At 72.5% G+C, this 112206-nt stretch carries 110 protein-coding genes (2 of these 110 cut by a window edge); 61 read left to right on the forward strand and 49 right to left on the reverse strand.

Going from position 1 to position 112206, the window contains the following annotated elements; all coding sequences use genetic code 11:
* Together DEJ49_RS30515 and DEJ49_RS30520 are read right to left on the reverse strand one after the other, a co-directional pair.
* Positions 1-188: the 5' end (the start) of a zinc-dependent alcohol dehydrogenase gene (locus tag DEJ49_RS30515; RefSeq protein WP_150187086.1), read on the reverse strand. Its footprint begins 826 nt before the window's first position; only the first 188 of its 1014 coding nucleotides appear in the window; it begins with the start codon at positions 186-188; its stop codon lies beyond the left edge, outside the window.
* Entirely contained in the window at positions 185-1351 is a 1167-nt protein-coding gene (locus tag DEJ49_RS30520) for a mandelate racemase/muconate lactonizing enzyme family protein (RefSeq protein WP_150187087.1), read from the reverse strand. Before DEJ49_RS30520 ends, DEJ49_RS30515 begins: the two co-directional genes overlap by 4 nt.
* 216 nt (positions 1352-1567) lie before the next feature.
* Between DEJ49_RS30520 and DEJ49_RS30525 the strand changes: the two genes are divergently transcribed.
* Positions 1568-2338 (forward strand): IclR family transcriptional regulator, encoded by a 771-nt coding sequence (locus DEJ49_RS30525; protein ID WP_150187088.1) that lies wholly within the window; start codon positions 1568-1570, stop codon positions 2336-2338.
* Entirely contained in the window at positions 2335-3186 is an 852-nt protein-coding gene (locus DEJ49_RS30530; RefSeq protein ID WP_150187089.1) for an SMP-30/gluconolactonase/LRE family protein, read from the forward strand. Before DEJ49_RS30525 ends, DEJ49_RS30530 begins: the two co-directional genes overlap by 4 nt.
* Positions 3187-3188: 2 nt before the next feature.
* Here DEJ49_RS30530 and DEJ49_RS30535 read toward each other — a convergent pair whose 3' ends face one another.
* The 6 genes from DEJ49_RS30535 to DEJ49_RS30560 form a co-directional block, all read right to left on the reverse strand.
* On the reverse strand, positions 3189-4196 hold the full coding sequence (locus DEJ49_RS30535) for an ABC transporter substrate-binding protein (RefSeq protein ID WP_150187090.1): 1008 nt from the start codon (positions 4194-4196) through the stop codon (positions 3189-3191).
* A gap of 30 nt (positions 4197-4226) precedes the next feature.
* On the reverse strand, positions 4227-5000 hold the full coding sequence (locus DEJ49_RS30540) for an ABC transporter ATP-binding protein (protein WP_150187091.1): 774 nt from the start codon (positions 4998-5000) through the stop codon (positions 4227-4229).
* Between the two features lies 1 nt (position 5001).
* The gene (locus tag DEJ49_RS30545) at positions 5002-6054 is read right to left on the reverse strand and encodes an iron ABC transporter permease (RefSeq protein ID WP_190329668.1); all 1053 of its coding nucleotides are present in this window, start codon (positions 6052-6054) and stop codon (positions 5002-5004) included.
* 65 nt (positions 6055-6119) lie between these two features.
* Positions 6120-7370, reverse strand: a complete 1251-nt coding sequence (locus DEJ49_RS30550; protein WP_223833048.1) for an MFS transporter — start codon at positions 7368-7370, stop codon at positions 6120-6122.
* The gene (locus DEJ49_RS30555) at positions 7367-8206 is read right to left on the reverse strand and encodes a Rossmann-like domain-containing protein (protein WP_150187092.1); all 840 of its coding nucleotides are present in this window, start codon (positions 8204-8206) and stop codon (positions 7367-7369) included. Before DEJ49_RS30555 ends, DEJ49_RS30550 begins: the two co-directional genes overlap by 4 nt.
* Positions 8207-8252: 46 nt before the next feature.
* Positions 8253-9248, reverse strand: a complete 996-nt coding sequence (locus DEJ49_RS30560) for a pyridoxal-phosphate dependent enzyme (RefSeq protein WP_150187093.1) — start codon at positions 9246-9248, stop codon at positions 8253-8255.
* 174 nt (positions 9249-9422) lie between these two features.
* Between DEJ49_RS30560 and DEJ49_RS30565 the strand changes: the two genes are divergently transcribed.
* Positions 9423-10454 carry a kinase gene (locus tag DEJ49_RS30565; RefSeq protein WP_411757257.1) on the forward strand — a complete coding sequence of 344 codons (1032 nt, stop codon included), beginning with the start codon at positions 9423-9425 and terminating at the stop codon, positions 10452-10454.
* A 94-nt stretch (positions 10455-10548) separates the two neighbouring features.
* Here DEJ49_RS30565 and DEJ49_RS30570 read toward each other — a convergent pair whose 3' ends face one another.
* Positions 10549-11313, reverse strand: a complete 765-nt coding sequence (locus DEJ49_RS30570; RefSeq protein WP_150187094.1) for an NAD(P)H-dependent oxidoreductase — start codon at positions 11311-11313, stop codon at positions 10549-10551.
* Between the two features lie 181 nt (positions 11314-11494).
* Here DEJ49_RS30570 and DEJ49_RS30575 point away from each other — a divergent pair, with 181 nt between their 5' ends.
* From DEJ49_RS30575 to DEJ49_RS30630, 12 genes are all read left to right on the forward strand, one after another.
* Positions 11495-11722, forward strand: coding sequence for a hypothetical protein (locus tag DEJ49_RS30575; RefSeq protein WP_150187095.1), 228 nt, complete (start codon positions 11495-11497; stop codon positions 11720-11722).
* Complete coding sequence (locus DEJ49_RS30580) at positions 11722-14028, forward strand: heavy metal translocating P-type ATPase (protein ID WP_150187096.1); 2307 nt, start codon at positions 11722-11724, stop codon at positions 14026-14028. Before DEJ49_RS30575 ends, DEJ49_RS30580 begins: the two co-directional genes overlap by 1 nt.
* Positions 14025-14555: a copper chaperone PCu(A)C gene (locus DEJ49_RS30585; RefSeq protein WP_150187097.1), complete on the forward strand. Its 531-nt coding sequence runs from the start codon at positions 14025-14027 to the stop codon at positions 14553-14555. Before DEJ49_RS30580 ends, DEJ49_RS30585 begins: the two co-directional genes overlap by 4 nt.
* Positions 14556-14680: 125 nt before the next feature.
* Positions 14681-15514, forward strand: a complete 834-nt coding sequence (locus DEJ49_RS30590; RefSeq protein WP_150187098.1) for a M55 family metallopeptidase — start codon at positions 14681-14683, stop codon at positions 15512-15514.
* Positions 15507-16868 (forward strand): M20/M25/M40 family metallo-hydrolase, encoded by a 1362-nt coding sequence (locus DEJ49_RS30595; protein ID WP_150187099.1) that lies wholly within the window; start codon positions 15507-15509, stop codon positions 16866-16868. Before DEJ49_RS30590 ends, DEJ49_RS30595 begins: the two co-directional genes overlap by 8 nt.
* 26 nt (positions 16869-16894) lie before the next feature.
* Positions 16895-18880: a prolyl oligopeptidase family serine peptidase gene (locus DEJ49_RS30600; protein WP_150188581.1), complete on the forward strand. Its 1986-nt coding sequence runs from the start codon at positions 16895-16897 to the stop codon at positions 18878-18880.
* Positions 18877-19821: an LD-carboxypeptidase gene (locus DEJ49_RS30605; protein WP_150187100.1), complete on the forward strand. Its 945-nt coding sequence runs from the start codon at positions 18877-18879 to the stop codon at positions 19819-19821. Before DEJ49_RS30600 ends, DEJ49_RS30605 begins: the two co-directional genes overlap by 4 nt.
* Positions 19822-19960: 139 nt before the next feature.
* Positions 19961-21727 carry a CocE/NonD family hydrolase gene (locus DEJ49_RS30610; protein WP_150187101.1) on the forward strand — a complete coding sequence of 589 codons (1767 nt, stop codon included), beginning with the start codon at positions 19961-19963 and terminating at the stop codon, positions 21725-21727.
* A 128-nt stretch (positions 21728-21855) separates the two neighbouring features.
* On the forward strand, positions 21856-22101 hold the full coding sequence (locus DEJ49_RS30615) for a DUF1049 domain-containing protein (protein WP_150187102.1): 246 nt from the start codon (positions 21856-21858) through the stop codon (positions 22099-22101).
* A gap of 27 nt (positions 22102-22128) precedes the next feature.
* A complete protein-coding gene (locus tag DEJ49_RS30620) occupies positions 22129-22710 on the forward strand; it encodes a GNAT family N-acetyltransferase (RefSeq protein WP_150187103.1) in 582 nt (193 codons plus the stop codon).
* A gap of 33 nt (positions 22711-22743) precedes the next feature.
* Positions 22744-23640 carry an arginase family protein gene (locus DEJ49_RS30625; RefSeq protein WP_150187104.1) on the forward strand — a complete coding sequence of 299 codons (897 nt, stop codon included), beginning with the start codon at positions 22744-22746 and terminating at the stop codon, positions 23638-23640.
* A gap of 40 nt (positions 23641-23680) precedes the next feature.
* A complete protein-coding gene (locus DEJ49_RS30630) occupies positions 23681-25654 on the forward strand; it encodes a DUF5107 domain-containing protein (RefSeq protein WP_190329498.1) in 1974 nt (657 codons plus the stop codon).
* Between the two features lie 18 nt (positions 25655-25672).
* Here the strand turns inward: DEJ49_RS30630 and DEJ49_RS30635 are convergent, their stop codons facing one another.
* Entirely contained in the window at positions 25673-26962 is a 1290-nt protein-coding gene (locus tag DEJ49_RS30635; RefSeq protein ID WP_150187106.1) for an amidohydrolase, read from the reverse strand.
* A gap of 239 nt (positions 26963-27201) precedes the next feature.
* Between DEJ49_RS30635 and DEJ49_RS30640 the strand changes: the two genes are divergently transcribed.
* Positions 27202-27591, forward strand: a complete 390-nt coding sequence (locus DEJ49_RS30640) for a VOC family protein (protein ID WP_150187107.1) — start codon at positions 27202-27204, stop codon at positions 27589-27591.
* A 41-nt stretch (positions 27592-27632) separates the two neighbouring features.
* Here the strand turns inward: DEJ49_RS30640 and DEJ49_RS30645 are convergent, their stop codons facing one another.
* The 3 genes from DEJ49_RS30645 to DEJ49_RS37030 all read right to left on the reverse strand — a co-directional run bounded on the left by DEJ49_RS30645 (position 27633) and on the right by DEJ49_RS37030 (position 28931).
* The gene (locus DEJ49_RS30645) at positions 27633-28340 is read right to left on the reverse strand and encodes a GntR family transcriptional regulator (protein WP_150187108.1); all 708 of its coding nucleotides are present in this window, start codon (positions 28338-28340) and stop codon (positions 27633-27635) included.
* A gap of 32 nt (positions 28341-28372) precedes the next feature.
* Complete coding sequence (locus tag DEJ49_RS30650) at positions 28373-28729, reverse strand: VOC family protein (RefSeq protein WP_150187109.1); 357 nt, start codon at positions 28727-28729, stop codon at positions 28373-28375.
* A gap of 124 nt (positions 28730-28853) precedes the next feature.
* Positions 28854-28931: a 50S ribosomal protein bL37 gene (locus DEJ49_RS37030; RefSeq protein ID WP_370443954.1), complete on the reverse strand. Its 78-nt coding sequence runs from the start codon at positions 28929-28931 to the stop codon at positions 28854-28856.
* Positions 28932-29101: 170 nt separating this feature from the next.
* Here DEJ49_RS37030 and DEJ49_RS30655 point away from each other — a divergent pair, with 170 nt between their 5' ends.
* Positions 29102-29638: a phage holin family protein gene (locus tag DEJ49_RS30655; RefSeq protein ID WP_150187110.1), complete on the forward strand. Its 537-nt coding sequence runs from the start codon at positions 29102-29104 to the stop codon at positions 29636-29638.
* Between the two features lie 7 nt (positions 29639-29645).
* Positions 29646-29957, forward strand: coding sequence for a hypothetical protein (locus DEJ49_RS30660; RefSeq protein ID WP_150187111.1), 312 nt, complete (start codon positions 29646-29648; stop codon positions 29955-29957).
* Positions 29958-29973: 16 nt separating this feature from the next.
* Here the strand turns inward: DEJ49_RS30660 and DEJ49_RS30665 are convergent, their stop codons facing one another.
* Both DEJ49_RS30665 and DEJ49_RS30670 read right to left on the reverse strand, forming a co-directional pair.
* Complete coding sequence (locus DEJ49_RS30665) at positions 29974-30363, reverse strand: VOC family protein (protein WP_150187112.1); 390 nt, start codon at positions 30361-30363, stop codon at positions 29974-29976.
* A gap of 33 nt (positions 30364-30396) precedes the next feature.
* Positions 30397-31494 (reverse strand): enolase C-terminal domain-like protein, encoded by a 1098-nt coding sequence (locus DEJ49_RS30670; RefSeq protein WP_150187113.1) that lies wholly within the window; start codon positions 31492-31494, stop codon positions 30397-30399.
* 289 nt (positions 31495-31783) lie between these two features.
* Here DEJ49_RS30670 and DEJ49_RS30675 point away from each other — a divergent pair, with 289 nt between their 5' ends.
* Together DEJ49_RS30675 and DEJ49_RS30680 are read left to right on the forward strand one after the other, a co-directional pair.
* Complete coding sequence (locus tag DEJ49_RS30675) at positions 31784-33160, forward strand: NAD(P)/FAD-dependent oxidoreductase (RefSeq protein ID WP_150187114.1); 1377 nt, start codon at positions 31784-31786, stop codon at positions 33158-33160.
* Positions 33144-34997, forward strand: coding sequence for a transketolase (locus DEJ49_RS30680; protein WP_150187115.1), 1854 nt, complete (start codon positions 33144-33146; stop codon positions 34995-34997). Before DEJ49_RS30675 ends, DEJ49_RS30680 begins: the two co-directional genes overlap by 17 nt.
* Positions 34998-35012: 15 nt before the next feature.
* Here the strand turns inward: DEJ49_RS30680 and DEJ49_RS30685 are convergent, their stop codons facing one another.
* Positions 35013-35546, reverse strand: a complete 534-nt coding sequence (locus DEJ49_RS30685; protein WP_150187116.1) for a hypothetical protein — start codon at positions 35544-35546, stop codon at positions 35013-35015.
* Positions 35547-35763: 217 nt separating this feature from the next.
* Between DEJ49_RS30685 and ligD the strand changes: the two genes are divergently transcribed.
* The 11 genes from ligD to DEJ49_RS30740 all read left to right on the forward strand — a co-directional run bounded on the left by ligD (position 35764) and on the right by DEJ49_RS30740 (position 42175).
* Positions 35764-36711: a non-homologous end-joining DNA ligase gene (ligD, locus tag DEJ49_RS30690; protein WP_150187117.1), complete on the forward strand. Its 948-nt coding sequence runs from the start codon at positions 35764-35766 to the stop codon at positions 36709-36711.
* A 47-nt stretch (positions 36712-36758) separates the two neighbouring features.
* On the forward strand, positions 36759-37124 hold the full coding sequence (locus DEJ49_RS30695) for a gas vesicle protein (RefSeq protein ID WP_150187118.1): 366 nt from the start codon (positions 36759-36761) through the stop codon (positions 37122-37124).
* 68 nt (positions 37125-37192) lie between these two features.
* Complete coding sequence (locus DEJ49_RS30700) at positions 37193-37621, forward strand: gas vesicle structural protein GvpA (RefSeq protein ID WP_150187119.1); 429 nt, start codon at positions 37193-37195, stop codon at positions 37619-37621.
* Positions 37618-38358, forward strand: coding sequence for a GvpL/GvpF family gas vesicle protein (locus tag DEJ49_RS30705; protein WP_150187120.1), 741 nt, complete (start codon positions 37618-37620; stop codon positions 38356-38358). Before DEJ49_RS30700 ends, DEJ49_RS30705 begins: the two co-directional genes overlap by 4 nt.
* Before the next feature lie 7 nt (positions 38359-38365).
* Positions 38366-38605 carry a gas vesicle protein GvpG gene (locus DEJ49_RS30710; RefSeq protein WP_150174161.1) on the forward strand — a complete coding sequence of 80 codons (240 nt, stop codon included), beginning with the start codon at positions 38366-38368 and terminating at the stop codon, positions 38603-38605.
* A 2-nt stretch (positions 38606-38607) separates the two neighbouring features.
* Positions 38608-39309 (forward strand): DNA primase, encoded by a 702-nt coding sequence (locus DEJ49_RS30715; protein ID WP_150187121.1) that lies wholly within the window; start codon positions 38608-38610, stop codon positions 39307-39309.
* Positions 39302-40456 (forward strand): SRPBCC family protein, encoded by a 1155-nt coding sequence (locus DEJ49_RS30720; RefSeq protein ID WP_150187122.1) that lies wholly within the window; start codon positions 39302-39304, stop codon positions 40454-40456. The genes DEJ49_RS30715 and DEJ49_RS30720 overlap by 8 nt, the downstream gene beginning before the upstream one ends.
* Positions 40453-40836 (forward strand): gas vesicle protein, encoded by a 384-nt coding sequence (locus DEJ49_RS30725; RefSeq protein ID WP_150187123.1) that lies wholly within the window; start codon positions 40453-40455, stop codon positions 40834-40836. Before DEJ49_RS30720 ends, DEJ49_RS30725 begins: the two co-directional genes overlap by 4 nt.
* Positions 40833-41669, forward strand: coding sequence for a GvpL/GvpF family gas vesicle protein (locus DEJ49_RS30730; protein ID WP_223833051.1), 837 nt, complete (start codon positions 40833-40835; stop codon positions 41667-41669). Before DEJ49_RS30725 ends, DEJ49_RS30730 begins: the two co-directional genes overlap by 4 nt.
* Positions 41666-41854, forward strand: coding sequence for a gas vesicle protein (locus DEJ49_RS30735; protein ID WP_098245919.1), 189 nt, complete (start codon positions 41666-41668; stop codon positions 41852-41854). Before DEJ49_RS30730 ends, DEJ49_RS30735 begins: the two co-directional genes overlap by 4 nt.
* 3 nt (positions 41855-41857) lie before the next feature.
* The gene (locus DEJ49_RS30740) at positions 41858-42175 is read left to right on the forward strand and encodes a gas vesicle protein K (protein ID WP_150187124.1); all 318 of its coding nucleotides are present in this window, start codon (positions 41858-41860) and stop codon (positions 42173-42175) included.
* A 28-nt stretch (positions 42176-42203) separates the two neighbouring features.
* On the opposite strand, the gene DEJ49_RS30745 is transcribed toward DEJ49_RS30740, so the two are convergent.
* On the reverse strand, positions 42204-43013 hold the full coding sequence (locus tag DEJ49_RS30745) for a class I SAM-dependent methyltransferase (RefSeq protein WP_150187125.1): 810 nt from the start codon (positions 43011-43013) through the stop codon (positions 42204-42206).
* Between the two features lie 117 nt (positions 43014-43130).
* Positions 43131-44663 (reverse strand): bifunctional phosphatase PAP2/diacylglycerol kinase family protein, encoded by a 1533-nt coding sequence (locus DEJ49_RS30750; protein WP_223833052.1) that lies wholly within the window; start codon positions 44661-44663, stop codon positions 43131-43133.
* Positions 44664-44754: 91 nt separating this feature from the next.
* Between DEJ49_RS30750 and DEJ49_RS30755 the strand changes: the two genes are divergently transcribed.
* Positions 44755-46383: an ABC-F family ATP-binding cassette domain-containing protein gene (locus DEJ49_RS30755; RefSeq protein WP_150187127.1), complete on the forward strand. Its 1629-nt coding sequence runs from the start codon at positions 44755-44757 to the stop codon at positions 46381-46383.
* A gap of 34 nt (positions 46384-46417) precedes the next feature.
* On the opposite strand, the gene DEJ49_RS30760 is transcribed toward DEJ49_RS30755, so the two are convergent.
* Positions 46418-47968: an alpha/beta hydrolase gene (locus DEJ49_RS30760; RefSeq protein WP_150187128.1), complete on the reverse strand. Its 1551-nt coding sequence runs from the start codon at positions 47966-47968 to the stop codon at positions 46418-46420.
* A 193-nt stretch (positions 47969-48161) separates the two neighbouring features.
* On the opposite strand from DEJ49_RS30760, the gene DEJ49_RS30765 reads away from it, so the two are divergent.
* The 3 genes from DEJ49_RS30765 (at position 48162) to DEJ49_RS30775 (ending at position 50044) form a co-directional block, all read left to right on the forward strand.
* Entirely contained in the window at positions 48162-48395 is a 234-nt protein-coding gene (locus DEJ49_RS30765; protein ID WP_150187129.1) for a DUF6158 family protein, read from the forward strand.
* Positions 48392-48970 carry a TIGR03086 family metal-binding protein gene (locus DEJ49_RS30770; RefSeq protein ID WP_150187130.1) on the forward strand — a complete coding sequence of 193 codons (579 nt, stop codon included), beginning with the start codon at positions 48392-48394 and terminating at the stop codon, positions 48968-48970. Before DEJ49_RS30765 ends, DEJ49_RS30770 begins: the two co-directional genes overlap by 4 nt.
* A 66-nt stretch (positions 48971-49036) precedes the next feature.
* Positions 49037-50044, forward strand: a complete 1008-nt coding sequence (locus DEJ49_RS30775; RefSeq protein WP_150187131.1) for a Ppx/GppA phosphatase family protein — start codon at positions 49037-49039, stop codon at positions 50042-50044.
* A gap of 18 nt (positions 50045-50062) precedes the next feature.
* Here DEJ49_RS30775 and DEJ49_RS30780 read toward each other — a convergent pair whose 3' ends face one another.
* The 3 genes from DEJ49_RS30780 to DEJ49_RS30790 all read right to left on the reverse strand — a co-directional run bounded on the left by DEJ49_RS30780 (position 50063) and on the right by DEJ49_RS30790 (position 53075).
* On the reverse strand, positions 50063-50623 hold the full coding sequence (locus DEJ49_RS30780; RefSeq protein ID WP_150187132.1) for a type 1 glutamine amidotransferase domain-containing protein: 561 nt from the start codon (positions 50621-50623) through the stop codon (positions 50063-50065).
* Between the two features lie 84 nt (positions 50624-50707).
* On the reverse strand, positions 50708-51145 hold the full coding sequence (locus DEJ49_RS30785; protein WP_150187133.1) for a CBS domain-containing protein: 438 nt from the start codon (positions 51143-51145) through the stop codon (positions 50708-50710).
* A gap of 106 nt (positions 51146-51251) precedes the next feature.
* Positions 51252-53075 carry a thiamine pyrophosphate-requiring protein gene (locus DEJ49_RS30790; protein ID WP_150187134.1) on the reverse strand — a complete coding sequence of 608 codons (1824 nt, stop codon included), beginning with the start codon at positions 53073-53075 and terminating at the stop codon, positions 51252-51254.
* 249 nt (positions 53076-53324) lie between these two features.
* Between DEJ49_RS30790 and DEJ49_RS30795 the strand changes: the two genes are divergently transcribed.
* On the forward strand, positions 53325-54137 hold the full coding sequence (locus DEJ49_RS30795; RefSeq protein WP_150187135.1) for an RNA polymerase sigma factor SigF: 813 nt from the start codon (positions 53325-53327) through the stop codon (positions 54135-54137).
* On the opposite strand, the gene DEJ49_RS30800 is transcribed toward DEJ49_RS30795, so the two are convergent.
* Positions 54118-55257, reverse strand: coding sequence for a PAS domain-containing protein (locus tag DEJ49_RS30800; RefSeq protein ID WP_150187136.1), 1140 nt, complete (start codon positions 55255-55257; stop codon positions 54118-54120). The genes DEJ49_RS30795 and DEJ49_RS30800 overlap by 20 nt on opposite strands.
* An 81-nt stretch (positions 55258-55338) precedes the next feature.
* Between DEJ49_RS30800 and DEJ49_RS30805 the strand changes: the two genes are divergently transcribed.
* On the forward strand, positions 55339-56037 hold the full coding sequence (locus DEJ49_RS30805; RefSeq protein ID WP_150188583.1) for an ANTAR domain-containing response regulator: 699 nt from the start codon (positions 55339-55341) through the stop codon (positions 56035-56037).
* Positions 56038-56176: 139 nt separating this feature from the next.
* Entirely contained in the window at positions 56177-57454 is a 1278-nt protein-coding gene (locus tag DEJ49_RS30810) for an aminotransferase class I/II-fold pyridoxal phosphate-dependent enzyme (protein WP_150188584.1), read from the forward strand.
* Here the strand turns inward: DEJ49_RS30810 and DEJ49_RS30815 are convergent.
* Genes DEJ49_RS30815 through DEJ49_RS30825 form a run of 3 tightly spaced genes read right to left on the reverse strand, consistent with a single transcriptional unit; the run spans position 57448 to position 59775 of the window.
* Complete coding sequence (locus DEJ49_RS30815) at positions 57448-58353, reverse strand: phytoene/squalene synthase family protein (protein WP_150187137.1); 906 nt, start codon at positions 58351-58353, stop codon at positions 57448-57450. The two genes, DEJ49_RS30810 and DEJ49_RS30815, sit on opposite strands and share 7 nt — an antisense overlap.
* 31 nt (positions 58354-58384) lie before the next feature.
* A complete protein-coding gene (locus DEJ49_RS30820; protein WP_150187138.1) occupies positions 58385-58999 on the reverse strand; it encodes a DedA family protein in 615 nt (204 codons plus the stop codon).
* Positions 58999-59775, reverse strand: a complete 777-nt coding sequence (locus DEJ49_RS30825; protein WP_150187139.1) for an MBL fold metallo-hydrolase — start codon at positions 59773-59775, stop codon at positions 58999-59001. The genes DEJ49_RS30820 and DEJ49_RS30825 overlap by 1 nt, the downstream gene beginning before the upstream one ends.
* Positions 59776-59885: 110 nt before the next feature.
* On the opposite strand from DEJ49_RS30825, the gene DEJ49_RS30830 reads away from it, so the two are divergent.
* From DEJ49_RS30830 to DEJ49_RS30840, 3 genes are all read left to right on the forward strand, one after another.
* Complete coding sequence (locus DEJ49_RS30830; RefSeq protein ID WP_150176011.1) at positions 59886-60290, forward strand: hypothetical protein; 405 nt, start codon at positions 59886-59888, stop codon at positions 60288-60290.
* A gap of 161 nt (positions 60291-60451) precedes the next feature.
* Complete coding sequence (locus DEJ49_RS30835; RefSeq protein WP_150187140.1) at positions 60452-62578, forward strand: phage holin family protein; 2127 nt, start codon at positions 60452-60454, stop codon at positions 62576-62578.
* A gap of 83 nt (positions 62579-62661) precedes the next feature.
* Positions 62662-64068, forward strand: coding sequence for an amino acid permease (locus DEJ49_RS30840; RefSeq protein WP_150187141.1), 1407 nt, complete (start codon positions 62662-62664; stop codon positions 64066-64068).
* Positions 64069-64081: 13 nt separating this feature from the next.
* Here DEJ49_RS30840 and DEJ49_RS30845 read toward each other — a convergent pair whose 3' ends face one another.
* On the reverse strand, positions 64082-65719 hold the full coding sequence (locus DEJ49_RS30845) for a DUF6345 domain-containing protein (protein WP_223833053.1): 1638 nt from the start codon (positions 65717-65719) through the stop codon (positions 64082-64084).
* A 305-nt stretch (positions 65720-66024) separates the two neighbouring features.
* On the opposite strand from DEJ49_RS30845, the gene DEJ49_RS30850 reads away from it, so the two are divergent.
* Positions 66025-66450 (forward strand): OsmC family peroxiredoxin, encoded by a 426-nt coding sequence (locus DEJ49_RS30850; protein ID WP_150187142.1) that lies wholly within the window; start codon positions 66025-66027, stop codon positions 66448-66450.
* A 149-nt stretch (positions 66451-66599) separates the two neighbouring features.
* Positions 66600-68516: a molecular chaperone DnaK gene (gene dnaK, locus DEJ49_RS30855; RefSeq protein WP_150187143.1), complete on the forward strand. Its 1917-nt coding sequence runs from the start codon at positions 66600-66602 to the stop codon at positions 68514-68516.
* Between the two features lie 21 nt (positions 68517-68537).
* Here the strand turns inward: dnaK and narI are convergent, their stop codons facing one another.
* The 5 genes from narI to DEJ49_RS30880 all read right to left on the reverse strand — a co-directional run bounded on the left by narI (position 68538) and on the right by DEJ49_RS30880 (position 76258).
* Positions 68538-69260, reverse strand: a complete 723-nt coding sequence (gene narI, locus DEJ49_RS30860; protein ID WP_150187144.1) for a respiratory nitrate reductase subunit gamma — start codon at positions 69258-69260, stop codon at positions 68538-68540.
* The gene (narJ, locus tag DEJ49_RS30865; protein WP_150187145.1) at positions 69257-69835 is read right to left on the reverse strand and encodes a nitrate reductase molybdenum cofactor assembly chaperone; all 579 of its coding nucleotides are present in this window, start codon (positions 69833-69835) and stop codon (positions 69257-69259) included. Before narJ ends, narI begins: the two co-directional genes overlap by 4 nt.
* Complete coding sequence (gene narH, locus DEJ49_RS30870; RefSeq protein WP_150187146.1) at positions 69832-71454, reverse strand: nitrate reductase subunit beta; 1623 nt, start codon at positions 71452-71454, stop codon at positions 69832-69834. The genes narJ and narH overlap by 4 nt, the downstream gene beginning before the upstream one ends.
* A 32-nt stretch (positions 71455-71486) precedes the next feature.
* Complete coding sequence (locus tag DEJ49_RS30875; RefSeq protein ID WP_150187147.1) at positions 71487-75179, reverse strand: nitrate reductase subunit alpha; 3693 nt, start codon at positions 75177-75179, stop codon at positions 71487-71489.
* Between the two features lie 203 nt (positions 75180-75382).
* On the reverse strand, positions 75383-76258 hold the full coding sequence (locus tag DEJ49_RS30880) for a helix-turn-helix domain-containing protein (RefSeq protein WP_150187148.1): 876 nt from the start codon (positions 76256-76258) through the stop codon (positions 75383-75385).
* 88 nt (positions 76259-76346) lie between these two features.
* Between DEJ49_RS30880 and DEJ49_RS30885 the strand changes: the two genes are divergently transcribed.
* The 4 genes from DEJ49_RS30885 to DEJ49_RS30900 all read left to right on the forward strand — a co-directional run bounded on the left by DEJ49_RS30885 (position 76347) and on the right by DEJ49_RS30900 (position 78826).
* On the forward strand, positions 76347-76658 hold the full coding sequence (locus DEJ49_RS30885; protein ID WP_150187149.1) for a 4a-hydroxytetrahydrobiopterin dehydratase: 312 nt from the start codon (positions 76347-76349) through the stop codon (positions 76656-76658).
* Between the two features lie 6 nt (positions 76659-76664).
* Complete coding sequence (locus tag DEJ49_RS30890; RefSeq protein ID WP_150187150.1) at positions 76665-77423, forward strand: class I SAM-dependent methyltransferase; 759 nt, start codon at positions 76665-76667, stop codon at positions 77421-77423.
* 86 nt (positions 77424-77509) lie between these two features.
* Positions 77510-78412, forward strand: a complete 903-nt coding sequence (locus tag DEJ49_RS30895) for a class I SAM-dependent methyltransferase (RefSeq protein ID WP_150187151.1) — start codon at positions 77510-77512, stop codon at positions 78410-78412.
* Positions 78413-78484: 72 nt separating this feature from the next.
* Positions 78485-78826, forward strand: a complete 342-nt coding sequence (locus DEJ49_RS30900; protein ID WP_150187152.1) for a CU044_2847 family protein — start codon at positions 78485-78487, stop codon at positions 78824-78826.
* A gap of 66 nt (positions 78827-78892) precedes the next feature.
* On the opposite strand, the gene DEJ49_RS30905 is transcribed toward DEJ49_RS30900, so the two are convergent.
* The 5 genes from DEJ49_RS30905 to DEJ49_RS30925 all read right to left on the reverse strand — a co-directional run bounded on the left by DEJ49_RS30905 (position 78893) and on the right by DEJ49_RS30925 (position 86649).
* Positions 78893-79684, reverse strand: coding sequence for an aldo/keto reductase (locus DEJ49_RS30905; protein WP_409234660.1), 792 nt, complete (start codon positions 79682-79684; stop codon positions 78893-78895).
* A gap of 199 nt (positions 79685-79883) precedes the next feature.
* A complete protein-coding gene (locus DEJ49_RS30910) occupies positions 79884-80678 on the reverse strand; it encodes an ABC transporter ATP-binding protein (RefSeq protein WP_150187154.1) in 795 nt (264 codons plus the stop codon).
* Positions 80675-83461 (reverse strand): ABC transporter permease subunit, encoded by a 2787-nt coding sequence (locus DEJ49_RS30915; protein ID WP_150187155.1) that lies wholly within the window; start codon positions 83459-83461, stop codon positions 80675-80677. The genes DEJ49_RS30910 and DEJ49_RS30915 overlap by 4 nt, the downstream gene beginning before the upstream one ends.
* A 12-nt stretch (positions 83462-83473) precedes the next feature.
* Positions 83474-84736 carry an ABC transporter substrate-binding protein gene (locus DEJ49_RS30920; RefSeq protein WP_150187156.1) on the reverse strand — a complete coding sequence of 421 codons (1263 nt, stop codon included), beginning with the start codon at positions 84734-84736 and terminating at the stop codon, positions 83474-83476.
* Between the two features lie 113 nt (positions 84737-84849).
* A complete protein-coding gene (locus tag DEJ49_RS30925) occupies positions 84850-86649 on the reverse strand; it encodes an AMP-dependent synthetase/ligase (RefSeq protein WP_190329670.1) in 1800 nt (599 codons plus the stop codon).
* A 306-nt stretch (positions 86650-86955) separates the two neighbouring features.
* Here DEJ49_RS30925 and DEJ49_RS30930 point away from each other — a divergent pair, with 306 nt between their 5' ends.
* Positions 86956-87630 carry an alpha/beta fold hydrolase gene (locus tag DEJ49_RS30930; RefSeq protein ID WP_190329499.1) on the forward strand — a complete coding sequence of 225 codons (675 nt, stop codon included), beginning with the start codon at positions 86956-86958 and terminating at the stop codon, positions 87628-87630.
* Here DEJ49_RS30930 and DEJ49_RS30935 read toward each other — a convergent pair.
* From DEJ49_RS30935 to DEJ49_RS30965, 7 genes are all read right to left on the reverse strand, one after another.
* The gene (locus DEJ49_RS30935; RefSeq protein WP_190329500.1) at positions 87620-90352 is read right to left on the reverse strand and encodes a fumarate reductase/succinate dehydrogenase flavoprotein subunit; all 2733 of its coding nucleotides are present in this window, start codon (positions 90350-90352) and stop codon (positions 87620-87622) included. The two genes, DEJ49_RS30930 and DEJ49_RS30935, sit on opposite strands and share 11 nt — an antisense overlap.
* Positions 90353-90397: 45 nt before the next feature.
* Complete coding sequence (locus DEJ49_RS30940) at positions 90398-91153, reverse strand: ABC transporter ATP-binding protein (protein ID WP_409234298.1); 756 nt, start codon at positions 91151-91153, stop codon at positions 90398-90400.
* A complete protein-coding gene (locus DEJ49_RS30945) occupies positions 91150-92052 on the reverse strand; it encodes an ABC transporter permease (protein ID WP_150187159.1) in 903 nt (300 codons plus the stop codon). The genes DEJ49_RS30940 and DEJ49_RS30945 overlap by 4 nt, the downstream gene beginning before the upstream one ends.
* Positions 92049-93401: an ABC transporter substrate-binding protein gene (locus DEJ49_RS30950; RefSeq protein WP_150187160.1), complete on the reverse strand. Its 1353-nt coding sequence runs from the start codon at positions 93399-93401 to the stop codon at positions 92049-92051. The genes DEJ49_RS30945 and DEJ49_RS30950 overlap by 4 nt, the downstream gene beginning before the upstream one ends.
* Before the next feature lie 14 nt (positions 93402-93415).
* On the reverse strand, positions 93416-93643 hold the full coding sequence (locus DEJ49_RS30955) for a ferredoxin family protein (RefSeq protein ID WP_055563275.1): 228 nt from the start codon (positions 93641-93643) through the stop codon (positions 93416-93418).
* 50 nt (positions 93644-93693) lie between these two features.
* A complete protein-coding gene (locus DEJ49_RS30960) occupies positions 93694-94461 on the reverse strand; it encodes a GntR family transcriptional regulator (RefSeq protein WP_150187161.1) in 768 nt (255 codons plus the stop codon).
* A gap of 169 nt (positions 94462-94630) precedes the next feature.
* Positions 94631-96136 carry an MFS transporter gene (locus DEJ49_RS30965; protein WP_150187162.1) on the reverse strand — a complete coding sequence of 502 codons (1506 nt, stop codon included), beginning with the start codon at positions 96134-96136 and terminating at the stop codon, positions 94631-94633.
* 108 nt (positions 96137-96244) lie between these two features.
* Here DEJ49_RS30965 and DEJ49_RS30970 point away from each other — a divergent pair, with 108 nt between their 5' ends.
* The 10 genes from DEJ49_RS30970 (at position 96245) to DEJ49_RS31015 (ending at position 103757) form a co-directional block, all read left to right on the forward strand.
* Entirely contained in the window at positions 96245-97231 is a 987-nt protein-coding gene (locus DEJ49_RS30970; protein ID WP_150187163.1) for an Lrp/AsnC family transcriptional regulator, read from the forward strand.
* A gap of 86 nt (positions 97232-97317) precedes the next feature.
* Positions 97318-97935, forward strand: a complete 618-nt coding sequence (locus DEJ49_RS36805; protein WP_150187164.1) for a response regulator transcription factor — start codon at positions 97318-97320, stop codon at positions 97933-97935.
* 116 nt (positions 97936-98051) lie between these two features.
* On the forward strand, positions 98052-98711 hold the full coding sequence (locus tag DEJ49_RS30980) for a response regulator transcription factor (protein WP_150187165.1): 660 nt from the start codon (positions 98052-98054) through the stop codon (positions 98709-98711).
* Positions 98712-98836: 125 nt separating this feature from the next.
* On the forward strand, positions 98837-99169 hold the full coding sequence (locus DEJ49_RS30985) for a hypothetical protein (protein ID WP_150187166.1): 333 nt from the start codon (positions 98837-98839) through the stop codon (positions 99167-99169).
* 14 nt (positions 99170-99183) lie between these two features.
* Complete coding sequence (locus DEJ49_RS30990; RefSeq protein WP_150187167.1) at positions 99184-100122, forward strand: transglutaminase-like domain-containing protein; 939 nt, start codon at positions 99184-99186, stop codon at positions 100120-100122.
* Between the two features lie 54 nt (positions 100123-100176).
* Positions 100177-100752, forward strand: coding sequence for a hypothetical protein (locus DEJ49_RS30995; protein WP_150187168.1), 576 nt, complete (start codon positions 100177-100179; stop codon positions 100750-100752).
* A gap of 13 nt (positions 100753-100765) precedes the next feature.
* Positions 100766-101389: a hypothetical protein gene (locus DEJ49_RS31000; protein WP_150187169.1), complete on the forward strand. Its 624-nt coding sequence runs from the start codon at positions 100766-100768 to the stop codon at positions 101387-101389.
* Positions 101390-101402: 13 nt separating this feature from the next.
* Positions 101403-101951, forward strand: a complete 549-nt coding sequence (locus tag DEJ49_RS31005; RefSeq protein ID WP_150187170.1) for a hypothetical protein — start codon at positions 101403-101405, stop codon at positions 101949-101951.
* A gap of 65 nt (positions 101952-102016) precedes the next feature.
* Complete coding sequence (locus DEJ49_RS31010) at positions 102017-102433, forward strand: hypothetical protein (protein ID WP_150187171.1); 417 nt, start codon at positions 102017-102019, stop codon at positions 102431-102433.
* Between the two features lie 13 nt (positions 102434-102446).
* Positions 102447-103757: a hypothetical protein gene (locus DEJ49_RS31015; RefSeq protein WP_150187172.1), complete on the forward strand. Its 1311-nt coding sequence runs from the start codon at positions 102447-102449 to the stop codon at positions 103755-103757.
* A gap of 4 nt (positions 103758-103761) precedes the next feature.
* Here DEJ49_RS31015 and DEJ49_RS31020 read toward each other — a convergent pair whose 3' ends face one another.
* On the reverse strand, positions 103762-104631 hold the full coding sequence (locus DEJ49_RS31020; RefSeq protein WP_150187173.1) for a LysR family transcriptional regulator: 870 nt from the start codon (positions 104629-104631) through the stop codon (positions 103762-103764).
* Positions 104632-104751: 120 nt separating this feature from the next.
* On the opposite strand from DEJ49_RS31020, the gene DEJ49_RS31025 reads away from it, so the two are divergent.
* Positions 104752-105792: a bile acid:sodium symporter family protein gene (locus tag DEJ49_RS31025; RefSeq protein ID WP_150187174.1), complete on the forward strand. Its 1041-nt coding sequence runs from the start codon at positions 104752-104754 to the stop codon at positions 105790-105792.
* Here DEJ49_RS31025 and DEJ49_RS31030 read toward each other — a convergent pair.
* From DEJ49_RS31030 to DEJ49_RS31040, 3 genes are all read right to left on the reverse strand, one after another.
* Positions 105728-106996 carry a DUF4185 domain-containing protein gene (locus DEJ49_RS31030; RefSeq protein WP_223833054.1) on the reverse strand — a complete coding sequence of 423 codons (1269 nt, stop codon included), beginning with the start codon at positions 106994-106996 and terminating at the stop codon, positions 105728-105730. The genes DEJ49_RS31025 and DEJ49_RS31030 overlap by 65 nt on opposite strands.
* Positions 106997-107006: 10 nt before the next feature.
* Entirely contained in the window at positions 107007-108902 is a 1896-nt protein-coding gene (locus tag DEJ49_RS31035; RefSeq protein ID WP_150187175.1) for a sialidase family protein, read from the reverse strand.
* Positions 108903-109070: 168 nt separating this feature from the next.
* A complete protein-coding gene (locus tag DEJ49_RS31040) occupies positions 109071-109994 on the reverse strand; it encodes a zinc-binding alcohol dehydrogenase family protein (protein ID WP_150187176.1) in 924 nt (307 codons plus the stop codon).
* Between the two features lie 112 nt (positions 109995-110106).
* Here DEJ49_RS31040 and DEJ49_RS31045 point away from each other — a divergent pair, with 112 nt between their 5' ends.
* On the forward strand, positions 110107-110544 hold the full coding sequence (locus tag DEJ49_RS31045; protein WP_150187177.1) for a MarR family winged helix-turn-helix transcriptional regulator: 438 nt from the start codon (positions 110107-110109) through the stop codon (positions 110542-110544).
* Here the strand turns inward: DEJ49_RS31045 and fdhD are convergent.
* Entirely contained in the window at positions 110531-111379 is an 849-nt protein-coding gene (fdhD, locus tag DEJ49_RS31050; protein WP_150187178.1) for a formate dehydrogenase accessory sulfurtransferase FdhD, read from the reverse strand. The genes DEJ49_RS31045 and fdhD overlap by 14 nt on opposite strands.
* A 266-nt stretch (positions 111380-111645) precedes the next feature.
* Between fdhD and DEJ49_RS31055 the strand changes: the two genes are divergently transcribed.
* Positions 111646-112206 carry the 5' portion of a beta-ketoacyl-ACP synthase III gene (locus tag DEJ49_RS31055; RefSeq protein ID WP_150187179.1) on the forward strand. Its footprint extends 387 nt past the window's final position, so the window shows 561 of its 948 coding nt (coding positions 1-561); the start codon lies at positions 111646-111648; the stop codon falls past the right edge of the window.

The following is a 112206-nucleotide window of genomic DNA, read 5'->3' on the forward strand; positions in this document are numbered from 1 at the left end:
TGGCCCGGGATCACCGGGTAGCGGACGAACGCGGCGTCGCGGTGTCCGTCGTACAACTCGCGGTCGCTCATGCAGATCCCGGCGGCGGCGACCTCGACGAGGACCTCGCCGGGGCCCGGCTCGGGGCGCGGACCCGTGGTGAGGCGGTGGGCGCCGGGGCGGTCGACGACGATCGCGCGGGACGTCATGCGTCGGCCCCGCCGGGCGCCCGCTTCTCCCAGCCCTCGGCCCACAGGTCGAACCGCGCCTGCTGCTGCGGGAACTCGGCGGCCGCGTCGACGTCCAGCTCGACGCCGAGTCCCGGTTCGTGCGACAGCTCGAAGCAGCCGGTCTCCGGGTCGACCCGCGGGGCGCCCTTGACGACCTTCTTGATGTCGGCGTCCGCGAAGTCGTTGAAGTGTTCCAGGATCTTGAAGTTCGGGGTGGAGAAGCCGACTTGGAGCGATGCGGCGGTCAGTACCGGGCCGCCGACGTTGTGCGGGGCGACCAGCATGTAGTGCGTCTCGGCCGTGGCGGCGAGCTTGCGGGTCTCCCAGATGCCGCCGATGTGGCCGACGTCGGGCTGGAGGATGTCGGCGGCCTGGCTCTCGAACAGCTCCCGGAACTCGATCCGGTCGTGGATGCGCTCGCCGGTCGCGACGGGCATGTCGACCTTCGCGGCGACCTTCTCCAGGGCCTTCAGGTTCTCCGGCGGCACCGGCTCCTCCAGCCACGCGGGCCGGAACGGCGCGAGGTCGCGGGCGAGCCGGATCGCCGTGGCGGGCGAGAACCGGCCGTGCATCTCCAGCATCAGCTCGGCGTCGGGCCCGATCGCGTCGCGCACGGCCTCGATCAACGACACGGCGTACAGGCTCTGTTCGTGGTCCAGTTCGTAGTGTCCCGTCCCGAACGGGTCGATCTTCAGGGCGCGGTAGCCGCGCTCCATGACGCCCCGGGCGGCCTTGTGGTACGCCTCCGGGGTGCGCTCGGTGGTGTACCAGCCGTTCGCGTACGCCTTGACGCGGTCGGTGACCTTGCCGCCGAGCAGCTGCCACACCGGGACGCCGAGGGCCTTGCCCTTGATGTCCCAGCACGCCATCTCGACGACGGCGATGCCCGACATCACGATCTCGCCGGCCCGGCCGTAGTCGCCGTACTTCATCCGGCGCACGAGATCCTCGACCGCGAACGGGTCGGACCCCTCGATGTGGTTGGCCGCCGCCTCGCGGAGGTAGCCGATGAGCGCGTCGGTGTGCCCGAGCATGCGGGTCTCCCCGACACCGGTCAGGCCCTCGTCGGTGTGGACCTGGACGTAGGTCAGATTCCGCCACGGCGTGCCGACCACATGCGTGCTGATTCCCGTGATGCGCAAGGCAGTTGCCCCTCGACTTGTTCGGTATTTCGTCACACGTTCGAAATGTTGGCGTGACGGTATTCACGGGGGCCTGAAGGTGTCAATGGGTCGCGCACAACCGCCGGGCAGGCCCGGAAACGACCATTGCGCCGCGAACAGCGCCGTGCCTAACCTGTGTTCGTCATACCGATCAGCGACCGAAGTTTCGGACGCTCAGGGTGGGAGGCCGAACTCATGGGACGACTGGTGCCCGCGGTGACCAGGTCGCTGGACATACTCGAACTGTTCCTGGAGGGCGACGGCACGTTCTCGGCGCCCGAGGTCACCCGCAGGCTGCAGCTGCCGCGCACCACCGTGCACGAGCTCCTGACCACCTTGGCGGCCCGCTCGTACCTCGTCCAGATCCCGGACCAGCCGGGACGCTACCGCCTCGGCGTGCGCACCTACCAGCTCGGCAGCCGGTACGCCGAACAGCTCGACCTCGCCGCCGAGGGCAGGCAGGTGGCCCAGCAGGTCGCCGAGACCTGCGACGAGACCGTCCACGTCGCCATCCTGGAGGACACGGACGTCATCTACATCGCCAAGGTCGACTCCACGCACGCCGTGCGCATGGTCTCCGCGACCGGCCGCCGCCTCCCGGCGCACTGCACCTCCGTCGGCAAGATGCTGCTCGCCTCCCTCCCACAGGACGAGCTCGAAAGCCGCGTCCGGGGAAGGGAGTTCACCGCCATGACCCCCGACAGCATCACCGACCCGGACGAGCTCCTCGCCGCCCTCGCCGCCGTCCGCGAGCGGGGCGTCGCGGTCGAGCACCGGGAGTCCAACCCGGACGTCAGCTGCGTGGCCGCGCCGGTGCGCGACAGCGCGGGACAGGTCGTCGCGGCCCTCTCCATCTCCGTGCCGATGATCCGCTGGTCCGAGGAGCGCGAGCACGAGCTGGCCGACCTGGCCGCCAAGGGCGCGGACGACCTGTCGGCCAGGCTCGGCCACCGGGGCGCGCGGTGAGCCGCGTGTTCGACGTGGCGGTCCGCGCGGAGGCGTCGCTCGGCGAGGGCCCCACCTGGGACGCGGCGACCGGCCGCCTCATCTGGGTCGACATCCTCGGCTCCCGCGTCCACACGTATGCCCCCGGCGACGGCCGCCGCACGGTCATGGCCACCGAACAGCACATCGGCGCGGCCAAGCCCCGCGCGGGCGGCGGCCTGGTCGTCAACCTCCGCGACGGCATCGGCCTCTACGGCCCGGGCGGCGCACCCTTCACCTGGCTGGTGCGCGACCCCGTGCCGGGCCGGCGCGGGAACGACGCGGCCGTCGCTCCCGACGGCGCCCTCTGGGCGGGCACGATGCGCTACGACGAGGCGCCCGGCGGCGGCAGCCTGCGGCGCGTCGCCCCCGACGGCACCGTCACCGAAGCGGCCGCCGACGTCGCCGTCAGCAACGGCACGGGCTGGAGCCCCGACGGGCGGCTCATGTACTACGTGGACAGCCCGACGCGACGCGTCGACGTACTGGACTTCGACGGTCAACGTGCCGTGAACCGCAGGCCGTTCGCGCACGTCGAGGAGGGGGCGGGCTTCCCCGACGGGCTCACCGTCGACGCCGAAGGCTGCGTCTGGGTGGCGCTCTGGGACGGCGCGGCGGTCCGCCGCTACACGCCCGACGGCCGCCTGGACCGTACCGTCGAGCTCCCCGTGCGCCGCCCCACGGCCTGCGCCTTCGGCGGCCGGGACCTGCGCGACCTGTACATCACGACGGCCCGCACCGGCCTCGACCGCCCGCACCCCCTCTCGGGTTCGCTGCTCGTCGTGCCGGATGCGGGCCGGGGCCTGCCGAGTACCCCCTTCGCGGGCTGACCTCAGTCCTTCAGCTCTCTGAGGTACGTGCCGAACTTCTCCAGACCGTCGATGTTGCGCGGCCCGCTGATGCCCTCGTTGTAGTCGAGGACGAAGAAGTTGTTCTTCTTGACGGCGGGCAGCTCCTTCGTGTGCGGGGACTTCTTCAGGAACTCGATCTTCTTCTTCGCGGGCTGGTCGCCGTAGTCGAAGATGATGACGACTTCGGGTTCGGCCTTGGTCACGGCCTCCCAGTTGACCTGCGTCCAGCGCTCGTCGAGGCCGTCGAAGATGTTCCTGCCGCCCGCGCTCTTGATGATGTCGTTCGGCGGCACCTGGCTGCCGGCCGTGAACGGCTGGTCGGTGCCGGAGTCGTAGAGGAAGACGGGGACCCGCTCGCCGTCCTCGGCCTTGGGGGCCTTCGCCTCCACGGCCGCCACGCGCTTCTTCAGGTCGCCGACGACGCGGTCCGCCTTCTCCTCGACCCTGAAGATCTTCCCCAAGCGCTCCAGGTCGCTGTAGAGCGCCTTGAACGGGGTGACCTTCTGCGGGTGGCCGGGGTAGTTGAAGCAGCTCTCCGTGTGCATGAAGCTCTGGATGCCGAGCTTGTCCAGGATCTTCGGGGTGATGCCGCGCTGGTCGCTGAACCCGGAGTTCCAGCCCGCGACCACGAAGTCGGACTTCGCCTCGACGACCAGCTCCTTGTTGAGCAGATCGTCGCTGAGCATCTTCACCTTGGCGTACTCCGACGCCCAGGGCGACTCGCTGACCGGCGGGTTGGCGGGCGGCATCACATAGCCGTGGACGTGCTCGGTCAGGCCGAGGCTGAACAGTTTGTCGGCGCTCCCGCCCTCGTACGCGACCGCACGCCGGGGGACCTTGTAGGGGACGGGCTCGCCGCAGCGCTCGACGACGGTCTTCTTCTCGGCGGCCCCGGCGTCGTCGGACGCGTCGAGGTCGGCGCCGCAGCCGCTCAGGGCCAGTGCGGCCGTCAGCGCGGAGGCCAGGGAGAGGGATCTGGTGTGACGCATGAGGTGGGGATGCCTTTCAGACGGAACATCTCAGAGGGAGGGGTGAAGCGCGTACAGAAGTTGGGGGTCGCCCGTCAGCGGGTGGGGGACGACCGTCGCCTTCACCCCGAACACGTCGGCCATCAGCGATTCGGTGAGCACGTCCGCCGGGCTCCCCGACGTCACGAGGCGTCCCTGCGCGAGCACCCCGATCCGGTCGCAGGCCGCGGCCGCGAGGTTGAGGTCGTGCAGGACGACGAGGACGGTGGGCCCGGCACCGCGCAGATGCGACAGGACCTCGATCTGATGGCGTACGTCGAGGTGGTTGGTCGGCTCGTCGAGGACGAGGACATGCGGTTCCTGGACGAGGGCACGGGCCAGCAGCACGCGCTGACGCTCACCGCCCGACAGGGTGAGGACACCGCGTTTGGCGAGGTGACCGACGTCGAGCCGCTCCATCGCCTCGGCGCACAGCTTCCGTTCGCGGGCGGTGAGCGCCTGGTTGCCGCGCTGGTGCGGGGCGCGGCCGAGCGCGACGACCTCCTCGACCGTGAAGTCCAGGTCGACGGCGCCGTCCTGTGTCATGGCGGCGACGAGCTGCGCGCCGCGCCGCATCGTGAGCCGGGACAGGTCGTCGCCGCCCACCAGGACGGCGCCCGAGGTCGGCCGCAGCGCCCGGTACACGCAGCGCAGCGCCGTCGACTTCCCGCTGCCGTTCGGCCCGACCAGGCCGACGATTTCGCCGGACCCCACGTCGAGGGAGAGGTCGTGCACGAGGCGGTTGCCGTCGATGGCCACGGAGAGCCCGTCGATCCGCAGCTCCATCTCAACGACCCCCGAACGTATAGCCCTTGCGGCGCATCAGGCCGATGAACACCGGCACCCCGACGAGCGCCGTGATGACACCGAGCGGCAGCTCGCGCGGAGCGACCGCGGCCCGCGACAGCAGATCCACCCAGACCATGAAGACCGCCCCGGCCAGTGGCGCGACGGCGAGCACCCGGGCGTGGGTCGCGCCGACCACCATCCGCACCAGGTGCGGCATGACGAGCCCCACGAAGCTGATGGCGCCGCTGACGGCCACCATCACGCCGGTGATCAGGGAGACGACGACGAGCAGCGACGTGCGGTGCCGGTCGGGACTGACGCCCAGGCTGGACGCCGTCTCGTCGCCGAGCGCCAGGACGTCGAGCGCCCTGCTGTACCGGTACAGCACGCCGAGGCCGAGGAGGACGGCCGCCGCGACGACGGGCAGCGCGCCCCAGCTCGCGGCCCCGAAGCTGCCCATGGTCCAGTACAGGACCATCGACGTCGCCTCGCTGTCCGGCGCGAAGTAGATGATCACGCTCATCACGGCCTGGAACCCGAGGGACATCGCCACGCCCGTCAGGACGAGCCGCAGCGGTGAGAGCGCGCCGCCGCTGGAGGAGGCGACGTACACGAGGAACGAGGCGACGAGCGCGCCGACGAACGCCCCCGCCGACACGGCGTACACGCCGAGCGCGGCGAGCCCCCCGGTGACCGTCACGCCGACCGCGCCGACCGACGCGCCCGAGGAGACCCCGAGCACGAAGGGGTCGGCGAGCGCGTTGCGCACCATCGCCTGGATGGCCACGCCGACGGCGCTCAGCCCGGCGCCCACCAGGGCGGCGAGGAGCACGCGGGGCGTACGGATCTGCCAGATGATCTGGTACGTCGTCGTCTCGTCGGCGTCGACGCGGCCACCGGTGAGGGCGGCCCACAGGAGGCGGGCGGTGTCGGCGGGCGACACCGCGGCGGCGCCCAGGCCGATGGCCACGACGACGGAGGCCAGCAGGAGGACGAACAGGGCGAGGCAGGTGAGGACGAGGACCTTGGGGGAGGCGAGTCGTTCTCGCAGGCCGGTGGGGGAGGGGGTGCCGGGGCGGCCCGCGGTGGGGCCGCCGAGGTCGGCGGTGTGGGTGCTCACGGCGTGCTCTCCTCGCCCTCGTCCGCCCGGTTCGCCCGCAGCACCAGGACCACCGCCCCCAGCGCCGCCACGACCAGCGCGCCGAAGACCGCCGCCGTGCCGGGGTAGCCCGCGAGGCCGAGGCCCGCGCCGCCGAGCGCCGCGCCGGCGAACACGCCGAGGCTCTGGCCCGCCGCGTTGAGGCTCAGCGCCGACCCGCGCAGCGCCGTCCCGCAGCGCCGCACGATGAGGCTGACGACGCACGCGGCGACGACGGCGTGGCTCGCCGCGTGCAGCGCGGTCAGCGCGAGGGCGAGCGGCAGCCAGTGCGTGAAGTAGAAGCCCACGACCGAGACGAGTGCGGCGACGAGTCCCGCGGCGAGCATGCGCTCCGTGCCGAAGCGCGGCTCGGCGGAGTTGGTGAGCCGCCCGGTGAGGAGGTTGCTGACGAAGAACGACGCGCCGCTCAGCGTCCACACGAACGCGAAGAGCCCGGCGTCGAGGCCGAACCGCTCTTCGTAGAAGGCCGCGAGGTACGCCAGGTAGCCCATGAACACCGCGGTGCGCAGGAACCCGATCAGCAGCACCGGCACCACGCCGCGCACGGCGGCAAGCGCACGGAACGAGGCGAGGTAGCCGAGGCGCGGCCCGTCCGCGACGGTGTCGCCGTCCGGTCCTGTGCGCCGCTTGCCCCGCGCCACGAAGACGGCGGCGAGCAGCAGCGCGACCGCGGTCACTCCGAGCAGGTCGCCCTGCCAGCCCCAGAGCAGCGCGGGCAGCGCGATGACCGGCGCGGCGAGCATGGCGGTCATCGAGGTGGTGGCCGTGACGAGGGTGGCGGCGCGCCCGGCCGCCTTGCCGCTGCCGAAGCGGTCGGCGGCCGCGGCGGTGAGCGCCGGGTTCAGGACGGCGGTACTGGCGCCGACGAGTAGGCAGAACGCGGCGAGCAGGAGGAAGTCCCCGCTCGCGCCGAGCGCGGCCGACGCGCCGAGTACGACGAGTGCGCCCGCCGCCGCCCACTCCCTGGGCACCCGGTCGATGACCGGGGCGAGCGCGGTGCCGACCAGCAGGGCGGCGAGCCCGCCGAGCCCGCGCAGACCGCCCATCGCCGCGACGCTGCTGCCTGCCTCGTCGGCGATCGGCACGAGGTAGGTGCTGAAGACGGTGAAGGGCAGCAGGCCGACGGCCGAGGCGAGCAGGACGGGCCAGAGCGTGCGCGCCATGCGCAGATCGCCCGGCAGCACGTCCTTGGTGGCGTCGACGCTCACGCTGCCGCTCCGTCCGACGCGAGGGCGGCGCGGTAGCGGTACATGGGGGTGGCGTCGGCGCTGAACTGGGAGAACGTGAACGGTTCGGCGTTCAGGGCGGTGACGCCCGCACCGAGGAAGGCGCGGGCGACGGCGCTGCCGCTCTGCGCGTAGACGACCAGCGGCACGCCGTGTTCGACGCAGTGCCGCAGGATCAGGTCGAACGTGCCGTTGCTGAGCGTCATGCCGGTGGCGACCACGGCGTCGGCCTGCGCGAGCACCTCCGTCATGTCGTCGGAGACGGGATCGCCCCACGCCGTGGCGCGCAGGTTGAGGTCGCAGGGCAGGCAGACGCCGCCCCGTTCGCGTATCGCCGCGACGAGCGGGTTGACCACGCCGATCAGTGCGACCCGCGCGCCGGGTGCGATGTCGAGGAGCCCGGCGATGGCGGCGTCGCGGGCCTCGGCGCGCTCCTCGGGAGTGCCGGTCGGCAGCATGACGCGCTCGGCGTCGTCGGCGTCGCGGTGCGGGCGGACCCGGGCGAAATAGGCGTCGAGCGCGGCGGTCCGCACGGGCGCCGCCTCGTCGCGCAGGAGCTTGTCGAGGGAGTGACCCGAGGCGTTCTCGCAGAAGCCCGGGGCGAGTTCGCCCGCCTCGAAGGAGCAGGCGCCGAAGGCGTCGCCGACGCGGAGCAGCAGGTAGTGGTTGTGGTATGTGACGTCGCCGCCGGCGAGCCGCGTCGTGTTGTAGAGCCAGAACGCGCTGGTGACGGTGAGGTCGGCCGGGTCGGGGCCGTGGGCGCCCGCGAGGACGGCGTCGGTGAGGTCGGCGACGGTCTGGGGTGGGGTGTGCGGCATGTGTGTTCCTAGGAAGTGTCAGGGGAGGGGGGGCTCTGGCGGTGGTTCAGGAGGGGGTGGCGGGGGGCCAGGCCGTGGTGGACCAGGGGTGCTTGAGCTCGTCGAGCGTGGTGATCTCGTGGGGCTTCAACGTGTCGATGTCCAGGGCTTGTTCGTGCCGGGCGTAGGCGCTCTCGACGTAGCGGTGGCCGGTGTCGGCCGCGATGAAGACGTACGTGCGCGTGGCGTCCCTGCGCCGCTCCCACAGGGCGGTGAGGTAGGCGGCGCCGGCCGAGAGCCCGGCGAAGACGCCGCTGGTGCGCAGCAGGGAGACGGCGCCCGACACGGCGCTGTCGAAGTTCACCCAGTGCACGCGGTCGTACAGCTCGTGCCGGACGTTGCGGAACGCGATGGCGCTGCCGATCCCCGCGATGATCATGTCGGGGTCCGCGACGTGCTCGGAGCCGAAGGTGACGCTGCCGAAGGGCTGTACGCCGACGAGCGACACGTCGCGCCCGGCCTCGCGCAGATAGGTGGCGAGGGCACCCGTGGAGGCGCCCGAGCCCACGCCGCCGACCAGCGCGAGCGGTCCGGCCGGCAGGTCCTCGTCCAGCTCGGTGGCGACGTCCCGGTAGCCGAGGTAGTGGATGTCGTCGTGGTACTGCCGCATCCAGTGGTACGAGGGGTTGTCCGCCAGGATCTCGGCGATGCGCCGCACCCTCAACTCCTGGTCGAGGCGCAGGTTCTGGGAGGGGGCGACCTGCTCCAGCGTGGCGCCGAGTATCTCCAGCTGCACGCGGGTCGACCGGTCGACGGTGGTGGAGCCGACGATGTGGCACTTCATGCCGTACCGGTGGCAGGCGAGTGCGAGGGCCTGGGCGTAGATGCCGCTGGAGCTGTCGACGAGGGTGTCGCCGGGGCGGACGGTGCCCGAGTCGAGGAGGTGCCGTACGGCGCCGAGGGCCGAGTAGATCTTCATGGTCTCGAAGCGGAGGCAGGCCAGATCCGGTGCGAGGGATATGAGGTCGGGTTTCTTCACCGCTTCGGCGATGTGTGCGTGCATGACGGAATTCCCCCGTAGGGACGTGGAGCGAGAGGGCAGGGCGGAGTGGGCCCCGGAACGCCGAGAGCATCACACTAGATGAAAATGATTGTCAAGAGCGGCTAAGGTGGGCACACTGGTCCGCGCGGAGCGCCGTGCCGTGCGCGCCGCCCTGTCGAGAGGAGTCGCGTGAAGCTGTTCCAGGAGGCCGCGATACGGTCTCGTCCGCCGCGCCGGGGCGCACCCGCGACCGGGGTCGGCACCGCCTTCGGCACCTTCGGCGAGCTGCTGCAGGGGGTGTTGCCCGAGGAGGGCGGCGACTTCCTCGTGACGCTGCCCGTCGCCCGCTGGACGATGGCCACGTTCCGGCGGGGGTCCGCGTCGGGAGAGATCGAGGTCCGGCCGGAGCGCAAGACCAAGGCGCTCCAACTGGCGCGCATGATCGCCGACTTGGTGCCCGCCGGGTCGTCAGGGTGGCCGCCCGGCGGCGTGCTCACGCTCAGCAGCGTCATTCCGGAGGGCAAGGGTCTCGCCAGCTCCTCCGCCGACCTCGTCGCCACGGCGCGAGCGGTCGGCCGGGCCCTCGGCGTCCCCATGCCGCCCGCCAGGATCGAACGGCTCCTGGCCCGTATCGAACCCACCGACGGTGTCCTGTATCCGGCGATCGTCGCCTACCACCACCGCAGCGTCCGGCTCCGCGCCGTCCTCGGCTCGCTGCCCGCCATGGCGGTCGTCGGCATCGACGAGGGCGGCTCGGTGGACACGGTGGACTTCAACCGCATCCCCAAACCGTTCACGACCGCCGACCGGCACACCTACGCGGGCCTGCTCGAACGGCTCACCGTCGCGGTACGCGGCCAGGACCTCGCGGAGGTGGGGCGCGTCGCCACGCGCAGCGCCCTGATGAACCAGACCCTGCGCCACAAGGCGTCGTTGGAACCGATGCTGGACATCTGCCGCGAGGTCGGCGGCCTCGGCGTGGCGGTCGGGCACAGCGGTACGACGTCGGGGATCCTGCTCGACGCCACGGACCCCGCGTACACGCGCCGCGTGACGGCGGCGGCACAGGCGTGCGCGGAGCTGACGCGCGGCGGGTCGGGCGGGGAGCCCGGCAAGGGGCCGTCCGGCGGCGCGGGCGGGGTGTCGGTCTACCGGACCCTGAGCTTCGGCACGGCGCCGACGCGACCCGCCCTTCCCGAGCTGTCCGCCCTGGGGGAGGTCCCGTGACCGGGGGCGGGGCGGAGGTGATACGCAGGACACGGCAGCGCGCCGCCGTCCTCGAAATCCTAGGCAACCGCGCCGAGTCCGCTCGATGCTCCGCTCAACTGTGCACGCCCAGGCCCGACATGCCCGGCGCCAGCTCGGGGCGCAACACGAGGTCATCGTCGTAGGCGCCGCCGTTCTCCTCGTGGAAGGGCAGCGGCTCCGTGGTGGGGAGGGCGCGCAGCCGCTCACGGAGCCGCGCCACCCCGCGCGCGTACCCCGCGTCCGTGAGCCGGTCGGCGCCGAACACGACGAACGGCGGCAGCGCGGCCATCCCCGTGTACCAGAACGTGCCGTGCAGCAGCGGGAACAGCACCTGGTCCAGCTGGCCGTGGATCCCGCGCGGCCCGAAGCCGGACTCGCGGGCGCCGACCGACGTGACGACGAGGGCGCGCTTGCCCGCGAGGCCCCCGTCGCCGTACCGCAGGGTCCGTCCGTCGGGCCCCTTGATGCCGAAGCCGAAGCCCTGCACGAGCACCCGGTCGAACCACCCCTTGAGGATCGCCGGCGGCCCGAACCACCAGAGCGGGAACTGGAAGACGAGCGTGTCCGCCCAGGCGATCTTCTCCTGCTCGCGGCGCACGTCCTCGCTCAACGTCCGGTCGTTGTACGCGCGTTCTTGCTCGGGTCCCACGAAGAGCCGCCGGTCGAGCGGCGCGTCCCCGAAGTCGTCGGCGTCCACCACGGCCTTCCAGCCCATGCCGTACAGATCCGACGTCCGGTGCTCGTGCCCGAGCGCGTCCAGCGTGCGCAGCCCCTCCGTCATGAGGGACCCGCCCAGCGAGCGCCGGTCGGGATGTGCGAATACCCAGAGAATCTTCATGCGTCGATCCTGTGCCGTTGTGCGGGGCGCCGACGAGTGGCCGGAATGACACGGCCCGCAAGGATCTGGCCAAGATACGGACGAGTGGCGACCGCACGGGAACTCGGAACCCGTCGCATCCGACTCCTGGAGCGGTGCGGACCGACCGGTCCGCACCGTCGCGCGCGATCCGGGAGCGGTGATGGCTGAGGACAGACGGCGGAGATTCGTGCCGCCGCCCGCACTCTGCGGCTTTCTGTTGCTGTTGGTGCTGATCTTCACCGCGTCGTACGCCGTGGGCAGGGCGGCGGGACCGGTCGCACCGGGCATGCACGACTCGCAGACGGGGTCCGGGGCCGACACGCGGCCCGGCAGCGGTGACGACTCCGGCGGCGGTGGCATGGGCGGCATGCACGGCGGAGGCCACTGATGGGCGTCGAAGCGGCGGACGCCGCCGTGACCACCGACCTGACCGTCGGCGGCATGACCTGCGCGGCCTGCGTGAGACGGGTCGAGAAGCGGCTCGGCAGGCTGGACGGGGTGACCGCGACGGTGAACCTCGCGACCGGCCGCGCCCGCGTGAGCCACCCGCCGTCCGTCACCCCGGCCGACCTCGTCACCACCGTCGAGCAGGCCGGATACACGGCGGAACTGCCGGAGCCGCCACGGCGGGAGCAGGAGCAGGAGGAGGGGCGGCGAGGAGAACAGCCGGCGCAAGAAGACCAGCAGCGGCAGCAGCTGCTGGTCACCGCCCTGCTCGCCGCCCCCGTGCTCGTCCTCTCCATGGCCCCCGCCCTCCAGTTCCGCAACTGGCAGTGGCTGTGCTTCGCACTCGCCGCGCCGGTCGCCACGTGGGGCGCGTGGCCGTTCCACCTGCGCGCGCTGCGCGGCCTCCGGCACGCGACGGCGACCATGGACACGCTGGTCTCGCTGGGCGTCGCGGCGTCCTTCGGCTGGTCGGCGTACGCACTCTTCCTCGGCGGCGCGGGCGACCCCGGCATGACGATGCCGTTCACTCTGCTGCCGTCCGCCGACGACGGCGTCGCGCACGTCTATCTGGAGGCGGCCGTCGGTGTGCCGCTGTTCGTCCTCGCCGGACGGTTCCTGGAGGCGCGGGCCCGGCATGGCACCGGGCAGGCGCTGCGGTCGCTCGCGGCGCTCACGGTCAAGGACGTCGCCGTACGGGACGAGTCGGGAGCCGAACAGGTCGTCCCCGTCGCGCGGCTGCGCGTCGGCCAGGTCTTCGTCGTGCGGCCCGGTGAGCGGGCCGCGACCGACGGTGTCGTGGTCGAGGGCAGCTCCGCCGTCGATCTGTCGCTGGTCACCGGGGAGAGCGAACCCGTCGAGGTGGGGCCCGGATCCGGCCTGACCGGCGGCGCCGTCAACGCGGGCGGGCTGCTCCTCGTCCGCGCCACAGCCGTCGGCGCGGACACGCAACTGGCCCGCATCGCACGCATGGTGGCGGACGCACAGGCGGGCAAGGCGAAGGCGCAGCGGCTCGCGGACGAGGTGGCGGGCGTGTTCGTGCCCGTCGTGCTCTCGCTCGCCGCCACGGTGCTCGGTTTCTGGCTCGGCGCCGGAGCCGACCCGCAGGCCGCCGTCACCGCCTGCGTGGCCGTACTCGTCGTCGCCTGCCCGTGCGCCCTGGGCCTGGCCACCCCCACGGCCCTGATGGCCGCGACCGGCCGGGGCGCCCAGCTCGGGGTCCTGGTCACCGGGCCGCAGGCCCTCGAAGCGCTGAAGCACGTCGACACCGTCGTCCTCGACAAGACCGGCACCCTGACCTCCGGACACATGAGCGTCACCGCATTCACGGCGGCGCCCGACGGCATCGGCGCTGAGGCGGCGCTGCGGCTCGCCGGAGCCGTCGAGCAGGGCTCGGAACACCCGCTGGGCCGCGCGATCACCGCGTACGCGACGAAGTCCGCGCCCCAGGAACAGCTGCCCACGGTCCGCGACTTCACCGCCGAGGCCGGGCGGGGCGTCCGGGGCGAGGTCGACGGGCACATCGTCGAAGTCCGCACCCCCGACGACGCGTTGGAGGAGCCGCTCGCGCGTGCGCTGGCGGCGGCCGAGGAGGCCGCGCACACCGCGGTCCTGGTCCTGGTGGACGGCAGGCCCGAGGCGCTCGTCGCCGTCGGAGACCTGGTGCGGCCCGGCAGCTACCGTGCCGTGGACCGGCTGCGCCGCCTCGGCGTACGCCCCGTCCTCGCCACCGGCGACCGCGAGGCCACGGCCCGCGCCGTCGCCGGGGGGCTCGGCATCGACGAGGTGCACGCCCGCTGCACCCCCGAGGGAAAGGCCGCCCTCGTCCAGGAGTTGAGGGAGCAGGGTCGGCGCGTCGCGGTCATCGGCGACGGCGTGAACGACGCCGCGGCGCTCGCGGGCGCCGACCTCGGCATCGCCATGGGCGGCGGCACCGACGTGGCGATCGGGGCCGCCGACGTGACGCTGGTCCGCGGTGACATCGAAGCCGTCGCGGACGCGGTCCGCCTCGCCCGCCGCACCCTGCGCACCATCCGCGTCAACCTCCTGTGGGCCTTCGGCTACAACGCCGTCACGGTGCCCCTCGCCGCGGTGGGCCTGCTCAACCCGATGGTCGCCGCCGCTGCGATGTCCGCGAGCTCCCTCCTGGTGGTCGGCAACAGCCTGCGCCTGCGCACCTGGCGCCCGGCCCGCGGCCCGGCCCCGCGCCCGCACCGCGACCGTCGACTGAGCCGTGGAGGCCACCGATGAGCGACACACATCCCTGGCGGCCCACCCGCCGCCGCATACGCGAGGGCCTCGGCGGCGCCCTCGAACCCGTCGCCGCGTGCGCCGTCGCCCTCGGGCTGCTCACCGTGTGGACCGGCACCGGAGCCGCGGGCAGCCCGGCGCGTGTCGAGGTCGCCGACGGGACGGTCTTCCTGCCCTACGGCAACACGCGCGAGAGCGCCGCGTTCTTCCGGATCACCAACTCCGGCGGCTCCGACGACCGGTTGACCTCCGTGACGTCGCCCGCGCTCGACGACGTGATGCTCGGCCGGTACGCGCCCACGGGACGCGGCGCGGCCGGCATGCGCATGGTGGAGTCCGCCGCCGTCCCGGCCGGCGAGGGCCTCACCATGTCGCCGTACGGCCTGGACGTCATGGTGCGCCTCCGCGAGCCGCTGGTTCTCGGCGAACGGATCCCGTTCGTCCTGACCTTCCGCGAGGGCGGGACCGTCAGAGCCGAAGCGGTGGTGATCCGCCCCTCCTACGGAAGCGAGGTACGGCCCCGCTGAGCGGGGCCCGACCCGCTTTCCGACACCCCTTCACCGTGTTGCCCGGCGTGGTTGCGAAACTGGGGTCGGCAGCTGATGTGAGTGTGAGCTGTCCGGTCACCGGTCTCGGGGGAGTGGGAGAGCGTATGAAGATCCTGATCAGCGCCGACATGGAGGGCGCCACCGGCGTGACCTGGCCGGCCGACGTGCTGCCCGGCACCCCGCAGTGGGAGCGGTGCCGGGCGATGTTCACCTCGGACGTCAACGCCGCCGTGCTCGGGTTCTTCGACGGCGGCGCCGACTCGGTGCTCGTCAACGAGGCGCACTGGACCATGCGCAACCTGCTCCTGGAGCAGTTGGACGACCGGGTGGAGATGCTCACCGGGCGCCACAAGTCGCTCTCCATGGTGGAGGGCGTGCAGCACGACGACGTCGACGGCATCGCGTTCATCGGCTACCACGCGGGCGCCGGCATGGAGGGCGTCCTCGCGCACACCTACCTCGCCAACCAGATCACCGGCGTGTGGGTCAACGGCGTCCGGGCCAGCGAGGGGCTGCTCAACTCGCACGTCGTCGCCGAGTACGGCGTCCCCGTCGTGCTCGTCACCGGTGACGACCTGGCCTGCGAGGACGCCCTCGGCTACGCGCCAGGCGCGCTGAAGGTCGCCGTCAAGGACCACGTCTCGCGGTACGCCGCGGTCTGCCGCACCCCGGCCCGCACCGCCGCGGACATCCGCGCCGCCGCGAAGGAGGCCGCCTCGCTGGCCGTGCGCCACGAGCCGGTGCACGGCGGCCCTTTCACCGTGGAGGTCGAGTTCGACGCCGAGCACCTCTCCATGGCGGCGACCGTCGTGCCGGGTGTGCGCCGTACGGGGGAGCGCAAGGTCGCGTACGACAGCGAGACGATGTACGAGGGGATCCGTACCTTCAAGGCGGTTACGACGATCGCCTCTGCCGCCGTGGAGGAGCAGTATGGCTAGCCAGCAGGGACAGGACTCGGGGCACGAGCCCGGCGACCACGTGGACGCGCGGGCGCTCGACGAGGTCGTGACGTTCACCTCCGAACTCATCCGCATCGACACCACCAACCGGGGCGGCGGCGACTGCCGCGAGCGGCCCGCCGCCGAGTACGCGGCCGAGCGCCTCGCCGAAGCCGGCCTGCAGCCCACCCTCCTGGAGCGCACCCCGGGCCGCACCAACGTCGTCGCCCGCATCGAGGGCACGGATCCGGGCGCCGACGCGCTGCTCGTCCACGGGCACCTCGACGTCGTGCCCGCCGAGGCCGCCGACTGGAGCGTGGACCCGTTCTCCGGCGAGATCCGCGACGGCGTCGTCTGGGGCCGCGGGGCCATCGACATGAAGAACATGGACGCGATGATCCTGTCCGTGGTCCGGCAGTGGGCCCGCGAGGGGGTGCGGCCCCGGCGCGACCTCGTGATCGCCTTCACCGCCGACGAGGAGGCCAGCGCCGAGGACGGTTCGGGCTTCCTCACCGACCGACACGCCGCGCTCTTCGAGGGCTGCACGGAAGGCATCAGCGAGTCCGGGGCCTTCACCTTCCACGACGGCCGCGGCAACCGGATCTACCCCATCGCGGCGGGGGAGCGCGGCACCGGCTGGCTCAAGCTCACCGCGCGCGGCAAGGCGGGCCACGGCTCGAAGGTCAACCACGCCAACGCGGTCAGCAGGCTGGCCGGCGCCATCGCCCGCATCGGCGAGCACCGCTGGCCGGTCCGGCTCACCCCGACCGTGCGCGCCTCCCTCGTCGAGCTGGCCGCGCTCTACGGCCTGGAGACCGACCCCGACGCGCCCGGCTACGACGTGGACGCCTTCATGGAGAAGCTCGGCCCGACCGCCGACCTCGTCGCCCCGACCGTCCGCAACAGCGCGAATCCGACGATGCTGCAGTCGGGTTACAAGGTCAATGTGATCCCTGGGGAAGCGGTGGCGTACGTGGACGGCCGCTTTCTGCCGGGCGGCGAGGAAGAGTTCCGACGAACGCTTGACCGGCTCACGGGGCCTGACGTCGACTGGGAGTTCCACCACCGCGAGGTGGCGCTGCAGGCGCCGGTCGACTCGCCGACGTACGCGCGCATGCGGGCGGCCGTCGAGGAGTTCGCGCCGGAGGGCCACGTCGTGCCGTACTGCATGTCGGGCGGCACGGACGCCAAGCAGTTCTCGCGTCTTGGCATCACCGGCTACGGCTTCTCGCCGCTGAGGACACCGGAGGGCTTCGACTACCAGGCGCTCTTCCACGGAGTCGACGAGTGCGTCCCGGTCGACGCGCTGCACTTCGGCGTCCGAGTCCTCGACCGCTTTCTGCGTACGGCCTAGCAACAATGGGGGAAGAGAAGGACATGATGCAGACCCTGGCGTACGGATCATGGCCGTCGCCGATCGACGCCGAGCTCGCCGCGACCCACGACGGCGCTCCCGGGTTCGTGGGCTTCGTCGGCGCCGAGACCTGGTGGACCGCGCCGCGCCCCACCGAGGCGGGCCGGCGCGCGCTGGTGCGGCGCCTGCCCGACGGCGAGGAGCGGACGGTGCTGCCCGCGCCGTGGAACGTGCGCAGCCGCGTCGTCGAGTACGGCGGCCGTCCCTGGGCCGGGGCCGAGCGCCCCGAGGGTCCGCTCGTGGTCTTCGTCGACTTCGCCGACCAGCGCCTGTACGCGTACGAGCCCGACGCCCCCGGCGCCGTACCGAGACCCCTGACCCCGGTCTCCGGCATCGGCGGCGGTCTGCGCTGGGTCGACCCCGTCCTGCGGCAGGACCGGGGCGAGGTCTGGTGCGTCCTCGAGGAGTTCACCGGCGAGGCGCCGACCGACGTGCGCCGCGTCATCGCCGCGGTGCCGCTCGACGGAACGGCGGCGGACGACCGGAACGCCGTGCGTGAACTGTCCGACGGCAGGCACCGGTTCGTCACCGGTCCCCGCCTGTCGCCCGACGGCTCCCACGTGGCCTGGATCGGCTGGGACCACCCGCGCATGCCGTGGGACGGCACGGAGCTGACGCTCGCCGAGGTGCGCGCCGACGGCACCTTCGGCGCGGCCCGCACGGTCGCGGGCGGCCCCGAGGAGTCGGTCGCGCAGGTCGACTGGGCCCACGACGGGCGGCTGCTGTTCTCCAGCGACCGCACCGGCTGGTGGAACCTGTACCGGGCCGATCCGCTCGAGAACGACGGGGTTCAGCCGCTCTGCCCGCGTGAGGAGGAGTTCGCGGGCCCGCTGTGGCAGGTCGGCTGGAACTGGTTCGCGCCGCTGGAGAGCGGACTGATCGCCGTCGTGCACGGCAAGGGCGCCACCGCCCTCGGCATACTCGACCCCGAGACGGGCGAGGTCGTCGACGCCGCGGGCCCCTGGACCGAGTGGGCCTCGACGGTCGCCGCGCACGGTTCCCGCGTCACCGGCGTCGCCGCGAGCCCCCGCAGCGCGTACGAGGTCGTGGAGCTGGACACCTGCACCGGCCGTGCCCGCGTCGTCGGCGCCGCCCACGACGACCCGGTGGACCCCGCGTACTACCCGGAACCGCACATCCGCACCTTCTACGGCCCCGCCGGACGCGAGATCCACGCGCACATCTACCCGCCCCACCACCCCGGCCACGTCGCGCCCGACGACGAACTGCCGCCCTACGTGGTGTGGGCACACGGCGGCCCCACCGGCCGCGCACCCCTCGTGCTCGACCTGGCCATCGCCTACTTCACCTCGCGCGGCATCGGCGTCGCCGAGGTCAACTACAGCGGCTCCACCGGCTACGGGCGCGCCTACCGCGACCGGCTGCGCGAACAGTGGGGCATCGCCGACGTCGACGACTGCGCCGCCGTCGCCCTCGCCCTCGCCGACGAGGGCACCGCCGACCGCGCCCGCCTCGCCGTCCGCGGCGGCAGCGCGGGCGGCTGGACCGCGGCCGCCTCCCTGACCTGCACGGACGTCTACGCCTGCGGGACCATCAGCTATCCGGTGCTCGACCTCGCCGCGTTCGCGTCGGGGGAGACCCATGACCTGGAATCCGAGTACCTGCAATCCCTCGTCGGGCCGCTCGACGCGGTGCCCGGACGGTACGCGGAACGCTCGCCGGCCCGCCACGCCGAGCTGATCACCGCGCCGTTCCTGCTGCTCCAGGGCCTCGACGACGTCATCTGCCCGCCCGCACAGGCCGAGCGGTTCCTCGCCAGGATCGAGGGGCGCGGCGTCCCGCACGCCTACATCGCCTTCGAGGGCGAGGGGCACGGATTCCGCCGCGCCGACACGATGGTCCGCGCCCTTGAGGCCGAACTCTCCCTGTACGCCCAGGTGTTCAGGATCGACCTCGCGGGAAGCGTCCCCACCCTGGAGCTCGCCAAGTGAGATCGCTCGTACGGCCCCCGCGCCTCACCCCCGGCGCGCGGGTCGCCGTCGTCGCGCCGAGCGGCCCCGTCCCCGACGACCGCCTCGAAGCGGGCCTGGACATCCTGCGCGGCTGGGACCTGGAACCCGTGGTCGCGTCCCATGTCCGCGACCGCCACCCGGAGTTCGGCTACCTCGGGGGTGCGGACGCCGACCGCGCCCGCGACCTGGAACGGGCGTGGTGCGACCCGTCCGTGGCCGCCGTGTTCTGCGCCCGCGGCGGATACGGCGTCCAGCGCATGGTGGACCTCGTCGACTGGCGGGCCATGCGGGACGCGACGCGGACCGCCGGACCCAAGGTGTTCCTCGGCTACAGCGACATCACCGCCCTCCACGAAGCGTTCGCCACCCGCCTCGGCATCGCCACCCTGCACGGCCCGATGACCGCCACCGTCGACTTCCTCAAGAACGCGCGGGCGCAGGAACATCTGCGGACCACGCTCTTCACGCCCGAGGAGACCCGCGTCATCCGGGCCGGATCCCCGCACGCGGCGGCCCTCGTCGGCGGCCGCGCCCGCGGCGTCACGCTCGGCGGCTGCGTGTCGCTGCTCGCCGCCGACCTCGGCACGCCGACGGCGCGGACCTCCGCCCGCGGCGGCCTGCTCTGCATCGAGGACATCGGCGAGGAGGCGTACCGCATGGACCGGATCCTCACCCAACTCCTGCGCGCCCGCTGGGTCGACGGAGTGGCCGGGATCGTGCTCGGCTCGTGGGAGGAGTGCGGGGACCGCGACGAGCTGCGGGCGCTCTTCGCGGACCGGCTCGGTGGGCTCGGCGTACCGGTGGCGGAGGAGTTCGGGTTCGGGCACTGCGACGGGGCACTGACGGTGCCGTTCGGGGTGGCGGGCGAACTCGACGCGGACGCGGGGACGCTGACGCTGGACGAGCCGGCGCTCGTCTGACCGTCCTCCTTTGGAGGGGTGGAGAAAAAACATGGCACAGCCGTTGACCCCGACATGACACGTGTCACAGCATGACTCCGGCCGGTACTTACCGGTCGGTAGTCCCGGTCGTCGGCCGTCCTCAGCGTGGAGGTCCCCCTTGTCCCGTCGCCGTGCCCTGACCCTCGCCACCGCGGCGGCACTCGCCGCGCCGCTCGCCCTCGCCGCACCCGCCCCGGCGGGCGCGACGGGGCAGTACACCGTCACCGCCCTGAAGTTCACCGTCCAGGCGGGCGGCCGGAACTGCACCATCGACGCGGACCTGTACCGGCCCGCCGGGGTGGACGCCGCACACCCCGCGCCGGCCGTCGTCACCACGAACGGGTTCGGCGGCAGCAAGTCCGACGGGACCGCCGCGACCGGCAAGGCCTTCGCCGAGCGCGGCTACGTCTCGCTCGTCTACTCGGGCCTCGGCTTCGGCAAGTCCGGGTGCCTGATCTCCCTGGACGACCCGGAGATCGACGGCAGGGCGGCCTCAGGGCTCATCGACTTCCTCGGCGGCAAGCGGGCCGCCGACGACGGGACCACGGCCGACTACGTCACCGCCGACGCCGCGGGCGACCCACGCGTCGGCATGATCGGCGGATCGTACGGCGGCGCCGTCCAGCTGGCGACCGCCGCCGTGGACCACCGCGTCGACGCCCTCGTCCCGATGATCACCTGGAACGACCTGGCGTACTCCCTCGACCCGAACAACGCGGCCGACCGCAGCGTCCCCGGCGCCGCCAAGTGGCAGTGGATGAACGGCTTCTACCTCATCGGGGAGGGCCAGCCCCTGCTCGTCCCCAACCTCGACCCGTCCCGCATCAACCGTCTGGGCTGCCTGCACTTCGTCACCAAGGCCTGCGACACCATCCGCACCCTCAACTCCGGCCGCTACCCGGCCGACAGGACCGAGGCCCTCCAGAAGTTCGCGCGCGGCGTCTCCCCGGTCTCCTACCTCGACAAGGTCAAGGCACCGACGCTCCTCGTCCAGGGGCAGGCCGACAGCCTCTTCAACCTCAACGAGGCCGAGGCGACGTTCAAGGCGCTGCGGAAGCAGGGCACCACCGCCAAGATGATCTGGCAGTCCTGGGGCCACAGCGGCGGCACGACCGACCCGGCGTCCGGCGAACTCGACCTCGAAGCGGGCAACCTGGAGACGTCGTACGTCGGCAAGCGCATCCTCGCCTGGTTCGACCGCTACCTCCACCACAAGAAGGGCACCGACACCGGGCCCGCCTTCGCCTACTACCGCGACTGGATCGGCGACCCGGACAGCACCTACGCGACCGCGTCCGACGTCCCCGCGCGCAACCGCACCCTCTACCTGTCCGGCGACGGCAAGCTCGTCGACAACCGGAAGAAGGTGACCCGCGGCAGCCGCGAGTACCGCAACTGGCTCATCCCCACGAGCCACTCCGAATCGTCGCTCGCCGGGATGATCGGGCTGCCCGACCCGGCGCCGCACGACACCAGGGGCACCTACCTCGACTGGACCACCGAACCCCTCACCGACGCGGTGGACGTCGTCGGCGCCCCCGAGGCGACCCTCAAGGTGGTCTCGCCGAGGACCGAACGCGTGCAGCACTCCGGCGACGCCGCCGACAAGCTCGTCCTCTTCGCCAAGCTGTACGACGTCGCGCCCGACGGCAAGGAGACCCTCGTCCACCGCCTCGTCTCCCCGGTGCGCGTCCCCGACGTCACGAAGCCCTTCACGGTGGCGCTGCCCGGCATCGTCCACCGCTACGAGAAAGGCCACCGGTTGCAGTTCGTCGTGGCGGCGAGCGACGGCGCGTACGGCGGCAACCGGGGCGTCAAGCCCGTCACCGTGACCAGCGCGCCCGATGACACCGGCGCCCTGAAGCTGCCGGTGGTGCGCCGGTAACGCGCCGGGCGTCACCCGTACGGCCCACCGACCCACCCCGGAGGCACCTCCACCGCGCGCTCCGCTCCCCGGCTGCCCATGCTGGGGAGCGGGGGAGGCCGGCGTACTCCGACGGAAGGGTCCACAGCATGAGCCCCAACACCTCCACGGGCGGTTCCCAGGGCGGCGGTCCGGGCGGCGGGCTGATGACACCCGGCAGGGTGGCCGTCGCCGCGGTCGTCGTCCTCACCCTCGTCTTCATCTTCGAGAACACCCGCAGCACCAAGATCCGTCTGCTCATCCCCGAGGTGACCCTCCCGCTCTGGATGGCCCTGCTCGCCACGGGCCTCATCGGCGCCCTGTGCGGTGCGTACTTCATGCGCAGGCGGCGGTAGCACGCGGCTCGCGGATAGCGTGGCCGGATGTCCGAACCTCGCCCCTATCTCGCCGAAGGCCCCAGCGTGGGCATACGTCCCCTCACCCTCGCGGACGGTGCCGAGTTCACCGCGCGCGCGAACGAGAGCCAGGAGCTGCACCGTCCCTGGTTGTTCCCGCCGCGCACCGACGACACCTTCCGCGCCTACGCCGGGGCGGTGATCGAGGACCCCGCGAAGGCGGGGTTCGTCGTCTGCGAACGGGACGGCGGCGCCGTCGCCGGATTCATCAACATCAACAACATCGTCCGCGGCGGCTTCCACTGCGGAGCCCTCGGCTACGGCGCGTTCGCGCACGCCGCAGGCCGCGGCCTCATGAGCGAGGGTCTCGGACTCGTCCTCACGTACGCCTTCGACGTGCTCGGCCTGCACCGCCTGGAAGCCAACATCCAGCCCGGCAACGCGGCGTCGATCGCGCTGGTCCGCCGCGCCGGCTTCCGCCTGGAGGGCTTCTCGCCCGACTTCCTCTTCATCGACGGGGCCTGGCGCGACCACGAACGCTGGGCCATCACCGCCGACATGCGGCCAACTCCGCCCCGCCCCACCGCCCGAGGGGACCTGCAGTGTTGAAAGGGCCCGTGCACGTCGCACAGGATGGGCGCCATGCGGAATATCGTACTCGTCGACGCCCCCTCCAACCTGGGCCTGCGCCCGCCCGCCCCCGGCACCGTGCCCGGCTGCCACAAGCTGGCCGGCGCCCTGCGGGAGCGGGGCATCCTGCGGCGCCTCGGCGCCATCGAGGGCGGCGTGGTCGTGCCGCCCCGCTACGACCGCGGTGACTGGCAGGAGGGCGACGGCGTCTTCAACGCGGCCGCCATCGCCTCCTACACCCGCAAGCTCGCCGACCGCATCGAACACCACGTGCGCGCCGAGGACTTCGTCGTCGTCCTCGGCGGCGACTGCTCGATCCAGCTGGGGGCCGCGCTCGCCCTGCGCCGCATCGGCCGGTACGGCATCGCGTCCATCGACGGCTCCGCCGACTTCCGGCACCCGGGCAACTCCGACCGCATCGGCGCCGCGGGCGGCGAGGAGCTCGCGCTCGCCACGGGCCGCGGCCAGGAGGACCTCACCAACCTCGAAGGGCTGCGGCCCTACGTCCGCGACGAGGACGTCTGCATCTTCGGACTGAGGGACGGCGACGAGGACCGCGCGGAGTTCACCACCCTGAAGATCGCCAACGCCACCGTCGGCGAGCTGCGCAAGTGGGGCGAGGAGAACATCGCCCGCGCCGTCGCCCAGACGCTGGAGGAGCCCGAACTCGACGGCTTCTGGGTGCACCTGGACGCCGACGTCCTCGACCCCTCGGTGATGCCCGCCGTCGACAGCCCCGACCCCGGCGGCCTGTTCGCCGAGGAACTCCTCGCCCTGCTGCGGCCGTTCGTCCGCTCTCCGCGCTGCGTCGGCCTCAACGTCACCATCTACGACCCCGACCTCGACCCCGACGGCAAGGCGGGCGACCTGCTCACCGACGTGATCGTGGAGGCCTTTGCACAATCCTGACCTGGGCGGCCCCTGGCCGACACCTCGTCGACCGTGTTCCATGGTGATCGTGAAGACGACCGTGCGACGCGACGTACTGACCCTGCCCGCGGCGGCGCCGGGACCCGAGAACCCGCTGCCGCCGCTGCTGCCCCTGCGGAACGTGCACACCCTCGACGAGCGCGCCAAGGAAGGGCTGCCGCGCGACATGGCGCGGCAGCTCGGCTACGCGCCCCTGAGCTCCCCGCTGCCCACCCGGGTCCGCGACGCGTACGGCCGCGAACGCACCGCCACGGACCTCGACGTGATCGTCGTCGAGAACGACCGGCTGCGCGCCACCGTCCTGCCCGGCTACGGCGGCCGCGTCCACTCCCTCCTGCACAAGCCGACCGGACGCGAACTGCTGTACCGCAACCCGGTGCTGCAGCCCGCCGCCTTCGCGCTCAACGGCGCCTGGACCTCCGGCGGCATCGAGTGGAACATCGGCGCCACCGGCCACACCACCCTGTCCTGCGCCCCTGTGCACGCGGCCCGCGTGCGGGCGCCCGACGGCGGCGAGATGCTCCGCCTGTGGGAGTGGGAGCGGCTGCGCGACCTGCCCTTCCAGGTCGACCTGTGGCTGCCCGAGGACTCCGAATTCCTGCACGTCGGCGTCCGGATCCGCAACCCGCACGAGAAGCCCGTCCCCGTCTACTGGTGGTCGAACATCGCGGTGCCCGAAGAGCGCAGGGTGCTCACCCCCGCCGACGAGGCCTGGCACTTCGCGTACCCGGGCGCGCTGCGCAAGGTGGCGGTCCCCGAGTCCGACGGCGCCGACCGGACGTACCCGCGCAACAGCGAGTATCCCGCCGACTATTTCTACGACCTGCCCGACGGCACACGCCGCTGGCTGGCGGCACTCGACGACGCGGGGCACGGGATCGTCCAGACCTCCACCGACCTGCCGCGCGGCCGCAAGCTCTTCGTCTGGGGAACCGGCACCGGCGGCCGCCGGTGGCAGGAGTGGCTCACCGAACCCGGCACGGGCGGCTACGCGGAGATCCAGTCGGGCCTCGCACGCACCCAGCTGGAGCACGTACGCCTGGACGCCGAGACCGAGTTCAGCTGGCTGGAGTCGTACGGGCCGCTGTCCGCGCCCGCCGGCCGCGTGCACGGGGAGTGGGCGGGCGCACGGGACGAGGTCGCGGCGCGCCTCGCCGACGCCCTGCCGCGCGAGGCCGTCGACGCGGCGTACGAGGCGTGGCTGGCCTCCGCCGACACCGAACCCGGCGAGACGCTCGCCACCGGGTCGGGCTGGGGCGCCCTCGAAGTCCTGCGCGCCGGGTACAAGGTGCCGGGCACGCCCTTCCCCGAGTCGACGCTCGGCCCCGACCAGGCGCCCTGGCTGGAGCTCCTGAACACGGGCGCCGTGCCCGAGCCGCGCAAGGTCGCGCCGCCCGGACCGACGCTCGTCGCGCCGCACTGGCGGGACATGCTGGAGACGGCCCCCGCGCGCCCGCTCGCCGAGTACCACCTGGGTGTCGCCCAGTGGCACGCGGGCGACCGGGCGCAGGCCGTCCGCAGCTGGGAGCGCGGCCTCGAACTCGCGCCGTCCCGCTGGCCGTTGCTGCGCTGCCTCGCCGTCGCCGACCAGGCCGAGGGCAACACGGAACGGGCCGCCGACCGGTACGCGGAGGCCTTCGACGACCTGTGCCAGGAGCGCCGCGACGACGGACCCGTCTGGACCGCCGCCACCGCCGCCCTCGGCCGCGAAGCCGTCACCGGACTGCTCGCCGCGCACCGCACGGAAGCGGCGCGCGCGGTCTGGGACCGTCTGCACGAAGCGACACGCGCCGAGGGCCGCTTCCGCCTCCTCGAAGCCCAACTCCTGTACGCCGAGGGCGACCTGGACGGCGTCCGTGCCGTCTTCGACGCCGGTTTCGAGGCGGCGGACCTCCGCGAGGGCGCGGAGACGCTGGGCGAGCTGTGGACGGCGGCGACGGGCGAGGCGGTACCGGAGCGGTACGACTTCCGAATGCGCCCGACGGAGAGATAGGGGGGCGGGTCCAGACTCTCAGACCAGCTCGCCGTCGCGGGCCACCACGCGGCCGCCGTGCACCACCAGGTCCCGCTGCGGCATGTCCACGATCGCCTGCGGGACGTTCTCGCCGCGCACGAGGATGAAGTCGGCCGGGGCGCCGGGGGTGAAGTCGGCGTGGCGCAGGCCCATGACGTCCGCGCCGCCGTGGGCGCCCACGCGGTAGCAGTCCGTGAGCTCCTCGTCGAGGCGGACGTCGGTGACCCAGCCGAGTATGTGCGTGCGGTGCAGCATGTCCGCGTTGCCGAACGGGCTCCATGAGTCCCGCACGCCGTCGGAGCCGAGCCCGACGTGTACCCCGTGCTCCCGCAGCTTCGCGATCGGCAGGACCAGCGACTCGTTCGGCGCCACGGTCGTCAGGGAGATGTCGAGGTCGCCCAGGTCGGCGGCCATCTTCCCCAGCTCGCCGTCGGACAGGTGCGGCAGGCAGAAGACGTGGCTGACCGTCACCTTGCCGCGCAAGGACAGCGCGCGGGTGCGGTCGATGACGGAGCGCAGCACCTTCGTGCCCTTCTCGTCCCGGTCGTGCAGGTGGATGTCCACACCCACCCCGTGCCGGTCGGCGAGCCCGAAGACCAGGTCGAGCTGTTCGTCCATCGCGTGGTCGAAGCTGATCGGGTCGATGCCGCCGACGAAGTCGACGAGACCGGAGCGCGCGGCCTCCTCCAGGAGCTCCGCGGTGCCGGGCGTGCGGACCACGCCGTGCTGCGGGAACGCCACGATCTGCACGTCGAGGGCGTGCCGCAGCCGGTCACGCGCGTGTGCGACGCCTTCGAGGCCCGCCAGGTCGTAGGCCGGCGCCACGTCGGCGTGGGCCCGCATGGCACGGGTGCCGCGCGTCACGGCGTGCGCCATGAGGCCGTACGCGCGCTCGCCGACCGGGCGCTTCTGGCTCTTGAACAGCTCCACGTCCTGGGCGCAGTAGTCGGCGATGCCGCTCGCCGGCTTCCGTGTCACCCAGGAGCCGCCCCACGTCGTCTTGTCGGGGTGGATGTGCGCGTCCACGAGGGCGGGCAGCGCGAGCCGGCCGCCGCCCTCGACGACCTCGGCGCCCTTGGGCGCGGGCCGGCCGGAGATCCGTCCGTCGACCACGGTGAGGTCGACGGGGGTCCGCGCGCCGAGCGGGCGCACGTCGCGGAAGACGACGGCCTTGCCGCGGCCGTGGCGGCGGTCGGCGGCGGTCGCGGGGCCGGACGACAGGGCGGCGGCGGTGCCGGCCAGGGCGGCGGCGCCAGCGATCACGCCACGGCGGGACAGGGGTGTCATGGGGGCTCCTGGGGAGGGGGACACGGGAGGAGTGGAGGGGACGCGTCCGCCAGTTTGTATACCAAGGGCTTCGCCGTCGGCAAGGGTGACGGGGGAACGTGGGGTAAATGCGCGGTAGATCGTGAAAGTCCAGAGCGGCGCGCTACCTCGCGTATACAACCCCGCTCAAGAGGCGAGGTGATCACAGCCGCTATACGGTGACTCGCATCCGCCGCAACGGGGACAGCGAGGAGACCGCCATGTCATTGCAGGTGAGCGCCGTCATGCTCGGCGTCGAGGACCTGGACCGCGCCAAGAGGTTCTACGTCGACGGGCTCGGCTGCGAGGTCGACCAGGACTATCCCGGCTTCGTCCGGTGCAGCCTGGGGCCGGGGTCGTCGATGCTGGCGCTGTACGAGTGGGAGGCGGCCGCGCAGGACGCGGGCGTCCCGCCCGAGGGGGCCGGGTTCCGCGGGGTCTCGCTCCACTACCTCACGGACTCGCGGAACGACGTGGACGAGACGATCCAGGCGGCGGAGTCCGCGGGCGGCACCGTGGTGAAGGAGGCGGCCGCGACGGAGTGGGGCGGCTACTTCGGGTACTTCAGCGACCCGGACGGCCACCTGTGGAAGGTCGCCACCGCCGTGTGACCGCACACGACGCTCACGCCGGACCGCTCACGCCGAGCAGCTCACGCCGAGCCGCTCTCGTCGAACAGTGCCCGCAGCGCCACCGTCCGGCTGTCCCGTACGTGGAGCAGCGTGCTCGCCGCCGCCGTGTCCTCGTCGCCCGCCGCGATCCGCCCGTAGATCAGCCGGTGCTGGGCCCGCATGTGGTCCGGCTCGGCGCGCATCCCGAACAGGAGCTGCAGCTGCCAGCTCAACTGCTCCATCGTGCGGGCGAGCAGCGGGTTGCCGGAGAGGGCGACGATGCCCTCGTGGAACGCCGTGTGGGCGGCGACCTCGCGCGCCCCGTCGTCCGCGTCCGACGCCCGCTCGGCGTGGTCGAGCGTGGCGCGGAGAGCGGCGAGGCCGGGCGGCTCGTCCGGCGGGCGGTGCGCCACCTGTCGCGCGGCGAGCCGGGACGCCTGGACGGCGAGGGGCTCCCAGACCTCGTACAGATGCCGAACGTCGTCGGGTTCGAGGCGCCGCACCCGCACACCGCTGTGCGGCAGCAGCTCCAGCATTCCCTCGGCGACCAGGGAGCGCAGGGCCTCGCGGACGGGGACGCGGGACATCCGGAGCTCCTCGGCGACCTCGCGCTCGACCAGACGCGCGCCGAGGGCGTAGCGGCGGTCGACGATGCGCTGCCGCACGGCCTCGCGGGCCTGCGCGCTCAGCGACGTCCGTCCGTCGCCGCCCGCCGCCGCGCCACTCGCCGTACTGCCCGCCACGTGCACCGTCCTCCACTCGGTCGGACCGAGGATACGGGTCAGGTCTCGCTGACGCGGCGGTCCACGTACTCGAAGACGGAGCCGTCCGGGTGCATCGCGATGAGGTTGCGGCCCGCCGGGGTCGGGACCGGGCCCGCGATGACACGCGCGCCGGACGCGTTCAGGACCATGTACGCCTCGTCGACGTCCTTGACCGCGATGGTCGCGGAGACCTTGCGGAGCACTTCCAGCTCGTGTTCCGGGCCGCTCATCAGCAGGAAGCAGCCGATCGCCGCGACGGAGACGCCGCCGCGCTCGAAGCGCATCGCCTTGCCGCCCGCGAGCCGTTCGTAGAACGCGACCGAGGACTCCAGGTCCTCGACGCAGATCCGCAGCGTGGTTCCCAGGATCTCCATGGTCGGAACGATTTCATGATTGACCGTCCGCTCGCCACCGCCTCCGGCGACTCCGTTCTTCCGCGAGAACGTCGGAGGGCGGCACCATGCGGTGCCGCCCTCCGTTCGCCGTGCCGGTCCTGATTCAGGACTGGGGACGGCTGCCGTGGTTCGCGCCGTTCTTGCGGCGGGCCTTCTTCTTGCGGCGTCGCTTCGAGGACATGGATACCTCCGTGGTTCCGAATGGTGCTTCCCGGGTGCGAATCCGGACGATCACGCGCCGCCTACCCTAGGGGACAACGGAGCATGGTGTGTCCCGCGTCACCCTGTGGGGTCGGGGCCGCACGCGCGGTGTTCCCGTTAAACCGCCGGTCGGCCGGGTACCCGGGCGCCATGACTGGTCCAGAGAATCCCCTGTCCGGCCTCGACAAGGGCCTGACCGACGAACTGGTGCGCACGATCCGCGCCGAGCTGCGCGAGGAGTTCCGCGAGCAGACCAGGAAGCAGCGGCGCAAGGCCACGCTGTACGCGGCGTCCGGCGCCGCCGCCCTCTACGCGGGCGCCGCGGTCGCCCTGGCCCTCGGCCTCGTCATCGGCCTCGGCCTGCCCGACTGGGCCGCGGCCCTCATCGTGGCCGCGGTGCTCGGCGCGGCGGCGTTCCTGCTGCGCAACGCGGCCCGGTCGGGCCCCGGCCACGACGCCAGGACGACGGCCGCCGGCACCCGCGCGGCCGATGCACTCCCGGAGCAGGGCGGCACCGGCCTCACGGCCCCCGCCACCCCTGCCACTCCCGCCGCCCCTGCCGCCCCCACCGTCCCTCCGGCCGGTCCCGACACCCCCGACGTCCCGCCGATGCCGCCCACCGCGCCCCCGACGGGCCGTGCGGGCGTCCGGCCGTGGGGCCGCACCGCCGAGGGGTCCGGGTCATGATGGCCGTATGACGGCAGACGATGTCGAACGCACGGAGGACGGCCGCTACATCGTCGTCAAAGGGCGACGGTGGCGGGCCACCGATCCCGAACTGGCCGAGGACGTGCGGGAACGGCTCGTCCACCACCTGATGGCGGCCCGCCGGGCGGTCGCCGCCGCACGTCACGACGAGGCGGCGCGCAAGGCGGCCCGGGCCCGCGTGCAGCTGGCGAAGACGGGGCTCGGCGAACGCGGCACGGCCTGGTGGGAACTGCCGCCCGCCGAACGCGAGGAACGCGCGGACGACAGCCTGCGCCGCCTCGAACTCGAAGAGGACTGAGTCCCATCAGGACCGTTCAGTCCAGGCAGAACTCGTTGCCCTCGACGTCCTGCATCGCGATGCAGGACTCGTTCTCCTCGTCCGCGTACAGCGTGTACAAGTGGACCGCGCCGAGCGCGACGAGGCGGGCGCACTCCGCTTCGAGCACGGCCAGGCGCTCCGCGCCCACGAGCCCGGTGCCGGCCCGCACGTCCAGGTGCACCCGGTTCTTGGCGACCTTCCCCTCGGGAACGCGCTGGAAGTACAGGCGCGGGCCGGCCCCCGACGGGTCCTCGCAGACGGCCCACGCGCCGTTCGGGTCGGGCACCCCCGGGACGACGTAGCCCATCACCTCGCACCAGAAGCGGGCCACCCGCTCGGGTTCCGCGCAGTCGAAGGTCACCTGGATCTGCCTGATCGTTGACATCGGCGCAACATAACAGGCACGTACCGGGGTTGATCACACGACCCGGAATTCCTCGACGTCGCCCGTGCGCAGCTCGAGACCGTGGCCCACGCCGCCGTCCGGGCGGAGGACGCCGCCGGTCGGGTCGAGCGCGCCGTCGAAGAACATCGACTCGATGCGCACGTGGTCGTGGAACCACTCGACGTGCCGCAGGTTCGCCACGCACGCGGCGGCCGCGGCGTGCGCGTGCGGCGCGCCGTGCGAGGAGACCTCCAGGCCGTGCGCCTGCGCGAGGGCGGCCGCGCGCAGCCACTCCGTGAGGCCGCCGCAGCGCGTCGCGTCCACCTGGACGCAGTCCACGGAGGGGATCATGCGGGCGAAGTACGGGAGGTCGTAGCCGTACTCTCCCGCCGTCACGTCGCACACCAGCGCGTCCCTGACCAGCGCGAGCCCCCGCAGGTCGTCCGACGACACCGGTTCCTCGAACCAGCCCACGCCGTGCTCGGCAAGGACCCGGCCCACCCGGACAGCCTGCTTGCGCGTGTAGCCGCCGTTCGCGTCGACGTACAGCTCCGCCTGCGGGCCGATGACGTCCCGCGCGGTGCGGACCCGGGACACGTCGCGGGCGGCCGCCCTGCCCCACCCCTCACCGATCTTGATCTTGACGCGAGGGATGCGCTGGCCGTGCACCCAGCCGTTCAGCTGCGCCGCCAGATGCGTGTCGTGGTACGTCGTGAAGCCGCCGCTCCCGTACACGGGGACCTCGTCGCGGGCCGCCCCCAGGAGGCGTACGAGGGGCAGTTCCAGGAGGCGTGCCTTCAGGTCCCACAGGGCGATGTCGAGCGCCGAGAGCGCGCATCCGGCGGCGCCCGCGCGGCCGGTGTTGCGGACGGCCTTCGTCATCGCGTCGTGCGCGGCGGGGATGTCGAGCGCGTCGAGGCCGTGGACGGCGGGGACGAGCACCTCTTCCATCAGGGCGGCCACGGACGCGGGGGCGTAGGTCCAGCCGGTTCCCGTCGCGTCGCCGGCCGTGACCTCGGCGACGACGATGGTCGTGGTGTCCCAGGCGAGGGTGCCGTCGGCCTCCGGGGCGTCCGCGGGCACCGTGTACGCGGAGACGGCGGGTCGTTCAATGGGGACTTCGTGCTTCATCTGACCGTTCCTCAGTCGTACCCGAAGGGCGTCGGCAGGCTCCGACCCGTCTCGCCGGGCAGCCTCGGGCATGAGGATGCACCTCCGGTGGGCGGGCGGAGCGGGGTGGACGGATACGGCTGCGAGTAACCCCGAGGCGCGGTCGCAAACGGCGTTCGGGCCGCCCCCAGGGGGCGTCGCACCCCGAACTCCCCGCGTGCCGCCCGTGTTTGGCGACCACCGCGCAGGGGCACGCGTGGGGTCCCGACCCCGCCGGATTCGACCCCTTTCGACCCGCCGGAGGCGCACCGTGAGCCGAACCCGCATCGTCGTCGTCGGAGCCGGCTTCGCCGGCTACCGCACCGCCCGCACCCTGTCCCGGCTGACCCGCGACACGGCCGACATCACCCTGCTCAACCCGACCGACTACTTCCTCTACCTGCCGCTGCTCCCACACGTCGCCACCGGCGTCCTGGAGCCGCGCCGCGTCACCGTCTCCCTCTCCGGCACCCTGCCGCACGTACGCCTCGCGCTCGGCGAGGCCGACGGCGTCGACCTGGAGCGGCGCACGGTGGCGTACACCGACCCGGAGGGCACGCGCGGCGAGCTGCCGTACGACCGGCTCGTTCTCACCGTCGGCAGCGTCAACAAGCTGCTGCCCGTGCCGGGCGTCGCCGAGCACGCCCACGGCTTCCGCGGCATCCCCGAGGCGCTCTACCTGCGCGACCACATCACCCGCCAGACAGAGCTCGCCGCCACCGCGCCGGACGCGGCGACCTGCCGGGCCCGCTGCACGTTCGTGGTCGTCGGCGCGGGCTACACCGGCACCGAACTCGCCGCGCACGGACGGCTGTTCACCGACGCGCTGGTGCGCGGACAACCGCTCCGCCAGGGCATCCGGCCCCGCTGGCTGCTGCTCGACATCGCGGACCGCGTCCTCCCCGAACTCGACCGGCGCCTGTCGGCCACCGCCGACCGCGTCCTGCGCCGCCGCGGCGTGGACGTCCGCACCCGGACCTCCGTCAAGGAGGCCACCCCCGACGGGGTGCTCCTGGACGACGGGGACGCCGTCGACACCCGCACCCTCGTCTGGTGCGTCGGCGTGCGCCCGGACCCGCTCGTCGCCGGACTCGGACGCCCCCTGGAGCGTGGGCGGCTGTGCGTCGACACACACCTCCAAGTGCCGGGCCACCCCGAGGTGTTCGCGTGCGGCGACGCGGCGGCCGTGCCCGACCTGACCAGGCCCGGCGCGCACACCCCGATGACCGCCCAGCACGCCTGGCGCCAGGGTGCCACGGCCGCACGCAACGTCGCCGCGTCCCTCGGCTCCGGCGCGCGCCGCCCCTACCGCCACCGCGACCTCGGCTTCACCGTCGACCTCGGCGGCGCCCAGGCCGCCGCCAACCCGCTCGGCGTCCCGCTCTCCGGACCACTCGCCGGAGCCGTCACCCGCGGCTACCACCTGGCGGCCATGCCCGGCAACCGCGTACGCGTCGCCGCGGACTGGCTCCTGGATTCCGTACTGCCGCGCCAGGCAGTCCAGCTGGGCCTCGTCCGCTCCTGGTCGGTCCCCCTGGAATCCGCCTCGCCCGAGGTGGCCCGCCTGCCGCGCCCGGACGACGACCGCCCCGCACGAGCCACCGAGCACCCGCCACCCGAGGAGACCCCCGATGCCCAGCAGCAATGAACAACTCGGAGCCATCGCACGGCAGTTGCGCGTCGACTCCGTCCGCGCCGCGGCCGCCGCCGGATCCGGCCACCCCACCTCGTCGATGTCCGCCGCCGACCTCATGGCGGTCCTCATCGGACGCCATCTGCACTACGACTTCGACCGGCCCGACCACCCCGGCAACGACCGGTTCATCCTCTCCAAGGGCCACGCGTCGCCGCTCCTCTACGCCGCGTACAAAGCCGCGGGGGCGGTCACCGACGACGAACTGCTCACCTTCCGCGAGCAGGGCAGCCGCCTCCAAGGACATCCCACACCGCGCGCCCTGCCCTGGGTCGAGGTCGCCACGGGATCGCTCGGACAAGGGCTGCCCGTCGGCGTCGGCATGGCCCTGTCCGGCAAGCGGCTCGACCGGATCCCGTTCCGCGTCTGGGTGCTGTGCGGCGACAGCGAACTCGCCGAGGGCTCCGTGTGGGAGGCCGCCGAGCACGCCGGGTACGAACACCTCGACAACCTCACCGCGATCGTCGACGTCAACCGCCTCGGCCAGCGCGGCCCCACCCGCCACGAGTGGCAGCTCGGCGCCTACGCCGACCGGTTCAGGGCCTTCGGCTGGCACGTCGTCGAGGCCGACGGGCACGACGTCGACGCCGTCGACCGCGCCTGCCACGAAGCGGCCTCCACCGTCGGGCAGCCCACCGTCATCCTCGCCCGCACCGTCAAGGGCAAGGGCGTCGCCTCCGTCGAGAACCGCGAGGGCCTGCACGGCAAGCCGCTGCCGGACGCCGACGCGGCCGTCGAGGAGTTGGGCGGCGTACACGACGTACGCGTGGAGATGCGCAGGCCCGCCGCCGCCCGCACCCTGCACGCCGTGCGCAGCGGCCACCTCGAACTGCCCCGCCACGCCCTCGGTGACGCCGTCGCCACCCGCACCGCGTACGGGCAGGCGCTCGCCGCGCTCGGCACCGCGCGCGGCGACGTGGTGGCCCTGGACGGTGAGGTCGGCGACTCCACGAGGACGGAGTACTTCGCCAAGGAGCACCCCGACCGGTTCTTCGAGTGCTACATCGCCGAACAGCAACTCGTCGCCGCGGCCGTGGGGTTGGCGGCGCGCGGCTGGGTCCCGTACGCGTCGACGTTCGCCGCGTTCCTCACCCGCGCCCACGACTTCGTGCGGATGGCGGCGGTGAGCGGCGCCGACATCAACCTCGTCGGCTCGCACGCCGGCGTCGCGATCGGCGAGGACGGCCCGTCACAGATGGGCCTGGAGGACCTGGCGCTGTTCCGCGCGGTGCACGGCTCCACGGTCCTGTATCCGTGCGACGCCCACCAGACGGGACAGCTCGTCGCGTCCATGGCCGGGCTCGACGGCATCAGCTATCTGCGTACGTCACGCGGGGACACGCCCGTCATCTACGGGCCCGAGGAGACGTTCCCCGTCGGCGGCTCCAAGGTGCTGCGCTCCAGTGACGCCGACCGGCTCACCGTCGTCGCCGCGGGCGTGACCGTGCACGAGGCGCTGGCCGCCGCGGAAGCGCTGGAGCGCGAGGGCATCCCCGTGCGCGTCGTCGACCTGTACTCCGTCAAGCCCGTCGACGCGAGGACGCTGCGCGAGGCGGCCGAACGCACCGGCTGCCTCATGACCGTCGAGGACCACCGGGAACAGGGCGGCCTCGGCGACGCCGTCCTCGACGCGTTCACCGACGGCCGGCCGGTACCGCGCCTCGTGCGCCTCGCGGTGCGGACGATGCCGGGCTCGGCGTCGCCCGAGGAACAGCTGCGCGCCGCAGGCATCGACGCGGAGTCGATCGCGGCGGCGGCCCGCCTCCTGGTCGAGGAGGGCGTCGTCCGGTGACCGCGACGGCGGCCCTCAACGGTGGTGCACCGCCCTGAACCAGGCGTTGGCCGCCGGACGGAACATCAGGACCGTCGCCGTGAGCGCGGCGGCGAGGTGCAGCACACACCCGGCGCCCGCCAGGACCTCGGCGACATCCGGGGGCCATCCGGCCGCGGCGTCGCCCGCCCACGCCGTGAGCGACAGCGCTCCGGTCGCCCCGAGCCCGCAGGCCAGCACCCAACGGGCCCACCGGGCGCCCCTGCGCATCCGCACCGCCACCAGGACGGCGGCCGAGAGCACCGCCATGCGGAGCGGCAGGAACGGCAGGAGCGGCAGCCCGTCGGCGGCCGTCATGAAGACGCCCGCCGCGGCCGCGGTCAGCCAGAGCGCGAACGCCGCCCTGACCGCGCCGGGAGCCGGCGGCGCGTCGGCTCCCGGCAGCATGCGGGCCAGCGCCGGGGCGAGGAGCCGCTGCTCGTGCGAGCGGGGGCGTGGGCGGGGAGGGCGGGGCAGTGCCGTGTCGGGCGCCGTCGGCGCGGGGTTCGTCACGTCGGGGTGGTGCGGCATGGTGCGCCTCTCGGGTGAGCCGGATCCTGTCCTGCGATCCTTCCGCCCCCGCGGCGCCGGGGCACGCCCGTCCGCCCCCGACTTCGGGTGGTGCCAGCCACCCTCCCGACCAGGGTGAACGCCACCGTGTCGGAACCGCCCCGCACGACTGCCGGACCTGACGCTGGGTACCCGCCGGGGCACGTCTCACCCGGCGAACCGAGCCGAAGGGATTCCCATGAACGACGTACGGACGGTACGCGCCGGCCGCCGCACCGTAGAGCTGCACCGGCCGCAGAAGGTCCTCTTCCCGGGCCCCGACGCCAAGGGGAGAGGCGCGAGCAAGGGCAGCGGCTCGGGTCTCACCAAGGAGGACCTCTTCGACTACTACCGGTCCGTCGCGCCCTTCATGCTGCCCCACCTGCGCGACCGTCCGCTCATGCTGGAGCGGCACCCGGACGGCGTCGACGGACCGCGCTTCATGCAGAAGGACACACCGGACCACTACCCGGACTGGATCGCCCGCGCCGAAGTGGCCAAGCAGGACGGCACCGTCACCCACACCGTGTGCGACGACACGGCGACGCTCCTGTTCCTGGCCGACCAGGCCTGCGTCACCCTGCACCGCTGGCTCTCCCGCACCGGCCGGATCGACCACCCGGACCGGCTCGTCTTCGACCTGGACCCCGCCGAGGACGACTTCGGCGCCGTGCGCGACGCGGCCCGCCTCCTCGGCGAGCTCCTCGACCAGATGAACCTGCCGTCCGCCCTCATGACGACGGGCTCCCGCGGCCTGCACGTCATCGTGCCCCTCAACGGAAACCACGACTTCGACGACGCCCGCGCCTTCGCCAAGGACGTCGCCGACACCCTCGCCGAGGCCCACCCCGAGCAACTCACCACGGCCCCGCGCAAGAAGGACCGCGGCGACCGGCTCTACCTCGACGTGCAGCGCAACGGGTACGCGCAGACGGCCGTCGCCCCGTTCTCCGTGCGGGCCGCACCCGGGGCGCCGGTCGCCGTGCCGATCGCCTGGGAGCAGCTCGACGACCCCACGGTGAACGCCCGCAGGTGGACGATCGACACCGCCGTGGAGCAGGCCCGCACCGAGCCCTGGGCCGGTGTCCTGCGCTCGGGGCGGGCCCTCGGACCGGCCCGCCGGAAGCTGCGGGCGCTCCGCGGCTGAGCACGTTTGGCCAAGGCTCAACGGGTAACCCGGTGGAGGAGGTGAACATGGCCAATACACCCCGTAAAACCACAGACACCAAGACAACGGACGAAAAGCCTTCGGGCGGCCAGGAAAAGGCTTCGAGCGGCGAGAAGGAATCGCTGCCGGGCCCCATGGCAGTCCTCCGCAACGCGCGCGAGCAGCTCGCCGAGCTGACCGGCATGACCCCGGAATCGGTGTCGTCCTTCGAACGCACCGAGGACGGCTGGCTGCTGGAGATAGAGGTTCTGGAACTCTCCCGTGTCCCCGACACGATGAGCCTCCTCGCGAGCTACGAGGTGCAGCTCGACCCGCAGGGCGAGCTCACGGGCTACCGGCGGCTGCGCCGCTACGAGCGCGGACGCTCGGAGCCCCGCGGAGCGGGCGGCTAGAGCAGAGGGAACGACCGGACAAGGCACGAACCGAAAGAGCAGGACAAGACCAAGGAGGCACCGTCGGCATGACCGTAGTCCCGGCACAACAGTCCGGCGGCGGAGGCGGCACGAGTGGCCTGTACGACGTCGTGGAGCTCATCCTCGACCGAGGACTCGTCATCGACGCCTTCGTACGCGTGTCGCTCGTCGGCATCGAGATCCTGAAGATCGATGTCCGTGTCGTCGTCGCGAGCGTCGACACCTACCTCCGGTTCGCCGAGGCGTGCAACCGCCTCGACCTGGAGACCGGCCAGAAGAAGGACCCGGGCCTGCCCGGACTCGTGGGCGAGATCACGGAGTCCGGCGCCAAGGGCAAGTCCAAGGGCGCGCTCTCCGGAGCCGCCGAGACCATATCCGACGCTTTCAAGCAGTCCCGTGACGAAGGCGAGCGCAAGAGCGAGGAACGGCCGCGGGCCCGTCGCTCGACCTCCCGCCGGAAGGAGGAGCAGGAGTGACCACGTACGTCTACGGCATCGCGAGCAGCTCCCACCCGGCGCTGCCCGACGGCATGGAGGGCATCGGCCGACCGGCCTGCCCCGTGCGCGTCCTGAAGAACGGCGACCTCGCGGCCATCGTGAGCGACGCCCCCGAGGACCTCAAGCCCAAGCGGCGCGACCTGCTCGCGCACCAGAACGTCCTGTCGGAGGCGGGCGCGGCGGGTTCCGTGCTCCCGATGCGCTTCGGCAGCCTCGCCCCGGACGACGAGACGGTCGTCTCCGTGCTGGGGGAGCGGGCCGGTCACTACGAGGAGCGGCTGCGCACCCTCGACGGCAAGGTCGAGTACAACGTGAAGGCCACCCACCACGAGGAGGCCGTGCTCCACCAGGTCCTCGCCGAGAACCCGGAGCTGCGGGCGATGGTCGAGGCCAACCAGCGTGCGGGCGGCGGCACCCACGAGCAGAAGCTGCAGCTGGGCGAGGCGATCACCAACGGTGTGCGGGCCCGCGAGCAGAGCGACGCCGTCGAGGTGCGGCGCGCGCTGGAACCGACGGCCGAGGCGGTCGGCGACGGCCCCGAGGGCACCGGCTGGCTGGCGAACATCTCGTTCCTCGTGGACCGCAAGACGTCCGAGGGCTTCCTCTCGGCCGTCGAGGAACTCCGGGCCACGCAGCCGCACTTGGACCTGCGGGTGCACGGCCCGCTGCCCCCTTACAGCTTCGTCGACCCGGGGCCTTCCGAGCCTGCGGAGTGATGACGGCATGGGGCTCATAGGGGAACTGCTCATGCTGCCTCTGGCCCCTGCCCGCGGCTCCCTCTGGGTGCTCAGGCAGGTGGTCGACGAGGCGGAGCGGCAGTACTACGACCCCTCGGCGATCCGTCGTGAACTCTCCCGCCTCGAGGAGCTCCTGGAGGCGGGAGAGATCGACGAAGCCGAGTTCGAGCGGTGCGAGGACCAGCTCCTCGACCGACTGCAGCAGAGCACAGGACAGGACTTCTGATAATGAACCGACTTGCAGTAGGCCTGGCCGTGGGCGCGGGATACGTCCTCGGACGCACGAAGAAGGCGAAGTTCGCGTTCGCCGTCGGCAGCATGGTGGCGGGCAAGCGGCTCAATCTGAGCCCCAAGGCGCTGGGCCAGATGGTGACCCAGCAGCTGGAGAACAATCCGCAGTTCAAGGAGATCGGCGACCAGCTGCGCCAGGATCTGCGGGGCGTGGGCAAGGCCGCCACCGGATCCCTGCTCAACCGGCAGCTGGAAGGCCTCGCCGACCGGCTGCACGACCGCACCCTCGGCGTCCAGGACCGGATATCCGGCGTCGTGCCGGACGAGGTCAAGGGCGGCGACGACAAGCACGACCGCGATGCGGACGACGACGCCGACGACTCGTACGACGACGAAGAGCCCGACAGGGAACGAGATGTCGACGCCGCCGACGCCGACGCGGAGTCCGACGACGAGGACCGGTCCGGCGGGCAGCGGCGCAAGAAGGCGCCGGCCAAGAGGAGCGCGCCGAAGGCGGGCGCCAAGACCGCCTCGAAGACGGCCGCGAAGAAGGCCCCGGCCAAGAAGACCGCGCAGAAGACGGCCCGCAAGACCACCCAGAAGAAGACGGCCGCGGCGTCCCGCGGGACCGCCCGCAGGGCGACCTCGTCGGCCCGCTCGGGCGGCGGCAGGACGAAGGGAGGCAGTGACCATGGCTGAATCACCCCTGAGCAACATCACGCGCAGCCCCGCTGCCGACCGCCTGAAGGAGGAGGCGCAGGCCTACCTCATGGCGCAGGCCGAGCGCATGCTCGTCGGCGTCGGGCACCGGCTCGGTGACGCCACCGTCAAGCTGAACGACATCGCGGAGGGCAAGAGCCCCGGCTTCGGCAAGCTCGCCGCGCAGGCCGGCAAGAAGATCGCCGACGGCAAGGGCCCGGTGCGCAGCGCGCTGGAACTCGGCGGCACCCACCTGAAGGACAAGGTCACCGACGCCTTCAAGGGCATCGGCGGCGGCAAGCGCAAGAAGGGCGGCGCGGGCCAGAAGCCGACGGTCATCCTGGAGTACATCGACGTCGGCGTGCCGCTGCGCGAGGCCTACGACCAGTGGACCCAGTACCAGGAGTTCTCCACCTTCGCCAAGGGCGTCAAGGGCGCCACCGTGGCGAACGACACGGACTCCGACTGGCAGCTCAAGGTCTTCTGGTCCAGCCGCAGCTGGAAGGCGCACACCACCGAGCAGGTGCCGGACCAGCGCATCACCTGGACCTCCGAGGGCGGCAAGGGGACGACGAAGGGCGTCGTCACCTTCCACTCGCTCGCCGAGAACCTCACCCGGGTGCTGCTCATCATCGAGTACTACCCGAAGGGCCTCTTCGAGAAGACCGGCAACATCTGGCGCGCCCAGGGCCGCCGGGCCCGCCTGGACCTCAAGCACTTCGCCCGGCACATCACGATGCGCGGCGAGGCGAGCGACGGCTGGCGCGGAGAGATCCGTGACGGCGAGGTCGTCCGCAGCCACGAGGACGCGGTGGCCGAGGAAGAGGAGGAGCGCGAGGCTCAGGACGAGCCGCAGGACGACGCCCGGGACGAGCCGGAGTCCGAGTACGACGAGGACGAGGACGAGGAAGGCGAGCACGAGGACGAGCCGGCCGACGAGTACGAGGACGAGGAGGACGTCCCCGAGGAGGAGCTCGAGGACGAGCCCGAGGCCGAGTACGAGGACGACGAGGAGCCGGAGGCCGAGGAGGAGCCCGAATCCGAGGACGAGCCGGAGGCCGAGTACGAAGAGGACGAACCCGAGGCCGACGACGAGCAGCAGCGTGAGTACGCCGGGGCGTCCGGCGGCGGGCGGGACCGTCGATGACGGCGTCCCCCGGCGGCGGGCTCCCGGGCCCGTACGGCAGCGGCGGTGGCGGGGCCAACCTCGCCGACATCCTCGAACGCGTCCTGGACAAGGGCATCGTCATCGCCGGTGACATCAAGATCAACCTGCTCGACATCGAACTGCTCACCATCAAGCTCCGTCTGATCGTCGCCTCGATCGACAAGGCGAAGGAGATGGGCATCGACTGGTGGGAGGACGACCCGGCGCTCTCCTCCGGGGCGCGCCGCGCCGAACTCGCCCGGGAGAACAACGAGTTGAAACAGCGCCTGGCGGAGCTCGAGGAGCGGGACGCCCTCGAACCGGCCGAGACCAAGGCCGAGACGAAGGCCAGGGCCAAGGCCAGTGAAGGAGACACGTGAACGCCGCGAACGCCGACCAGCACGGCGGCGGGCCGCACCACGACGACCTGCGGTACGTCTACGCGGTCTGCCGCCCCCTCGCCGCGCCGCTCGCCGCCGACCTCACCGGGGTCGGCGGCGTGCCGCCCCGTCAGCTCGTCCACGGGGACCTGGTCGCCCTGGTCGGCCCGGTGCCGGAGCGGGACTTCGCGGAGCAGCCCCTGCGCGCGCACCTCGAAGACCTCGACTGGCTCTCCGAGACGGCCCGCGCCCACCAACGCGTCATCGACGCGCTCACGACCGTCACCTGCCCGCTGCCGCTGCGCCTCGCCACCGTCTTCCGTGACGACAGCGGCGTACGCGCGATGCTGGAGGACGGCTCGGAGCGGTTCCGGCGCGTCCTCGAACGCATCGACGGGCGCGTGGAGTGGGGCGTGAAGGTGTACATGGAGAACGCCGAGGAGGCCAAGGACACCGCGTCCGAGGCGTCCGACGCGCCCCGCTCCGGCCGCGACTACCTGCGCCGCCGACGCAGTCAGCGCACGGCGCAGGAGGAGAACTGGCAGCGCGCCGAGGGCTTCGCGCGCGAGCTGCACGAGCGGCTGTCGGGGCACGCAGACGACTCCCGGCTGCACGCCCCGCAGAACTCGGAGCTGTCCCGCACGCCGGGCCGCAACGTGCTCAACGCGGCCTACCTGGTGTCCCGTGCGCACTCCGAGGAGTTCGTCGAGCTCGTGGACCGCACCAAGGACGAGGGCGCGGGGGCGGGTCCGCTCCGGGTGGAGCTGACGGGGCCGTGGGCGGCGTACTCCTTCACGGGGGACGCGGACGACGAGGAGGGCACGACCGCATGACCGTCGTGGAACGCAGGGAAGTCGCCCTGGTCGACCTGCTCGACCGGCTCCTCGCGGGAGGCGTGGTCATCGCGGGTGACATCACCCTGCGGATCGCGGATGTCGACCTGGTACGCATCGACCTGAACGCCCTGATCAGCTCGGTCAACGAGCAAGTGCCCTCGCCGTGGCCGGAGTTGGAGTGACCCATGAGCACTGAAGCCGAGCCGAACACGAACACGAGCACCGATCGCCGCAAGCGCATGGACCTCGACCCCGACACCGTCGAGCGGGATCTGGTGAAGCTGGTCCTGACCATCGTCGAACTGCTGCGTCAGCTGATGGAGCGGCAGGCCGTGCGCCGCTTCGACACCGGTGAGCTGACCGAGGAGCAGGAGGAGCGGATCGGCCTCACGCTGATGCTCCTGGAGGACCGGATGGCCGAGCTCCGGGGCCGGTACGGGCTGCGGCCCGAGGACCTGAACCTGGATCTCGGACCGCTGGGCCCGCTGCTCCCCAGGGAGTGACCCGGGAGAGGACCGGCGGGCGGGCGCGTCACTTCCGGCAGAGCACCTCGCCGTGCAGCACCGCGAACCACGCGTCCTCCCGCGCGCCCCACTCCCGCCACCCCGCGGCGATCGCGCCGAGCCGTTCCGCGTCCGTGTGGCCGCCCTCCACCGCGCGCCCGGCGTAGGAGGAGTCGACCGTGCGGTCCGCCCACAGGCCGCTCCACCAGGCGCGCTCGTCCTCGGAGCTGTAGCACCAGGTGTCCGCGGTCGCGGTGACGTCCGCGAAGCCGGCCTCCAGGGCCCAGGACTTGAGGCGGCGCCCCGCGTCGGGCTCGCCGCCGTTGGCGCGGGCCACTTGGCGGTAGAGGTCCAGCCACTCGTCCATGACGGGCATCCGGGGGTGCCAGGTCATCGCCTCGTAGTCCGCGTCGCGCACCGCGACGATGCCGCCCGGTCTGCAGACCCGCCGCATCTCGCGCAGCGCCCGCACCGGATCGCCGACGTGTTGGAGGACCTGATGGGCGTGGACGACGCAGAAGGAGTCGTCGGGGTAGTCGAGGTCGTGCACGTCCGCGACGGCGAACTCGACGTTGTCCACCCCGCGTTCGGCCGCGGTGGCGCGGGCCCGGTCCAGGATGCCGGGGGCGCGGTCCACGCCGGTGACCCGGCCGTCCGGCACGAGCGCGGCCAGATCGGCGGTGAGGGTGCCGGGGCCGCAGCCGATGTCGAGGACCGTCATGTCGGGCTCGAGCGAACCGACCAGATAGGCGGCCGAGTTGGCGGCGGTGCGCCACGTGTGCGAGCGCAGCACGGACTCGTGGTGCCCGTGCGTGTAGACGGCGGTCTCCTGCGGCATGGCGGAGCTCCTTCGTGTGCGAGTACGAAGACTGCGAGTACGGAGACCGTACGCCGCCATGCCGAATGGCGAGACCTGCGTATCAATATGTGGTCAAGCGGTGGTGTCGGAGCACTCTCAGCGGAGGTTGCTCAGCGGGCGGTACACGGTCAGCGCCTCCGGCAGCTTGTCGATGAGCAACGAGCCCTCGACGTGCGTCACTTCACCGTCGAACGCCACGGCGGTGCCCTCGCCGAGCCCGTCCACCCGCAGCCTGGGCAGCCGCGCGGCCGCCTGCGCGGGGGAGCGCACCTCGGGTCCGGTCAGCGCGGCGGCCAGGAGCCGGGCGCCCGGCCTGCGCCCGCCGTGCACGATGCGCACATCGAGCAGACCGTCCGCCAGGTCGAGCCTGCGGCCCGGGGTGAGACCCGGCCGGTGGTACGTGCAGTTGCCCGCGAACAGCAGCCACAGCGCGCGGTCCTTGCCACGGAACTGAGCGGTCAGCGGGTGCTCGTCGGAGCGCAGGATCTTCAGCGCCGCGAGCACCGAAGCGGGCCAGCCGCCGATGCGTGGCGACCAGTGCTCGCGCTGCCGCACCAGCTCCGGGTACACGCCCAGGCTGAACGTGTTGAGGAAGTACCCCTCCTTGGGCTCCCCGGACTTCGACCCCTCCGCGGTGAAACGGCCCACGTCGACGGCGACCGCCTCGCCCGCCTCCACCGCACCCGCCAGGTCGTGGGCGTCCTCCACCCCGAGGTCGTACGCGAAGTGATTGAGGGTGCCGCCGGGCAGCACCGCGAGCGGCAGACCGTGGTGGAGCGCGACGCGCGCCGCGGCGTTGACCGTGCCGTCGCCGCCGCACACCCCGAGGACCGTCGCGCGGGCCGCCGCCTTCTCCAGCTCGGCGCCCACGTCGGCGGGGTCGGCGACGACGACCTCCGCCTCGGGCAGCGCGTCGCTCAGCGCCTTCACGCGCTGCGGAGTGCCCGCACCCGTATTGGTCACCAGGACCAGACCGGCACCGCCCGGCAGCGCGGGCGCCGTCACCCGGGGCCGTCCCGGCGGCGCGAGCTGCGACCGCGTCGGCACCAGACCCCGCACCGCGAACGCCGCGCCCGCGCCCAGCGCGCCGCCCACCAGGACGTCGCTCGGATAGTGCGCCCCGGTGTAGATGCGGGAGACCGCGACGGCGGTGGCGAGCGGCGCGACGGCCGCGCCCCAGGCCCGCGACTCCAGCGCCACGCCCGTGGCGAACGCGGCGGCGGACGCCGCGTGACCCGAAGGGAAGGACGTGGTGATGGGCTGCCGCTTCAACTGGCGTATCAACGGCACCGCGTCGAGCACCGGCCGGGCGCGGCGCACCGAGCGCTTGCCCAGCGTGTTGATCGTCGCGGAGGCCAGTGCCAGCGAGGCGACGCCGCGCACCGCGGCGCGCCGGGCCCGCGGGGTCCGCGTCGCGGTGATCGCCGCGGCCGTCGCGAACCACAGCACGCCGTGGTTGGCGCTCTGGCTGAGCCCCGGAAGCACCCGGTCGGCGCCGGGCCAGTGCCGCTTGGCGACCGCTTCGAAGAGCCGGCTGTCGAAGGAGACCAGACGGGCCTTGACCGGGCGGTGCCCGGCGGCGGGACGGGACAGGTCGAGACCGGAGACGTCCGGGGAGTCAGCGCACATGGCGCTCACGTACCCCCGCCTCCGCCGTTCAGGCCGCCCCCGCGGGGAAACGGTTTGCCCGGGCGCCCTTCGGGCACGGAGAATCCCGCTCATGGGACATCTGGAAGCCGCACACCTCGAGTACTACTTGCCGGACGGGCGGGCGCTGCTCGGTGATGTCTCCTTCCGGGTCGGCGAGGGCGCGGTCGTCGCCCTGGTCGGGGCGAACGGCGCGGGCAAGACCACCCTCCTGCGGCTGATCTCCGGCGAGCTCCAGCCGCACGGCGGCAGCGTCACCGTCAGCGGCGGCCTCGGCGTCATGCCGCAGTTCGTCGGGTCCGTGCGCGACGAGACCACCGTGCGCGACCTGCTCGTCTCCGTCGCCCAGCCGCGGATCAGGGCGGCCGCGCAGGCCGTCGACGCCGCCGAGCACCTGATCATGACGGTCGACGACGAGGCCGCCCAGATGAAGTACGCCCAGGCGCTCTCCGACTGGGCGGAGGTCCAGGGGTACGAGGCCGAGACGCTGTGGGACATCTGCACGACGGCAGCGCTCGGCGTCCCCTACGACAAGGCCCAGTTCCGCGAGGTCCGCACCCTCTCCGGCGGCGAGCAGAAGCGTCTCGTCCTGGAGGCCCTGCTGCGCGGCACCGACGAGGTGCTGCTCCTCGACGAGCCGGACAACTACCTCGACGTGCCCGGCAAGCGCTGGCTGGAGGAGCAGCTCAAGGAGACCCGCAAGACCGTTCTGTTCGTCTCCCACGACCGCGAGCTGCTCGCCCGCGCCGCCGAGAAGATCGTCAGCGTCGAGCAGAGCCCCGAGGGCGCCGACGCCTGGGTGCACGGCGGCGGCTTCGAGACGTTCCACGAGGCCCGCAAGGAACGCTTCGCGCGCTTCGAGGAGCTGCGCCGCCGCTGGGACGAGAAGCACGAGCAGCTGAAGAAGCTGGTCCGCACCCTGCGCCAGGCCGCCGACGTCAGCCATGAGATGGCGTCGCGGTACCACGCGGCCCAGACCAGGCTTCGCAAGTTCGAGGAGGCCGGACCGCCGCCCGAGCCGCCGCGCGAGCAGGACATCACCATGCGCCTGCACGGCGGACGCACCGGGGTCCGGGCCGTGACCTGCGAGAACCTCGAACTGACCGGCCTGATGAAACCCTTCGACCTGGAGGTCTTCTACGGCGAGCGGGTCGCCGTCCTCGGCTCTAACGGCTCCGGCAAGTCGCACTTCCTGCGGCTGCTCGCGGGCGACACCGAGAACCCGGTGGCGCACACCGGGCTCTGGAAGCTCGGCGCGCGCGTCGTGCCGGGACACTTCGCGCAGACCCACTCCCACCCCGAGCTGATGGGCCGCCCGCTCCTGGACATCCTGTGGCGCGAGCACGCGCAGGACCGCGGCGCCGCGATGTCCCGGCTCCGGCGGTACGAACTGACGCAGCAGGCCGAGCAGAAGTTCGAGCGGCTCTCCGGCGGCCAGCAGGCCCGCTTCCAGATCCTGCTGCTCGAACTGCAGGGCTGCACGGCGCTGCTCCTCGACGAGCCCACGGACAACCTGGACCTGGAGTCGGCCGAGGCGCTGCAGGAAGGCCTCGAGGCCTTCCAGGGCACGGTTCTCGCCGTCACCCACGACCGCTGGTTCGCCCGCTCCTTCGACCGCTACCTGGTCTTCGGCAGCGACGGCCACGTCCGCGAGACGCCGGAGCCGGTGTGGGACGAGCGGCGGGTCGACCGCGTGCGGTAGCCCCGCCGCCCACCCACCGCTCGAAACCGGTCTCTCAGCCGAAGGCCGGGGAGGCCGGGGAGGCCGGCTGCGTGGGCCTGACGCCCGGCGTGGCCCGGCACGTCACGTCCTTCGCCGGCAGCCTGCCGGTGACCAGGTACTCCGTGGCGGTGTCCTCGGCGCACCGGTTGGCCGGGCCCGCGGACATCCCGTACACGACGCCGTGCCCCTCGCCCTCGTCGACGGTCACCAGCCGGGAGCCCTTGAGCGCGCGGTGCATGCCGCGCGCCGTCGACAGGGGGGTCTGCGAGTCCCACTCGTTCTGCACGATCAGCGAACGGACGTGGTTGTCGACCTTCGTCGGGGGCTCCACCGGACGGTCCCAGAAGGCGCACGGGTTGATGTTGGACGCGAAGTCGCCGAACAGCGGATGGCGGGCGGCGTCACGGACCGAGTCGCGGTGGTAGGTCTTCGGGTCGCGCGGCATGGGCGCGTCACCGCACACGACGGTCCAGAGCGCCGACACCAGGTTGTCCGTGGCCTCCGGCTCCGTCGGGAAGTCGGGCACCGGCTTGCCCGCGGCGGCGTCCTTCAGCATGCCGACGAGCTCGGCGGCGCTGCGGGGGGTGAAGAACTCGCGGCGCAGGAAGCCGCGGATGTCGGTGCCGGTGAGCTTGGCCGTGCCCACGTCGATCGGGTCGCGGTCGGCCCGCTTCACCAGGTCCCAGAAGGTACGGGAGACTTCGGCCGGCGTCTTCCCCAGGTCGTACGTCGCCGAGTGCGCGGCGGTCCACCGCGTCCAGCGCGCGAACGCGGGCTCGGCCTCCGACGCCCACACCTGGAACATCTTGCGCCACATCATCTTCGGGTCGACGGCGCTGTCCAGGACGAACCGGTCGGCGCGCCGGGGGAACAGCTGCGTGTACACGGAGCCGAGCGCGGTGCCGTACGAGACGCCGTAGTACGAGATCTTCTTCTCGCCGAGGACGGCCCGCAGGACGTCCATGTCCCGCGCGGTGTTGCGGGTCGTCATGTGCGAGAGCGCCGGGCCCGTCTGCTTGCGGCACTTGTCCGCGACGGTCTTCGCCCGGGCGACGCTCTCGCCGAACGGCCGGTAGGAGCGCGGGAAGCGCTTCTCGTCGTCGGTGAGCCCGCACTCGACGGGGGTGCTCCGGCCGATGCCGCGGGGGTCGAACCCGATGAGGTCGTACCGCTCGGTGACGGACTTGGGCATCGTCTCGGTGAAGTACAGCGGTAGGTCGAGCCCGGGGCCGCCGGGACCGCCCGGATTGGAGAGCAGGACACCGCGGCGCTTCGCGGGGTCGGTCGCCTCGATCCGGGATATCGCGACGTCGATGACGGTGCCGCCGGGGTCGCGGTAGTCCAGCGGCACCTTGAGGGTGGCGCACTGGTAGGCGGCGGGCGTGTCGGATCCGCACCGCTTCCAGTCCGGCTTCTGGTCGGTGAACCGGCTCAGCGGGCGGCTCCCGGTGTCCTGCCGGGGCGCGGCCGAGGCCGGCAGCGCGGCGAGACCGGGGGCCAGTACGGCGGTGAGGCCGAGGGCGACGAGCGGTAAGCGGCGGCGTCTCGGTACGGAGTGGGGCACGTGGGAGGTCCTTCCGTCGTAACAGGTGCTGTTGATCGGTTGGACGCGGAAACAGAGCTCTCTGCCTCCCCGGCGGACACGGCTGTTTCAGGACATTTACGGGGTTCCTGTACGCGCCGGTTCGCCCGTGCGGTGCGCGCGCGGCCCGTGTGCGGTGCATCCTGGGTAGTACGCAGAGCGATCGGAGCGATCCATGAACGGAGTCGATCCGGGCAGGCTGGACGACCAGCAGCTCATCAAGGAGCTGGAGACGATCCACCGCACCCGCCACAGCACCCTGCTGCACGGTTCGAGCGATGCCCTGCGGGCCCACAACGACCGCATGGCGGAACTCGAAGGCGAGTACTTGCGCCGCCATCCGCGCAGGTCGGTGGCCGGGGGCCGGACCCGCGCGGGCGCGCGGGAGAGGGGAAGCACGAGCACATGACGGACCACCGGACCCTCCTCGCGCGGCACGGCGAGGCGCTCGACCTGTTCACCGACCGCGTGCACGCCGTAGGCGCCGACCAGTGGGACGACCCCACCCCCTGCACGGACTGGACCGTGCACGACCTGGTCAACCACCTCGCGTCCGAGCAGCTGTGGGTGCCGCCGCTGCTGCGCGACGGAGCCACCACGGAGTCCGTCGGCGACGCCTTCGACGGCGACATGCTCGGCCCCGACCCGGTCGCCTCCTGGGACACCGCGTCCGCCGCCTCACGCGCCGCGTTCCGCGAGGAGGGCGCCCTGGACCGCACCGTCCACCTGTCGTTCGGCGAGGCATCGGCGCCGTTCTACGCCGGGCAGATGATCACCGACCTCGTGGTGCACGCCTGGGATCTGTCCCGCGCGATCGGCGCCGACGAGACACTGCCCGAGGCCTTGGTCGACTTTGCGCTTTCCGAAGTGAGGCCTTACGCAGAGGAGTTGGAGAAGAGCGGCCTCTTCGCCCCGGCCGTCGAGTCGCCCGCCGACGCCGACGAGCAGACGAAACTCCTGAACCTCCTCGGCCGCGAGGTCTGAAGATCGTTCCAAGTCCGAGATCGCTCCACCGTCTTTCGGCTCGCGAACAGAGGGAACCTGATGTTCATGAGAGTCGGAGTGGTGGATGTGGGTTCGAACACGGTGCGGCTCGTCGTCGCGGACGCCGACGGACAGGTGCCGTTGCCGGTCCACACGGTGAAGAGACGGCTGAGGCTGGGAGAGCATCTGGACGACGAGGGACGCCTCGGCGAGGAGCCGGTCCGCGAACTGGTCGCCGCGGTCCGCGACGTACAGGAGGAGGCGCAGCGCTGGGGGGTGTACGAACCCTTCGCCTTCGTCACCTCGATCGTGCGGGACGCCCCGAACCGGGCCGAGGTCCTGGAAGCGGTGGAGGCCGGTACGGGCATCCGGCTGCGCACCCTGTCGGGGGAGGCCGAGGCGGAGCTGACGTTCCTCGCCGCCCGCAGATGGATGGGGTGGCGCGCGGGACCGCTGGTGCTCTTCGACATCGGCGGCGGATCGCTCGAAGTGGCCTTCGGGCGCAGCCGCCTGCCGGACTACGCGGCGTCGCTGCCGCTCGGGGCGAGACGGCTGACGCGGGACCTCTTCGGCGGCCAGGACCCGCCCCGCCCCGAGGACCTGAAGGCGGTGCGCCGCCAGGTGCGCCACCAGCTGCGGGACGTGGCCGCCCGGATCCGCTGGGAGATGCCGCACACGGCCGTCGCCACGTCCCGCACGTTCCAGCAGCTGGCCAGATTGTGCGGCGCGGCTCCCGGCCGCTACGGCCCGTTCGTGGAGCGGCAGTTGAGCCGCGTCGCACTCGGCGGGGCGCTCAAGGAGCTGGCGTCGCTGCCCGCCGAGCGGCGCGCCCAGCTGCCCGGCATCTCGGCGGCGCGCGCCGGTCAGTGCGTGGCCGGCGCGGTCGTCGCCCACACGGCGATGAAGCTGACCGGCATCGAGGAGGTCACCGTCTGCCCCTGGGCCCTGCGCGAGGGCATCCTGCTCCGCTACATCGAGGACGGTGACGCGGACTGGTGGGCGGGTGAGCACGTGCACACGGGTGACACGAGCCGCACCGCCCAGATGCTGCTGCCGGTGCCCGCAGGGACCTGAGGCGCGCCCCGGAAGGGGTCAGCCGGACTGCGGCTTCGCCCCCTTGGCGAACTCCGCGAGGAACGCCTCGCAGAACGCCTTGAGGTCGTCCGGCTTGCGGCTGGTGATGAGCGTGTTGGGGCCGCCGGTGCAGACCTTGACCTGCTCGTCGACCCAGGTGCCGCCCGCGTTGCGGATGTCGGTCTTCAGGCTCGGCCAGGAGGTCAGGGTGCGGCCGCCCAGCACGTCCGCCTCGACGAGCGTCCAGGGGGCGTGGCAGATGGCCGCGACGGGGAGGCCGCGGTCGAAGAAGTCCTTGACGAACGCCACGGCCTTCTCGTCCGTGCGCAGGTAGTCCGGGTTGGCGACGCCGCCGGGCAGCACGAGCCCGTCGAACGCGTCGGCCCGTGCGTCGGCCACGACCTCCTGGACGGGGAAGGTGTCCGCCTTGTCGAGGTGGTTGAAGCCCTGGATCTCACCGGGGTCCGTGGACACCAGGACGGCCTCGCCGCCCGCGTCCCGGACGGCCTGCATGGGGTCCGTGAGTTCGATCTGCTCGACGCCCTCGGGCGCTACGAGGAACGCGATGCGCTGCGGCATGGCGGAGTCGTCCTTCCTGTTGGCTGATTTCGTACAAGGTCGTACAAGGGTTGTACAAGATCTGATTGTCCGTATGGGTGTGGTTTAAACCCATCCGTCCGGGCCGCCGTCGGGCGCCGCGCGGCTGATGTCGGCGAGCGCCGACGTCGGATCCTGCGACACCGCGAGGTCACCGAGGCTCACCATTCCCACCGGATGGCCGTCCTCGACGACGGGCAGCCGCCGCACCGCGTGGTCGCGCATCAGCCCGATGGCCTCCGACACCGCGTCGTCGGGGGCCACCACCACCGGGTTCGGCGTGCAGACGGCCTGCGCGCTGACCGTCAGCGGATCCGCGCCGTCCGCCACGGCGCGCAACGCGATGTCCCGGTCCGTGAGCACGCCGAGGACCCGCCCTTCCGCCGCCACCAGGACGTCGCCGATGTCCTGGGCGCGCATCAACTGTGCCGCTTCGACGAGAGAGGCGTCGGGGCGTACGGCCACGACACCCGGCGTCATGACGTCCCTTACGTAATCAGCCATGGCTGGAGACCTTCCTGCATGCGTCCGTCATACGTTCCGCGTGCTGACTCCGCCGCAGTACCCCTGAGCCATGAAGCCATGCCTCCGCGGGCCCCTTCCGGAACCGCTAGGACGACCGCTCCCCGCGGTCCTCGTGGCCCGCTCCCGGCAGGAACTCCTGCACCTTCGCCTTCAGACCCTGCTTGACCACCGACGCCCGGTCCGCGTCGCCCTTGAGGATCGACGACGCGGTGGCCTCCATCTGGTCCCACGTCGCGTGCGGCGGGATCGGCGGGACCGCCAAGTCGGTGCGGAAGTCGATCACCACCGGGCCGCTCGCGTCGAGCGCGGCACGCCACGCCGGCTCCACCTCCTCGGGACGCTCCACGCGGATGCCGGTCAGACCGATCGAACGGGCGAACTCCGCGTACCGAACGTCGGGCAGCGACTGGGACGGCAGGAAGGACGGGGCGCCCTCCATCGCCCGCATCTCCCACGTCACCTGGTTCAGGTCCTGGTTGTTCCACACGCCGACGACCAGCCGCGGGTCGTCCCAGCGGTGCCGGTACTTGGCGGCGGTGATCAGCTCCGCCATGCCGTTCATCTGCATCGCGCCGTCGCCCACCAGAGCGATCGCGGGACGGTCGGGGTGCGCGAACTTCGCACCGATCGCGTACGGCACACCGCAGCCCATCGTCGCCAGCGTGCCCGACAGGGAGGCGCGCATGTCCCCGCGGAAGGTGAGGTGCCGGGCGAACCAGTTCGCCACCGAACCCGAGTCGGACGTCACGATCGCGTTGTCGGGGAGCAACGGGTCCAGGGCCCGCGCCACATACTCCGGATTGATGGGATCGGCGGAGATCCCGGCCCTGCGCTCCATCACCCCGCGCCAGCGCGCGACGTTCGCACAGACCTCGTCGTACCACTCGCGGCACACCTCGCGGCGGTCCTTGTCGATGAGCGGGATCAGCTCGCGCAGCGTCGCCCGCGCGTCGCCGACGAGGTTCACCTCGTACGGATAGCGCATCCCGATCATGTGCGGGTCGATGTCGATCTGCACACCGCGCGCCGAACCGAACTCCGGCAGGAACTGCGAGTACGGGAAGCTGGAGCCGATCGTCAGGAGCGTGTCGCAGTCGCGCATCAGCTCGTAGCTGGGGCGGGTGCCGAGCAGGCCGATCGAACCGGTGACGTACGGGAGTTCGTCGCTCAGCGCGTCCTTGCCGAGCAGCGCCTTCGCCACGCCCGCGCCGAGCAGCTCCGCGATCTCCTCGACCTCCGCGCGCGCCCCCGCCGCGCCCTGGCCGACCAGGATGGCCGCCTTGTCGCCGGAGTTCAGGACCTCCGCGGCGCGCTCCAGGGCCGTCGGCGAGGGCATCGCGGTCCAGCTGCTGCGGTCGAGACTGGAGGGGACCATCTTGAAGGCGTGCGGCGGCGGGGTGTACTCCAGCTCCTGCACGTCGCCGGGGACGATCACGGCGGTCGGGCAGCGGCGCGCGTACGCGGTGCGGATCGCCCGGTCCAGGACGTTGGGCAGCTGCTCGGGGACCGTCACCGTCTCCACGAAGTCGCCCGCCACGTCCTTGAACAGCGTGTGCAGGTCCACCTCCTGCTGGTACGAGCCGCCCATCGCGCTGCGGTGGGTCTGCCCGACGATCGCGAGGACCGGCACGTGGTCCAGCTTCGCGTCGTACAGGCCGTTCAGCAGATGCACCGCCCCCGGGCCCGACGTCGCCACGCACACACCGAGCCGCCTGCCGAACTTGGCGTACCCGACCGCCTGGAACGCCGACATCTCCTCGTGCCGGGACTGCACGAAACGCGGCCGGTCCTCGGCCCTGCCCCACGCGGCCAGCAGACCGTTGATGCCGTCACCCGGATAGCCGAAGACCTGCTCCACGCCCCAGGCGCGCAGCCTCTCCAGGATGTGGTCGGCGACCTTGACGCTCATGCGGAACCCTCCGGTCGAAAACGGAAAACGGCAGTCTGGTCCGGGTGTCCTGCCGCACCGGCGGGAAACCTCGCGGTGTTTGCTGCCCAAAGCGCGGGGCAGGCGGAAGGGAGTGCTTCGGACCGGAGGCACGTCCGTGGGAGCGTCCCTGACGCCCGCCCCCCGGGTGTGCCCGTTGCGCTCCGACGTGCGCACACTCCCACGGTGACCGTCCATCCCAAGGCACCCACGAGGGAGTTGCGACGCACCATGCGATCCCACACCACCACTGCAGCAGCCGCGAGGCCCAGGCGTCACCCGCACGACGACGCCCCCGACACCGCGGAAGCCTTCGCCCGCCTCGTCGAACTGGCACCGGGACCCGAGCGGGACACCCTGCGCCAGGAGATCGTCCAGGCCTGGCTCCCCATGGCGGAACGGCTCGCCGGCCGATTCCGCAACCGCGGCGAATCCCTCGACGACCTGCGGCAGGTCGCGGCCCTCGGCCTGGTCAAGGCCGTCGACCGCTACGACCCGCGGCGCGGCACCGCGTTCGAGAGCTACGCGGTCCCCACCGTCACGGGTGAGATCAAGCGGCACTTCCGCGACCACATGTGGACCCTGCACGTGCCGCGCCGCGTCCAGGACCTGCGCAACCGCGTACGGTTCGCCCGCCAGGACCTCTCCCAGACGGTCTCGGGGCGCGCCCCCACCACCGCCGAGATCGCCACCCACGCGCAGATGAGCGAGGAGGACGCCAAGGCCGGCCTGGAGGCGCTCGACAGCTTCACCGCGCTCTCCCTCGACGCCGAACTCCCCGGCAGCGAGGACGGCTACTCGCTGAGCGACGCCCTCGGCGGCACCGACCCGGCGCTCGACGTCGTCGTCGACCGGGAGGCCGTCAAGCCGCGGATCGCGCAGCTCCCCGAGCGCGAACGCACCATCCTCTACATGCGGTTCTTCGGCGACATGACGCAGAGCAGCATCGCCGACGAGATGGGCATCTCCCAGATGCACGTGTCCCGGCTCATCAGCCGCTGCTGCGACCGGCTGCGCGACCAGGTCATGAAGGACGCGGCCTGACACTCCGCCGCATCGCGAGCGCGATGTGCCGCGACATCACGTCGACCGTCCGCGCCTCGGCCATCGAGAAGGCGAGCCGCGCGCCGCTCCGGAAGAGCGTGAGGACGCCCTCCACCGGGCCGTGCGTGCGGGCGGTCAGCGGCACACACAGCAGGGACGTGACCTCGGCGCGTACGAGCACGTGCGCGCCGGACGCGTCCCTGCCGAACGCGTCCGGGTCCTCCGGGCGCACCTGAAGCGACGCCGCCCCGCCGCGTGCCGCCTCCACCACGAGGGGGCACGCGGCGGGGTCCTGCGCGAGGACGTCGGGGGCAGCCGGTGCGTCCGGTGGTCCCAGGACCGTGGTGCGCCGCAGCCTGGCGGCTCCCGCGTCGGCGATCACCCAGTCCGCGAACCGCCCGTGCAACACCCCGGCGGCCGCATCGAGGACAGCCGCGCCGTCCCCCGCGGGCACGGCGAGCAGCGCCGTCGTCATGGCGTCCAGCAGATCGAGCTGGGCCGCGTGCCGGGTCGCCTCACCGAGGTCGGGGGCCGGCCCCTGGACGCTCGGCCGGTGCTGCGCGTGGTCCTTCGTGGGCTGCAGCACGACGAGGACCGCGGTGCGCGGCTCCGCGCCGGGGCGCAGCGCGGTGAGGGTCGCGCGGACCGGGGTGCCGGGGCTCTGCTGCAGGTGCACGTTGAGACTCCGGTCGCCCTCGCCGCGGGCGACCGCCGCGGTCTGCGTACGGAACGCCACCCGGTCGGCGTGCATCAGGAACCCGGTCAGCGGGCGGCCCGTCGCATAGCCCGCGCGGACACCGGTCAGACCCGTCGCGGCGAAGTTCATGCGCCGCACCACGGTCTCCCTGTCGACCAGCGCCACCGGCAGCGGCATCCGCTGGAACAGGGACCGCAGCAGCCGCTGCTCGTCACGGTCCGCCGTGGCGTCGTCCCACTGCCCGTTGACGGCAAGACGCTCGTACGTCGGCCACAACTGGGCCGCCACATGGTCCAGTTCGAAGAGTGCGGCGTCCAGGACGGTGCCGAGGTCCCCGGCCGGGACGGAACGGGCCGACTTCAACTCGGCGACACGACGCAGGAAATCCGCGAGCTCTTCACCGAAAGCCTCCATCTGGGACATGCGCCGAACCTATCCGCTGCGACCGTTTTCCGTGAGCCGTGCCGGGAAGCCGAGGGAAGAGGAGGAACAGTCATGGCGCCCATGCCCGACCCGGACCTGCTTCGACCCCAGTCATCTCTGCCCGGCCGCAGGCTGTCCGAACTCGCCGAGCAGGCCGTGCGCTGCACCCCCGCCTGCTGCGGCGCGAGCACGACGGTGTCCGACGGCGGCGACGAACAGCCCATAGCCGTCACCCACCCCGACCTCGCCGGGCTCGTCTCCGTGCAACTGCGCTCCGGCGAAGGACCCATCCCCGCCGCCGAGGAGCGGGGCACGCCCGTCGACGCGGAGGACCTGCTGCGGGACGAGCGGTGGCCCGAGTACCGTGCGATGGCCCTCGACGCGGGCGTACGGTCCTGCGTCACGCTGCCCTTCCAGCGCGGCGGGCTCACCGTCACCCTGACCCTGTTCGGCTTCCGCCCCGGAGCGCTCGACGACCCCGGTCACGGGCCCGCCCGGGCGCTCGGGGACCTCGCCACGACGAGCTTCGTGCGCGACCGGCACTACCGCGCCGCGCTGACCGAGCTGGACCAGCTCGGCACGGCCATGCGGACCCGGCCGGTCGTGGACCAGGCGTCCGGCATCGTCATGCACGTCCTGGGCTGCGACGCGGACACCGCCTTCGGGGTGCTGCGCCGGATATCGCAGGCCACCAACCGCAAGCTCGCGGACGTCGCCGCGGCGCTCGTCGAGACGAAGGGCCGCGGCCTGGAACGCGAACTGGTATCGCTGGCCCGCTGAGTGCCTGTGTCATAACTCCGGCGAGAGCCTGTCCTCCGAGAGCGGAAGTGGCGGCGCCGGGCCGTCGGGGATACGTATGGATACGCAGGCACACGTACCGCCGACCGGCGCGGCGGACCAGTACGGCACGGAGGCACGGATGCGGCGCACGGAGACGGAGGGCCGCGGACCCGTCCGGTACGGGCCGCCCCAGCCGGAGCCGGGCCTCCCGGTCCTGCCCGAACTGGCGGCCGCCGCCGCGGCGGCGGCGGGCCGTTCCCCGGCCGAGCCCGCGGGTGGCGGCCCCGCGCTCCTCGACGCCGCGAGCGGCTACTGGGCCCGGCGCGGCCTGCCCGTGGAGCGCCACCAGGTCGTCGCCGCCCCCGGCGCCCCGCCCCTCCTGCTCGCCCTCACCGCGGCCCTCGGCGGCGACGTCCTGCTGCCGCGGCCCTGCGCCGCCTGGTGGGCGCCCCAGGCGCGGCTGCTCGGCCGCGACGTCTACCACGTGCCGACACCCGCCGAGTGCGGCGGCGTCCCCGACCCGTACGCCCTCCTGGAGACCGTCCGCAGGGTCCGCGAAGAGGGCGGAAGACCCCGGCTCCTCGTGCTCTCCGTCGCAGACGACCCGACCGCCACCGTGCCGCCGCCCGAAGTGCTCCACGAGACGGTGGAGGCCGCCGCCGGCGAAGGCCTGCACGTCGTCAGCGACGAGACGTGGCGCGACACCCTGCACCACCCCCGCGACACCGTCGTGATCGGCCCCGCCGAGATGGACCACGAGCGGGTGACCGTCCTGTGCGACCTCGCGGGGCCCTTCCTGCCCCCGGCGCTGCCCGCCGCCGTCGCCCGCTTCCCCGCGACTCCGGCGGGATCCGCCCTGCGCGCCCGCACCCTCGACGTCCTCACCGCGCTCGGCGCGACCCTCGCCGCACCCGCCGTCGCGGCGGCGTCGTACGCACTCGGCGAACCGGACCCGATCGTCGAACGGCTCGCCGCCGCCGTACGGCTGCACGCGCGCGTGGCCGACGCCGCGCAGCACGCGCTGCTCGCCGCGGGCGCCCTCGTCCGGCCCCCGCAGGCGGGCCGCCACCTCTACGCCGACCTGGGCCCCCTGCGCTCGGCGCTCGCCGCGCGGGACGTCGGTGACGCACAGGACCTGGAGGAGTACCTCGAAGCCCGCCTCGGCATGCCCGCACCGGGCGGCCACCGCTTCGGCGACGACTTCGACAAGCTGCGCGTACGCCTGTCCACGGGCCCCCTCCTCGGCGCGACCCCGGCGGAACAACAGGAGTCGCTCATGGCGCCCGACCCGCTGCGACTGCCGCACGTGAACCGTGCGCTGACCGCGTTCGGCGCGGCCTTCGACGACCTGCGCGCGGCCGTCGCGCGGCGGCCGGAACAGATGGAACGGACGGAACGGGCGGAACCGCCTCACTGACCCCGCTTGCGGTACTCGCGCACCAGCAGACGCACGGCCGCGGGGACGGCGGGCCGCGCCGACGAGACGAGGAGCCCGGCCCCCTTGGCGCGGGCCGCCCCGGCGGTGGCCTCCTCCATCCCGATCAGCGCCCGGCCGAAGGCACGGTGGGCCGCGGGAAGGTGCCCGACCAGCGCGTGGGCGGCGCGCAGGGACGTACAGGCGGCGTCGAGCTGCCGGGCGATCAGCTCACCGACCCCGGCGGTCGCCCGCCCCGCCACCAGGTCCTCCCGCGTCACCCCGTGACGCTCCAGCACGTCCCGGGGGAGGTTGAGGCGGCCGGCCCCGAGGTCGTCGGCCAGGTCGTTGACGAAGTCCAGACGCTGGCTGCCGTCGATGAACGCGCGGCAGGCGGAGCGGTACCCGGCGGGCTCGGCCCCCGGCGCGAGCACGTCGGCGAGGAGCATGAACGCGGGCAGGGAGTAGGCGTCGACGTAGCGCTGGTAGTCCGCCTCCGTGGCGAACCCGGCGAAGTCCAGCTCGACGGCCGCGCCGTCGAGGAACGCCTCGACGTGCCCGGCCAGACGCGGACGGGCCGCACAGGCGTGCAGCAACGGACGCAGCACGTCGTGGTCGCCGTGTCCCGTGGCCAGCGCCGCACGGACCTGCCCGGCCCACCGTTCGTACGCGGCCGTGCGCTCCCGCAGGAACCCCTCCCCGTCGAGGAGGCTGTCGGTGTGGTGCATGAACGCGGTCGCGGCCAGCAGATGGGGGACGGTCGGCCGGGGCAGCAACAGCCGGACGGCCGCGTACTGGGGGAACCGGTACCGCGCCACCACGCGGCGCTGCCGAGTGAAGTCGGCGCGCAGCCGCTCGCCCCGCACGTCGGCCGCGTCCAGCGCGGCATCCCACGAACCCATCCCTGTGCCGCCCCCATGTCCCGTTCCGCCGCTATGCCAGCGCGTGCCTGACCTTGCGCCAGAGCGCGGGCGCCACGCTGATCACCACGGTCAGCGCGACCGCCACCGCCACGCCCTCCCACGGCTCCTTGAAGAGCGACCCGCCGAGGATACCGATCAGCTGATACGTCACCGCCCACGCCAGACACGCGGGCACGTCCCCGCGGGCGAACCGGCGCAGCGGCATCTTCGCCATCAGGCACGCCAGCATCACCGGGATCCGGCCCGCGGGCACGAGCCGCGAGAGGACCAGGACCATCACCCCGTGGTCCGCCAGCTTCTCCTGCGCCTGCGCGAGACGTTCCTCCGGCGCCCGGTCGCGGATCGCCGCCAGCCAGCGCGACCCGTTCTTCGACTTCATGCCGCGCCGCCCCAGCCAGTACAGGGAGACGTCGCCGAGGAACGCGGCGAACGCCGCGACGCCGAAGACGATGAGCAGCGAGAACGGCGCCGTCTGGTGGAAGGCCACCACCGCCGCCGAACTGACCAGCGCTCCGGTCGGCACCACGGGCACCAGCGCGCCGACCGCCACGAGCAGGAACAGCGTCGGATAGCCGACGGCCTGCTGCGTACTCTCCGGCGTCACGCCGGCCACTGAGGCAAGCATTACTTGGACACCTCCGGCAGCACGCTCTCCCCGTGCGCGAGCCGGTGCACCGACACCTCGGGGGCGAGCCGGGCCGCATGACGCACGAACTCGTGCCCCGGCGCGTGGAACTCATGCGGACGTACGGCATCCATGCCAATGGGCCAGTACGTTCCGTAGTGCACCGGAACCGCGCTCCGCGGCCCGATCCGTGCCAACGCCTGCGCCGCTCGTCCCGCGTCCAGGTGGCCGTGGCCCAGATACGGGCCCCAGCCGCCCACCGGCAGCAGCGCCACGTCGACGGCACCGACCTCGTCGGCCATCCCGTCGAACAGTCCGGTGTCCCCGGCGAAGTACGTGCGCGCCTCACCCTCCACGACATAGCCGAGCGCGGGCGAACGGTGCGGTCCCACGGGCAGCCGCCGACCGTCGTGCAGCGCGGACACCACGCGTACGACGACCTCACCGACCGGGACCTCGTCGCCGGGCACGACCTCGGTGAAGCGGAGGTGCGGGAGCCGGCGCCGCAGCCCCGGCAGCGATCGTGCCGTGCCGTGCGGGACCAGGGCGCGGGTGCCCGGCGCGAGGCGGGCCAGCGAGGGCACGTGCAGGTGGTCGGCGTGCAGATGCGACAGAAGCACGACGTCGGCGACGGCCGCGTCCCGCGGCGGCAGGGCGCCTCTGCGCCGCCGCAGATGCGCGAGGCGGCGGGCGAACAGGGGGTCGGTCAGTACGCGGACGCCCGAGTCCTCGACCGTGCATGTGGCGTGACCCCACCATGTGACCTCGACGGGCACCCGGTTCCTCCTTCGTGCGACTGTCTCCGAGCCTACGGCCAGGAGTAGGGTCGGCGGCTGAGACCGAAGGTCAGGGGGACGCCGTGGAGGATGCCGTGGGCACCGCCGTCGTGGGCGCCGTACGCGTCGCGGCGATCGCCAGTCTGACGCCCCTGGAGGAGCTGGAGGCCGACCCCTTCCTGGTCGACTCGCGCAGCCAGCACGCGATGTGCGCGCGGTGGGCCGCCGCGCAGGGGTACGTGATCACGCGCGAACTCGTCGTACGGGGGCTGCGCGCCGATCACGCCGTGCTGTGGGGCGACGTCGAGGCCGGCCTCGTCGACCTCTTCGTCGTACCGAGCCGCCGGGTCCTGGAGCGGGCGCTGAGGTCCGCGGACGAGTTCACGGCGGAGTGTGCGCGGCGGGGGGTGCGGGTCGAGACGGCGGGGCTCGCGGAGCCGGCGTACGACTCCCGCATGAAGGCGAGTGTTCATCGGCGGCTGTCCATGCCGACGGCCGGGTACGACGGGTGCTGACCGGGCCCTCTTCGCCGCTCCGCGGCGAGGCCGTGCGCCGCTCCGCGGCGGTCTCCCACCCGCCCGCCCGTACTCCGCGCCCGAGCACCCGGTAAATCTCCGCCGCTCCGCGGCGGTATGGCACGCTGGGGGCGAAATCGGGGGTCGGGAAAGGCAGTGACGTGGGGCGATGGCGGAGAGTCGGAAGCGCCCTGTGGCGCGTCGTGGCGGTATGGGCCGTCAGCACGCTGACGATGCTCGTGCTCGCCGGCATCCTCCCGGACTTCAAGCTCCAGTCGGACGACGGCGACAGCGCCACCCGTATCGCGGTCACCGCCGCGTTCGGCGCCGGCGCGTTCGGACTGCTCTCGGTGCTCGTGTGGCCGCTGCTCGTGCGGGCCCTGCTGCTCGTGCCCGCGCTCGTGCTCGGCGTGCTCGCGTTCTTCCTCAACGGGTCCTTGCTGCTGCTCGCGCTGAGCCTCATCCCGGAGGGGCGCGGCGAGGCCGGTGCCGAGACCGCCGTCGTGGTCGCCGCCGTGATGTCCGCCGTCGCCTCGGCGACCGGCGGCGCGCTCGCCGTGCGGGACGACGACGCGTACCGGCGGCGGCTGTACCGGCTCGCCGACCGGCGGCGGCGCCGAGGCATCGACGGGACGCCCGGGCCCGCCACCCCCGGCACCGTCTTCATCCAGCTCGACGGGGTCGGGCACGACGTCCTGACCAGCGCCGTCGGGCGAGGGCTCATGCCCACGGTCGGGCGCTGGCTGGGGGACACGGGGGGCACCCACCGGCTCACCCCGTGGCGCACCGACTGGTCCAGTCAGACCGGGGCCAGTCAGCTCGGCATCCTGCACGGTTCCAATCACGACGTGCCCGCGTTCCGGTGGTACGAGAAGGACACCGGCGAGGTCATGGTCAGCAATCGGCCCGCCTCCGCCGTGGAGCTGCAGCGCCGGGCCGTCGAACGGACCGGTGACGGCGGGCTCCTCACCGTGGACGGCGCGAGCCGCGGCAACCTGTTCAGCGGGGGCGCCGAGCAGCTCGCCCTCGTGCTGTCCGTGGCGGCGAGGCGAGGGAAGGAGAACCGGTCGCGGGCCGGGTACTTCGCGTACTTCTCCGATCCCGCCAACGCCGTCCGTACCGCGCTCTCCTTCGTCGCGGAGGTCTTCCGCGAGATCGGCGAGTCCACGGGCGCCCGGTTCAAGCGGCGCCGCCCGCGGGTGAGCCGCGGTGGCCTGTATCCGTTCATCCGCGCCTTCGCGACCGTCGTCGAGCGTGATGTCGTCGTCGCGGCCGTCATCGGGGACATGCTCGCGGGGCGCAGCGCGGTCTACGCCGACCTCGTCGCGTACGACGAAGTGGCGCACCACTCCGGTCCTTCCGGGAAGGACGTCGACAAGGTGCTGCGGCGGCTCGACCGGTCGCTCGCGCTCCTCGACCAGGTCAGGGAGCACGCACCGCGCGCCTATCGGATCGTGGTGCTCTCCGACCACGGGCAGAGCCCCGGCGAGACGTTCCGCACCCGCTACGGCCTGACGCTCGGCGATCTCGTCCGGGCCGGCTGCGGGCTTCCCGTGCCGCGCAAGGCGCAGCGCACGCACAGCGGCGCGGAGGCCAGGGCGGCCGTGCGGGCCGCGCTGCGCAGGCCCGTGGAGGAGGGCGCGGAGCAGCGCAGGCCGGTGCGCCGCGCCGAGCCGATCGTGCTGGCGTCCGGGAATCTCGGGCTCGTGTCGTTCCCCGACGTGCGGCACCGCATGACGCGCGAGGAGATCGACCTCAGGCATCCGGCGCTGCTCCCGACGCTCGCCAACCATCCGGGCGTCGGGTTTCTGCTCGTACGCAGCGCGGCGCGGGGCGCGCTGGTGCTCGGGGCGCGCGGCGCCGAGGTGTATCTGGACGAGGCGCCGACCGACCTCGGGCCGCTCGCCGACTTCGGGCCGGGGGCGGCGGAGGCCGTGCGGCGCACCGACGGTTTTCCGCACGTCGCGGACATCATGGTCAACTCCTGGTACGACCCGGACGAGGGCGAGGTGCTCGCCTTCGAGGAGCAGATCGGGTCGCACGGCGGGCTCGGCGGGGCGCAGTCCCGGCCGTTCCTGCTGTCGCCGCTCGTGCTGGGCGATCCGGTGGCGGACGGCGAGGAGCTGGTCGGCGCCGAGCAGGTCCACCGCGTACTGCGGGGGTGGCTGGGGGAGGGGTCGGGGCCCGAGGTGCCCATGTCCGCCGACGTGAACGATTCCCTGTCCGGCGCGCCGGGCGGCACAGCTTTTACTGTTCCCGACCGCGCCGTGCAGGACAAAACACTCTGATTTGTGGCAGCGACCGCCGTGCCCGACCATGTCTTCCGCCCGGCGATCCCGGGCGCCGGGCACGACGAGAGGCGCACCACCCCATGCACGACACCGGAACCGTGGCACCGTCGGATCCGGCCCCCGACCAGGGAGAACCCGGGGAGGGTCACTCCGCGCAGGGTGCGAGCAGGCACGCCCGGCGCTTCGGACTTCCGATCGCCACCTGCCTCGTCATGGGGAACATCATCGGCGGCGGCATCTTCCTGCTCCCGGCCTCCGTCGCCCCGTTCGGCACGATCAGCCTCGTCGCGTTCGCCGTCCTGACCGCGGGCGCCATCGCCCTCGCGCTGGTCTTCGGACGGCTCGCCCAGCGCGATCCGCGGACCGGCGGACCGTACGTCTACGCCCGCGCCGCGTTCGGCGACTTCGCGGGGTTCCTGGCCGCCTGGTCGTACTGGATCACCACCTGGGTGTCCAACGCCGCGCTGGCCGTCGCCGCCGTCGGCTATCTCGACGTCCTGATCCCGGTCAACGACCACAAGTGGTCGGCCTGTGCGGCCGCGCTGGTCCTGCAACTGCTGCCGGCGCTCGCGAACTTCGCGGGCACGCGGTACGTGGGCGCCGTCCAGCTGGTCGCCACCGTCCTGAAGTTCGTGCCGCTGCTGCTCGTCGCGGTCGGCGGTCTCTTCTTCTTCGACAGCGCCAACCTCGGGCCGTTCCAGGCGAGCGACGACAGCCCGACGGGCGCTGTCTCGGCCGCCGCCGCGATCCTGCTCTTCTCCTACCTGGGCGTGGAGTCCGCCGCCGTCAGCGCCGGCGAGGTGCGCGACCCGCGCCGCAATGTCGGGCGCGCCACCATCCTCGGCACCCTCGGTGCGGCCGTCGTGTATCTGCTCGGCACGCTCGCCGTCTTCGGGACGGTCGCGCACGAAAAGCTGGTGGCGTCCACCGCGCCCTTCTCGGACGCCGTCGACGTGATGTTCGGAGGCTCCTGGGGCGGCACCGCGGTCGCCTGCGCCGCGCTCGTCTCGATGGTCGGCGCCCTCAACGGATGGACGCTCCTGAGCGCGCAGACGCCGTACGCGGCCGCCCAGGACGGGCTGTTCCCGAGCGCGTTCGGGAAGAAGAAGCGCGGGGTGCCGACGGTCGGCGTCCTGGTCACCGTCGTCCTCGCCTCGCTGCTCACCGTCTACAACTACACGGCGGGCTCGGGCGGCGTCTTCGAGTCCCTCGTCCTGATCACCACGTTCACGGCGACGGTGCCCTACCTCCTGGCCACCGCCGCGCAGATCTACTTCCTGGTGTCCGGGCAGCGCGACCGCGTGCACCGGGGGCGTCTGGTGCGGGACTCGGTCCTCGCGGGCGCCGCGTTCGCGTTCTCCATGTGGCTGGTCGCCGGGTCCGGGTACGCGGCCGTCTACCAGGGCGTGCTGTTCCTCTTCGTGGGCGTGCTCGTCTACGCGTGGATGGCGGCCCGCAAGCAGCGGGCCGCCACCGAAGGCCACTGAAAGCCGGTCGCACCTACCTCGCCAGCGGCGCGACGACCCAGCGGCGTGTCTTGAACATGCTGTCCCGCGAGCCGAGCTCGATCAGCTTGCGGGCCGCCGGATAGGCCTCGTTGCCCTCCAGCTCATAGCCGACCTCGAACGTGCCGGGCACATCCGTGACCTGCGGCTGCGGTGCGGCCGCCGCCCGCTGTCCGGGCTCGTCGGCGGTGACCGCGGCGAGCTCGGCGAGCAGCTTCCGCTGCGCCGCGTCGAGCGCCTTGCGCGGGTCCCGCTCCAGCGGCGCCGCCGTGGCCTTGCCGCCCTTGGGCGGCGGGGGCGACACCTCCGTGCTCGGCTCGCGCGTGACGCCGGTGGCCCGGCGCGTCGCGATCTGCGCCTGGACGGCGGTGCCGTCGTTGTCGAGACCGACCCGGATCAGACCGCGTCCCGGAGTGATGACGGGCACGCCGTCGAAGACCTGCCGGAACGTCACGTGCGTCTGCAGCGACACGGGGCGCCCGACCTCGGAGCCGTCCTTCGTGCCGGAGTTCTGCATCAGGTCGTGCACGCTGTCGACGACGAGGTCGGCGCCGTCGGCGTACCGCTCGGCGAACGCGCGCGCCGCCTCGATCGCCCGCTCGGTGGGCAGCTGCTGGGTGTTGCGGTGGTTGGGCTCGGCGAGCCGCACCCAGCGGACGCCCTCGGGGCCCGTGGAGATCACGCGGTCGCCGGAGGACGCGTTGAGCACGCCGAGCCGGTCGACCTGGACCTCCTGCAGCGCCGCCGACGGGAAGTCGGCGAGCTGCCCGAGCGCGCCGAGCTCGGCGCTCGGCTCGCGGGGCGCGAGCTGGACGATCTGGTGCTGCCCGGGCAGCTGGGCGAGCGGTTCCCTGATGCCTTCGCGGGCGTAGTACCAGCGCCACGCGTACCAGTTGTCCGGCACGTGCTCGCGGAAGAAGTTCCGCTCGGTGTTGAGCCGGTTGGTGGCCTCGGCCTGGGTGGACCCGACGGCGCAGACGGAGGGCGCCTGCCCGTGGTAGATGTCCCAGCTGGCGTTGAGCCAGGCGTCGCAGTACGTCTGGCCGGCCCGCCACTTCTCCCAGAACTTCTTGCCGTAGTCCGGGCTGTCGATGCTGACCGTCTCGAACCCGAAGATCATCCGGAAGCCGATGTTGGGTCCGGCCCAGGTGCGGATCGGGGAGTGCCCGCCGAGGACGCGCAGCGAGGTGCACGTCGACCAGAAGACGTAGTTCGCCTTCTCGTTGCCGAGCGCCATCCGGTTGGAGATGGCGTCGCTGCGGCCGTCCCAGACGGCGCCGAGCGGTGCGAAGAAGACGCCGTTGTTGTCCATGCCGCCGTGGCCGGAGTGGTAGACGGCGACGACGGCGTCCATGCCGTAGCGGTCCTGCCAGTTGTCGTACGTCTCCTCGTACGCCCACACCTGCGCGCCGCCGTCGGCGAACCAGAAGTTCCGGTCGTAGAACTGCTGGAGGTACGCCAGCCAGCCGGTGGCGTCGCCGTGGGTGTGGGAGAGCGGCGACTGGTTGACGAACTTCTGGATGCTGAAGGCACCCCACCAGCCGAAGGTCGAGTCCCGGTCGCCGGCGGCGCCGGGCTTCTCGGGTTCGAGCGGGGACGGACCGTGGTCCGAGTAGTTGATGCGCATGGCCATACCCCCTGAGAGATCTCCTCGTTCCGTGCGCGAGGGGGCCTCAAAGTGTCACCGCGGACGCGCCTTGCCCAGTTGCCATTCCGGCCATCGGCCCCCCGTCACGGACCTGTTCCCGCACCTCAGAAGCCTCTGTGGCGCGTCGGCCCACACAACGTGTTCGTATCGGGCGACGCGCACCTGCGCACCCCGCTCGAACACCTCCGTCGGCCCGCTGTGCCCCGCGCGGCCCGTTTTCATCCGGAGTGTGATCGGATGGAGGCCAACGGAACTTCCGTTCACGGATCCGCATTGAAGGGAAACGCATCGTGGCTACCACGCGCTCCGCGCACACGGTCTGGGAAGGCTCTCTGACGGAGGGTTCGGGCATCGTCACCTTCGACTCCTCCGGCATCGGGGAGCAGGCGGTGTCCTGGCCGTCGCGCGCCGAGGAGGCGAACGGCAAGACCAGCCCGGAGGAGCTGATCGCCGCCGCGCACTCCAGCTGCTTCTCCATGGCGCTGTCGCACACCCTGACCGGCAAGGGCAACCCGCCCACCCGCCTCACCGCCTCCGCCGACGTGACCCTGACGCCCGGCACCGGCATCACCGGCATCCACCTCACGGTCGAGGGCGTCGTGCCCGGTATCGACGAGGCCGCCTTCGTCGAGGCGGCCGAGGCCGCCAAGGCGGGCTGCCCGGTGAGCCAGGCCCTGTCCGGTACGGACATCACCCTCTCGGCCAAGCTGGCCTGAAACAGAGCCTGTTGACAGTGCCGTCACCCCTGTCGGGGTGGCGGCATTGTCGTGCGCGGCATTGACATCAGCCCGCTCAAGTTTTGTGATGGAGAACGGAGTAGACCGGGAAACGGGGGACGTCAGCTCGCGGCGGAAGGGACTGGACCATGGCACGTGCGGTCGGGATCGATCTCGGGACGACGAACTCAGTGGTGGCCGTGCTGGAGGGGGGTGAACCCACCGTCGTCGCCAACGCGGAGGGCGCGCGCACCACCCCCTCCGTCGTCGCCTTCGCGAAGAACGGCGACGTCCTGGTGGGCGAGGTCGCCAAGCGGCAGGCCGTCACCAACGTGGAGCGCACCGCGCGCTCCGTCAAACGCCATATGGGAAACGGGAGTTGGCGCTTCCCGGAGAGTGGCGACGTCGACGGCACCCGCTACACCGCGCAGGAGCTCTCCGCGCGCGTCCTGCAGAAGCTCAAGCGCGACGCCGAGGCGTATCTGGGTGAGGACGTCACCGACGCGGTGGTCACCGTGCCCGCGTACTTCGACGACACCCAGCGCCAGGCCACCAAGGAGGCCGGCGAGATCGCGGGCCTCAACGTCCTGCGCATCGTCAACGAGCCGACGGCGGCCGCCCTGGCGTACGGCCTGGACAAGGGCGACGACCAGACCGTCCTCGTCTTCGACCTCGGCGGCGGCACCTTCGACGTGTCGCTCCTGGAGATGGGCGAGGGCGTCATCGAGGTCAAGGCCACCAACGGCGACACGCAGCTGGGCGGCGACGACTGGGACCAGCGGATCGTCGAGCACCTGGTGCGCCAGTTCAAGAACGGGCACGGCGTGGACCTCGGCAAGGACAAGATGGCGCTCCAACGCCTGCGCGAGGGCGCCGAGAAGGCGAAGATCGAGCTGTCCTCGTCGAGCGAGACGGACATCAACCTGCCCTACATCACGGCGTCCGCGGAAGGCCCGCTGCACCTCGCCGAGAAGCTGACGCGCGCCCAGTTCCAGGAGCTCACGGCGGACCTGCTCGACCGCTGCAAGGCGCCCTTCCACCAGGCGGTGAAGGACGCGGGCGTCAAGCTCTCCGCCGTCGACCACGTCATCCTCGTCGGCGGCTCCACCCGCATGCCCGCGGTGACGGACCTGGTCAGGGAGCTCACCGGCAAGGACCCGCACAAGGGCGTCAACCCCGACGAGGTCGTCGCGCTCGGCGCGGCGCTCCAGGCGGGCGTCATCCGCGGCGACGTGAAGGACGTGCTGCTCCTCGACGTGACCCCGCTGTCCCTCGGCATCGAGACCAAGGGCGGCATCATGACCAAGCTCATCGAGCGCAACACCACGATCCCCACCCGGCGTTCGGAGACCTTCTCCACCGCCGAGGACAACCAGCCCTCGGTCGGCATCCAGGTCTTCCAGGGCGAGCGGGAGATCGCCGCGTACAACAAGAAGCTCGGCGTCTTCGACCTGACCGGCCTGCCGCCCGCCCCGCGCGGCGTCCCGAAGATCGAGGTCACCTTCGACATCGACGCCAACGGGATCATGCACGTCTCGGCGAAGGACGAGGCCACGGGACGCGAGCAGCGCATGACGGTGACCGGCGGCTCCGCGCTGCCGAAGGACGACATCAACCGGATGGTGCGGGAGGCCGAGGAGCACGCGGAGGAGGACCGCAGGCGCCGCGAGGCGGCGGAGACCCGCAACCAGGCCGAGCAGCTCGTCTACCAGACGGAGCGCTTCCTGCGGGAGAACGGCGAGCGGGTGCCGGTGGACACGAAGAACGAGGTGGAGGCCGCGGCGGCCGAGTTGAAGGACATCCTCAAGAACCGCTCCGACGACACGAACGCCCTGCGCACCGGCGCCGAGAAGCTGGCGACGGTGAGCCAGAAGATGGGGCAGGCGATGTACGCGGACGCGGACGCGGGCGGGGGCGCGGGCGGGGGCGCGGGCGGGGGCGCCTCGGACGGTCAGCAGCCGCCGCAGGGCAGCGCAGAAGAAGGAGTGGTGGACGCGGAGATCGTGGATGAGGAGGACAGGAGCTCGGGGGAGAAGGGCGAGCGGGGCAAGGGCGGCGCGCAGTAGGTGTGGCGGGAGCGGGTGGGGTCACGAACCCGTCCGCTCCCAGCCCCGCCGGTCCGGGCGCGCCCCGACCCGCTTGGGGTCCCGGCTGCGGTAGACCACGTACGGCCGGAACAGGTACTGCACCGGCGCGCTGAACATGTGGATCAGCCGGGTGAAGGGCACCAGGGCGATGAGGAGCATCCCGATCACCGCGTGGATCTCGTAGAGCACCGGCACGCCCGCCATCCTGTCGATGTCGGGCTGGAGCGTGAAGAGGCTGCGTGCCCAGGGCGCGATGGACATGCGGTAGTTGTAGCCGTCGCCGGAGGCGTGCGTCAGTTTGGCGACCATGCCGAGCACGATCGCCGCGAACAGCACCAGGTACATCAGCTTGTCGTTGGCGGTCGTCGCGCGGAACACGGGGGTGTTGGTGCGCCGCCGGTAGAGCAGCAGCAGGATGCCGAGGACGAGGAGGACGCCGGCCGCCGTGCCGCCGTAGAGCGAGAGCAGGTGGTACGTGTGTTCCGTGAGGCCGACCTTGTCCGTCCACGACTCCGGTACGAACAGCCCCATCAGGTGGCCGACGAGCACGAACAGGATGCCGTAGTGGAACATCGGCGACGCGATGTTGAGCAGCTTCGACTCGTAGACCTGCGAGGAGCGGGTCGTCCAGCCGAACTTGTCGTAGCGGTAGCGCCAGACGATGCCCGCGACGAGCAGGACGAACGCGACGTAGGGGAGCACGCCCCACAGCAGTGTCTTCATGAGGTGCGCTCCCCGATGAGTGCGAAGGGCTGGAGTCCGACCTCTTCGCGCGGCGGCCCGGAGCGGGCCAGGGCCCGCGCCTCCGCGCGGTCCTTGGGCGAGGGTCCTGGCAGGGTCGCGCACACCGCGTCGAGGACCGCCGCGTAGGGCGTGCCGAAGTCGGTGAGCGCGATCCGCAGCAGTTCGAGGCCGCTGCGGTGCTCCTGGAGGAGGGCGGGCCCCGCGTGCGCGGAGAACTCCAGGACGGCGGGGAGGAAGTCCGGCAGTTCCTCGCCGGTGAACTCCATGCCGTGTTCCCGGTAGACCTCCTTGAACCGGACCAGTGCCATGCCGCGCCGCCGGGTGTCGCCGTCGCGCCACCAGCTCAGGTACAGGCTGTGGCGGTTCTTGAAGTCGAAGACGCGGACGTAGTGCGCGGCGAGCTCGCGCGGTTCTGTCGTCTCGGCGTGGGTGAGGAAGCCGTCGAGACCGGCCGGGGCGGCCGCCCGCAGCAGCGGGAGCCGCGTGTGGAACTCGTCGTCCGGGTAGGCCAGGCAGAGCGCCGCCGCCTGGTACAGGACCGCGTGCCGCGTCACCTGTCGTCCTCCTTCGCCGCGTTGGCCTTCTCTTCCGCGCTGGGCTGTTCGTCGGCGGTCTGCCGGGCGCGCAGCGTGTGGAAGTTCTCGATGGTGACCAGCGGCAGCTGCCGGCGTCCGGAGTCCTGCCCGAAGGGCCCGTCGTCGCCCATCCCGGGGCCGTCCTCGTAGTCGAGGCTGCACGAGTCGGGGAGCGCGGACTCCTCCAGGCGCTGGGCGTCGGCGACGGCGGCGGTCGGGATGACGTACCGGTCCTCGTACTTCGCGATGGCGAGCAGCCGGTACATCTCCTCGATCTCCTGGCCCGTCATGCCGACCGCGTCGGCGGTCGAACCGTCGGGCGTGTCACCGAGGTTGATGGCCCGCATGTGGGACCGCATCGCCGCGAGCTTCTCCAGCGAGGCGCGTACGGGACCGACGTCACCCGCGGTGAAGATCTCCGCGAGGTATTCGAGCGGGATGCGCAGCGTGTCGATGGCGCCGAACAGGTTGCCGAGGTCCTCGCCGTCGTGGCCGGTCTCCGTCAGCGCGTCCACCACGGGGGAGAGCGGCGGGATGTACCAGACCATCGGCATGGTGCGGTACTCCGGGTGCAGCGGAAGCGCCACCTTGTACTTGCTGATCAGCGCGTGCACGGGGGAGCGGCGCGCCGCCTCGATCCAGTCGTACGAGATGCCGTCCCGCTCGGCCGCGCGCCGCACCTCGGGGTCCTCGGGGTCGAGGAAGACGTCCAACTGGGCCTCGTACAACTTGTGTTCGTCGGGCTCGGAGGCGGCGGCCGTCACCTTGTCGGCGTCGTACAGGATCACGCCCAGGTAGCGGAGGCGCCCCACGCACGTCTCCGAGCAGACCGTCGGCAGGCCCACCTCGATGCGTGGGTAGCACATCGTGCACTTCTCGGCCTTGCCGGTGCGGTGGTTGAAGTACACCTTCTTGTACGGGCAGCCCGTCACGCACTTGCGCCAGCCGCGGCAGTGGTCCTGGTCGACGAGGACGATGCCGTCCTCCGACCGCTTGTACATCGCGCCGGACGGGCACGACGCCACGCACGCCGGGTTGAGGCAGTGCTCGCAGATCCTCGGCAGGTAGAACATGAAGGTCTGCTCGAAGGCGAACTTGATCTTGTCCGTGACCTGCTGGCGCGTCTTCTCCACCATCGGGTCGAGGTCGCCGTGCTCGGTGGCGCCGCCGAGGTTGTCGTCCCAGTTCGAGGACCACTCGATCTTCATGGGCTTGCCGCTGATCAGCGAGCGCGGCTCGGCCACCGGGAAGTCGTCGCCGAGCGGGGCGTCGGTGAGGTTGCGGTACTCGTACGTCCAGGGCTCGTAGTAGTCCTTGATCTCCGGCAGCTTGGGGTTGGAGAAGATCTCCAGGAGCGACTTGATCCGGCCGCCGTTCTTCAGCTTCAGGGCGCCCCGCTTGTTCAGCTCCCAGCCGCCGCGCCACTTCTCCTGGTCCTCGTAGCGGCGCGGGTAGCCCTGGCCGGGCCGGGTCTCGACGTTGTTGAACCAGACGTACTCCATGCCGTCGCGGTTGGTCCACGCCTGCTTGCAGGTGACCGAACACGTGTGACACCCGATGCACTTGTCGAGGTTCATCACCATCGCGATCTGTGCCATACAGCGTCCGATGGTTCCTTTGTCACCGGTCATCAGTACGTGACCTCCTGGCTGCGGCGGCGGATGACCGTCACCTCGTCGCGCTGGTTGCCCGTCGGGCCGAGGTAGTTGAACGCCCATGACAACTGCGCGTAGCCGCCGATGAGATGGGACGGCTTGAGGATGAGGCGGGTCAGCGAGTTGTGGATGCCGCCGCGCCTGCCGGTGGTCTCCGTCTTGGGGACGTTGACCGTGCGTTCCTGCGCGTGGTGCATGAAGACCGTCCCGGCCGGCATGCGGTGCGACACGATCGCCCGCGCCACCACCACACCGTTCCGGTTGACCGCCTCGATCCAGTCGTTGTCCTTCACACCGATCGCGTCCGCGTCCTGCGGCGCCATCCAGATGCACTGGCCGCCGCGCGACAGCGACAGCATGAACAGGTTGTCCTGGTACTCGGAGTGGATCGACCACTTGTTGTGCGGCGTGAGGTAACGGACCGTCACCTCCCGCTCGCCGTCGGGGCCGAGCCGTGGCTCCCCGAACAGCCGGTTCATGTCCAGCGGCGGCCGGTAGACCGGCATCGCCTCGCCCAGCTCGTGCATCCAGTCGTGGTCGATGAAGAAGTGCTGGCGTCCGGTCAGCGTGTGCCACGGCTTGAGGTGCTCGGTGTTGAGCGTGAACGCCGCGTACCTGCGCCCGCCCGACTCGCTGCCGCTCCACTCCGGTGAGGTGATCACCGGGACGGGCGCGGCCTGTGTGTCGGCGTACGTGACGCGCTTGCCCTCGTGCTCGGCGGACAGGTGCGCCATCTCCTGCCCGGTGCGCTCCTCCAGGGTGTGGAAGCCCTGGGTGGCGAGGCGGCCGTTGGTCGTGCCGGACAGCGCGAGGATGGTGTTGGCCGCCTTCACCGCCGTGTCCAGGGCGGGCCGCCCGTCCGCCGGTCCGCCGCGCACCACGCCGTTGCGCTCGCGCAGCTCGTCGACCTCCTGGTCGGGGTGGAGCGCGATGCCCTTCGCGGGCAGGCCCAGCCGCTCCACGAGCGGGCCGAGCGCGGCGAACTTCGCACCGATCGCGGTGTAGTCGCGCTCCACGACCGCGAGGTTGGGCATCGTCCGGCCCGGCACCGGCTCGCACTCGCCCTTGCGCCAGTCCAGGACGACACCGCCGGGCTGCGCGATCTCGCCCGGCGTGTCGTGCTGGAGCGCGGTGGCGACGACGTCCTTGCGCACGCCCAGGTGGTCCACGGCCAGCTCGCTGAGCCGGTCGGCGATGGCGCGGAACGTGTCGAAGTCGGTGCGGGCCTGCCAGGGCGGGTCGACGGCCGGGGTGAAGGAGTGCACGTAGGGGTGCATGTCCGTGGTCGACAGGTCGTGCTTCTCGTACCAGGTGGCGGCGGGCAGCACCACGTCGGACAGGAGCGTCGACGACGTCTGGCGGAAGTCGAGGGAGACGAGCAGGTCGAGCTTGCCCTCGGGCGCCTCGTCGCGCCAGGTCACGGTCGAGGGCCGCTCGTCCGGCGTCGCCTCCTCCGCCCGTAGCGACGAGTGGGTGCCGAGCAGGTGCTTCGTGAAGTACTCGGCGCCCTTCGCGGACGAGCCGAGCAGGTTGGCGCGCCACAGGGTGAGGACGCGCGGCCAGTTCTCCGGCGCGTCGGGGTCCTCGCAGGCGAACTTGAGGGTGCCGGACCTGAGCTCGTCGACGACGTTGGCGACGGGGTCGCCAGGGACGGCCCCCAGGTCGAGGGAGCTGCGGTCGAAGGTCGGATACGAGGGCATCCATCCCGTCCGGGCGGAGAGGGCGAGACAGTCGGCCCCGGTCATCCCGGCGAAACGCCCTTCCCCCAACGGCGACGCGAGCACGTCCGCAGCGAACCTGTCATAGCGCCACTGGTCGGTGTTGAGGAACCAGTAGGCGGCGCCGATCATCTGCCGCGGCGGCCTGCTCCAGTCGTTGGCGCTCGCGAGCGTCGCCCAGCCCGTGACCGGCCGGCACTTCTCCTGCCCCACGTAGTGCGCCCAGCCGCCGCCGTTGCGGCCCTGGCAGCCGGTGAGCTGGAGCAGGGCGAGGAAGGACCGGTAGATCGTCTCCGAGTGGAACCAGTGGTTGGTCCCGGCCCCCATGAGGATCATGCAGCGGCCCCGCGACTTCTCGGCCGTCGCGGCGAACTCCCGGGCGATCTTCACGCACTTGGCGGCGGGCACCGAGGTGTGGACCTCCTGCCAGGCGGGCGTGCCGGGCGCGTCGGCGTCGTCGTACGACGCGGGCCACGCGCCGGGCAGCCCCTCGCGGCCGACACCGTACTGCGCGAGCAGCAGATCGAAGACCGTCGTCACCAGCGGCCCGTCCGGCCCGCCGAGCCGGGTCGCGGGCACCCCGCGCCGCACGACCTCGCCACGGCCCTGACCGTGTGTACCGCCCTCGGTGTCGAACCGGGGCAGCAGCACCTCGACGCCCGCCGCGACACCGGAACCCTGCAACGTCAGAGCCGGGTCGATGTCGCCCAGCTCCAGATTCCACTTGCCCTTGCCGGACTCGTTCCAGCGGAACCCGATGGAGCCGTTCGGGACGGCGGCGCGCCCGGTGTTCCGGTCGAGCACGACCGTCTTCCACTCACCGCCCTCGCCCTCCTCCGTGCCCTCGCCGAGGTCGGAGGCGCGCAGGAACTTGGCGGGCACGTACGCGCCGTCCCGCTCGGTGAGCGTCACGAGGAAAGGCAGGTCGGTGAACCTGCGTACGTAGTCGTCGAAGAACTCCGTCCGCCGGTCCACGAAGAACTCCTTGAGGACCACGTGCCCCATCGCGAGGGCCAGCGCGCCGTCCGTACCCGGGTGCGGGTGCAGCCACTCGTCGGCGAACTTGGCGTTGTCGGCGTAGTCGGGCGCCACGACCACGACCTTCTGGCCCCGGTAGCGGGCCTCGGCCATCCAGTGCGCGTCGGGCGTCCTGGTCACCGGCACATTGGAGCCCCACATCATCAGATACGCGGCGTCCCACCAGTCGCCCGACTCCGGTACGTCGGTCTGGTCGCCGAAGACCTGCGGGGAGGCGACGGGCAGGTCCGCGTACCAGTCGTAGAAGGAGAGCATCGGCGCGCCGATGAGGCTCATGAAGCGGGCGCCGGCGGCGTGCGACACCATGGACATGGCGGGAATGGGGGAGAACCCCGCGACGCGGTCCGGCCCGACGGTCTTGATCGTGTGCACGTGCGCGGCCGCGATGATCTCGACGGCCTCGTCCCAGGTGGCCCGCACGAGCCCGCCCTTGCCGCGCGCCTGCTGATACGTCCGCCGCCGCTCCGGATCCCCCTGGATATCGGCCCAGGCGAGGACCGGATCCTTCAGCCGCCCCTTCGCCTCCCGGTACATCTCAAGGAGCACACCGCGCAGATAGGGATACCGGACACGGGTGGGGGAGTACGTGTACCAGGAGAACGCGGCGCCCCGGGGGCAGCCGCGGGGTTCGTACTCGGGGCGGTCTGGGCCGACGCTCGGATAGTCCGTGGCCTGCGTCTCCCACGTGATGATGCCGTCCTTGACGTACACCTTCCAACGGCACGAGCCCGTGCAGTTCACGCCGTGCGTGGAGTTCACGACCTTGTCGTGGCTCCAGCGGTCCCGGTAGAACGCGTCGCCGTCCCGCCCCCCGGTCAGCCGGACGCTGTGCAGGTCGGGCGCGGCGTCACCGCGCCGAAAGAACTTCCCCGCCCGCAGGAGGGCGGCGGCGGGCTCGGTCGTCTCTGTCACCGTGAAGCTCCCTAGGTCTGCCTCCTGTCGAACCTAGGCGCGGGGACGGCACGGCACCTGTCGGCTTCGGCCGTACGGGTGCGTGGGGCGCTCGGCGTCGGAGCCGCCGCCGGTCGCGGTGCAGGTGGTCGTCGAGGTGAACGCCGGCTGGGCGGCTTCGCGGTGCTGCAGTACGTGGCGCTGCGCGCGGTGAAGGCGGGCCGCTAGGACATCCGCTGCCGCAGGTACTTGGACGTCGCCGGGTCGGCCGGGAGCAGAGTCTCGATGGCCAGCTCGGCGACCGTCACGTCCATCGGGGTGTTGAACGTCGAGATGGACGAGATGAAGGACAGCACGTGACCGTCGTGTTCGATCCGCAGGGGGAGGGCGAAGTAGGGGACCTCGACGCCCGGTTCGAAGGCGTCCGTCCCGGGGTCCGCCACCGGGTACGCCGCCACCTCCTCGTACACCTCGCGCAGCGCGTCCGAACGCTGCAGCGCGATCTGCCGCTCCATCTGGTGCAGCAGATGCCCCCGCCACTCGCGGAGGTTGCGGATACGGGAGGCCAGGCCCTCCGGGTGGAGGGTGACGCGCATCGCGTTCAAAGGCCCTTCGAAGAGGTGCTCGGGGAGCCCGTCGAGGATCATCGCGATGCCGCGGTTCGCCGCGACCACGTCGTACTTCGCGTCGACGACCAGCGCCGGATACGGCTCGTACCCCGCGAGGAGCTGCTCCAGGCCCTCGCGCAGCGTGCCCATCGTGGGGTCGTCCAGCGGCGTCTCGCGGAAGCGCGGAGCGTAACCTGCCGCGAGGAGAAGGGAGTTGCGCTCCCGCACCGGTACGTCGAGGTGGTCCGCCAGACGCAGCAGGAACTCCTCGCTCGGCCGCGACCTGCCCGTCTCGACGAAGCTGATGTGCCGCGCGGAGGAGTCGGCGCGCAGGGCCAGCTCCAGCTGGCTCACCCGGCGCCGCTCGCGCCAGCCCCGGAGCAGCGGCCCCACCCCGGTGGCGTTCTCGTCGGTCTTCCCCCTGGCCTTGCCGGACTTGCCTCTGACGCTCTTGCCTCTGGTGCTCCCCTTGACGGGCACGGCGGTTGTCATACGTAGACGGTAATCGAAACAATTCGTGGCAGGGTGAGCCGAAGACCGACTCTCCACGAAGACCGACCGTTCCGAAGGAGCGTGGCCCGTGACTCCCGAACCGCTGTCGCAGAAAGAGATCGAGGACCGTCTCGCCGAGCTCCCCGGCTGGTCCCTGTCCCCGGACGGCGAACGGATCACCCGCTCCTACCGGCTCGGTTCGCACTTCGCCGCGACCGGCCTGGTCGTCCACATCGCGCGGACGCAGGAGGAGCTCGGCCACCACAGCGAGCTGACCCTCGGCTACAACACGGTCTCCCTCGCCGTGAACACGCACAGCGCGGGCGGCGCCCTCACGGCCCTCGACTTCGAACTCGCGGTGCGCGTCGAGCAGTTGGCCTCCGCGCACGGGGTGGAATGACCGTCGATGCTCGACTACAGCAAGGAAGCCGACCGGTACGACGCCTCGCGCGGCGGCGAGCCCCGCGCCGCTGCCGCCGCCGAAGCGGTCCTCGGCCTGCTGCCCGCCGGCACGGCCACGCTCCTCGACGTCGCCTGCGGCACCGGCCTGGTCACGCGGCGGCTCGCCGCGCGCGACGGACTGCGGGTGACCGGCGTCGACGCCGCGTACCGCATGGCGCGGCTCGCCTCGGAGCGGGTGCCGGGCGCCGTCGTCCTCGGCGACAGCCGCCGACTCCCCTTCCCCGACGGCTCGTTCGACGCGGTCACCACCATCTGGCTGCTGCATCTGCTGTCCGGCCCCGACGAGACCTCGTCCGTCGTCGCCGAGTGCGCGCGGGTGCTCAGGCCCGGCGGTGTCTACGTCACCACCGTAGACAAGGCCGCCTCGCACGACGTGCGCAGCGACATCGACGCCGTGCTCGCGCCGCGCCCGGTGCGGCCCGCGGTCGACCGGGTCGAGGCCGTCGACGCGTACGCCGCCGAGCACGGGCTCGCCCCGACGGGCCGGGCCCGGTTCCGCGGCCACGGCCAGGGCCGCTCACCCCGCTCCACGGTCGACGACCTGCGGCGCGGCTGGTTCACGCAGATCCCGCCCGACGGCCCGCTGGCCGCACGCTTCGCCGAGCGGCTCGCCGCCCTGCCCGACCAGGACGTGGCGCGCCCCGATCCGCAGTTCGGCCTGCGCGCGTACCGCAAGCGGGGACACGGGCGTTTTTTGCGGTAGCGGCAACTTGTTTCGCCGGAAACGGGAAACGGGAGCAGTCTGGTCCCGTTCACACACGACGGCGGACCGGAAGGCGGCACACGGCGATGGGGCATCACCACGGGCACGGGCAGGGCCACGGGCATGGGCATGGGCACGGCCACGGGCACGACGGGGACATGGACTGGTCCGCCATGGGCGCCATGCTGGAGCGGTACGCCCGCGTCGCCGCGCCGATGTACGCCGAGGTGGCCGACTGGCTCCGCCGCTGGGTCCCCGAGCCCGGCGTCGTCGTGGACGTCGGCAGTGGCCCCGGCGCCGTCTCGTTCTCGCTGGCCGAGTCGTTCCCCACGGCGCGGATCGTCGCCGCGGACCCGGAGGAGGCCCTCCTGGAGCGCGCCCGCGACCGCGCGGCACGCGAAGGCCTGACCGACCGCTTCGACACGGTGCGCGCCGCGCTGCCCGACGCCATCGACGACGTGCCCGAGGCGGACCTCTTGTGGCTGTGCAAGTCCCTGCACCACGTCGGTGACCAGGGCGCCGCCCTCTCCGCCCTCGCCGGCCGGCTGGCCCCCGGCGGCGCCGTCGCCCTCCTGGAGGGCGGCCTGAGCGCCCGCTATCTGCCCCGCGACATCGGGTTCGGCCGCCCCGGCCTGCTGTCCCGCCTGGAGGCGGCGGACGAGGAGTGGTTCGCCGGGATGCGCGACGGCCTGGATGGCTCGAAGGGCACGACGGAGCACTGGCCGGCCCTGCTCACCGCGGCGGGCCTGCGCCACGTGGCCACCCGCAGCTTCCTCCTCGACCTGCCGGCGCCGCTGTCGGAGGACGCCCGCGCCCACGTGATCACGGAGTTCACGCGCCGCCGCGAGATGCAGGCCGAGCGCCTCGCCCCGGACGACGCCGCCACCTTCGACCGCCTCCTCGACCCGGCCGACCCGCAGAGCCTGCACCGGCGCCCGGACGTGTTCGTGCTGACGGCGCAGACGGTGTACGTGGCGGTGAAGGGATGACGTTCCGTCAACCCGCCTCGCGGTGAGGCAGGTTGACGTACGTTCGGAGTCCGGCCGAGCGAGGGGACACCTGTGAACGAACTGATGCGGTGGGAGTCCGACGAAGGGCCCGTCGTGGTCGAGGTCGACTCGCGGGACCCCGGATTCAGATCGGTGTCGCGGCGTGGCGAGTCCGGCGCGATCCACGACGTCGAGGGCCGCTTCGAGTCGGCCCTGAGCAACGTGCGCGGCGCCGCGATGTCCGCGCTGCGGACCTTCCGCGACCGGGCGCTCGACCCCGACACGATCGAGCTGGAGTTCGGCGTCAAGCTCAGCGCGGAGGCGGGCGCGGTGATCGCCAAGACGGCGACGGAGGGACACCTGACGGTCAAGCTGACGTGGGCGCGGCCCCGGGAGCAGGGGCAGGGCGCGTAGACGCGGACGAGCCTCCTCCGCCGGCCGCGACGGGCCGGTGGAGGAGGCTCGGTACCTCCGGGTGCCTCAGGCGACGTCGAACGTGGCCGGGTCCGGGCCGATGCGGCGGTCCTCGTTGAGGGCCGAGATCGCGGCCATGTCCTCGGGGTCGAGCTCGAAGCCGAAGACGTCGATGTTCTCCTTGATCCGCGACGGCGTCACGGACTTCGGGATCACGACGTTGCCCAGCTGGATGTGCCAGCGCAGCACGATCTGCGCGGGGGAGCGCCCGTGCTTCTGGGCGATGGCGATGATCGCCGGAACCTCCAGGAGGCCCTTGCCCGAGCCGAGGGGCGACCACGCCTCGGTGGCGATGCCCTGCTCCGCGTGGAACTCCCGCGAGGCGTGCTGCTGCAGGTGCGGGTGCAGCTCGATCTGGTTGACCGCCGGGATGATCGACGTCTCGCCGAGCAGCCGCTTCAGGTGCTCGGGCAGGAAGTTCGAGACGCCGATGGACTTGGCGCGGCCGTCGGCGTGGATCTTCTCGAAGGCCTTGTACGTGTCGACGTACGCGTCCTTGGAGGGCACGGGCCAGTGGATCAGGTACAGGTCCACGTAGTCGAGGCCGAGCTTCTCCAGCGAGGTGTCGAAGGCGCGCAGGGTCGCGTCGTAGCCCTGGTCGCTGTTCCAGAGCTTCGTCGTGACGAACAGGTCCTCACGGGCGACGCCGGAAGCGGCGATCGCCTTGCCCGTGCCTTCTTCGTTGCCGTAGATGGCCGCGGTGTCGATGCTGCGGTACCCGGCCTCCAGCGCCGTGGCGACGGCCTTCTCGGCCTCGTCGTCCGGAACCTGCCAGACGCCGAAGCCCAGCTGGGGCATCTCGACGCCGTTGTTGAGGGTGATCGGGGGAACCTTGCTCACGAGCTCTCGATCCTTAAGTCGTCGGGTGTCTATGCCCATGGTCAACGATCAGGGGCCGTGCTGCATTCCTGGAAGCACATCGATTGTCCGGTGTCCCTCTGATTTGCTCCTGAAACCCCACTCCTCCGGGAAAGCCCGCCGCCTACCGCGGAGCGGTTCACCGTGCGTCGTCCTCCGGCGGAGTCCCCAGGTAGGCGTCCCGCACCCGCGGGTCCGCGCGCACCTCGGCCGGTGTCCCGTGGGCCAGGACCCGGCCGAGGTCGAGGACGACGACGCGGGCGCAGAGCTCCATCACGAAGGCGACGTTGTGCTCGACGAGGAGCACGGCGCAGCCCTCGTCGTCCGTGAGGTGCCGGACGACGGCCGACAGCTGCTGCCGTTCGTCGGCCGTCATCCCGGACGCGGGCTCGTCCAGGAGCAGTACCGAGGGCGGGTCCGCGACGGCGCGTGCCAGCTCCACCATGCGGGCCTGCCCGACCGGCAGCGCCCCCGCGTACTGCCCGGCCAGTGCGTCGAGCCCGCACGAGCGCAGCACCGCCGCGGCCCGTGCGCGCCGCCCCGCCTCGTGCGCGCGCCGGGTCGGCGCGGCCAGCAGGTCCGCGGCGAAGCCCCCGCCCCCGCCCCGCCACTCCTGGGCGACGACGAGGTTGTCGGCGACGGTGAGCTGGCCGAAGAGCTGCCGGCGCTGGAACGTGCGCCGCATTCCGTGCCGGGCCCGCCACACGGGGGAGCGGCGCGTGACGTCCCGCCCGTCGAGCAGCACCCGGCCGCGGTCGGGGCCGCGGATGCCGGACAGCACGTCGAACAAGGTCGTCTTGCCCGCGCCATTGGGACCGATGAGCCCGCAGACCTCGCCCCGCCGCACGCCGAGCCCCACCCCGTCCAGGGCCCGGATGCCGCCGAAGCGTACGCCGATGCCCTCGGCCTCCAGGATGTGTCCCCGCTCGGTCACGGCCGAGTCACCCCCTTCGTCGCCTGCCGTCCGCCGTTCGCGGCCATGCCCAGGTACGCCTCAGTGAGGCGGTCCGCCCGCACCTCGGAGCGCGGGCCGCACCAGGAGACGCGGCCCGGCGCCAGGTACGCCACCGTGTCCGCTACCCCGAGGATCTCGGCGGCCTTCTCCTCGACGAGCAGCAGCCCGGCGCCCGCGTCCCGGAGTTCGATCAGCAGCCTGAACACGTCGTCGACGATGCGCGGCGCGAGACCGAGCGACGGCTCGTCCGCGATCAGGACCTTCGGCGGGCGCTGCAACAGCGGGGCCAGCGCGAGCAGTTGCTGCTCGCCGCCGGAGAGGGAGCCCGCCGGGACCCTGCGCCGCGCCGCGAGGCCCGGGAACCTCGCGTACACGGCGTCGCGTTCGTCCCGCTCCCGCAGGTACAGGGCGAGGTTCTCCTCGATGGTGAGCGAGGGGAAGATCCCGCGGCCCTCGGGGGCGAGGACGACACCTCCGCGGGAGCGCCGGGCGGCACCTTCCCGGGTGGCATCGCGCCCGGCGACGTACACGTGGCCCCGCGTGGGCGCCAGGAGCCCCGCCGCGGTGAGGCAGACGGTCGACTTCCCTGCACCGTTGGGCCCGAGCAGGGCGACGATCTCCCCGGCGTGCACGGCGAGGTCCACGCCGCGGAGCACGGGGGCGCCGTCGTAGCCGGCGTGGAGCCCGTGCAGGGCGAGGGCGGGCGGTGCGTCTGCGGCGGGGGCGTGGTTGTGCGGCACGGGGCGCGGGGACTGCGGGGTGCCGCTCCCGTCCGCCGACGGGGTGCCGCTTCCACCTGTCGGCAGGGTGGCGCTTCCGCCGGGCAGAGGCGCGGGCCCCGGAACCGCCCGCACCCTTACCCGCCTCCGGTGCCTCCGGACCGACACGGCCGCGCAGTACCCGTCCGGATCGTTCGCCAGCGCCAGCCCCGCCAGGCCGAAGAGGATCACCGGGAGGTGTGCGGACTCGGTGACGTACTCCGCCACCAGGTGCGGGACGATCGCGAAGACCAGGCCCGCCACCACCGCGAACTGTGGTCTCCGGACCCCGGCCGCGACCGCCACCGCCAGCCAGATCAGACCCGTCATCGCGGTGAAGTCGGTCGCGGTGACGCGGGTGTTGTAGGACGCGTACATCACGCCGCCGAACCCCGCGAGACCCGCCGAGAGCGTGAAGAGCAGGAGTTTCGTGCGGACGACCGAGACGCCGGACGCCATGGCCGCCGCGGGAGCGGACCGCACCGCCAGCATGGCGCGGCCCGAGGGGGAGTTCCGCAGTGCGGCGAGCGAGGCCACGGCCGTGGTGGCGAGGACGACCATCGCCACGCCCATCGCGCGGTCGTCCGAGAGGTCGACGGGGCCGAACACCGGGCGGGGGATCTCCCAGCCCGTGTCGCCGTTGCGCAACCAGCCCATCTGGAAGAGCACCTGGTCGGCGAGGAAGGCGAGCGCCAGTGTGGCGAGGGCCAGGGAGCGGCCGCCGAGGCGGAGCGCGGGCAGCGCCACGAGCGCGCCGAGTGCCGCCGCCGCACACGTGCCGGCCAGCGCCGCCCCGGCGAACGGCCATCCGTGGCTCATCAGGAGCCCGGCGACGAGCGCCGCGCCCGTCACGAACGTGGCCTGGGCGAGCGACACCATCGCGCCGAGCCCCGTCACCACGGTGAAGGAGACGAAGACCAGGGAGATCGCGAGCCCCTGCGCGAGGAGGCCGCTCCAGAAGGGTGTGGTGACCGTGTAGAAGGAGAGGGCCAGGGCGAGCGCGGCTGCCGTCCACGGGCCCCAGCGGCGCAGCCACGAGCGTCCCGCGAGGTAGTCCACGGGCGGCGCGTCCATCGCCGCCGTGCCCGCGGTCCGCTGCCGCCGCGTGAGCAGGAGCAGCCCGGCGAAGAGGATCAGGAAGGGCACGGCCGTACGGAAGCCGGTGATCTCCTCGGCGAAGTCGGCGTAGCCCGCGACGAGGTTCTGGAGCACGCCGAGTCCGAGTCCGCCCGCGAAGGCGAGGGGGATCGACAGGAAGCGGCCGAGCACGGCGGCCGTCGCGGAGACGAAGAGGAACAGGGTGTAGTCGTGCGAGGAGAGACCCAGGAGCGGCGTCGCGAGGACACCCGCGAGCCCCGCAAGGCCCGACGACAGCATCCACGCCACCGACGAGAGCCGGTCCGCGCTCATGCCGCGCAGTTCCACGAGCGACCGGTTGTCGACCGCGGCGCGCAGCCTGAGTCCGAGCGGCGTGCGGCGCATCAGGATCCACAGGCCGACCGCCACCACGGCCGTCGTCACCCAGGTGATGAGCTGGTCGGAGTCGACGCCGACGCCGTCCGTGAGCTGCCAGCTGCGGGCCGGGCTCGGCCCGACGCCGGGCAGCCCGAACTGGTTCTCCGCGGGTTTCACCGGCGCCCCCGCGTCCTCGAGGAGCTCCACGATCCACAGGCCGAGCGCGGGCAGGGCGACGAGCAGGCCGATCGTGGCGACGATCTGCGCGGTCTCGCCGGCCCGCGCCAGTCTGCGGAACATCAGCCGGTCGAGGCCCCGGCCGAGGACGGGTGCCGCCACCAGGACGAGGAGCAGGGCCGTCGGCACGGCGGGCAGGCCGAAGCCGGAGTGCAGTTCGTGGAAGGCGAGGGCGCAGAGGTAGGCGGTCGCGCCGTGGGCGAAGTTGAACAGGCCCGATGCGGAGTACGACAGGACGAGGCCCGTGGCGAGCAGCGCGTAGAGAGCGCCCGAGACGAGGCCGCTCAGCACGAATCCGAGGAGGTCCGACATGGCGGCCCGCCCCTACTTGAAGGGGATCGGTTCGTAGCACGTGAAGGGCGACGACACCGTGTACTTCCCGTCCTCCAGCTGGACGAGCGCGCCGCAGCCGAACGACTCCTTCTGGCCCTCGCGCAGCTTGCGGTCGCCGACCATGGTGCCGGTGTCGGAGAAGTCGTCCGCCGCCTTCTGGAAGGAGTCGACGGTGAGGTCCTTGCCCGCCTTCTCGGCGACGGCGAGGAAGAGGTCGGCCGACATGTAGCCGGTCATCATGTGCATGTTGAGCGGGACCTCTTTGCCCGCCGCCTTCCGGATGTCCTTCTTGAACTGACGCATGTCCGCCGTGTCCTGTTCGAACGGCTGGAAGGTCAGGAGCACGTGCACGCCGTCCAGCGCCTTCTTCGTGGCGCTCTTGGCGAGCAGGCCGGGGTCGTAGTCGGTGGGGTCGGTGATGACGCCCCTGAAGCCCGCGCGCTTGACCGCCGTGAACAGGCCGATGTTGTACGGGGTCTGCATGACGGAGACGACGGCGTCCGGCGCTTTGCCGCCGTCGGAGCGCAGGATCTCCTTCGTGTACGCCGACCAGTCGCTCGGCACGGAGGTGGCGGGGACGGTCGACTTGGCGTACGTCACCTCGAAACCGGCGGCCGCGAAGGATTGCTTGTAGGTGCGGATGGCGAACGTGCCCGCGTCGTTGTCGTTGGCGAGGATCGCGACCGACCTGCCCTTCGCGCCGCCCATCACCTTCTTGAGCCCCTCGGGCCAGCTCTGGGTGATCGTGCCGCCGGGCATCGGGACCATGCAGCCGCCGAAGCCGTACATGTAGGTCGGGCCGCAGAAGGGCGGAATGGTGCCCCAGCCGAACGTGGGCACCTTCTGTTTCTGCAGGAAGTCCGCGCCGGAGAACGTGACCGAGCTCATCGGGGAGATCGCGAACACCTTCTCCCGCTGGACGAGCTTGCGCGCCGCCGCGAGGTTCTTCCCCGGGTCCTGCCCGTCGTCCTCCGCGCCCAGGTAGTCGATCGTGCGGCCGTGCACACCGCCCTCGGCGTTCGCGCGGTCGAAGCGGGCCCTCGCGCCCAGATCGGTGTCCTTCTTGCTGTATCCGCTCGCGGTCGTCATGGAGACGATGCCGCCGACCTTGACGGAGTCCTCGGTCACCCCGCGCACGGAACCGGTGCCCCGGTCGCCGCCGCCCGTCTCGCCGCCGGAGGAGGCGGAGTTGCAGGCGGTGGCGAGCAGCAGGGCCGCGGCGGCGGCGGTGATGGTGCGGATCGATCGCGACACGGTCGAGCCCCCCTGAAGTCGAAGTGGGGCTGATTCTGTGGCGGACCTGATGAACCGTCAATAAGCGGCGCGGGTGTATTTGATGGGGCGTCAGAAACCGCTGTGCGGCCAGGCTAGCTGCTGTACAGCGCCTCGACCTCCGCCGAGTACACCGTCTCGATCGCCTTCCGCTTCAGCTTCAGGGACGGCGTCAGGAGGCCGTGCTCCTCGGTGAACTGGTGCGCCAGTATGCGGAACGTACGGATCGATTCGGCCTGCGAGACAAGCGTGTTGGCGGCGACCACGGCCCGTCGCACCTCGGTCTCCAGGTCCGGGTCGCGCACCAGCTCGCCCGGCGGCAGCAACGGCTTGCGGCGCATGGTCAGCCAGTGCTCCACGGCCTCCGCGTCCAGGGTGACGAGCGCGGCGATGTAGGGGCGGTCGTTGCCGACGAGGATGCACTGGGCGACCAGCGGATGGTCGCGGACCCGCTCCTCCAGCTGGCCGGGGGACACGCTCTTGCCGCCCGACGTCACCAGGATCTCCTTCTTGCGCCCGGTGATCGTCAGATAGCCGTCCTCGTCGAGGGCGCCGATGTCGCCGGTGGCGAGCCAGCCGTCGTGCAGGGTCGCGTCGGTGGCCTTCGGGTTGTTCAGATAGCCCTGGAAGACGTTGCCGCCGTTCAGCCAGATCTCACCGTCCTCCGCGATGTGCACGGTGGTGCCGGGGATGGCCTGGCCGACCGTGCCGTAGCGGGTGCGCTCGGGCGGGTTGGCGGTCGCCGCCGCCGTCGACTCGGTGAGTCCGTACCCTTCGTAGATCGTCACACCGGCGCCCGCGAAGAACAGGCCCAGCCGCCGGTCCATGCCCGAGCCGCCCGACATCGCGTGCCGCACCCGGCCGCCCATCGCCTCCCGCACCTTCGAGAAGACGAGCTTGTCGAAGAGCTGGTGCTGCATGCGCAGCCCCGCCGAGGGGCCGGGGCCCGTGCCGAAGGCCCTGGCCTCCATCGCGTCGGCGTACCGCACCGCGCACTCCACGGCCTTGTCGAACGCGCCCGCCTTGCCGTCCCGCTCCGCCTTGCGCCGCGCCGCGTTGAAGACCTTCTCGAAGATGTACGGCACGGCCAGGATGAACGTGGGCCGGAACGCCGCGAGGTCCGGCAGGAGCGCCGCCGCGTTCAGGTTCGGCTGGTGGCCCATCTTGACCCGGCCGCGCACGGCGGCGATCTGCACCATGCGGCCGAAGACGTGCGCGAGCGGCAGGAAGAGCAGGGTGGTCGCCTCGTCGCCCCGCTTGGAGTGGAACACCGGCTCCCAGCGCCCGACCATCACGTCCGCCTCGAACATGAAGTTCGCGTGGGAGATCAGACATCCCTTGGGGCGGCCCGTGGTGCCCGAGGTGTAGATGATCGTGGCGATCGAGTCGGGGGTGACGGCGCGGCGGTGGCGGTGCACCACGTCGTCGTCGATCTCGCGCCCCGCCTCGGTCAGCTCGCCCACGGCGTCGGCGTCCAGCTGCCAGAGCCTGCGCAACTGCGGCAGCCGGTCGACGACGGAGCCGATCGTCATCGCGTGGTCCTCGTGCTCGACCATCGCGGCCGACACCTGGGCGTCGTGCAGCATCCACAGGACCTGCTCGGCGGAGGAGGTCGGATAGACCGGGACGACCTGGGCGCCGATGGCCCACAGGGCGAAGTCGAAGAGCGTCCACTCGTAGCGGGTGCGGGCCATGATGGCGACGCGGTCGCCGAACCGGACGCCCTGGGCGATCAGGCCCTTGGCGAGGGCCAGCACCTCGTCACGGAACTCGCCCGAGGTGACGTCGTGCCACCGCCCGTCGCTCTTGCGGCCGAACGCGATGTGGTGCGGGTCCTCGACGGCATGGTCGAACACGGCGTCGGCAAGGCCGCCCACCAGCGGCACCGACGCCATCGGAGGATTCGTGAACTCGCGCAATGATGCTCCTTGTGGCGCTCCGCACAGCGCCGTGACCGTACCCCACGCCGTGCGCGTGCGGGAGGGGGTCCAGGGGTGCCGGGCACGGAACATCGGCACAGGTCAGCCGGTCAAAATACGGCCACAAGGGGAAGGGCCGGACAACTTACTTACGCTGGAGTAAGTTTCGGTGGCGTAATCTCCACGGAATCTGTACGCGGCCTGCGGAGTGTCGTGAAAGGTGGGGAACTCGTACAGGTCCTTCGACGTTGTACGAGCCGCCGCGACGCCGAAGGAGTCTCCGTGTCCATACCCGCCACCCGGTCCGGTTCACCGCTGATCTTCGCCGGCACCTCCAGGCCCGTGCGGGCGGCTGTCCTCGTACTGCACGGAGGCCGGGAGCACGGCACGTCGGCGCCGCCCGCCGTGAACCTGCCGGGCCTGCGCATGTGGCCCTTCGCCCGCGCCCTCAGGAAGAGGTTCGGGGCGCGGGGCGTCGCGGTCGGCGGGGTCCGCTACCGCTGCCGGGGCTGGAACGGCGACCGGGAGGACGCCGCCCGCGACGCGACCCGCGCGCTCGCCGACCTGGCTCCCCGCATCGGGGACGCGCCCGTGATCCTGGTCGGCCACTCCATGGGCGCCCGCGCCGCCCTGCGCGCCGCCGGCCACCCGTCGGTCCGGGCCGTGGTGGGCCTGGCCCCCTGGTGCCCGCCGGGGGAACCGGTAGCCCACCTGCGGGACCGCAGGGTGGTGCTCCTGCACGGCGACCGCGACGGGACGACCGACCCGGCGGAGTCCGCGGAGTACGTGACACGGGCGAAGGCCGCGGGCGCGGACGCGACCCTGGTGACGATGGACGGCGGCGACCACGCGATGCTGCGGCACGCCCCGGCCTGGCACGCGCTGACGACGGCGACCGTCGGCGGCCTGCTGGGGCTCGGGCCGGTGCCGAGCGAGGTGGTGCGGGTCAGCCCGTAGCCCGGGTCGCGTAGGCGCGGATGTCCGCGTCGGGATCCTTCGTCGCCGTGGTGAGGGCCGCTCGGGACTCGGGGGTCGTGGGGTGGGCGAGGAGGGAGAGGACGGCTGCCTTGCGGACGTCCGCCTCGGGATCGGTCGCCGCTTGGAGCAGGGCGGGGATCGCACGCTCCGGCGGGGCCGCGCGCAAGGCCGTCGCCGCGCCCGCCCTGACCTGCCAGGCCGGGTCGCCGAGCGCCGCCGCGGCCCGTTCGGCGTACGGGAGCGGGCAGCCCGTGACCGCGAGCGCCGTCAGCGCGGCCGCCCGGACCAGCGCGTCCGGGTCGTCGAGGAGCGGCGCGAGCCGGGACGGCGACGGATCCCGTACCGCCGCGAGACCGCGGGCCACCGCGACCCGGACCTCGCGGGCCGGGTCGTCCGCCGCGCCCGCGAGGTCCGCCGCCGCGTCCACCGACACCAGCGCCCGCACGGCGTGGATGCGGACGTCGATGTCGGTGTCGGCCAGCGCGGCGGCGTACAGCGGCGCGTCCCCGAGCCGCAGGCCCCGCAGGACGTCCAGCGCGGCCCCTCGCACCGTCGGGTCCGCGACATCGAGCGCCGCCCGCAGGGAGGACCCCAACGCGTGCTCCGCGGGCAGGACTTCGGTCAGTTCGCGCAGCGCGGCAGCCGACGCCTCACGGACCTGTCCGTCGGGATCGCGCAGCGCCGCGGCCAGCGCGGGACCCGTGCCCGCCGGAACCGTCTCCGCGAGGACGGCCACGGCCGCCGCCCGCACCGCCGGTTCGGCGTCCGCGAGGTAGGGGGAGAGGGCCTCCAGGTCAGGGGTCTCCTCGGCGAGGGCGAGGAGGCGCAGGAGGGTGGGGCTCGCGGCCCGGGTGCCTGCCGTGGGCGCGGCGCCGGGGGCCGTCCTGTCAGGGGCTGCCGCCGGACGTGCCGCAGGCGGCGCGTTCCGCGGACCCGCCGTCGCCACCGGCACGAGCTCGACCTCTCCCAGCACCTGTTCCGCCCCCGCCACCGGATCGAACTCCGGCACCGGCACCACGTACGGCTCGACCGCACGCGCCTTGAACTCCATCGCACCCGAAGCGGACTTGTACACGTCGAGGTGGTGCAGCCAGCCCGTGTCGTCCCGCTCCGGATGGTCGAGCCGCTCGTGGTACAGGCCCCAGCGGGACTCCGTCCGCGCCAGCGACGAGCGCGCCGCCATCTCCGCGCAGTCCCGGATGAACGACACCTCCGCGCACCGCATCAGCTCGTGGGCGGTGCGCGCCCCCATCCCCGCGATCTCCCCCGTCATCCGCTCGAACGCCTCGACGGCCAGGGACAGTTTCGCCCCGGTCTTCGGCGGCGCCACGTAGTCGTTCACGAACCGGCGCAGCTTGTACTCGACCTGCGGCTGCGGCGGACCGTCGGGGTGCCGCAGCGGCCGGTAGACGAGCTCGTGCGCGGCGGACAGCTGATCGCCGGGCAACTCGCCCTCGTACGCCCGGTACCGCGACGCGTCCTCCCCGGCGAGGTCGCCGAAGACGAACGCGCCGATCATGTAGTTGTGCGGGACGCAGGCCAGGTCACCGGCCGCGTACAGGCGGGGTACGGTCGTGCGCGCGTGCGCGTCGACCCGCACCCCCGACGCCGAGTGCCCGCCGCACAGCCCGATCTCCGAGATGTGCATCTCGATGTCGTGCGTGCGGTAGTCGTGGCCGCGCCCCTCGTGGAACGTGGCGCGCGTGGGCCGTTCCGTCGTGTGCAGGATGGACTCGACCGTGCTGATCGTCTCCTCCGGCAGATGGCTGAGCTTCAGGTACACCGGCGCCCGGTCGGAGGCGAGTTCGGCCGCGAACTCCGCCATCATCTGCCCCGACCAGTAGTCCGACTCCACGAAGCGCTCGCCGTGCCGGTTCACCTGATAGCCGCCGAAGGGGTTCGCGACGTACGCGCACGCCGGGCCGTTGTAGTCCTTGATGAGCGGGTTGACCTGGAAGCACTCGATGCCGGTGAGCGCGGCCCCCGCGTGGTACGCCATCGCGTAGCCGTCGCCCGCGTTCGTCGGGTTCTCGTACGTCCCGTACAGGTACCCGGAGGCGGGCAGGCCCAGACGCCCGCACGCACCCGTGGCGAGGATGACCGCCCCCGCCCGTACGGTGACGAACTCGCCGGTGCGGGTGTTGAACCCCGCCGCGCCCACCGCGCGCCCCTCCGCCGTGAGCACCCGCACCGGCATCACCCGGTTCTCGATCCGGATCCGCTCCCGCATCTCACGGCGCCGCAGCTGCCGGTAGAGGACCTTCTTGACGTCCTTGCCCTCCGGCATCGGCAGCACGTACGAGCCGGAGCGGTGCACCTGCCGGACCGCGTACTCGCCGTGCTCGTCCTTCTCGAACTTCACCCCGTACGACTCCAGGCGCCGCACCATGGCGAAGCCGCGCGTGGCGGTCTGCCGGACCGTGGACTGGTCCACGATGCCGTCGTTGGCGCGGGTGATCTCCGCGACGTAGTCGTCCGGCTCGGCCCGGCCGGGGATGACCGCGTTGTTGACGCCGTCCATGCCCATCGCGAGCGCGCCGGAGTGCCGCACGTGCGCCTTCTCCAGGAGCAGGACGTCCGCACCGCGTTCGGCGGCGGTCAGGGCCGCCATGGTGCCGGCGGTACCGCCGCCGATGACGAGGACGTCGCAGGAGAGCTCGGTCGCGTCGGCGAGGGCGGGGATGGCCAGAGGGGTGTCCACGGGCGCGCCTTTCACGGGAGTACGTCGGGGAGTGGGGGCAACGGTTCAGAGGGAGGTCAGGACGCGGCGGCGGAGCTCCGCCGTGCCGGGCGCGTTGCGTGCGTCCCGCTGCCGGGGGTGCGGCACGTCCAGGACCTCGCCGGAGGAGAGCAGGGCGATCCGGTCGCCGAGGTGGAGCGCCTCGTCCACGTCGTGGGTGACGAAGACGACGGTCGCGCCGGTGCCGCGCAGGATCTCCACGAGCAGGTCCTGCATGCCGGCGCGGGTGTGCGGGTCGAGCGCGCCGAACGGCTCGTCCATGAGGACCGCGCGGGGTCGCGCGGCCAGGGCGCGGGCCAGCTGTACGCGCTGCCGCTGCCCTCCGGAGAGCTGACGCGGCAGCTTGCGGGCGTGGTCGGCGAGACCGACCCGCTCCAGCCAGTCGTCGACGGCCGCGCGCCGCTCGGCGCGCGGGATCCGCCGTATGGCCAGGGGAAGTTCGACGTTGGCGCGGACGCTGCGCCAGGGGAGCAGGGCGTCCTCCTGGAAGACGAGCGCCCGGTCCGCGGCGGGGCCGACGACGGGCGCCCCGTCCTGGGTGACGTGCCCGCCCAGCGGCGGCAGCAGCCCGGCGAGGGTCCGCAGGAGCGTGGACTTGCCGCAGCCGGACGGGCCGAGCACGGCGACGAGCTCGCCCGGCGCGACCCGCAGCCGCACGGTGCCGGGCAGCGCATGGCCCTCGCGGTGCCCGAGCCGTACGTCGTCCAGGACGAGTTCGGCGCCTTGCGGGGTGCGGGTGTCCACGGGATGTGCGGGGCTCACGCGACGGGCTCCTTGTCGAGTACCGGGGCGGCGGGCGCGGGCGGCGCGGCGGCGGCCGGGGGAGCGGCACGGTGGGCGCGGCGTGCCGCACGCGCCGGGACCCGCTCGGGTGGCCGGGGCAGCCAGGCGGTGGCGCGGCGGCCGAGGAACTCCACCGCCGTGGAGGTCAGCCAGCCAAGCACGCCGATGGTGGCCATGCCGACGAAGACGCCCGGGTAGTCGACGACCGTGTAGTCCTGCCAGGTGCGGTAGCCCACCCCGTACTCGCCGGAGATCATCTCCGCGGAGATCACACAGATCCACCCCACGCCGATGCCCACGGAGAGCCCGCCGAAGATCCCGGGCAGCGCGCCGGGCAGCACCACCGAGAACAGCACCCGCAGCCGCCCGCCGCCCATGGTGAGCACGGCCTCCTCCCACACCGGCGCGAGCGCCCGCACCGCGTGCCGGGTCGACACCAGGACCGGGAAGAACGCGGCGGTGAAGGTGATGAAGACGATGCCCTGCTCGTTGGTCGGCAGGAGCAGGATCGCCACCGGGACCAGCGCGATCGCCGGGACCGGCCTGGCCACCTCCACCAGCGGCCCGAGCAGGTCGGCGGCCCACCGCGACCGGGCGACCGCCGTACCCGCCGCCACCCCGAGGACCGCGGCGAGCAGGAAGCCGATCACGATGCGGCGCAGGCTGTGGACGAGGTCCTGCCAGTACGGGGCGGTGCCGAGCCGGTCGCCGAAGGCGTCCGCCACCTCGACGACCGTGGGGAACTGGCCGAAGCGCAGCCACAGGTCGACGTCCCAGGTGGTGAGCAGCTGCCAGAGGCCGAGGGCCGCGACGAGCGACGCCACCCGGACCAGTCGCCGCGTGAGGCTCGTGAGGCCCGTGCCGCTCACGGTGCTCATGACGCCAGCTCCAGGGCGTCCGCGTAGCCGACGACACGGGCCCCCGCATGCTGTCCGACGTACGTCTTCGCATGGCTCGGTGTGACGAAGGCCCGCAGGTCGGAGCCGTCGGCGACCCACACCGCCCGGTCGGCGAACCAGAGGGTTCCGGTCAGCGCGTCCGGTACGTACGCGGCGCGCACCCCGGTCTTCTTCGCCGCCGCGACGGCCGCGAGGAGCTTCTTCGGGGTGTCGTACGTCCGGGTGCTGTCGCGGCCCTTGAGCCACAGCTCGGACTTGGCGTCGCCCGCCTCGACCTTGGGGTAGGCGGGAGCCCGCGCGGCCCGCCGCAGCGGCTCCGGGTCGACGAAGGCGTCCACGTCGACGTCGCGCACGAGCCCGGCCTTCGCCAGGATCGGCACGTCCTTCTTCAGCGCGTCGATCAACTCCGGGCGCAGCGCCGGGTCGAAGGTGGCGATGCCGTGGGCGCCGTTGTAGAGGTAGACCGCCTCGGCGGGCAGGCCGGTCTCCTTCGCCACCGACTCGGCGGCGGCGACCGGCCGCTCGCGCAGGTGGTCGGTGGCGCGGCGCTGCGCCGCGAGGAAGTCGTCGAGCACCCCGGCGCGTTCCTCGGCGAACTCCTCCCGGACGGTGACGCCGTGGAAGGTCGGCAGGTTCAGATCGGCCCCGTCGTAGAGCGCCTTCGCCTTCCCCTCGTACGCCAACTGCCCCGGCCAGGCGACGAACTGCGACAGCGCGTCGATGCTGCCGCCCGCCAGTGCGGACGCCCCCACGCTCGGCTGCTGATTGAGCTTTCGCACGCCCTTCTCCGGGTCGATGCCGGCCTTCTCCAGGGCGCGGGTCAGGGTGCCGTCGGCGGCCGAGCCGATGCTGGTGGACACCTTCTTGTCCCGCAGGTCGGCCAGCGAGCGCAGCTTCGAATCGGGCCCGGTGACCACGGTGTTGAGGCTGCCGCGCAGGTTGTAGCCGGTCACGGACACGAGCCTCGTCGGCTGTTTCAGCTGCTTGCCGCGGGCCGCGTTGATCAGCAGCGGGAAGTCGCCCATCGACCCGATGTCGATCTTCCCTGTCGTCATCTGGGCGGTGATCGGGGCGCCCGTGGCGTAGTCCTGCCACTTCACCTCGTATGTCTTGCCGTCCTTCTTGCCGCGGGCGGCGAGCTCCTCCTCGAAGTAGCCGAGGGAGCGGAGCAGCGTGCCCGCGGTGACGGTGTTGATGGTCTTCGACTGGTAGCCGACGGTCACCGTCACGGTGTTCCCGTCGTCGGCCCCGGCGGCGCCGCCGCACGCCGTCGCCAGGGGCAGCAGGAGGGCCGCGGCGAGGGCGAGTCTGCCTGTCGTGCGAGTCATCGGAGTCGGGCCTTTCACCTGAGCAGGTAGGGCATGTTGACGGTGACCGCGCCGGTGGGGCACCGGGCCGCGCACGGGCCGCAGTACCAGCACTCGTCGACGTGCATGTACGCCTTGCCGTTGTCCTCGCGGATCGCGAGCGAGTCGAGCGGGCACATGTCGACGCAGAGGGTGCAGCCGTCGATACAGCGGGACTCGTCGATGGTCACGGGCACGTCGGCGCGCTGCGGGACAACAGGCATGGCTGTCTCCAGGACTCAGAGAAGGGGGGTGGGCAGGAAGAGCGTGCGGGTCAGGCGGACCGGTGCAGGACGCCGCTCATCGTGATGCGGTCGCCGCGGAAGCGGATGAACTCCAGGTCCACGGGCCGCCCGTCGGGCAGATGCGTGAGCCGCTCCAGCATCAGGACGGCGCTGCCGCGCGGCGCCTCAAGGACCGCCGCGGAGTGCGCGTCGGCGTTCACCGCCTCCAGCGTCATGTCGGCGTGCCCGAGCGGGCCGCCGGTCACCGTCTCCAGGAGCCGGAACACGTCCGTGTTCTCCAGGTCGCAGCCGAGCAGCTCGCCGCCCACGTCCATGGGCAGGTACGACAGGTCCAGGGAGAGCGGCAGTCCGTTCAGGCGGCGCAGCCGCTCGATACAGAGCACGTCGGTGTGGTCGGGCAGCCCGAGCCGCCGCGCCACCGGCCCCGGCGCGGAGACCGGGCCGACGGTGCGGACCTCGTTGGTGACCGTGCCGTGTTCGTGCAGCGTCTCGGCGAGGCCCTGCAGCCGGTCGAGTGCGTGCGGGTACTTCTCGCACACGACGACGGTGCCGACGCCGGCCCTCCGGTGCACGAGCTGCTCGCCGCGCAGCAGGTCGAGGGCCTGCCGTACGGTGTTGCGGCTGGCGCGGTAGTCGGCGGCGATGACGTCCTCCAACGGCAGGACGCCGCGCGGGAAGCCGCCCGTGAGGATCTGGTGGCGCAGCAGATCGGCGAGTTGCCGTGCCTGGTCCGCGCGCAGTCGCCGGCGCCGCGCGGCGGCGACCGGAAGCGAGGCGTGGCTGTGTTCGGCTGGCATGGCAGGGAACGTACCGGCGCGGTGGCCGCGGTGGTGTTGCGGCAGCATTGCGCCACCTGACACTTCCGGGAACACCCCTCTGACCTGCGGTGACGCGGGGAGATGTGCAAGATCCGCCACCGGAGTGCCCACTACGTGGACAGCTCCGGCGGCGGAACCGACACAGGCCCTAGCGGCCGCGCACCGTCAGCACGGCGCCCTCACCGTCGCGCTTCCGCAACGTGCGGCTGTCGGCGCCGAGTTCCCGCGAGGTCGGCCGCACCATCACCAGCACCAAGGCGCCCGCCACCAGACCCGCCACGCCCGCCGCCAGCGACGCCCCGTTGAGCCCCGACGCGAAGGCGGCGCGGACCGCGTGCTCCGGCACCGTCCCGTGCAGGGCCGCGGCCCCGCCGCCCGCGGCCGTGTGCGCCGCGTCGTGGCCGAGCGAGTCCTGCATACGCGCGGTCAGCACCGTTCCGAACAGGGCGACCCCGATCGCGTATCCGAGCTGGCGGAAGGTGTTGACCGCGCCGCCCGCCATCCCGGCGTTCGCGGACGGCACCGAGGCGAGCGCGGCCCCCGCGAGCCCCGGTGCGACCAGCCCGGCGCCGACACCCGTGAGCGTGAGCCCCGGCGCGAGCGTCCCCCAGGACGACCCGGCGTCCAGCACCGCCATGCACAGCCCGCCCGCACCGATCAGGAGCAGCCCGCCACCGATGACCAGCCGCGGCGCCACCCCGTGCAGCAGCCGCCCCGCGAGCAGCGCCACCACGAACGACGTCGCGGCGAGCGGCAGCAGCACCAGACTGCCGCGCACCGGGCTCATCCCCAGCACGGTCTGCAGCCAGATGGACAGGTACGGGACGACGCCGAACGCGGCCCCGTTGTAGCCGACCGCGCCGATCAGCACGCCGGTGAACGCGGGCTTGCGCAGCAGCCGCAGATCGAGGAGCGGCTGCGCCACGCGCCGCTCGACCAGGACGAAGCAGAGCAGCGCGAGCGCCGACACCGCGAACGACGTGCCGGCCGCCGCCGACGCCCAGCCGTCCGCACCGCCCCGCAGCACCCCGTACGTCCCCGCCCCCGCGAAGCACGCGAACGCCGCCGTGCCCGCCCAGTCGACCCGGCGCCCGGCGGGCCCGCGCGACTCCGGCACCAGGCGCAGCGTCAGCCAGATCGACGCGACGCTCACCGGCAGGTTCACGAAGAAGATCCAGCGCCAGCCGGGACCTTCGGTGAGCAGGCCGCCCACGATGGGCCCGAGCGCCGCCGAAGCCCCGCTCACCGCACCCCACACGCCGAGCGCCGCCGACCGGTCGCGGCCCTGGTAGGCGGCGCCGAGCAGCGGCAGCGTCGTGGCGAGCATCGCCGCCGCGCCGAGCCCCTGCACGGCGCGCGCCGCCACCAGCACGTCCGCGTCCGACGCCAGTCCGCAGCCCAGCGAGGCGACCGCGAACAGCGCGGTGCCGATGACGTTGAGCCGCCGCCTGCCGAACACATCGGCCGCGGCGCCGACGCCGAGCAGCAGCGCGGCGAGCGCGAGCGCGTAGCCGTCGATGACCCACTGCAGGTCGCTCAGCGAGGCGTGCAGCGCCGCGGCCATGTCGGGCAGCGCCACGATCACGATCGTCACGTCCAGCAGCAGCATGAACGTCCCCAGAGACACCGCCGCGAGCGGCCCCCATGTACGCATTTCCTGTCCTCCGAGTTGTTGTCCGTAGACCTCGTACGATGAGCTGCAGGTGAACGAAGCCGGTGCCAGGGTGCTATCAGGCGTACGGAACCGACATGGGAAGGACATATGGCGGTGGAAACCGACACCTTCGACGAGCTGGACCTCAAGCTGCTGCACGCCCTGGAGATCGACGGCAGGGCGTCCTTCAGTCGCATCGCGGGCGTCCTCGGCGTCTCCGACCAGACCGTCGCCCGCCGCTTCCGCAGGCTGCGGGCCGAGGCGGGGCTGCGCGTCGTCGGGGTGCGCGACACCCGCAGGCTCGGGCAGGACGAGTGGATGCTGCGGCTGCGCTGCGCGCCCGACGGCGCCGAGGCCATCGCGACCGCCCTGGCCCGCCGCCCCGACACCGCGTGGGTCCACCTCACCTCGGCGGGCACGGAAGTCGTCTGCATGACGGTGCCCCGTACACAGGACGACTACGACGACCTGCTCTTCGGCAAGCTCCTGCGCACCCGCAAGCTCGTCGACATCACCGCCCACCAGCTGATGCACCGCTTCTACGGCGGCCGCACGGGCTGGATCGGCAAACACCGCCCGCTCTCCGACGCGCAGGCGGCCGCGCTCGCGCCCGCCCGGACGCCGGCCGGCGCCCCCGCCCCCGCCCTCATCGCCCCCGACGACGAACCCCTGGTCGCCGCCCTCAAGGCCGACGGCCGCGTCACCTACCCGGAGTTGCAGCGGCTGACCGGTCGCTCCGAGTCCTCGGTCAAGCGGCGCGTCGCCGCACTGCTCGGCTCCGGCGCGCTCTACACCGACACCGAGTACGACACCGCGCGCTTCGGCTTCACCACCGCCGCGATGCTCTGGGTCACCGTCGCGCCCGGCGCACTGGACGCGGTGGGCCGGGCGATGGCCGGGCATCCGGAGGTCGCGCACGTCTCCGCGATCACCGGCTCCGCCAATCTGATGGCGAGCGTCCTGACCCGCGACACCGCGGAGCTCTACGCCTACCTGAGCGGCGGGCTCGGCGCCCTGGACGGCGTGCGGCACGTCGAATCGGCGCCCTATGTACGCCGGTTCAAGGAGCTGATCTACCCGCGGCCGCTGCGATAGCCCTCCGGGACTGGTGCCGCCGGTGCCGATGCGCGAATAATCGGAGCACAGCGGCTCTGTCGCCCTCGGGGGGTGGTCGGGTGGTGGTGGCGCGGAACACGGCCGGGAACGGACACCGCAAGGTGATCCGGGTCGCGGTCGTGGACGAGAACGACATTTTCCGTCGCGGGCTCGTGGCCTGCCTGGAGACCGACGAGGCGTTCGTCGTCGCGTACGACGCACGGGACGGGCCCGTACCGGAAGCGGTCGACGTCGTACTGGCGTCGGCCCGCGCCGCCACGGGCCTCGCGGGCCCCGGCCCGCCGAAGCTGATCTGCGGCGAACCCGGCCGCCCCGACGGGCGCCCGCCCCGCGGACCCGCCGACACGGTGCTCTCGCGCACCGGCCTGACCGAGGAACAGGTGCTCGCCGCCGTCCGCGCCGCGGCGTGCGGGCTGCTGGTGGGGCCGGTGCCGTCCCCGGCGGTCGCGCGGGCCACGGGCGGGGGGAGCGGCAGCGACGCGCCGCTGCCCGAACGCATCTCCGCCCGCATGCGGGACGTGCTGAGCCTCCTCGCCGACGGGTACGCGACACGGGAGATCGCCGAGCGGATCGGGTACTCCGAACGCACCGTCAAGAGCGTCGTGCAGCAGACGCAGTGCCGGCTGGGCGCGCGCAACCGCGCCCAGGCGGTGGCGGAGGGCATACGGCGCGGGATCATCTGAGGTGCCCGTCGGGGCAGAGGCCGACCCTTCCGGGGAAGCCGCCGCCCGTGCCGTACCCCTAGGTCGGCCCCCATGGACGCTGTTCCGCGGACCTCGCGTCCTGCTCTGCTTGCCGGATGAAGCGCGCAGACGTCCCGCTGTGGCTGGACGAGTCCAACGTCATCTTCCGGCGGGGCATGGCCGATTGCCTCGCCGGAGCAGGCTTCACGGTGGTCGGGGAGAGCGCGTGGCTGCGCCCGGAGCCCGAACTCGGGGCGTGTGCCGTCCTGTTGACCGAGGTTGGCGGGGACGCGGCAGAGGCGGGAGCGCGGCTGGATGCCGTGGCCCGACTCGTCGCGTCGGAGTCGGCGACCGCGCCGCCCGCGCTGCTCGGCGTACTCGAAGAGGCTCGGCCCGAACTCGTGCGCCCCGCCCTGGAACACGGCTTCACGGGACTGCTCGTCCGCGCCGAGATGACCCCCGACTCCCTGGTCGCCGCGGTCGACGCCGTGGCCTCGGGCGCCGGTTCGCTGCCGCCCGCCGTCCTCACAGGGCTCCTCGCCCGTACCGAAGGCGAACACACGGGTCTGCGCGCGGCGGCCGCCAAGCTGCTCGCCCGACGCGAACTCGACGTCCTCAGACTGCTCGCGGAGGGCAGCAGCACCCGGGAGATCGCCGGAGCGCTCAGCTACTCGGAGCGCACCGTGAAGAACATCGTGCACGACACCCTGGCCAAGCTGAACTGCCGCACGCGCGCCCACGCGGTGGCGATCGTGGTGCGCCAGGGCGCGCTCTGACCACCCCACCGGCTGCCCTTTCGGCCGCACCGATGGCTGCCCGTCCGCATCTCGTTCCCGGGCCCGGGGCGCCCTAGCGTCGAGGCACGGCAGAACGGTGAACGGCCCTCCAGGGGAGGCGACATGTGCTGCGCGTACTGGTGGTCGGCTTCGGCGACATCGCGGGACGGGGGATCAGGTCCATCCTGCGCGGCCCGGACATCCTGGTCACGGAGTGCGGGACCGAGGGGATGACCGCGGTGGTCGCCGGCGTCCGCCCCGACGTCCTGGTCCTGGAAGCGGGACCGCGGGGCGGCGGCGCCCTCGCGGCACGGCTCACGGCCGGGGCGCCGGGCGCGACCGTGGTGCTCTGCTCGGCCCACCGCACCGACCTGCGCGTGTACCCGGCATCGGGCGGCTGCTTCACACGGCCGCTCAGCGAGCGGACCCTCGTCGAGAGCGTGCGGGGGGCGGGGTGAACACGGGGACGACCATGCGGATCACCACGTACCGCGTCCCGTCCGGGCCCGCGGGCACCGCGCGGACGGTGGGGCACATCCGGTCGCTGATCCTCCGCGGCGCCAAGGACATGACCGTACGCCGCCAAGCGGTGCGGCTCCTCAAGGCGCGGGGCGTGCGGCCCAAGGACTACCTCGGCGAGATCGCGGCGCTGTTCACGTGGGTACGGCGGACCGTCCGCTACACCCGCGACCCGTACCGCGTGGAACTGCTGCACTCCGCACGCCGGATGCTCCAGCTGCGCGCGGGCGACTGCGACGACATGACCATCCTGCTCGGCGCGCTGCTGCAGTCCGTCGGGCATCAGGTCCGCATCGTCCTCGTCGGCCCGGACCCGGCGCGCCCCGGCCTGTTCACGCACGTGTATCCCGAGGCCGAGTACCGGGGCCGCTGGATCGCGCTGGACGCCACGATGCCGCACCCCATGGGCTGGGCGCCCGACAGCCCGGTGAAGAAGGTCGTACCGCTCCGCACGAGAAAGGGATGTGCCATGGACGACGCGACGGAAGCGGAAGGCACCATCGGATGGCTGCCGCCGGGTCCGGCGGCGGAACTGGTCGCGGCCGTACGCCGCGACGGGCTTCCCGCCCGCGATCCGCGCGTACGGGCCGTCTGGTCCGGGCTGCGGTCCCAGGGTCTGCTCGACAGGGACCCGTGGGTGCGGCAGGTGCTCCGCAGGATCTGGGGGACGGGGCTCCCGCAGGGCCACCGCCCGCGCACGGCGGCGCGGCTCGCGGCCGCGCTGCGGTACGAGGAGACGCCGGCCGCGGTGTCGCCGGGATACTCCACGGTCTGGGGCCCCGCGGTCGTCGGCCCGCGCTACTACTACGGCTACCGGCCCCGGCCGTACCGGCCTCCGTACCGACCCCCGTACGGATACCCGCGCGCTCCGCACCCCCTCCGCTACCGCTGAGGCAGAAGGCCGACAGGTCGTGCCGAAAGGTTTGGCCGAAAGGAGAACAATGCGATGGCTCGGGTGACCGGCGTCAAGGAGAAGCTGCACAGCCCCCTCTACGACGCCTTCTTCCTCCGTGACGCACAGGACCGCTTCGAGGACAGGATGACCGACCCGCGCGTCATCCGCTTCTTCGTCGACGTACAGGACAAGACGCGCCTGGAGACGAACATGCAGGCGGCGGGCGTGCTGCCCAGTCTCAACACCTTCGAGGCGCGGGCGATGCGCGTGGTGATCAGCGATTCGGCGCCGTCCCACGACCACCCGGACCCCTTCATCCCGGATCTGGTGTTCAGCTCCGTGGTGACGCTGCTGGTCGGCGAGAAGGAGGCGATCACGGCGCCGACGTACATGTTCCCCTCCGGCGCCGGGGTGGTCTCCAGCAACGGTTCGTCCCCGCTCAGCCACGGGATGCCCGACCCGATGGCCACCTTCCGGTTCGCCGAACCGGTCTTCATCGAACCCCAGCAGAACTTCCGCGTGGAGATGCTCTTCCCGCGCGGACTGCCGGTCTCCGTCGCCGACGCGACGGGCCCCCGGCACCTCTGGGTGGTCCTCGACGGCTACCTGGAGCGCGACGTCCAGTAGGGAGGCGGCACAGATGTTGCACGACGGATACGAGGGTTACGACGGCTACGAGGGTTATGAGGGGTACGTGGGTGCCGAGGACTTGGACGGTTACGACGGCCTCGGCGACGAGGAGTTGATGACCGTACAGGGCCTCGACGGGTACGCGGCGTACGACACCTTCGACGGCTTCAACGGTTACGACGGGTTCGCGGGATACGAGGGATACGGCGGCTGCGTGCCGGGCGAGGTGCGCCGGGGCCGCGACGGGCGCCTCTACGAATGGGTGGAGGGGTACGACGGGCTCGGCTCCCCCGTGGGGTTCTGGTCCGTGCTGCCCGCCATCGCCAAGACGGTGCTGCCGCTCGCGGCACGGTATCTGCCCCAGGTGCTGCGCGCCGTCGGCGGCCGTCGACCGGCGCTGCCGCGTGCCGTGCAGGCCCCGGTGTCCTACGCCATGCCGACGCCGCCGGTGCCGCAGCCGCCGCCCGCCGAGGACGACGAGGAGCTGCGCGGCTGCGGCGAGGGCGACGAACCGCTCTCCGCCGCCGAGGAGCCGGGCGGCGGGGTCGAGGGCTACGTCCGCGAACGGCGCGCCAGGACACGGGAGTTCCGCCGACCGGCGCGGGCCCCGGAGCTCTGGCGGCCCATCTGGTGATCCGGAGGTCACGATGCAGTACGGGCAGCGGTACGAGCAGGCGTCGGCCAAGGAGATCCCCTACGACCACGTGGCGGTCCTCAGGCTGCTCGGCCGGGCGGGCAACCGGGTCGAGGACACCGTCAACATCAGTGTCGACGGGGCCTTCGTCGCCACCTCGATCGGCTACAGCTTCATCCCGGCACCCCCCACGGGCGGCATCATCGAGGGGCAGGCGATCACGCTGCCGCCGCCCTTCGACGCGCTGGTGGGGGCCGCGTTCAACGACCCGGCTGACGCGGCGCGCTGTCTGTTCGCGCGGTTCTGCGGCATCGACTTCACGTACAGCATCATCGACAGCGGCACCGGGCGTGAGCTGCAGAACCGGGCGATCCACAACATCGCGGGGCTCGGCAGCGCGGACGGGGCACGGCCGTTCAGGCCCATGGCGAAGCCGATGCTGTTCCTGCCCCGCTCCACCATCCGCATCGTCGTCGACGAGGTGTCCGAAGGGCCTCTCTTCGAGGGCGCGCAGCTGTTCTTCGTGCTGCACGGCTACAAGATGCTCGGATACCTGCCATGACGGTGTGCGGCAGCTCTCGATGCGGCAGCACCCACACGGGCCAGTGCGAGGTCTGCGGGCGGCCGTTGGACTCCCGGGTCTTCGACAGCTCCGGCGTCGTGGCCGCGCCGGGACCGGGGGAGGAGACCGTGCTCGCACGGTTCGCGCTGCCGCCGACGCACTGCGGTGTCCTGCAGTACTTCGCGCAGTTCACCGACCGTTTCGCGCGTGACCCGGGGCGCGCGGCGACCCCGGGCTACCGGTGGCAGATCCGCAGCGACGTACAGCCCCTCGACCCGTACCTGTCCTTCGGGCACATCATCAACCCGTGGGGCCTGTCCGGGTTCCCCGTCGACATCCGGCTCGCCGAAGGGGCCGTCGTCGAGTTCACCGTCCGCAACACCGGCGCGTCGCGCGCGGACGAACTGACCGAGGTGGGCGGGCGGTTGCTGGGGCGGCACTGGTACGACACCCGGTTCGGCGGCGCGCCGGGCCGCCTGTGAGGAGGCGAGGAACATGGTGTACGTCCGAACACCCGCCGGCGACGGAAGCCTTGGCGGCGCCGGTCTGGGGCAGGGGCCGGTGCGGCCGCCGTCCCGCGGCTGCGCGGGCGCGGCCCGCTCCGCCGCCGCACACGACGACGCGTCGGCCGCACTGATCGCACAGCTCAGACTGCCGATCACCAGCGCGCAGACGGCGCTGCAAGCGCGCAGGGCCGACGAACTGCGCCACCTTTTCAGGGCGCTGGACGCCGCCACCGCCCGGCGGCTCGCCGCACGCCTCGACGACCGGACCGACGCCCTGGCGACGTTCTTCGACTGCGAACTGTCCACCCCGCTCAGGGCGGAACTGCGGTCCCTCCTCGTCCGCCCCCCGGAACCCGCCGCCGTCCCACCGCCCAGGCCCCCGACACCGCGTACGCCGGGACCGGGGCCGGGACCGACCCCCTGGACACCGGGCGTGCCACCGCTCATCCCGCCACCCGCACCGGACCCACCACCCCGCCCCGTCCCCCCGAGGCCACCCCTCCGTCCCTACCCGCCCCCACGCGACATCTTCGACTTCCGCCGCCCCACGGGTCCCGGGATCTCGGTCACGGACCTGCTCGACCGTGCCCGGCAGGTCCTCGACCTGGCCCTCGCGGCGGGCGTGACCGGCGCGGCGGTGGCCGCGCTGGGGGCGGCGCTCAACGGGGCGACACAGCTCGCGGGCCTGATCGGCGGGTCCGGGATCGGCACCGGCCTGGTCTTCGACCCGGCGACGGGAAAGCTGTCCATGGCGCCGTTCCCGCCCGACACCGACCCGCACTATCTGACGCTGAGGGCACGGGCGACCGCGCTGCGGCGCCCGGAGTGGGGGCAGTTGGAGCAGCGGCTGCAAGAGGTGGCACGGTTCGAGGACGTGGTGCGTGAGCGGGCCCGGGACGCCCGCGGCCGGTGGCAGAAGCCGCAGCCCGGCGACAAGCCGCCCGGCGCGCCCTTCGAGGACGTGGTGTGTGACCGCGTCCGGCGCGCGTTCCCGTACTCGGCACGCTCCGTCCACGTACGCGCCTTCGTCGTCAGGGGGCAGCCGCACGGCGGCATGGGGAGCCGAGTGATCATCGACTGCGTCGGCTCACGCAGGCCCCATGGCGGGCTCAGGCTCTTCGAGGCCAAGTCGGGCGGCTCGCTGCGACGGCACCAGATCTTCGAGTATCCGCGCCTGGAACGCAACGGCGGCATCATCGTCAGCGACCGCGGCCCCTACCACGCGGGGCAGCGCATCCCCGCGGGTACACCGGTCACGATCATCACCCCCGCCAACATCGACCTCATCCTGCCGCCCTGACACCTCACCGTCCGCCCCGGTGCAGTCGGTCCCCGCCCGCCAGGATCGCCGCCGCCAGCGCGTCCGCCGCGTCCTGGGCCGACGCGCGCCGCTCGCCGTGGAGCAGCACGAAGTCGACCGGCCCCAGCTCGGGCAGCCCTGCCCGGTCCGGGACGCGGACCAGGCCGGGCGGGATGAGGCCCCGCGAGTGCGCCATCACGCCGAGGCCCGCGCGGGCCGCCGCCACCAGGCCGTTCAGGCTGCCGCTCGTGCAGGCCACGCGCCAGGCGCGGCCCCGGCGTTCCAGGGCCTCGAAGGCGAGCGCGCGGGTGATGCCCGGCGGGGGATAGACGATCAGCGGCACCGGCCGCTCGGGGTCGAGGCGGAGCCGTTCCGCGCCGATCCAGACCAGGTCGTCCTGCCACACCAGCTCGCCGCGCGGGTCCTCCGGGCGGCGCTTGGCGAGCACGAGGTCGAGCCTGCCCGCGTCCAGCTGTTGGTGCAGCGTGCCGGACAGCTCGACCGTCAGCTCCAGGTCGACGTCGGGGTGGTCGTGCCGGAACGACTCCAGGATGTCGGTGAGCCGGGTCAGGACGAAGTCCTCCGACGCCCCGAACCGCAGCCGCCCGCCGAGCCGCTTCCCGGCGAAGAACGCGGCGGCCTGTTCGTGGGCCGCGAGGATCCTGCGGGCGAAGCCGAGCATGGCCTCGCCATCCTCGGTCAGCTCCACGCTGTGCGTGTCGCGCGTGAACAGCTGCCGTCCGGTGGCGTCCTCCAGGCGGCGCACGTGCTGGCTGACGGTCGACTGGCGCAGACCGAGCCGGCGGGCGGCCCGGGTGAAACTCAGCGTCTGGGCGACCGCGAGGAACGTACGGAGCTGCGAAGGGTCGTACACCCGCATCATCCTAGTACCGCTCATCGCGCACCGTGATGACAGTCAGCACGGTGTACGGGATTCCCGATCACCCCCATCGGGAGGATCATGGAGAGGACATCACCGACAGCATGGAGCACCGTGAAACGCCTGAAGTGGCCGTCCTGGATGCCGGTCGACCCGTACATCGTGGCGTTGCTCGCGACCGTGGGCCTCGCCGCCCTCCTGCCCGCCCGCGGCACGTCCGCCGACGTCGCCTCCGGCGCCTCCACCGCCGCCGTATCGCTGCTCTTCTTCCTCTACGGCTCCCGGCTCTCCACCCGCGAGGCGCTCGACGGGCTCAAGCACTGGCGGCTCCACGTCACGGTGCTGGCCTGCACGTTCGTCGTGTTCCCGCTGCTCGGGCTCGCCGCGAAGGGCCTCGTCCCGTACGTCCTGACGCCCGCGCTCTTCAGCGGCTTCCTCTTCCTCACCCTCGTGCCCTCGACGATCCAGTCGTCCATCGCGTTCACGTCGATGGCCCGCGGCAACGTGCCCGCGGCGATCTGCGCGGGCTCCTTCTCCTCGCTGGCCGGCATCGTGCTGACCCCGCTGCTCGCGGCCGCGCTGCTCGGCGACAGCGGGGGCGGGTTCTCCGGCGACTCGCTCCTCAAGATCGTGCTGCAGCTGCTCGTGCCGTTCCTCGCCGGGCAGCTCCTGCGCCGGTGGGTGGGGGGCTTCATAGCGCGCCACAAGAAGATCCTCGGCTATGTGGACCGCGGGTCGATCCTGCTCGTCGTCTACACCGCGTTCAGCGAGGGCATGGTGCAGGGCATCTGGGGCCAGGTGCACCCGCTGCGGCTGCTCGCGCTGCTCGGCGTCGAGGCGGTGCTGCTCGCGGTCATGCTGTCGCTGACCTGGTACGGAGCGAAGCGGCTCGGCTTCGGCCGGGCCGACCGGATCGCGATCCAGTTCGCCGGGTCGAAGAAGTCCCTGGCCGCGGGGCTGCCCATGGCGAGCGTCCTGTTCGGCGCGGACGCCTCGCTGGCCGTGCTGCCGCTGATGCTCTTCCACCAGATGCAGCTGATGGTCTGCGCGGTGATCGCCAAGCGCCGCTCGCGGGACCCGGAAGAGTTCGTCAGCGAGCGGCCGCGAGACGCAGGGACACGAACCGCGGTCGGTACAGGGACACGTTCCGGGTGACGTTCGCCTGTGCGTTGGCGGGCGTCGCGTCCAGCCAGTTCACGTCGTAGCTCAGCACGACACGGCCGTCCCCGGCTCTGTCCCCGCCGAGCGCGGGGTGGGCCTGCGGGTTGTAGGCGGCGGTGTCCTGGCGGGGCGCGCTGTCCTTGGGCAGGGCGGCCTCGAATGCCTTGGCGGGGCCGTGCCAGGGTCCGGTGGGGGAGCAGGACCAGTACGAGGTGACGGTGGTCAGGCCTTCAGCGCCCGCCGCCATCGTGAACAGCACGTACGTCCCGTCGTCCCGCACCACGGTGAACGCGCTGCCCACCCCCTTGCGCCTGCCGTCCCCGAGCACGGGCCGGGGCGTGACGTCGTGGCCCCACTCCTCGCCGTCCCAGTACTCCCACGCCGAGCCGTCACCGAGGCTTCCGTGCGGCACCCGCGCGACGTACGCGTCCGAGGAGGGGCGCGAGGCCGCCTGCGCGTCCGTGCCGCCGAAGACGTACGTCCAGTCCTCGTCGTCGGCCGTCGTCGTGCCGTACAGGACGCGCTTCTCGGGGTCGCCGACCGACTGCTGGTCGGAGACCTTCGTGATGCCCTCGACCCGCAGGTCGGGCAGGGAGAGCGTGGCGACCTCGGTGGCGACGGGCACGCCGTAGATCCACGGTCCCCGGCTGGCCATGCGGTTCCACAGCAGCACGCGCACGACCTGTTCGTCGCCGCCGGGGGTGCGGGGTTCCACGCGCGCCGCGACCGGCCAGCGCCACTGCTGGGGCGCCGGGTCGGGGAAGAGCGGCGCGGCGAGGGTGCGCCGCAGGGTGCCCGAACGGGACATCACCACGGCCGAGTTGCGGACCATGGGCGTGTTCGTGTCGCGCCACGTGTGCGGCTGGCCCGCCGGGTTCGGGGGCGCGTGGACCTGGCCGAGGAACGTGTCGGAGAACAGCCACAGCACGCGCCCGTCGGGCAGGCGCACGGAGTGGGTGCCGTCGCCGCCGGTCCAGTCGTCCGTGCGCGTCATGTCGTCGCCGTAGCGCGCGAACTCGCCGGTGGGCCCGTCCTCGGCGGCCGAGGAGGCGACGGTGCGGGGCCGGCACGCCGCGTCGCCCTCCCGGTCGTCTTCTTCCGGGAGGGCGACGAGCAGGACGGCCGCGCAGGCCAGGGCCAGCAGCAGGACCAGCCAGATCCTGCGCGGCCCCGACGCGGCACGTTCGCGGGCGGACACGCCGGGGACGTTAGTTGCTGCCGCGCACCCGGTCCATGGGGAGCCGCACGACGGTGTCCCGTGTCACAGGAACATCACCCGTACGCAGGTCCCCCACCTCGGCGTCGCTCAAGGCCCGCTTGTCCACACGCACTTCGTCGATGGCGCCGGTGAAGTGTGCGCGGCTGTCGAGCCGTTGCCCGACGTGCACGCCGAACGGAGAGTTGCGGCTGACCGTGCCGGGCACGTCGGCGGCGGAGATCTGCGTACCGTCGAGGAACAGCGTCAGGCGGCCGTCGCCGCGGCGCAGCGCGAGGTGGTGCCACGCGCCGTCGTTGTACGCGCTCGTCGTGCGCACCGACGCGGACTTCGGTGGCGCGGCGCCGTCCCGCGTGGTGATGAGGCCGGTGACGCGGTTGCTCGCGGGCTCACCGCGCAGCCACACCTGCGGCTGGTTGGTGCCGATGCCGCCCATCCACAGCAGCGGCTGCTCGCCGGTCGTCGCGTCGTAGCGGAACCACAGGGAGGCGGTGAACTCGCCGCTTCCGAGCGGGAGTCGGCGGCTGAACGGGAGCCGCACCGCGTCATCCGTGCCGTCGAACGCGAGCGCGCCGTCGAAGCGGCCCGGCGTCACGCGCGCCCCGCCGAGCACCGCGGCGTCACGCGCGTCCGGCGCGCGGTCGCTCGTGGTGGGGTCGGGGCCCCGGCGCGGCTTCAGCCAGTCCTCGGTGAACCGGGCGAAGCGGATCTCGTCGCGCGCGTCGACGGCGCCGCCCTCGTACATCAGCCCCACGTGCGTGCGGTCGGCCCGCACCAGGTCCGAGTAGCCGGACCAGTCCGTGGTCACGGTGGTGCCGCGGTCGACGCTGTCCCAGGTGCGGCCGCCGTCGTAGGACGAGCGGATCTGCATCGTGCGGCGGCGGTCGGGGTCGGCCGGGCAGGCGAGCAGCATCCGTTTGCCGAACTGGAGGGTGGAGCCCTGTACTTGGGGCGTGTAGAGGTCGGGGATCGCCCGGAAGGGCGCGGTGAACGTGTTGCCGCCGTCCCGGCTGACGGTGTGCGTGCGGTGGCCCAGGTCCGTGCCGTCCTGTTCGCGTCCGCTCACGTAGACCGCCCCGTCGGGCCGCTCGGTGACGGTCATCTCGGACGGCTTCTGACGGAACGTGCCGTCGGCCGGTATCGGATACGAGTCCGTCGCGCCGATCTTCCAGTGGTCGCCGCCGTCGTCGCTGACGATCAGCGCGGCGTGGTTGGCGGTGATCCGACTGCCGTTCCACGTCTCGGTGTTGGCGGTGAAGACGAGGCGTCCCTTGTGCCGGCCGCGGGTCAGCTGGATGCCGTGCACGGGGCCGGTCGCGTACCAGGAGTTCCACTCCGGCGGCAGGATCTCCTCGCTCAGGTCGCGTGGCGCGGACCAGGTGGCGCCGTCGTCGTCGCTGTACTGCAGGTGAGGGGTCCGGTCGCACGGTATGTCGCAGTTCTTGCCGTCCGTGCGTCCCGTGTTGTACGTCTCGGCCAGCAGGACGCGGCCGGTCTCGCGGTCGACGACGGGCGCCGGATTGCCGTGGGTGTCGCCGTCGCCCTCGTTGATCACCTGGAGGGGGCCCCAGGTGCGGCCGCCGTCGTGCGACCGCTTGAGCACCAGGTCTATGTCGCCCGCGTCGCCGCAGTCGTCGACCCTGCCCTCCGCGAAGGCGAGCAGCGTGCCTTTCGTCGTCCGGACGACGGCGGGGATGCGGTAGCAGGCGTAGCCGGGGTCCCGGTCGGCCTTGAACAGCACCTGCTGTTCGAAGGGCGCGCCCGGGTCCGGGGCCGCCCGCACGGCCTGCGCCGCGGGTGCGGGCAGCAGCGCGCCGACGGTGGCGACGGTCAGGGCGGCGGTGGCGGTGCGGAGTGATCTGAGACGTACGCGGAGGCTCGTTGGCATGGTGCGGTCCGCCTTTCGGGGCGACGGCGACTCATGGCGCGTCCTGACATTGGGGTCCTGACATCCTGACATCCCATGTCCACGTTTCGTCGCAGACGCTACTGGTGGTCACCCACACCCCACAAGGAGTACGGCCTCACGGGATTGCGGCCGCACGGGATCGCGGCGTCACGGGACGAGGACGACCTTGCCCCGGTTGCCGCGCCCCTCGATCACCGCGTGCGCCTTCGCCGCGTCCTCCAGCGGGAACGTGTCGTGCACCGCCACGCGCAGGCGGCCCGCCGCGTGCAGCTCCCACAGCTCCCGCCGCCACGCCTCGTACAGCTCCGGCCGCCCGCGCGCGATCAGCCCCATCTGGAAGCCGATGACGGACTTGGCGCCGACGAGCAGGTCGTACGCGGCCACCGTGCCACCGCCCGAGCTGTACGCCACCAGCCGGCCGTGCGGGGCGAGAGCCCTGACGGCGGGCGCCAGGAGGTCGCCGCCGACCGCGTCCAGGACGTAGTCGACCGGCTCGCCCCACGTCTCCTGGTCGTACGTCACGACGTCATCGGCGCCGAGCCCGCGCACGAAGTCCGCCTTGCCGGGATCGGAGACGGCGGCCACCACGCGTGACGCCCCTTTCAACCGGGCCAGCTGCACGGCGAGATGCCCCACGCCGCTCGCCGCCGCCGTGACGAGCGCGGACTCGCCGGGCGCGGGCCGGGCGGCTTCGAGCGCCCCGTACGCGACGAGCCCGGAGCGGACCAGCGCGACCGCGTCGACGGGGCTCGCCCCGTCCGGGACGAGCGAGGCCATAGCGGTGTCGACCAGGGCGTAGTCGCCGTACCCGTGCCCGAAGACCAGGCCGGTCACGCGGTCACCCGGCGCGTACCCGGTGACGCCCTCGCCGAGCGCGACCACCGCACCGGCGACCTCCCCGCCGAGCGCGATGGGATCACGCGGCTCGCGCACCTTGCGCACGACGGGCAGGGTCACGCCGACCGCCTCGACCCGCACGAGGAGTTCACCGGGTCCGGGCTCGGGGACCGGCACCTCCTCCAGGAACAGCACCTCGGGACCGCCACTGCGCTCGTACCGGACACGACGCATCCGCACCACCTCCACCAACCCTGAATCGTTGGGACCTCCAACGATTGCCTGAGGCCTCACCGTAGAGCAGATACCGTTGGGGAGTCCAATGATTCTTGGGTACGCTTCCTCCATGGCCACGACACCCTCCGCCCCGAGCACCATCCGCACCCTGCCCAGCTGGCTGCTCGGCCGCGCGGCGGCCCGCGGGCGCGCCCTGGTCGCCGACGCGCTGGCCCGCGAGGGGCTCAAGATGTGGCATCACGTGGTGCTCTCCGCCGTCGCGGATCTGGGCCCCGTCGCCCAGGCGGAGCTGGGCCGCGGCGTCTCGCTCGACCCGAAGGACGTGGTCGGCGTCATCAACGACCTCCAGGCCGAAGGCCTCGTCGAACGTGCCCCCGACCCCAGGGACCGGCGCAAGAACGCCATCACCATCACGGCACGCGGCCGGCGCACGGTCGCCCGCTGCGCGGAAGTGGCCGAACAGGCCAACGCCGAACTCCTCGCGTCCCTCTCGCCCGAGGAGAGGGAGCGGTTCCTGGAGATGCTGGCCCGGATCAGCCCTGCGTAGCCGAGGCCCCCAGGGCGACGCGGTGCTCGCCCGCGTACACGTTCATGGAGGGACCCCGCAGGAAGCCGATCAGCGTGAGGCCCGTCTCGGCGGCCAGGTCGACGGCGAGCGAGGACGGCGCGGAGACCGCCGCGAGCACCGGGATGCCCGCCATTACCGCCTTCTGGGCGAGCTCGAAGGAGGCGCGGCCCGAGACGAGCAGGATCGCGCGGGACAGCGGCAGGTCCCCGTTCTGCAGGGCGCGTCCGATCAGCTTGTCCACGGCGTTGTGCCGCCCGACGTCCTCGCGTATGTCGAGCAGTTCGCCCTCCTCGGAGAAGAGCGCCGCCCCGTGCAGGCCGCCGGTCCTGTCGAAGACCCGCTGCGCGGTGCGGAGCCGGTCGGGGAGGCTCGCGAGGAGTTCGGTCCCGATCCGGACCGGCGGGGTGTCGGCGATCGGGAAGCGGGCGGTCGTGCGGACGGCGTCCAGACTCGCCTTGCCGCACAGACCGCAGGACGACGTGGTGTAGACGTTGCGTTCGAGGGTGATGTCGGGAAGCACGACACCGGGGGCGGTCTTCACGTCGACGACGTTGTACGTGTTGGAGCCGTCGGCCGTCGCGCCCGCGCAGTACACGATCGACTGCAGCTCGTCCGCCGCGCCGAGCACACCCTCGCTCACCAGGAAACCGGCCGCCAGCGCGAAGTCGTCGCCGGGCGTGCGCATGGTGATGGCGAGCGGCCTGCCGTTCAGCCGGATCTCCAGCGGTTCCTCGGCGACGAGGGTGTCCGGCCGCTCCGAGACGTGCCCGTCCCTGACCCGGATCACCTTGCGTCGCTCCGTGACTCGTCCCATGTCTTGATCAGTCCCGGTTCTGTACGTGTCGGTACGTGCTGGCGCCCGAAGCCGCCCTCGGTGCAGACCTCATTGTCCTGCACGCGCGGAGCCCGATGGCGGCCCAGGACTCGCACACAAGGTCACACCGCTCTTCAGAGGGTGACCAGATGATGAGAAACGTCCAAACCCTGCCGCCCTTTCCTGTCACATCACGTGCACCGTTACTCATCAGTCGCTGACCAGACTGGAGGGTCCCGTATCTTCGGCCCAAGGGGGACCCGTACATGCACGGCTCGCGCATCGCCGCCGTCGGCCACTACCAGCCCGCCAAGATCCTCACCAACGAGGACCTGGCGGCCAAGGTCGACACAAGCGACGAGTGGATCCGGTCCCGGGTGGGCATCCGCACCCGGCACATCGCGGGCCCGGAGGAGCCGGTCGACGAGCTGGCCGCCCACGCGGGCGGCAAGGCCCTCGCCGCCGCGGGCCTCACCCCCGAGGCGATCGACCTCGTCCTGGTCGCCACGTCCACGGCCATCGACCGCTCGCCGAACATGGCCGCGCGGGTCGCCGCGCGGCTCGGCGTCCCCGGCCCGGCCGCCCTCGACCTCAACGTCGTCTGCGCGGGCTTCACCCACGCCCTCGCCACCGCCGACCACACCCTGCGGGCCGGCGCCGCGACCCGCGCCCTGGTCATCGGCGCCGACAAGATGTCCGAGGTCACCGACTGGACGGACCGCACCACCTGCGTCCTGACCGGCGACGGCGCGGGCGCCGTCGTCCTGGAGGCGTGCGGTCCCGGCGAGGAGCCCGGCGTCGGCCCGGTGCTCTGGGGCTCGGTGCCC

Source organism: Streptomyces venezuelae, assembly GCF_008642335.1.
Classification (GTDB): Bacteria; Actinomycetota; Actinomycetes; order Streptomycetales; family Streptomycetaceae; genus Streptomyces; species Streptomyces venezuelae_F.

Bases quoted from the DNA above. Each gene is read 5' to 3' on its own strand.
- DEJ49_RS30560 (WP_150187093.1), bottom strand. From the start codon at position 9,248: ATGCACGCACACATCGCCGAAGCGGTGAAGAAACCCGACCTCATATCC.
- DEJ49_RS30525 (WP_150187088.1), top strand. From the start codon at position 1,568: ATGGGACGACTGGTGCCCGCGGTGACCAGGTCGCTGGACATACTCGAA.
- dnaK (WP_150187143.1), top strand. From the start codon at position 66,600: ATGGCACGTGCGGTCGGGATCGATCTCGGGACGACGAACTCAGTGGTG.
- DEJ49_RS31015 (WP_150187172.1), top strand. From the start codon at position 102,447: ATGGTGTACGTCCGAACACCCGCCGGCGACGGAAGCCTTGGCGGCGCC.
- DEJ49_RS30555 (WP_150187092.1), bottom strand. From the start codon at position 8,206: ATGCCGCACACCCCACCCCAGACCGTCGCCGACCTCACCGACGCCGTC.
- DEJ49_RS30845 (WP_223833053.1), bottom strand. From the start codon at position 65,719: ATGGCCATGCGCATCAACTACTCGGACCACGGTCCGTCCCCGCTCGAA.
- DEJ49_RS30590 (WP_150187098.1), top strand. From the start codon at position 14,681: ATGAAGATCCTGATCAGCGCCGACATGGAGGGCGCCACCGGCGTGACC.
- DEJ49_RS30970 (WP_150187163.1), top strand. From the start codon at position 96,245: ATGGCGGTGGAAACCGACACCTTCGACGAGCTGGACCTCAAGCTGCTG.
- DEJ49_RS30685 (WP_150187116.1), bottom strand. From the start codon at position 35,546: ATGCCGCACCACCCCGACGTGACGAACCCCGCGCCGACGGCGCCCGAC.
- DEJ49_RS30815 (WP_150187137.1), bottom strand. From the start codon at position 58,353: ATGGGTTCGTGGGATGCCGCGCTGGACGCGGCCGACGTGCGGGGCGAG.
- DEJ49_RS30775 (WP_150187131.1), top strand. From the start codon at position 49,037: ATGAGAGTCGGAGTGGTGGATGTGGGTTCGAACACGGTGCGGCTCGTC.
- DEJ49_RS30905 (WP_409234660.1), bottom strand. From the start codon at position 79,684: ATGCCCCAGCTGGGCTTCGGCGTCTGGCAGGTTCCGGACGACGAGGCC.
- DEJ49_RS31045 (WP_150187177.1), top strand. From the start codon at position 110,107: ATGGCCACGACACCCTCCGCCCCGAGCACCATCCGCACCCTGCCCAGC.
- DEJ49_RS30680 (WP_150187115.1), top strand. From the start codon at position 33,144: ATGCCCAGCAGCAATGAACAACTCGGAGCCATCGCACGGCAGTTGCGC.
- DEJ49_RS30945 (WP_150187159.1), bottom strand. From the start codon at position 92,052: ATGAGCACCGTGAGCGGCACGGGCCTCACGAGCCTCACGCGGCGACTG.
- DEJ49_RS30750 (WP_223833052.1), bottom strand. From the start codon at position 44,663: ATGTGCGCTGACTCCCCGGACGTCTCCGGTCTCGACCTGTCCCGTCCC.
- DEJ49_RS30740 (WP_150187124.1), top strand. From the start codon at position 41,858: ATGAGCACTGAAGCCGAGCCGAACACGAACACGAGCACCGATCGCCGC.
- DEJ49_RS30795 (WP_150187135.1), top strand. From the start codon at position 53,325: ATGCGATCCCACACCACCACTGCAGCAGCCGCGAGGCCCAGGCGTCAC.
- fdhD (WP_150187178.1), bottom strand. From the start codon at position 111,379: ATGGGACGAGTCACGGAGCGACGCAAGGTGATCCGGGTCAGGGACGGG.
- ligD (WP_150187117.1), top strand. From the start codon at position 35,764: ATGAACGACGTACGGACGGTACGCGCCGGCCGCCGCACCGTAGAGCTG.
- DEJ49_RS30650 (WP_150187109.1), bottom strand. From the start codon at position 28,729: ATGGAGATCCTGGGAACCACGCTGCGGATCTGCGTCGAGGACCTGGAG.
- DEJ49_RS30585 (WP_150187097.1), top strand. From the start codon at position 14,025: ATGAGCGACACACATCCCTGGCGGCCCACCCGCCGCCGCATACGCGAG.
- DEJ49_RS30715 (WP_150187121.1), top strand. From the start codon at position 38,608: ATGAACCGACTTGCAGTAGGCCTGGCCGTGGGCGCGGGATACGTCCTC.
- DEJ49_RS30960 (WP_150187161.1), bottom strand. From the start codon at position 94,461: ATGCCAGCCGAACACAGCCACGCCTCGCTTCCGGTCGCCGCCGCGCGG.
- DEJ49_RS30595 (WP_150187099.1), top strand. From the start codon at position 15,507: ATGGCTAGCCAGCAGGGACAGGACTCGGGGCACGAGCCCGGCGACCAC.
- DEJ49_RS30625 (WP_150187104.1), top strand. From the start codon at position 22,744: ATGCGGAATATCGTACTCGTCGACGCCCCCTCCAACCTGGGCCTGCGC.
- DEJ49_RS30700 (WP_150187119.1), top strand. From the start codon at position 37,193: ATGACCGTAGTCCCGGCACAACAGTCCGGCGGCGGAGGCGGCACGAGT.
- DEJ49_RS30995 (WP_150187168.1), top strand. From the start codon at position 100,177: ATGGCTCGGGTGACCGGCGTCAAGGAGAAGCTGCACAGCCCCCTCTAC.
- DEJ49_RS30990 (WP_150187167.1), top strand. From the start codon at position 99,184: ATGCGGATCACCACGTACCGCGTCCCGTCCGGGCCCGCGGGCACCGCG.
- DEJ49_RS30980 (WP_150187165.1), top strand. From the start codon at position 98,052: ATGAAGCGCGCAGACGTCCCGCTGTGGCTGGACGAGTCCAACGTCATC.
- DEJ49_RS30655 (WP_150187110.1), top strand. From the start codon at position 29,102: ATGACTGGTCCAGAGAATCCCCTGTCCGGCCTCGACAAGGGCCTGACC.
- DEJ49_RS30810 (WP_150188584.1), top strand. From the start codon at position 56,177: ATGCGGCGCACGGAGACGGAGGGCCGCGGACCCGTCCGGTACGGGCCG.
- DEJ49_RS30620 (WP_150187103.1), top strand. From the start codon at position 22,129: ATGTCCGAACCTCGCCCCTATCTCGCCGAAGGCCCCAGCGTGGGCATA.
- DEJ49_RS30745 (WP_150187125.1), bottom strand. From the start codon at position 43,013: ATGCCGCAGGAGACCGCCGTCTACACGCACGGGCACCACGAGTCCGTG.
- DEJ49_RS30955 (WP_055563275.1), bottom strand. From the start codon at position 93,643: ATGCCTGTTGTCCCGCAGCGCGCCGACGTGCCCGTGACCATCGACGAG.
- DEJ49_RS30540 (WP_150187091.1), bottom strand. From the start codon at position 5,000: ATGGAGCTGCGGATCGACGGGCTCTCCGTGGCCATCGACGGCAACCGC.
- DEJ49_RS30800 (WP_150187136.1), bottom strand. From the start codon at position 55,257: ATGTCCCAGATGGAGGCTTTCGGTGAAGAGCTCGCGGATTTCCTGCGT.
- DEJ49_RS30570 (WP_150187094.1), bottom strand. From the start codon at position 11,313: ATGAAGATTCTCTGGGTATTCGCACATCCCGACCGGCGCTCGCTGGGC.
- DEJ49_RS31005 (WP_150187170.1), top strand. From the start codon at position 101,403: ATGCAGTACGGGCAGCGGTACGAGCAGGCGTCGGCCAAGGAGATCCCC.
- DEJ49_RS30725 (WP_150187123.1), top strand. From the start codon at position 40,453: ATGACGGCGTCCCCCGGCGGCGGGCTCCCGGGCCCGTACGGCAGCGGC.
- DEJ49_RS30755 (WP_150187127.1), top strand. From the start codon at position 44,755: ATGGGACATCTGGAAGCCGCACACCTCGAGTACTACTTGCCGGACGGG.
- DEJ49_RS30720 (WP_150187122.1), top strand. From the start codon at position 39,302: ATGGCTGAATCACCCCTGAGCAACATCACGCGCAGCCCCGCTGCCGAC.
- DEJ49_RS31040 (WP_150187176.1), bottom strand. From the start codon at position 109,994: ATGCGTCGTGTCCGGTACGAGCGCAGTGGCGGTCCCGAGGTGCTGTTC.
- DEJ49_RS30840 (WP_150187141.1), top strand. From the start codon at position 62,662: ATGCACGACACCGGAACCGTGGCACCGTCGGATCCGGCCCCCGACCAG.
- DEJ49_RS30805 (WP_150188583.1), top strand. From the start codon at position 55,339: ATGCCCGACCCGGACCTGCTTCGACCCCAGTCATCTCTGCCCGGCCGC.
- DEJ49_RS31000 (WP_150187169.1), top strand. From the start codon at position 100,766: ATGTTGCACGACGGATACGAGGGTTACGACGGCTACGAGGGTTATGAG.
- DEJ49_RS30925 (WP_190329670.1), bottom strand. From the start codon at position 86,649: ATGGCGTCGGTGCCGCTGGTGGGCGGCCTTGCCGACGCCGTGTTCGAC.
- DEJ49_RS30630 (WP_190329498.1), top strand. From the start codon at position 23,681: ATGGTGATCGTGAAGACGACCGTGCGACGCGACGTACTGACCCTGCCC.
- DEJ49_RS30660 (WP_150187111.1), top strand. From the start codon at position 29,646: ATGACGGCAGACGATGTCGAACGCACGGAGGACGGCCGCTACATCGTC.
- DEJ49_RS30950 (WP_150187160.1), bottom strand. From the start codon at position 93,401: ATGACTCGCACGACAGGCAGACTCGCCCTCGCCGCGGCCCTCCTGCTG.
- DEJ49_RS30600 (WP_150188581.1), top strand. From the start codon at position 16,895: ATGCAGACCCTGGCGTACGGATCATGGCCGTCGCCGATCGACGCCGAG.
- DEJ49_RS30710 (WP_150174161.1), top strand. From the start codon at position 38,366: ATGGGGCTCATAGGGGAACTGCTCATGCTGCCTCTGGCCCCTGCCCGC.
- DEJ49_RS30765 (WP_150187129.1), top strand. From the start codon at position 48,162: ATGAACGGAGTCGATCCGGGCAGGCTGGACGACCAGCAGCTCATCAAG.
- DEJ49_RS30615 (WP_150187102.1), top strand. From the start codon at position 21,856: ATGAGCCCCAACACCTCCACGGGCGGTTCCCAGGGCGGCGGTCCGGGC.
- DEJ49_RS30665 (WP_150187112.1), bottom strand. From the start codon at position 30,363: ATGTCAACGATCAGGCAGATCCAGGTGACCTTCGACTGCGCGGAACCC.
- narI (WP_150187144.1), bottom strand. From the start codon at position 69,260: ATGAAGACACTGCTGTGGGGCGTGCTCCCCTACGTCGCGTTCGTCCTG.
- DEJ49_RS30695 (WP_150187118.1), top strand. From the start codon at position 36,759: ATGGCCAATACACCCCGTAAAACCACAGACACCAAGACAACGGACGAA.
- DEJ49_RS31035 (WP_150187175.1), bottom strand. From the start codon at position 108,902: ATGCCAACGAGCCTCCGCGTACGTCTCAGATCACTCCGCACCGCCACC.
- DEJ49_RS30820 (WP_150187138.1), bottom strand. From the start codon at position 58,999: ATGCTTGCCTCAGTGGCCGGCGTGACGCCGGAGAGTACGCAGCAGGCC.
- DEJ49_RS30635 (WP_150187106.1), bottom strand. From the start codon at position 26,962: ATGACACCCCTGTCCCGCCGTGGCGTGATCGCTGGCGCCGCCGCCCTG.
- DEJ49_RS30880 (WP_150187148.1), bottom strand. From the start codon at position 76,258: ATGACAACCGCCGTGCCCGTCAAGGGGAGCACCAGAGGCAAGAGCGTC.
- DEJ49_RS30790 (WP_150187134.1), bottom strand. From the start codon at position 53,075: ATGAGCGTCAAGGTCGCCGACCACATCCTGGAGAGGCTGCGCGCCTGG.
- DEJ49_RS30575 (WP_150187095.1), top strand. From the start codon at position 11,495: ATGGCTGAGGACAGACGGCGGAGATTCGTGCCGCCGCCCGCACTCTGC.
- DEJ49_RS30895 (WP_150187151.1), top strand. From the start codon at position 77,510: ATGGGGCATCACCACGGGCACGGGCAGGGCCACGGGCATGGGCATGGG.
- DEJ49_RS30770 (WP_150187130.1), top strand. From the start codon at position 48,392: ATGACGGACCACCGGACCCTCCTCGCGCGGCACGGCGAGGCGCTCGAC.
- DEJ49_RS30670 (WP_150187113.1), bottom strand. From the start codon at position 31,494: ATGAAGCACGAAGTCCCCATTGAACGACCCGCCGTCTCCGCGTACACG.
- DEJ49_RS30580 (WP_150187096.1), top strand. From the start codon at position 11,722: ATGGGCGTCGAAGCGGCGGACGCCGCCGTGACCACCGACCTGACCGTC.
- DEJ49_RS30640 (WP_150187107.1), top strand. From the start codon at position 27,202: ATGTCATTGCAGGTGAGCGCCGTCATGCTCGGCGTCGAGGACCTGGAC.
- DEJ49_RS30915 (WP_150187155.1), bottom strand. From the start codon at position 83,461: ATGTCGGACCTCCTCGGATTCGTGCTGAGCGGCCTCGTCTCGGGCGCT.
- narH (WP_150187146.1), bottom strand. From the start codon at position 71,454: ATGGCACAGATCGCGATGGTGATGAACCTCGACAAGTGCATCGGGTGT.
- DEJ49_RS30535 (WP_150187090.1), bottom strand. From the start codon at position 4,196: ATGCGTCACACCAGATCCCTCTCCCTGGCCTCCGCGCTGACGGCCGCA.
- DEJ49_RS37030 (WP_370443954.1), bottom strand. From the start codon at position 28,931: ATGTCCTCGAAGCGACGCCGCAAGAAGAAGGCCCGCCGCAAGAACGGC.
- DEJ49_RS30890 (WP_150187150.1), top strand. From the start codon at position 76,665: ATGCTCGACTACAGCAAGGAAGCCGACCGGTACGACGCCTCGCGCGGC.
- DEJ49_RS30785 (WP_150187133.1), bottom strand. From the start codon at position 51,145: ATGGCTGATTACGTAAGGGACGTCATGACGCCGGGTGTCGTGGCCGTA.
- DEJ49_RS30780 (WP_150187132.1), bottom strand. From the start codon at position 50,623: ATGCCGCAGCGCATCGCGTTCCTCGTAGCGCCCGAGGGCGTCGAGCAG.
- DEJ49_RS30735 (WP_098245919.1), top strand. From the start codon at position 41,666: ATGACCGTCGTGGAACGCAGGGAAGTCGCCCTGGTCGACCTGCTCGAC.
- DEJ49_RS30965 (WP_150187162.1), bottom strand. From the start codon at position 96,136: ATGCGTACATGGGGGCCGCTCGCGGCGGTGTCTCTGGGGACGTTCATG.